The sequence below is a fragment of the Psychrobacter sp. CCUG 69069 genome, from assembly GCF_021023115.1.
Classification (GTDB): domain Bacteria; phylum Pseudomonadota; class Gammaproteobacteria; order Pseudomonadales; family Moraxellaceae; genus Psychrobacter; species Psychrobacter namhaensis.
In genome coordinates, this window is sequence record NZ_QQAI01000013.1 from 1 (window position 1) to 84,667 (window position 84,667).

General features: G+C 43.3%; 66 protein-coding genes, 3 tRNA genes and 3 pseudogenes. 21 read left to right on the top strand and 51 right to left on the bottom strand.

Annotation, left to right across the window (positions count from 1 at the left end; all coding sequences use genetic code 11):
- Positions 1 to 160: 160 nt before the first annotated feature.
- The gene (locus tag DVY93_RS09165) at positions 161 to 982 is read left to right on the top strand and encodes a galactosyltransferase-related protein (protein ID WP_230710453.1); all 822 of its coding nucleotides are present in this window, start codon (positions 161 to 163) and stop codon (positions 980 to 982) included.
- Positions 983 to 1,041: 59 nt separating this feature from the next.
- Here DVY93_RS09165 and DVY93_RS09170 read toward each other — a convergent pair whose 3' ends face one another.
- The 13 genes from DVY93_RS09170 to DVY93_RS09230 all read right to left on the bottom strand — a co-directional run bounded on the left by DVY93_RS09170 (position 1,042) and on the right by DVY93_RS09230 (position 14,700).
- Positions 1,042 to 1,881, bottom strand: coding sequence for a hypothetical protein (locus DVY93_RS09170; protein ID WP_230710454.1), 840 nt, complete (start codon positions 1,879 to 1,881; stop codon positions 1,042 to 1,044).
- A gap of 37 nt (positions 1,882 to 1,918) precedes the next feature.
- A complete protein-coding gene (locus DVY93_RS09175; protein ID WP_193004912.1) occupies positions 1,919 to 2,326 on the bottom strand; it encodes a PaaI family thioesterase in 408 nt (135 codons plus the stop codon).
- Between the two features lie 51 nt (positions 2,327 to 2,377).
- Positions 2,378 to 2,920 carry a DUF3124 domain-containing protein gene (locus DVY93_RS09180; RefSeq protein WP_230710455.1) on the bottom strand — a complete coding sequence of 181 codons (543 nt, stop codon included), beginning with the start codon at positions 2,918 to 2,920 and terminating at the stop codon, positions 2,378 to 2,380.
- Between the two features lie 43 nt (positions 2,921 to 2,963).
- On the bottom strand, positions 2,964 to 3,665 hold the full coding sequence (locus DVY93_RS09185; protein WP_230710456.1) for a potassium channel family protein: 702 nt from the start codon (positions 3,663 to 3,665) through the stop codon (positions 2,964 to 2,966).
- Positions 3,666 to 3,734: 69 nt separating this feature from the next.
- Entirely contained in the window at positions 3,735 to 5,498 is a 1,764-nt protein-coding gene (locus DVY93_RS09190) for a TrkH family potassium uptake protein (protein ID WP_230710458.1), read from the bottom strand.
- Positions 5,499 to 5,686: 188 nt separating this feature from the next.
- On the bottom strand, positions 5,687 to 6,622 hold the full coding sequence (locus tag DVY93_RS09195; protein ID WP_230710460.1) for a DMT family transporter: 936 nt from the start codon (positions 6,620 to 6,622) through the stop codon (positions 5,687 to 5,689).
- Between the two features lie 84 nt (positions 6,623 to 6,706).
- On the bottom strand, positions 6,707 to 7,129 hold the full coding sequence (locus DVY93_RS09200) for a tetratricopeptide repeat protein (RefSeq protein ID WP_230710462.1): 423 nt from the start codon (positions 7,127 to 7,129) through the stop codon (positions 6,707 to 6,709).
- Positions 7,130 to 7,308: 179 nt separating this feature from the next.
- On the bottom strand, positions 7,309 to 7,797 hold the full coding sequence (locus DVY93_RS09205; protein ID WP_230710464.1) for a M48 metallopeptidase family protein: 489 nt from the start codon (positions 7,795 to 7,797) through the stop codon (positions 7,309 to 7,311).
- Between the two features lie 198 nt (positions 7,798 to 7,995).
- Positions 7,996 to 10,041 (bottom strand): choline BCCT transporter BetT, encoded by a 2,046-nt coding sequence (gene betT, locus DVY93_RS09210; protein ID WP_230710466.1) that lies wholly within the window; start codon positions 10,039 to 10,041, stop codon positions 7,996 to 7,998.
- Between the two features lie 238 nt (positions 10,042 to 10,279).
- The gene (gene betA / locus DVY93_RS09215; RefSeq protein ID WP_230710468.1) at positions 10,280 to 11,980 is read right to left on the bottom strand and encodes a choline dehydrogenase; all 1,701 of its coding nucleotides are present in this window, start codon (positions 11,978 to 11,980) and stop codon (positions 10,280 to 10,282) included.
- A 103-nt stretch (positions 11,981 to 12,083) separates the two neighbouring features.
- Positions 12,084 to 13,586: a betaine-aldehyde dehydrogenase gene (betB, locus tag DVY93_RS09220; RefSeq protein ID WP_198334011.1), complete on the bottom strand. Its 1,503-nt coding sequence runs from the start codon at positions 13,584 to 13,586 to the stop codon at positions 12,084 to 12,086.
- 192 nt (positions 13,587 to 13,778) lie between these two features.
- On the bottom strand, positions 13,779 to 14,354 hold the full coding sequence (locus DVY93_RS09225; RefSeq protein ID WP_230710469.1) for a TetR/AcrR family transcriptional regulator: 576 nt from the start codon (positions 14,352 to 14,354) through the stop codon (positions 13,779 to 13,781).
- Position 14,355: 1 nt separating this feature from the next.
- Positions 14,356 to 14,700 (bottom strand): DMT family transporter, encoded by a 345-nt coding sequence (locus tag DVY93_RS09230; protein ID WP_230710472.1) that lies wholly within the window; start codon positions 14,698 to 14,700, stop codon positions 14,356 to 14,358.
- 481 nt (positions 14,701 to 15,181) lie between these two features.
- Here DVY93_RS09230 and DVY93_RS09235 point away from each other — a divergent pair.
- The 3 genes from DVY93_RS09235 to DVY93_RS09245 all read left to right on the top strand — a co-directional run bounded on the left by DVY93_RS09235 (position 15,182) and on the right by DVY93_RS09245 (position 16,863).
- Positions 15,182 to 15,257: transfer RNA gene (locus tag DVY93_RS09235), tRNA-Asn, on the top strand.
- Positions 15,258 to 15,463: 206 nt separating this feature from the next.
- Positions 15,464 to 15,793 (top strand): CopG family transcriptional regulator, encoded by a 330-nt coding sequence (locus tag DVY93_RS09240; RefSeq protein ID WP_193004900.1) that lies wholly within the window; start codon positions 15,464 to 15,466, stop codon positions 15,791 to 15,793.
- A 344-nt stretch (positions 15,794 to 16,137) separates the two neighbouring features.
- Positions 16,138 to 16,863, top strand: coding sequence for a hypothetical protein (locus DVY93_RS09245; protein ID WP_230710474.1), 726 nt, complete (start codon positions 16,138 to 16,140; stop codon positions 16,861 to 16,863).
- Positions 16,864 to 16,948: 85 nt separating this feature from the next.
- Here the strand turns inward: DVY93_RS09245 and DVY93_RS09250 are convergent.
- The 3 genes from DVY93_RS09250 to DVY93_RS09260 form a co-directional block, all read right to left on the bottom strand.
- A tRNA-Ser gene (locus DVY93_RS09250) sits at positions 16,949 to 17,039 on the bottom strand.
- Between the two features lie 95 nt (positions 17,040 to 17,134).
- Positions 17,135 to 18,283 carry a type I glyceraldehyde-3-phosphate dehydrogenase gene (locus DVY93_RS09255; protein WP_230710475.1) on the bottom strand — a complete coding sequence of 383 codons (1,149 nt, stop codon included), beginning with the start codon at positions 18,281 to 18,283 and terminating at the stop codon, positions 17,135 to 17,137.
- A gap of 159 nt (positions 18,284 to 18,442) precedes the next feature.
- Entirely contained in the window at positions 18,443 to 20,380 is a 1,938-nt protein-coding gene (locus DVY93_RS09260) for an AAA family ATPase (RefSeq protein ID WP_230710477.1), read from the bottom strand.
- A 507-nt stretch (positions 20,381 to 20,887) separates the two neighbouring features.
- Here DVY93_RS09260 and exaC point away from each other — a divergent pair.
- The 5 genes from exaC to DVY93_RS09285 all read left to right on the top strand — a co-directional run bounded on the left by exaC (position 20,888) and on the right by DVY93_RS09285 (position 26,968).
- On the top strand, positions 20,888 to 22,414 hold the full coding sequence (gene exaC / locus DVY93_RS09265; protein ID WP_230710479.1) for an acetaldehyde dehydrogenase ExaC: 1,527 nt from the start codon (positions 20,888 to 20,890) through the stop codon (positions 22,412 to 22,414).
- A gap of 138 nt (positions 22,415 to 22,552) precedes the next feature.
- Positions 22,553 to 23,581, top strand: a complete 1,029-nt coding sequence (adhP, locus tag DVY93_RS09270; protein WP_230710481.1) for an alcohol dehydrogenase AdhP — start codon at positions 22,553 to 22,555, stop codon at positions 23,579 to 23,581.
- A 210-nt stretch (positions 23,582 to 23,791) separates the two neighbouring features.
- Entirely contained in the window at positions 23,792 to 24,124 is a 333-nt protein-coding gene (locus DVY93_RS09275; protein ID WP_191689779.1) for a DUF779 domain-containing protein, read from the top strand.
- Positions 24,125 to 24,233: 109 nt separating this feature from the next.
- Positions 24,234 to 25,880 (top strand): GMC family oxidoreductase, encoded by a 1,647-nt coding sequence (locus DVY93_RS09280; protein ID WP_230710483.1) that lies wholly within the window; start codon positions 24,234 to 24,236, stop codon positions 25,878 to 25,880.
- Positions 25,881 to 26,206: 326 nt separating this feature from the next.
- Positions 26,207 to 26,968, top strand: coding sequence for an IS5 family transposase (locus DVY93_RS09285; protein WP_230710485.1), 762 nt, complete (start codon positions 26,207 to 26,209; stop codon positions 26,966 to 26,968).
- Positions 26,969 to 26,992: 24 nt separating this feature from the next.
- Here the strand turns inward: DVY93_RS09285 and DVY93_RS09290 are convergent, their stop codons facing one another.
- The 13 genes and pseudogenes from DVY93_RS09290 to DVY93_RS09345 form a co-directional block, all read right to left on the bottom strand.
- On the bottom strand, positions 26,993 to 28,024 hold the full coding sequence (locus tag DVY93_RS09290; RefSeq protein WP_201620130.1) for an NERD domain-containing protein: 1,032 nt from the start codon (positions 28,022 to 28,024) through the stop codon (positions 26,993 to 26,995).
- Positions 28,025 to 28,054: 30 nt separating this feature from the next.
- Positions 28,055 to 28,132: pseudogene (locus tag DVY93_RS12470) on the bottom strand (RNA-guided endonuclease TnpB family protein); the annotation flags it as partial.
- A 127-nt stretch (positions 28,133 to 28,259) separates the two neighbouring features.
- Positions 28,260 to 30,884 (bottom strand): DEAD/DEAH box helicase family protein, encoded by a 2,625-nt coding sequence (locus DVY93_RS09295; protein ID WP_230710487.1) that lies wholly within the window; start codon positions 30,882 to 30,884, stop codon positions 28,260 to 28,262.
- Positions 30,885 to 30,889: 5 nt separating this feature from the next.
- Positions 30,890 to 32,683 (bottom strand): DNA methyltransferase, encoded by a 1,794-nt coding sequence (locus DVY93_RS09300; protein ID WP_230710489.1) that lies wholly within the window; start codon positions 32,681 to 32,683, stop codon positions 30,890 to 30,892.
- Between the two features lie 77 nt (positions 32,684 to 32,760).
- Positions 32,761 to 33,147, bottom strand: a complete 387-nt coding sequence (locus tag DVY93_RS09305; RefSeq protein WP_230710491.1) for a DUF6262 family protein — start codon at positions 33,145 to 33,147, stop codon at positions 32,761 to 32,763.
- A complete protein-coding gene (locus DVY93_RS09310) occupies positions 33,137 to 35,413 on the bottom strand; it encodes a tyrosine-type recombinase/integrase (protein ID WP_230710493.1) in 2,277 nt (758 codons plus the stop codon). Before DVY93_RS09310 ends, DVY93_RS09305 begins: the two co-directional genes overlap by 11 nt.
- Entirely contained in the window at positions 35,410 to 36,492 is a 1,083-nt protein-coding gene (locus DVY93_RS09315) for a tyrosine-type recombinase/integrase (RefSeq protein ID WP_230710495.1), read from the bottom strand. The genes DVY93_RS09310 and DVY93_RS09315 overlap by 4 nt, the downstream gene beginning before the upstream one ends.
- A gap of 58 nt (positions 36,493 to 36,550) precedes the next feature.
- The gene (gene tnpB / locus DVY93_RS09320; protein WP_230710497.1) at positions 36,551 to 37,672 is read right to left on the bottom strand and encodes an IS200/IS605 family element RNA-guided endonuclease TnpB; all 1,122 of its coding nucleotides are present in this window, start codon (positions 37,670 to 37,672) and stop codon (positions 36,551 to 36,553) included.
- A 122-nt stretch (positions 37,673 to 37,794) separates the two neighbouring features.
- Positions 37,795 to 37,887 (bottom strand): annotated as a pseudogene (locus DVY93_RS09325) (cation diffusion facilitator family transporter); the annotation flags it as partial.
- 86 nt (positions 37,888 to 37,973) lie between these two features.
- A complete protein-coding gene (locus tag DVY93_RS09330; protein WP_230710498.1) occupies positions 37,974 to 41,114 on the bottom strand; it encodes an efflux RND transporter permease subunit in 3,141 nt (1,046 codons plus the stop codon).
- Complete coding sequence (locus tag DVY93_RS09335; RefSeq protein WP_068034974.1) at positions 41,104 to 42,333, bottom strand: efflux RND transporter periplasmic adaptor subunit; 1,230 nt, start codon at positions 42,331 to 42,333, stop codon at positions 41,104 to 41,106. The genes DVY93_RS09330 and DVY93_RS09335 overlap by 11 nt, the downstream gene beginning before the upstream one ends.
- A 1-nt stretch (position 42,334) precedes the next feature.
- The gene (locus DVY93_RS09340; protein WP_068034973.1) at positions 42,335 to 43,660 is read right to left on the bottom strand and encodes a TolC family protein; all 1,326 of its coding nucleotides are present in this window, start codon (positions 43,658 to 43,660) and stop codon (positions 42,335 to 42,337) included.
- Positions 43,661 to 43,708: 48 nt separating this feature from the next.
- Positions 43,709 to 44,125: a cation efflux protein, CzcI-like gene (locus tag DVY93_RS09345; RefSeq protein WP_227543712.1), complete on the bottom strand. Its 417-nt coding sequence runs from the start codon at positions 44,123 to 44,125 to the stop codon at positions 43,709 to 43,711.
- A 330-nt stretch (positions 44,126 to 44,455) separates the two neighbouring features.
- On the opposite strand from DVY93_RS09345, the pseudogene DVY93_RS09350 reads away from it, so the two are divergent.
- A pseudogene (locus DVY93_RS09350) lies at positions 44,456 to 45,737 on the top strand (IS256 family transposase).
- A 7-nt stretch (positions 45,738 to 45,744) separates the two neighbouring features.
- Here DVY93_RS09350 and DVY93_RS09355 read toward each other — a convergent pair.
- The 3 genes from DVY93_RS09355 to serS form a co-directional block, all read right to left on the bottom strand.
- Positions 45,745 to 45,951, bottom strand: coding sequence for a hypothetical protein (locus DVY93_RS09355; RefSeq protein WP_230710500.1), 207 nt, complete (start codon positions 45,949 to 45,951; stop codon positions 45,745 to 45,747).
- A 314-nt stretch (positions 45,952 to 46,265) separates the two neighbouring features.
- On the bottom strand, positions 46,266 to 48,263 hold the full coding sequence (gene tkt / locus DVY93_RS09360) for a transketolase (protein ID WP_230710501.1): 1,998 nt from the start codon (positions 48,261 to 48,263) through the stop codon (positions 46,266 to 46,268).
- 279 nt (positions 48,264 to 48,542) lie between these two features.
- Positions 48,543 to 49,829: a serine--tRNA ligase gene (gene serS, locus DVY93_RS09365; protein ID WP_102077251.1), complete on the bottom strand. Its 1,287-nt coding sequence runs from the start codon at positions 49,827 to 49,829 to the stop codon at positions 48,543 to 48,545.
- Between the two features lie 533 nt (positions 49,830 to 50,362).
- Here serS and DVY93_RS09370 point away from each other — a divergent pair.
- Positions 50,363 to 51,028, top strand: a complete 666-nt coding sequence (locus DVY93_RS09370) for a YcxB family protein (RefSeq protein ID WP_068407072.1) — start codon at positions 50,363 to 50,365, stop codon at positions 51,026 to 51,028.
- A gap of 380 nt (positions 51,029 to 51,408) precedes the next feature.
- On the top strand, positions 51,409 to 51,897 hold the full coding sequence (locus DVY93_RS09375; protein ID WP_068407074.1) for a Dps family protein: 489 nt from the start codon (positions 51,409 to 51,411) through the stop codon (positions 51,895 to 51,897).
- 159 nt (positions 51,898 to 52,056) lie between these two features.
- Here the strand turns inward: DVY93_RS09375 and DVY93_RS09380 are convergent, their stop codons facing one another.
- From DVY93_RS09380 to DVY93_RS09390, 3 genes are all read right to left on the bottom strand, one after another.
- Entirely contained in the window at positions 52,057 to 52,755 is a 699-nt protein-coding gene (locus DVY93_RS09380; protein ID WP_068407077.1) for a DUF2057 family protein, read from the bottom strand.
- 95 nt (positions 52,756 to 52,850) lie between these two features.
- Complete coding sequence (hda, locus tag DVY93_RS09385; RefSeq protein WP_068407080.1) at positions 52,851 to 53,654, bottom strand: DnaA regulatory inactivator Hda; 804 nt, start codon at positions 53,652 to 53,654, stop codon at positions 52,851 to 52,853.
- Between the two features lie 217 nt (positions 53,655 to 53,871).
- Entirely contained in the window at positions 53,872 to 54,978 is a 1,107-nt protein-coding gene (locus tag DVY93_RS09390) for an AI-2E family transporter (RefSeq protein ID WP_230710503.1), read from the bottom strand.
- 373 nt (positions 54,979 to 55,351) lie between these two features.
- Here DVY93_RS09390 and purM point away from each other — a divergent pair, with 373 nt between their 5' ends.
- On the top strand, positions 55,352 to 56,401 hold the full coding sequence (purM, locus tag DVY93_RS09395) for a phosphoribosylformylglycinamidine cyclo-ligase (RefSeq protein WP_230710505.1): 1,050 nt from the start codon (positions 55,352 to 55,354) through the stop codon (positions 56,399 to 56,401).
- On the top strand, positions 56,401 to 57,102 hold the full coding sequence (gene purN / locus DVY93_RS09400; protein ID WP_230710507.1) for a phosphoribosylglycinamide formyltransferase: 702 nt from the start codon (positions 56,401 to 56,403) through the stop codon (positions 57,100 to 57,102). Before purM ends, purN begins: the two co-directional genes overlap by 1 nt.
- Positions 57,103 to 57,378: 276 nt before the next feature.
- Here the strand turns inward: purN and DVY93_RS09405 are convergent, their stop codons facing one another.
- Together DVY93_RS09405 and DVY93_RS09410 are read right to left on the bottom strand one after the other, a co-directional pair.
- A complete protein-coding gene (locus DVY93_RS09405; RefSeq protein ID WP_230710509.1) occupies positions 57,379 to 58,767 on the bottom strand; it encodes an NAD-dependent succinate-semialdehyde dehydrogenase in 1,389 nt (462 codons plus the stop codon).
- 373 nt (positions 58,768 to 59,140) lie between these two features.
- A complete protein-coding gene (locus DVY93_RS09410) occupies positions 59,141 to 60,130 on the bottom strand; it encodes a LysR family transcriptional regulator (protein WP_144297028.1) in 990 nt (329 codons plus the stop codon).
- A gap of 744 nt (positions 60,131 to 60,874) precedes the next feature.
- Here DVY93_RS09410 and DVY93_RS09415 point away from each other — a divergent pair.
- Positions 60,875 to 62,461 carry an isocitrate lyase gene (locus DVY93_RS09415; RefSeq protein ID WP_230710510.1) on the top strand — a complete coding sequence of 529 codons (1,587 nt, stop codon included), beginning with the start codon at positions 60,875 to 60,877 and terminating at the stop codon, positions 62,459 to 62,461.
- 145 nt (positions 62,462 to 62,606) lie between these two features.
- Entirely contained in the window at positions 62,607 to 64,205 is a 1,599-nt protein-coding gene (locus DVY93_RS09420; RefSeq protein ID WP_230710511.1) for a CYTH and CHAD domain-containing protein, read from the top strand.
- 101 nt (positions 64,206 to 64,306) lie between these two features.
- Here the strand turns inward: DVY93_RS09420 and DVY93_RS09425 are convergent, their stop codons facing one another.
- Both DVY93_RS09425 and DVY93_RS09430 read right to left on the bottom strand, forming a co-directional pair.
- Complete coding sequence (locus DVY93_RS09425) at positions 64,307 to 64,927, bottom strand: nitroreductase family protein (RefSeq protein ID WP_230710512.1); 621 nt, start codon at positions 64,925 to 64,927, stop codon at positions 64,307 to 64,309.
- Positions 64,928 to 65,152: 225 nt separating this feature from the next.
- On the bottom strand, positions 65,153 to 65,668 hold the full coding sequence (locus DVY93_RS09430) for a L,D-transpeptidase (RefSeq protein ID WP_230710513.1): 516 nt from the start codon (positions 65,666 to 65,668) through the stop codon (positions 65,153 to 65,155).
- Positions 65,669 to 65,804: 136 nt separating this feature from the next.
- Here DVY93_RS09430 and DVY93_RS09435 point away from each other — a divergent pair, with 136 nt between their 5' ends.
- A complete protein-coding gene (locus DVY93_RS09435) occupies positions 65,805 to 67,076 on the top strand; it encodes a hypothetical protein (RefSeq protein ID WP_230710514.1) in 1,272 nt (423 codons plus the stop codon).
- Between the two features lie 146 nt (positions 67,077 to 67,222).
- Here DVY93_RS09435 and DVY93_RS09440 read toward each other — a convergent pair whose 3' ends face one another.
- Positions 67,223 to 68,461 (bottom strand): argininosuccinate synthase, encoded by a 1,239-nt coding sequence (locus DVY93_RS09440; RefSeq protein ID WP_230710515.1) that lies wholly within the window; start codon positions 68,459 to 68,461, stop codon positions 67,223 to 67,225.
- Positions 68,462 to 68,779: 318 nt separating this feature from the next.
- On the opposite strand from DVY93_RS09440, the gene pyrC reads away from it, so the two are divergent.
- The 4 genes from pyrC (at position 68,780) to DVY93_RS09460 (ending at position 71,415) form a co-directional block, all read left to right on the top strand.
- Positions 68,780 to 69,850: a dihydroorotase gene (gene pyrC, locus DVY93_RS09445; protein ID WP_230710516.1), complete on the top strand. Its 1,071-nt coding sequence runs from the start codon at positions 68,780 to 68,782 to the stop codon at positions 69,848 to 69,850.
- A 271-nt stretch (positions 69,851 to 70,121) separates the two neighbouring features.
- Entirely contained in the window at positions 70,122 to 70,781 is a 660-nt protein-coding gene (gene rnt, locus DVY93_RS09450; protein WP_193006131.1) for a ribonuclease T, read from the top strand.
- A gap of 308 nt (positions 70,782 to 71,089) precedes the next feature.
- Entirely contained in the window at positions 71,090 to 71,287 is a 198-nt protein-coding gene (locus tag DVY93_RS09455; protein WP_193006109.1) for a hypothetical protein, read from the top strand.
- A 52-nt stretch (positions 71,288 to 71,339) separates the two neighbouring features.
- Positions 71,340 to 71,415: transfer RNA gene (locus tag DVY93_RS09460), tRNA-Glu, on the top strand.
- A 289-nt stretch (positions 71,416 to 71,704) separates the two neighbouring features.
- On the opposite strand, the gene DVY93_RS09465 is transcribed toward DVY93_RS09460, so the two are convergent.
- From DVY93_RS09465 to DVY93_RS09515, 11 genes are all read right to left on the bottom strand, one after another.
- Positions 71,705 to 72,313, bottom strand: a complete 609-nt coding sequence (locus DVY93_RS09465) for a BLUF domain-containing protein (protein WP_193006108.1) — start codon at positions 72,311 to 72,313, stop codon at positions 71,705 to 71,707.
- 310 nt (positions 72,314 to 72,623) lie between these two features.
- Entirely contained in the window at positions 72,624 to 73,397 is a 774-nt protein-coding gene (ispD, locus tag DVY93_RS09470; RefSeq protein ID WP_230710517.1) for a 2-C-methyl-D-erythritol 4-phosphate cytidylyltransferase, read from the bottom strand.
- 115 nt (positions 73,398 to 73,512) lie between these two features.
- The gene (locus DVY93_RS09475) at positions 73,513 to 73,821 is read right to left on the bottom strand and encodes an FtsB family cell division protein (RefSeq protein ID WP_068407112.1); all 309 of its coding nucleotides are present in this window, start codon (positions 73,819 to 73,821) and stop codon (positions 73,513 to 73,515) included.
- A gap of 126 nt (positions 73,822 to 73,947) precedes the next feature.
- On the bottom strand, positions 73,948 to 75,264 hold the full coding sequence (eno, locus tag DVY93_RS09480; protein ID WP_230710518.1) for a phosphopyruvate hydratase: 1,317 nt from the start codon (positions 75,262 to 75,264) through the stop codon (positions 73,948 to 73,950).
- 331 nt (positions 75,265 to 75,595) lie between these two features.
- Positions 75,596 to 77,956 carry a heavy metal translocating P-type ATPase gene (locus tag DVY93_RS09485; protein WP_230710519.1) on the bottom strand — a complete coding sequence of 787 codons (2,361 nt, stop codon included), beginning with the start codon at positions 77,954 to 77,956 and terminating at the stop codon, positions 75,596 to 75,598.
- Positions 77,957 to 78,176: 220 nt separating this feature from the next.
- Complete coding sequence (locus DVY93_RS09490; protein WP_193006105.1) at positions 78,177 to 78,401, bottom strand: heavy-metal-associated domain-containing protein; 225 nt, start codon at positions 78,399 to 78,401, stop codon at positions 78,177 to 78,179.
- A gap of 167 nt (positions 78,402 to 78,568) precedes the next feature.
- On the bottom strand, positions 78,569 to 78,823 hold the full coding sequence (locus DVY93_RS09495) for a heavy-metal-associated domain-containing protein (protein WP_193006104.1): 255 nt from the start codon (positions 78,821 to 78,823) through the stop codon (positions 78,569 to 78,571).
- A 170-nt stretch (positions 78,824 to 78,993) separates the two neighbouring features.
- Positions 78,994 to 79,869, bottom strand: a complete 876-nt coding sequence (kdsA, locus tag DVY93_RS09500; RefSeq protein WP_230710521.1) for a 3-deoxy-8-phosphooctulonate synthase — start codon at positions 79,867 to 79,869, stop codon at positions 78,994 to 78,996.
- A gap of 232 nt (positions 79,870 to 80,101) precedes the next feature.
- Positions 80,102 to 81,736: a CTP synthase gene (locus DVY93_RS09505; protein ID WP_230710522.1), complete on the bottom strand. Its 1,635-nt coding sequence runs from the start codon at positions 81,734 to 81,736 to the stop codon at positions 80,102 to 80,104.
- 230 nt (positions 81,737 to 81,966) lie between these two features.
- Positions 81,967 to 83,103, bottom strand: a complete 1,137-nt coding sequence (locus tag DVY93_RS09510) for a porin (RefSeq protein WP_068036869.1) — start codon at positions 83,101 to 83,103, stop codon at positions 81,967 to 81,969.
- Positions 83,104 to 83,404: 301 nt separating this feature from the next.
- Positions 83,405 to 84,514 carry a porin gene (locus tag DVY93_RS09515; RefSeq protein ID WP_230710523.1) on the bottom strand — a complete coding sequence of 370 codons (1,110 nt, stop codon included), beginning with the start codon at positions 84,512 to 84,514 and terminating at the stop codon, positions 83,405 to 83,407.
- Between the last annotated feature and the right edge of the window lie 153 nt (positions 84,515 to 84,667).

Genomic DNA, 84,667 nt, shown 5'->3' on the forward strand with positions numbered 1-84,667 from the left:
GCATAGCACGATTGGATATGTGTCACCCTTTGAGTTTGAAAAGCGGTATTATGATAATTTAACCCTGTCAGGCATCGCTGCCTGACTCAAGTAAATCACTCTCCGATAAAGTCGGGGCGGTTCAGACGATGCTGACCCCACACGCTTGGTTGAGTATGATTTGAACATCTTACAAATCGCCACCACCGCTGATGCGGTAGTAAATGAGAGCTCTGTTGGTTCAAATAACACTGACTTTGATATTGGCCATAACCGAAATCTTGGTGCAGCTCGTGCTTCTCATGACATGCTGATATTCTTAGATGTGGATTGTATCGTCGCACCAACGTTTATTAAGCAGCTAAAAACAAAGTTACAGACCCAACCCAATGGTTTGTTTATGGGGCAACCGCGCTATCTGACGCGGCCGTTATCAAAAGAAGAAGCCTTACAACTGCGAGATGGCACCCTCTCTGCCTCTTATCTAAACAGACTGTCTGTTTACAATCCTTATCGTGATAATTTTGATAAAAATGAACCCTGCGCTACTAAAAAACAGACGACAGCGACTAAGCAAACGGCAACTAAAAAAACAGAAAATTACGGCGCATTTTGGAGTTTGTGTTTTGCGATTAAACGGCAAACGTTTGAGCAGATAGGTGGGTTTGATACCCAGTACACAGGTTACGGGGCAGAAGATACCGATTTTGCCTTTACGGCGCGGCAATTAAATATGGATTTTTATCTCACCGCTGACGTGGTTTACCATCAGCAGCATGGCGTCTATCGACCGCCTCTCAATCATTTAGATAGCATTATCATCAATGCCAATCGCTTCTATGATAAATGGCAGTGCTGGCCCATGGAGGGGTGGCTGTCACAATTTGCTAAGATGGGCCTCATCAGTTGGAAGGTCGATCAAACCACCCCGATTGTGCTCATACGAAGGCCCAGCTGCCATGAAATGGCATCCGCTCATTGTCCGGATGCGCCTTACGTTTAAACCTTGATTACTTGGCATCGATCAGATAAAAACGCCATTGATGGGTGAGTCTCGCCTGCTTAATACTGACGAATAACTTCCACTTCTGGTGGCGGCGAGCTCATTTCTCGCCGCTCAAATTCCCAATTGTGTCCATGCCAAAAATGAGCCGTTTTATCGTTATCATTAAACCCAAGCATTAATAACTTTAGTGGTAGCACAGCTTTTTGGACATTTTGTAAATGCTCTCGAGCCGCGAGCAGTAACCGATATAACAGAAAACCTGACGAAGGTGCCGATGAATGAACATCACTAAAACAAGGATAGTCGGCAACGACTGGATGACGGTCTGACAACACGCTATGGTGCTGCGCGCTTTGCAACAATGCTTGTACGGCTGGCGGAATAATAAATATGCGCTCGGAGGAGATGGGATCATCACTCGGACTTGGGTCTTCATGTGGCGAGGGGAACTGGTAGGACTGATTGCTCAATAATATGCCTATAGGTGCAGACTTTGCCATCCGCTTCATCACTGACACGTTGTTACTACGGGGCGGTAAGCCAAAATGCAGCTTACTATCGCCAATCTGACGAAAAAATAACAATTTGGGCAACGCACTTGCTAGTGGATGATTGGCAAAAAAATCAGGGTGTATAAAGTGATTAAACAACACCAAAACATCATCGGGCTGTAGCAGTTTTTCAAGTTGATCCATACTGATAGAAGGATTGTTCGCGACAAATACAATCCGATTACTACGCTTTAACGCATCTTGAATATTGACCGGCAAATTGATAAAGGCCGCCATCTCTTTGCTGACTTCGTTCAAGTCATGTTCACAGCCATTTATTATCAAACGTTCATTAAGAGGCTCTGAATTAAGAGGCACTGAATTAAAAGGCACTGAATTTTGCATAGTAGACGTATCTGTCCTATCTGATGGAAATCGTTCTTTAGTTAGGAGGTACCGAATACGTGCCCACCACATGTGCGACCAAATCGCTTGTGCCTTCTGAATAAAGCGATACCTCACCCACGATAAGTGTGCGCCCTACTTTCATTAAGGTGCAATCAGCGATAATACGAGCGTTGGCCGAGGGTTTACGCAAAAAATTGATGGTCAGGCTCGTCGTTACTGTCAATGGGACAATACCAATTCTGCCAAGTATCGCCACATAGATGGCGACATCAGCGATGCTCATCAATACCGGACCAGAAACTGTGCCGCCAGGCCGCAGCTCATCCACGCCAATAGCGTGTGATAACGTCGCGCCAGTGTCATCTACTGCCTCAACGACGCACTTGGTTTGTGGAAACTCTAGGGCCATAAAGGCGACGATCTCTTCCTTGGTTGCAGACATATCTCTTCCTTGAATTGAATGACTCTTAGTGAGGACTACCTTCCTCATTCATCAATGCACAACTGGTGTACCTTCTGTACTAAACGCAAACCCTTTATTGCTAAAATTTCCAATCATGACTGCTTCTATGACAGGTTTGACCGTTTCATCTATGCCTTCGACTTCGATAATAAAGTTGGCACCCGAGCCGCCTTTATCCTCTTCTTTTTCAACGATATAATTGAGCGTTGCCATCGCTGGCAGCTCGATGGGGGTGTTTAAGTATGACCTTATCAAGGTCCCATGGGTATCGTAGTAGTCAATTTTATTCACATAAAGTGATTTTTTCAGGGTGGTATTGCGGACACTGAGAGTTGCTGACAGCAAGACTTTGCGATTGTCTTTATCGGTATAAACATCTGAGTAAATCGGCACATAAAAGGTTTGCTTGTAGTTAAGTTTACTATGATCCACGTCTGAGCTCATTTCTAACTCTTCAATCGGATCTTGTTGGTGCTCAGACATGACAACGTTCGGGTTTTGCTCGGATCGATCACATCCTGAAAACAGTGTCATTGTAGCTACCAATAAGACGGACATACTGCGCTTATTCATAATTTTTCCCTTTGTCTCGGCATGTCACTGGTTGTGCAAAACTTTACTTAACTTTTATCCCGACACTACGCAGAAACTGGTTGATATGCTTATTCGCGCCATAGATGATGAGGATATCTTTATCTTTCAATACTTGCCCAGGCGTCGCCAAACCTTGAATGCTAGGTTTGGTTTGCGTCCGCCCAAAGCTGTCTTCATAATACTCATAGCGCAGGGTACTAAGCAATCGAATATTAAACTTTTGCTCCAACTGTAAGTCATCGACCGTTTGACCAATCAAAGCGACTGGAATACTAATCTCCACCATACTGAAATGATCGCTCAATTCAAACGAATCTACGAAGTAACGTAGAGACAGTCTTTTTGCCCAGCGTTTGGCGGCTTCTTTTTCCGGATGAATAATGTCATCCACACCGATAGCCTGTAGTACTTTTTCATGCAGGGGATTAATGCTCCGGCTAATCAAACGCTTGGCTTTTAAGGTTTTAAACAGCGCCGTTGCCATGACATTTTCGCCTTGGTCCTCACCAATGGCCACGATGACAATATCGGTATTGCTAATCGGTAAACCATTAACAGTGTGTTCATCTGTGGCATCCATACAGATGGTGTGAGAAATCACCTCTTTATAGGCCTCGACCTTTTGCATGCTATTGTCAATGGCAATTACTTCATGACCTTGACGGGTCAATGCCATACCGAGCGAGGAGCCAAAATTCCCTAACCCTACGATAATATATTTCATGACCTTTTACCTTTTTAATCGTTTTTTAAACTCTTAATAGCCAATTTCAGATAGCTTATTTACAACAACTTAGTTAATAGTAATCTCTTCTGTCGGATAGCGATAATTGCGCTGGCGACTGTTTTTGAGCAGCGCAATAAAGATAGTCAGCATACTCACGCGCCCAACGAACATAATGACAGAAACCACCATCTTACTAAAATCTGATAGCTCGGCCGTCAAATTCAAACTTAGCCCCACCGTGCTATAGGCAGAGAAACACTCGAACACCACTTTGATGAGATCAAGCTCTGGTTGGTCGTAACTGATGAGCGTCACACCCGTACCGATGACCAGTAGTGACAACCACATAATAGAAAACGCGCGGCGAATCGAGATTTCAGCGATCTGGCGTTTAAACACCTCCACCTTGGTCTGCCCACGGGCCAGACTCAAGGTATTTAACAGAGCGATAGCGAAGGTACTGGTCTTGATACCCCCACCTGTGGAGTTTGGCGAAGCACCAATCCACATCAAAAATATCGTCAACATAATCGTCGGAAACGCCAAATCACCCATATCGATCGTATTAAATCCAGCCGTTCTGGGGGTAGCAGCCGTAAAGAACCCTGTCACTAATTTGCCAAAAAAGCTAGTGTGATCAGCAAGCACATTGTTGTACTCAAACATCATCACACCGATGAGACCGATCAGTAATAAAACACCTGTTGTAATTAACGTAATACGGCTATTGATATTGAGTAACCAAGGTTGGTAAGCGCAGCGTTGGTCATTGCGGCGATATATCAGCCGCTCAGCACGGTAACGCAAATAACGCAGCACATTAACCACAATAACGAAGCCCATACCGCCAAAAATGAAGGTCGTGGCAATAATCAACTGTAGTGGGTAGTTAAAGCGTAGGGAGTCATCGTACAGCCCTGCGCTAAAAGTAGAGAACCCCGCATTACAGAACGCAGAGACGGCGTGAAAAACAGAAAAAAACAGTCGCTCAGATAAGTCAATGTCAGGTATGTCATAAATGCTGATATAAATGAGCGCCGCCGCTACCGCCTCAACGGCAAATGTCACGTATAAAATAGACTTGAGCGTCGATACCACATTACCCATACCGCGCATGTAGGACATCTCGCTGATGCTTGCTTGGGTCTCATAACTGACCCCACCCTTAAAGAAGTAACTAAAGTAAGTCACAAACGTCAAAATACCTAAGCCGCCAATTTGAATCAGGCCCATGATAATGACTTGCCCAAACGTCGTGAAATACGTCGCGGTATCTACCACGATAAGCCCAGTCACACAAACGGCACTAGTCGCCGTAAAAAGCGCATCGACAAAGGACAACGGCTGCGTTGTTGCATTGGGCATCATCAGTAATAACGCACCAACCAACACCACTGATAAAAAGCTTAAGATAAAAAACTGGGCAGGGTTTAGAAAAGTGCGATTAAGATTAAAGTCGTGATCAGAGAGCTCACGAACAAAGGTAACGAACACGGCTATCTTTATTGCGACAAAGCCATCAACAGCCGCTGACAATCCTAAACGCACTAGATCAGTGAAATGCGCCACCAATAAAATAACAATGGCGATACTAGTAAAAAAATCAAAAACCGCTACCTTATTTAAAGTGAGCGGTTTTTTGGTGTAGAGATAACGACCAGCAGTTACTACAAAACTTAGGAAAATAATGACAAGATAAATAATATGAAAGACTTGTTGTAGCCATGCCGGTAGTGTAAAACCACTATCTAATAAGGCTATAATGACCCCAACAACACTAATGAGAATAGTAAAATTATTTAACAATCGATAATGCTTGGCTGCATTCATAGACTTAATCCACGATGAAATTAACCGCGACAATTGTACTCCCTTTTTTTACCATTCACAAAAAGTGGCGTTAGACAGTCGTAACCAATTATTAAACGGCTAAGACCCTCCATTATTCATAAAACAGGATAAAAACCGCCACAATCGTATAAAAATTATATGGACGCTCTCACCTAGCACCCTGAATTTTAATTATTTTCAGACGACATTTTTACCCCGCCCCATGTCACTAGCGCCACGCCAAGGGCGATCAGTGAGGCTCCCAAAAACAAACCGGCTGGCGGACTCTCGCCTTGTAAAAAAATAGCAACAGGCACACCAACGACTGCCCCGACCGAGCCCAACAAACTCAATAAGACTGGTCCACCTGTCTTTTGGAGGACAAACAGCAGTAAAAACTGACCAGCAAATACGCCTGCTTGGATAGTAATCACCCCCAGCGGCAGCCATTCCTTGATTGGTACGGTGACTGAAAAATTGGGCAATGCACTAAACATGAGCAGCAACAGGGCAGCCGCCATTAACATGCCTGGAGCGAGGGCATTCGGAGACGCTTTATCAGGCCAACGTAACGTACGGTATATATTGCCAATGGCCAACAGCACAGGGCCGCATAGGGCGATCACAATCCAAAAAATACTGGCATCAGGTGCCGAAAATTTACGTATGGCCAATACCCCTGCCCCCATCAGCGCAGCGGCAACACCCAAAGCTCGGATAATACTAAACCGCTCCATCCTCAGCGTTAGGGCGCCAAGGTAGGTAAGCAAAGGGGGTAGCGATATAATAAGGGCGACAAAACCTGCCCCAACATGCGGTATAGCGGAAAACAGCAATAAATTGGAACCTGCAACACTGATCAGGGCAGCAACAAAATAATACTCAAAGCTACGGGTACTTAAAGGAGGCAGCTCCTGCCTTATAAATGCAATGACCCATAAAATGACGGCAGCGCCCGTGATCGACCAAAAGAGAAAAGCAAGTGGCGTCACCCCTACTTCCCCTGCATATTTTGCTAAATTGGTAGAAATACCTATCAGGGCACCGCCAACCAATAGGCAAATAAAAGGAATGAGCCATGTATTCTTACTACGAAATGGCGGCGGCTTGGAGGAGTCGTTCATCAACTATCCTATTGGATAACTATATTGGCTATCACTTTGGGGTATAACATTGGACAATCATAGCGATTTTTCTGAGTCAGCCATTTACTTAGCCAACAATTTAGAAAGCAGCTCATCTATCTCAACTTTAAATTCTTTATCTTCAATCTTATTGGCACTGATTTTGGCACTTTGTAAGTTTTTGATAGCCGCCTCTGTGTCATCCATCTCGATTTGTAGGACTGCCATAGAAAAAGCAATCGAGGACAGGTGGTCTTTTGAATTAATGGCCGTGGCTTTTGCGAGCGCTTTGTCATAAATGACTAACGCCTCCTCCAAATCTGCCGTAAAGTCCGCAAGTGTCTCCCACTGCTCTGGATGATCTTTATCGGTGTTTTCGTTATCAATACAAATGGCTTTGAGTTCTGCATAAAACGCATCAAATGCCGCTTGATTGCCTTTGCGGTCAGCTTCTAATAACTCTTCCGCTAAGGTATAAATGGCCTTGTATATCTTGGTATTAATCATTTTCTTCTCTATGTTTGGTAAGATGATGACAGTGTGTGTATGGGCTCATCCACTGTTTATTCATAAGTACTTTATAACACGCAAGCGTAGCATGATTGACTATCGCAAGGCGCTTTTTTATCGTTGGCTCAAAAGACAGCTTAAGCATAGCCAGCCAGCCAGTTAGTTAGTTAGTCAAATCATCGTTCTCGCCAGTGCAGCCACAAGCGCGTATCTAGCTCGAACTGATGGTAGTCAGGCTCCATATGGCAGCATAACTGATAAAAAGCTTTATTGTGCTCGTGCTCTTTGAAGTGCGCCAATTCATGGACGACAATCATGCGTAAAAACTCAGGCGGCGCTTCTTTGAATAAGCTGGCCACCGTGATGCTGTTATGCGATTTAAGCTTACTGCCTTGTACTCGAGATTGCGTCGTGTGCATGCCTAAGGCATGTTTGAGAACTTTTAGTTTGCTACTGTAACTGACATTTGATAATGGTCCAATGTTGCGCATGTATTGGTTTTTTATCTCATTGATGTACTGATAAAGTGCTTTGTCACTCTGCAATTGGTGCTGATTGGGATATTTGTTTTCGAGATACGTCCCCAGTCTACCATCACTCATTAGCAGTGCGGCTTGAGTTTGAATTTGCTCTGAGTAATGAGCGATGTACTTTAATGTGGTCACAGGTTCGTCCTTAGCTCTTACCTTTGATTGGCTTATGTCTTTGACGTGTATTGACTGCCTCTTTCTATTTTACTTCATATTCCTTTCATCCGTTCTCAAAAATAAACCCCATAAGCCAAAAGTAGCTTATGGGGTTGTTATTTATAAATAATACTTAAACCTACTGTACATACATTTATAACTCAACGAAGCAGAGAGTTAACGCTCAAGATGTAAATACTGCAAGTGGCGCTCATACTGGTTTAAGATATCGACCAGTACTTGCTCTTTGGTATAGCCAACCAAATCATACTCTTGCGAGCCTTCACTTAAGAACACCTCAGCACGATAATAATACTCTGCATGCTTGGTTGATGTGTTTAACGTAAAATTAGGACGCTCTGCTTTGATTAAATTCACCTCATACACAAAGTCGTCTTCATCACCATGCCCGACGCGCAGTTTTACGCCATCTATCTGACCATTATCTTGATCCATACCAGCATTGATATCTTCACCAATACTGGCAAGGTTGCGGATATCTAGAGAAGTTTTAAGACCACCTGCTGTGAACTCTTTGTCGACCTCAGTCATCGCTGGCATGACGATATTGTGCAAAAATCTTTCGACCTGTGCATGACTGGGGAAGCTGACAATGCGTTGCAAGCGTGCTTTCCAGCCTTTACCGCTGTCGAGTACATTGGCTGTACCAATCGTACTGGCTTTGCGTTTGTTGCCTTCTTCTTTTAGCGACTTCCACATTGACATCATGTAGAGCACAAGGATAAGTGAGAATGGCAAACCGGCAATCACAGACACTGATTGTAGGGAGGCAAAACCACCTGCAAACAATAAGCCTAACGTGATAAGACCTGTTGCTGCCGCCCAAAACAAACGCAACCAAACGGGTGCATCGGTATCATTGGTCATCCCTCTTGAGCTCAGATTTGCCAACACCAAAGCGCCTGAGTCAGCAGACGTCACAAAGAATACTAAGCCGATCACGACGCCTGCAAATGACAACACGTTACTGTAAGGAAAATACTCAAACAAGGCAAACATGCCCATCGCCGCGTCATTGACCGCGATTTTACCAAGCTCGGTGGCACCATTGGCCACTAAATCTATCGCTGAATTACCAAAGATAGAAAACCATGCAAAGATAAAGCCCAGTGGAATAAACATCACGCCAAATACAAACTCACGCAAGGTACGACCACGGCTGATACGGGCAATAAACAAGCCTACAAACGGTGCCCAAGCAACCCACCACGCCCAGAAAAATATCGTCCACGCGGACTTCCAGTCAGCACCCGCTGTGCCATCATAAGCATACACATCAAACGTTTTTGCAACGATCGTTTGGAAATATTGACCAATATTTTGGGTAAAGGTATTCAACAGATAAACCGTGTTACCCATGACTAATATGGCAAGCAATAATAGGATCGACGACAGCATATTGAATTCAGAGAGACGGCGTACACCTTTTTCAACACCCGTCATTGCAGAAATAGCAGCAGCGGCAACGACACCCACGATAATGAGCGTCTGAACCATTTTGCTAGATTCAATACCGAACACGTGGGTCAGTCCAGCATTGGCCTGCAAAACCCCAATGCCCAAGCTGGTGGCAATACCCATCAACGTACATACAACGCCAAAGGTATCAATACTATCACCAAGCCAGCCCTTGATTAGACGCTCGCCAAATATCGGGGTCAATGGTGACCGTAGCGCCAGCGGCATGTTTTTGCGGTAAGCAAAATACGCCAGAGCCATACCAATCAGTGCATAAATACCCCAACCATGTAGACCCCAATGTAAAAAAGTCTGAGCAAGCGCCTGACGCATGGCTTCTGCACTGGCAGGCTCAAGCCCCGTATGCGGTGTTAGATAATGCATCAAAGGTTCAGAGGCACCAAAAAACAATAGATCAATACCGATACCAGCTGAAAACAGCATGGCCGCCCAGGCTAGAAAGGGAAACTGGGCTTTTTCATGATCTTGACCAAGCTTGATGTCACCATATTTAGAAAAGCCAACAAAGAGCGCAAAGATGCTATAAGCGGCAACCACCAACATGTAATACCAGCCAAAGCTGGCTGAAACCCATGCCATGCTTGAGCTTAGTAATGCCTCACTATAATCTGGAAAAGCAATCGTCCAGATTATTAACAATATAGAAATAATAGCTGAGCCTAAGAACACCGTCTTATTTAAGCTTAGGGGTTTCGTCGCATCAACGGATGGCGAACTGTACATAAAAGACCTCAATAGGTAAATTAAACAGGGTCTGATAGTGCTTTGTCCGTGATAACTTCACAACCGCATGACGCACAAAGCAGTACCAATAAATGAAACGTTGTTATGGAGTTCACAACAGATACAAACACAACGATAACGTCAATACGTTATCGTTGATAAAAAAGACCTTTACTTAGAAAGGTCTTTTTTATGACATGCTCTTATATGGTTATTTGGTTAGTCGTTTGGCAGCAGCTTATACAATAAGACTGTAATCGCGCATCGGCTCAGATCGCAGCGGCGCACCATTAGCCACATAGTAGTCTGCCGTCGAGCGTGGTAGCTGTACGCCGCGCATCTTATCGGCGATTTTTTCTGCGAGCATAATGGTGGTCGCGTTGAGATTGCCACTGATGATATTTGGCATAATTGACGCATCGACGACACGCAGGCCATCGATACCGTGTACCAAACCTTCACCATTCACCACCGCATCATTCCCTTCGCCCATCGCACACGTACAAGAGGGGTGGTAGGCGGTCTCACCATGTTCGCGCACATAGTCGTCTAGCTGCTGATCGGTCACTAAATCTTCGCTTGGTGATATAGCACGGCCACGGTAAGGGTCAAGCGCCGGCTGATGCATAATCTCGCGAGTGATACGCATGGCGGCTCGAAACTCTTGCCAGTCTTGCTCATGAGACATGTAGTTAAATAGGATACTAGGATGGGCTTTTGGATCTTTTGAGGTCAGCTTCACACGGCCGCGACTGGGTGAACGCAATGAGCCAACATGCGCCTGAAAGCTATGAGAATCACTGGCACTTCGACCATCATAACGAACCGCAAGCGGCAAGAAATGATACTGAATATTAGGATGTGTAAACTTCTCATCGGTACGGATAAAGCCGCCACCCTCAAATTGGTTAGACGCGCCCAGCCCTGTACCATTGAACAACCACTCGGCCCCAATCGCGGGCTTATTCCACCACTTATTAGCAGGCGCAATTGAGACCGGCAGCTTACACTCATACTGCATGTACAACTCCAAATGATCTTGGAGGTTATTGCCTACGCCTGGCAGATCCAGCACTTCAGTCACGCCCAAATCTTTGAGCCACTGTCCAGGACCAACACCTGAGCGTTGCAATAATTGCGGTGAGGCAATTGCACCAGAGGAGACAATCACTTCACGAGACGCATAGAAGTTTTTACTCTGACCTTCGTGCTCTACTTTCACGCCGACAGCACGCTTGCCATCGAATAAGATCACATCAGTCAGCGCGCCGGTCAAAATCGTGATATTGCTACGCGGTTTGGCACGATCGAGATAACCACGAGCCGTCGATGCGCGGCGACCGTTTGGCGTGACAAAGCGATCCATCGGACCAAAGCCTTCTTGCTGATAGCCGTTCAAGTCTTCGGTGCGCGGATAGCCCGCTTGCACGCCCGCTTCGATCATGGCTTGAAACAGTGGGTTCACCCCAGGCTTTGACGTGGTCATCTCAACAGGACCACCCGCGCCATGATAGTCATTTTCGCCAATGTCACGGTTTTCTGATTTTTTAAAATAAGGCAAGCAGTCCAAATACGTCCAATCCGATAAACCGTCTAGTTTGGCCCAATCATCAAAATCTAACGCATTACCACGGATATAACACATCCCATTGATCAGCGATGAGCCACCAAGCCCTTTGCCGCGACCACAGTCCATGACACGGTTATTCATGTACGGTTCAGGATCTGTTTTATAACCCCAATTATAAGTAGTCCCTTGCAAAGGCATCGCAAGCGCGGCGGGCATTTGGGTACGAAAATCCAATCGGTAATCAGGACGGCCTGCTTCTAACAGCAACACCTTAATATTGGCATCTTCGGTTAAACGTGTGGCCAGCACATTACCTGCTGAGCCTGCACCGACAATAATATAGTCATATTCCAGGGTATTTGATGTCATAACATGCTCCGTAATATTGAAAAAAACGTCAATCGTTTAGTATCAGCAAGGTCGAATAAAAAATAATCAACCTTACTGCTTTATTTTTTCTCAATACCAACGATTAAAATACCGACTCAAACGTCCCCAATTCTACTTGGATAGACTTGGTTTGAGTGTAATGCTCAAGGGCTTCAATGCCATTCTCACGGCCAATCCCCGAATGCTTATAACCGCCGACTGGCATTTGTGCGGCTGACTCACCCCACGTGTTCAACCAGCAGATACCCGCTTCGATTTGTGCAATGACTCGGTGCGCTCTTGTTAAATCAGCAGTCACCACCCCAGCCGCCAACCCATACTCAGTATCATTGGCGCGGCGGATCACCTCTGCTTCGGTCTCATACGTCAGTATTGACATCACAGGACCAAAGATTTCCTCGCGTACGATGGACATATCATCATGGCAATCTGTAAAGACAGTCGGCGCCACAAATGCGCCTTTTGCAAGTGAATCTGTCGTGACACGCTCACCGCCCGTGAGCAAACGTGCGCCACTGGCTTTGCCTTGCTCAATATAGCCAAGCACTCTTTCCATATGCGAAAAACTGACCAATGGGCCCATATTGACGCTTTCGTCCATCGGATCGCCAAGCTTAATACGCTCGACACGCGTCAAGATGGCTTGCTCAAATTTGGCTTGTAAGGCTTTAGGGATAAACACTCGCGTACCATTGGTACATACTTGACCGCTGCTATAGAAGTTGGCCATCATCGCGATGTCAGCGGCGGTATCGATGTCTGCATCATCAAATATAATCAACGGGGACTTACCACCAAGCTCGAGCGTCACGTCTTTAAGAGACGATGTTGCTGCACTCGACATGACCTTTTTACCCGTCGGTACGCCGCCCGTAAACGATACTTTGGCAATATCAGGATGCTGAGTGAGTGCTTCGCCCACTTCATAATTACCTTGTACCACGTTGAAAACGCCATTTGGCAGTCCCGCTTCTGTCAAAATTTCTGCCAGTTTTAGTGCGGTTAAAGGCGTGACTTCTGATGGCTTAAAAATCATCGCATTACCCGCGGCCAAGGCTGGAGCGGCCTTCCACATAGCGATCTGGATGGGATAGTTCCATGCGCCAATGCCTGCCACCACGCCCAGCGGCTCGCGGCGCGTATAAACAAAACTGCTGTCACGCAGCGGAATCTGGCGACCCTCAATCATTGGCGCAAGCCCTGCATAGTACTCCACCACATCAGCACCCGTAACGATATCCACATATTTCGTCTCAGAGAGCGCTTTGCCTGTGTCTTTGGTTTCCAGTAACGCCAGCACATCATTGCGCGCGCGTAGTATGTCAACTGCGTTCAGTAAAATACGGCTACGCTCAACGGGCGTCATAGCAGCCCAAATTTTTTGACCTTGCTGTGCGGCTTGTACCGCCTCATTAATCTGCTCATGGGTGGTTTGCTGAATGGTTGCCAATACCTCGCCCGTCGCCGGATTAATGTCTTCAAAGGTGGACAGTGACTCATCGACAGCCAAATAACGGCCGTTGATATAGGCGGTTTGCACTTTTTCTAAATCAATGATGTCTGTTACGTTTTTTGAATCTGTCATAGGTTCTCCTTACGACGATTGGCCGCGCTGTTAAAAATGAATCGCGCAAACCAATGAATTCGTCATTACTTAAGTATTGGGATAAAATTTATGGGATATTCACTGACTAAGTATGCCGTTCATATTTTTTAACGGTTGTCTTAGCGAGCCTGTATAAACCGTGCGTTAAACTTATTTATCCATGTTTTCATCTTATTGATCAAAGTCACGCTGCGTCATTTGTAGCAAACGCGCACGTAACGACTTTTTATCCGATATGTTGATGCCTGAAAAATCAGAGAGCCAAATACCATCAGCGACCAGACGCACCATACATAACGTTTCGGTATTATCAGTGGCTTCGTGTTTTTTCAGTTGTTCATTTGCCCACTGCGCCCACAATTCACGCATCTCACTGTCGCCTAACATCAGTACATATAATGTTGCCTGATTATCAAACTCTTTATGTCCCTTCTCGCCTAGGCTAATAGTGGCATCGATATAGGCACGGGTAAAAGAGCCATAACGCACAGGATCCTTGGCCATTGCTGCATCCACTTCTGCCTCAAATTTGGCCATAGCGTCATTGAATACTTCAAGGATCAGCGCATTTTTGGTGGCGAAGTGATGCATCACGCCCCCTTTAGTCACCCCTACTGCATCGGCAACCGCTTGAAAAGTGACCTTAGACAAACCCTGCTCTAACGTTATCCTTGCGGCTTGATCAAGGAGCGCGCGGCGAATGACTTCTGGTTGTTTTTTACGCTTATAAGCATTTTCCATTTCCATCTTAGTGCACCATAGACTTAGACAATAAATTCATCACCACAACCCCACTCACGATCATCGTAATCCCCACCACGGCTGCTGCATCGAGGCTTTGCTTAAACACTACCACGCTAACGAGCGACGTCAGCACAATTCCCAGTCCGCCCCACAGCGCATAAGCAATACCAAGCGGTATGGTCTTGAGCGTCTGCGTTAAGAAGTAAAATGAGATGGCATAAAGCACACCCATGATCAAGGTCGGTACCAAACGCGTAAACTGCTCTGACTTTGCGAGAAAGGTCGTACCAATCACCTCACAAATAATGGCCATGGCAAGATAACCATAAGCAATAGTGGTAGGACTCATAGTTAGGTTACCCATCTCAAATGAAGCATATAGTAAAAAGTATGATAAAGAAACCACATGGTCGGTATTTTATAGAAAGTTTTCGGTAATGTGAAGGGTAAGTTTATGATTTCTTGATTTAAATGCCCTAAAAATGGCTTTAGCGGCCAAAAAACAAACCGTTTTTCAATCAAATATCGCTGTATAAGGACATATCTGGTGCTAAAATTTTAGAGGAGCAATGTGGCAAAATAGAGCAACCAATAAGGGTGGTGAGTCGTTGAATAAATAAGCCAGCATGTTGGACGTATCCGTTGACCGAGGGGCGCATAGCAAGGGCCAACAGGCCCTTTTTGCCAGATTGCGATAATATTTATAATTAATGTCATAATAAGGTTGACAGCCCCTAACGACTTGGCTAAAATGTGCCCCACATAACGCAAACAAGCCAAGTGGTTGCTCTTATATAAAGCTCAAATAACTGGCTGTTATGACAACTTATTCTCCAATAGCTCAGTTGGTAGAGCAACGGACTGTTAATCCGTGTGTCCCTGGTTCGAGCCCAGGTTGGAGAGCCATATACTAAAAACCTTCATCACTATTTGATGAAGGTTTTTTTATGGTCGCAGCTTTTATCTTTAATGACTGTCATGTCTAACGACGAGAATATTAGCGCGGCCGTGGTGTTCTTTTAGGCATTTTTGTTGTATGGTAAGGTTAGTCTTGATTGGGTTAGTTTTCGTCTGATTGCTTTACTCCTACTCACTAAAAGTAATGGTTTATTATGATACCTGTACGTGTAAAAAATAAATTTTCTGATCATCCGCAAAAAATCATGCGCCCGATCAGTGTACGTTTGTCTGAAGAGATGATTGCGCTATTAGAAACGACGTCGTCAGAGTTGGGTTTTAAACGTATCCAAGGGCTTATTCGCCTATACATTCGTCAAGGTCTTGATCGTGACCATCAGGATTATACGCTAGCGCACGATGAGGTTTTTATCGAAACGTTGCGTAAACGCGGTGTCAGTCAACACATTATCGATGAAGCGATTGTCGTGACTCACAATAATAATATTTCTCACCCTTTGTCAGAGCTGCAAGACAACGAGTAAAAAGGCTATTAAAAGGCTCACATTAAAAAATATGATTTGATGGGGTTAGAGCCAAAATACGTAGGGCTTCTCACAAAAAAAGACTAAGTATGCCGATGCGCACTTAGTCTTTTTTTGTGGGTGTATAAAACAGTAAACGCACCCTCATGCACGATTTTTTATAAACCCGCTGCTTTATATGTCTCTTCACGTTTTTCTTCGTTAAAGACAAAGACACACATCTCTGTGTCTCTCGATTAAGTTGACTACAGTATTTAGCCATAATTAAACACAATACATCGATAAACGCGGTATATTAAATAAGTAGTCATTAGTATTATTCAGGGTTTACTAGGAGGTGCACGATGATGGAATTACATCAACGTTTCAGCAAAGTACTGTTATTAACGGGCGCTTTAGCGATGCTAGCGCTCGCTCCTGCCTGCTCGCCGCCACAAATTGATCCAAGCAAAAAGACCATACCGACCGACTCGGATCAATGGCAAAAAGAGCTGGGCCCAACGTTAGAGCAACTGCCTGAATCCGACCAGCAGCTGCTCAGTCGCTATATGCTAAGAATGAAGCTGAGCGAAGCTTATGAATCAGGAGCGATGCCGCGCACCACCATCAAGCAAGCCCTCATACAGCAGCGTGAGTATGAGCGCTTGCATCCAAATAACCCAACGGGTCAAAAAAGCCCCATCGCCACAAACCAGCATGCCATAACCGCAAAGTATCCTGTTGCCCTCCTACCCGTTAAAAGTAGCGATAGCGACAGCTTAAACCAAGTAAAGCTGCAGTTTATGCTCTCAAATCACGGTGATATTGCCATTCAGAGCTTTAAAGGCACACTAACCATGCAAGACATCCATCTAAAGCAAGGTAAAAGCTTTAGTGTCCCTCTAACAGACTTCGATCCGCCTATTAAGCCAGAACAATCTGGCAAAATAATCATCGAAAGTAGTATTGAAGATATTAACGTCATGCGTGCCATCAGAAACACCAAAGACATGACGATTGAGATTACTGAGGGAACACTCGTATTAGAAGATGGTCAAAAAATTAAGTTTGGCGAATCGCTAGTGAGATAACAGGTGTGGTTTGGCGCGTTGATGTTGATATAGAATACGCAATAAAAAAACCCCCAATCATTGCTGATTGGGGGTTTTTCGAATTTGGCGGAGACGGAGAGATTCGAACTCTCGAAGGGCTATGAACCCTTGTCGGTTTTCAAGACCGGTGCATTCAACCGCTCTGCCACGTCTCCATTGGTGCATCATTATATAGATATCATTTTATAATGCAAGCCTATAATTCAAAAAATTTAAATTAATTTTCCAATACCTTGTTATCACTGCTTTATCACGTACTTGAAGCGAGGTGTAAGCACATATCTAGCAGCCTATTGGCATAGCCCCACTCGTTATCATACCAAGCAAACACCTTATACTGATCCCCAACTTGCATCAACTGCTGCCCATCAATAATAAGGGACTCTGTCTGATGGATAAAATCACTGGAAACCAACGGCTCATCGGTATACGCCATAATATCAAACAGGTGCGCTTGACTGGCAGACTTAAGGGCCGCCCCAATCTCTGCAACACTCACATTGGACGTATCAAAGACAAAGGTCACATCAATGGCAGCCACATCAATAGTGGGTACCCGTATCGAATGACCATTTATTTTGCCAATCATCGCTGGCAGCACACGCTCTGTGGCAGCGATACTACTAGAGGTGGTTGGAATAATATTGTAACCAGAAGCACGCGCGCGTCTTGGGTCACGATGCGCTTGATCCAGTACCGTTTGATCAGCCGTGACCGCATGAATCTCCGTCATCATGGCCGACTTTACACCAAATGCCTTATCTAATGTATCGATCAAGGGGACCAATGCCTGAGTGGTACAAGAAACGCTGGAAATGATCGGCAGCTCACGCGTTAACGCCTCTGTGTTCACGCCCATGACGATACAGGCATCGACATCATCAAAAGGCGCGGCACCGATAATCACTTGCTGGGCGCCCGCCTCAATGTGCAGATGCGCTTGCTTATAAGAGCGAAAGTGCCCCGTACACTCAAGCACCACATCGACCGCCAGCGCCTGCCACGGTAACTGCGCAGGGTTGGGTTCTGAGAACAAATTGATACAGTACGTATAATTGTTTTTTGTCAGACAAAGCTGGCTTCGACTACCATCATCGGTGCCAATCGCCACAATATCCGCACTGACGCCAAGTCGACTTAAACGTCCATGGGTACTATCAAACTTTAACAGGTGTAATAGGATATCAGCGGGTGCCAAGTCATTAATCGCCACGACGTGAATGGCTCGGCCCAACACCTCAAAGCGCTCTAGGAGCGCACGCAATACGTTGCGCCCGATACGGCCAAAGCCGTTAATAGCGACTCTTAGTGGCGGTGTGTGCTCGCCCGTCACATGAAAAGCTGACGTCCCTACTGGATCAGAGGTCAATTGATAAGTGGCGCTAGAAAAATCAGGCATAACAAATGATCGCTCTAAAGGGGTATAAAAATTAAGCGCTTTTCCGCTCAATACGCTCTAACAGTTACTTGATACCATGGTTTTAACAACCTAGTTTTGACAACCTAGCTCTAACAACATGGTTCAATAACATCGTTTGTTGCTGTGCTTGGATAAACGTTATGGCGTAATAAAAATCAGGGCCAAGCGAATGGTATTGTAATCAATACTCTGCTTGAGATGATCAAATATCGGACGCAGTTTAACACTACCATCGTCATTGAAATCATTTGGGTTATTAGCGACCTTAATCGCCACATAGGCATTGCCCACTGCTGTCATTACTTCATCCTCTGGACGCAAATGATCACAAGCCAAACTTGGATCTTGCGACTTTAGCTCACCAATATGACGCATGATGGTCGACTGTGACAGTTGCCGTGCTTGTGATATCTCCGCAATGCTCAAACTTTCTTCTAATAACAGCCGTGTCGCTAAAAGCGTGCTGTCTGATTTGTCAGAAACTTGATTGCCCAGTTTCTGTTTTTTGTTTAGCTGAGCCTGCTGTTGCTCGCGGCGCTTTTTTTGTAGATTGGCATAGGCGTCAATCACTGATTTACTCAGCGTCCCACCCGATTTAAGGATAAATTTCTCATGTGCCTGTGTCATGCTGTCTTCATCGAGCATCGCATAGTTGGCATCGGCTTCTGCAGACAGCACCAAAAAGCGCTTATCTGCACCGCGTGCCAGTGGATCGAGTTGCAAGCTCATGTCATTCATACCGAGCAGCTGCAAACCTGCCAGCGACTTCAGCCGTGATAGCGCCACATAACCTTGACCCAGCTCAAACGTACGCGACAAGTCAATCTCAGCCGCCTCCAGTGTCATACCTTGTGACTTATGAATGGTAATTGCCCATGCTAGGCAAAGCGGTACTTGCTCATAACTCGCCAACACCTCACCTGTCTCGTCTTCGATGATCCACTCTTCAGGTTCAGCGATGACTTCACGTCCGGAGTTTAGTCTAACCACAGGCATTTTTTGCGTCGCCGCTTTCTTTGCTTTTGGCTTATCGGCTTCTTTTTTAGCAGCGCTTTTTTTATCTTTAGGGATGTCTTTATCATCGTCATTGTTGTGATGAGTGCCGTCATCATCTTCGATTAACGCCTCACTATTGTCCTTACTGTCCTCAATCTTAACGGCGGCAAATCCTATCAACTCACCCATCGTGCCGTTAGAGACACCCAGCTCGGTATTGTTTTTGATAAACATCACCTTAGCACCAACTTTCAAAACCAGCTCATCTTGGGTACGTACGGTTTTTTTCAACGTCTCAACCAGCTTGCTATCGCCAGTCGATGTTGCCTCAAAGCGCCTCATTTCACCAGACAGCGCCGCCAGCTCTTTGTCATTGATTTTATTGACATTAAGGTTATGCGTATAAAGTCGCGTACGCTTGATATCGACATTTTGATCACAGGTTGCTTCAAGCGCAGCAATCGCCTCAAAAGTCACTTCCTGACGACGAATTTGATTCAGAATATCATCTAAATCAAGGCCGCCATTGGCCGCCTCGCTAACCTGTCGGTGCTGCTCAGACAAATAGCAAATATGAAACTTAGCATCGAGCCAAGCTTCTGACATAAAGGCAAACTTCTCACGGTTGGTCTCGCCCTTGCTGCCAATCGGTGGTAACTGAAAAAAATCACCGGCTACCACTACTTGAATCCCGCCAAACGCCGTGTCGTTTTTGCGTACATGCTTGAGTACTTGGCTCACCAAGTTGAGCTGTTTGGCATGGAGCATCGATATTTCATCGATGATGAGTACAGCGGTCTCTTTTAGTCGGTCGGCCAAAAACTGTTTACGCGATAAATTGCTCAAATCTCGATCTGAGAGCTCATCCTTAATGCCTATTCCCGACCAACTATGAATGGTCGTGCCGCTCATATGAGTCGCAGCAATACCCGTACTAGCAGTCACCGCAACAGGCACTCGTCGCGCCCGCAAATAATCAATGTATTGATTGAGCGTATAGGTCTTCCCTGAACCTGCTGAGCCCGTTAAAAAGACATTTTGACCTGTTTTTAAGATATCGAGAGCAGAAGATTGACGCATAGATTCAAACCAGCCAGTAATGTGAAAAAAGAGAATAATAAAACCATCATGATAATGGAAAAAAACGCAACATTTGCCTAAAATCACCTAAAATTTGCGGGCTGTGCAACCTTGAGGTATCGACAATAAAATAAACAATTGTCAATAGAATATAGATAAAAAATGCTTTATTTTTTATAAATGCAAAAAATCAATAGCTTATCTTTTAATTTTTTCCGTAAAGTATCTGCTTTGATCATAAATACCAAGCCTATGCATTCTAGGCTTTACAGCAATAAAATCATGGCCATTAAAGCAAACTTCCTGTTATGTGTTAACTCATCAGTCATTATAAAATTTTAGTATGATTATCAGCAGAAGCCGAGTAGTATGGAACGTGTACAGAGAGCAATTGATGTTAATCAATCACAACATCAACTGATATTGTTTTGCGATAACAGATATTAGGATAGATAAAATTGCGCTTGTATTATCCGATAAAACAAACAACACAACAAGGAGTGTTTCATGCTGTATGCAAATCCCAATACGGAAGGTAGCCCTGTTCAGTTCCGCGAAAAATACGATAACTTTATTAATGGTGAGTGGACCGCTCCTATCGATGGAGAGTATTTTGATAACACAAGCCCCATCGATGGTAAAACTATTTGCCAAGTCGCCCGCTCAAAACCTGCCGATATTGAAAAAGCACTAGATGCCGCACATGCTGCCAAAGATGCTTGGGGTAAGACCAGTGTTACTGAACGTGCCAACTTGTTACTCAAAATTGCTGACAGCATGGAAGCCAACCTAGAAGCGATTGCGATTGCCGAATGTTACGAAAACGGCAAACCTGTTCGTGAGACACTCGCAGCCGACATCCCTCTAGCCATTGATCACTTCCGTTATTTTGCCAGCGCCATTCGCGCACAAGAAGGCGGTATCAGTCAGATTGACGAAGACACTGTGGCTTATCATTTTCATGAGCCACTTGGTGTCGTCGGTCAAATCATTCCTTGGAACTTTCCTATCCTAATGGCCGTTTGGAAGCTAGCACCTGCCCTTGCTGCTGGTAACTGTGTCGTTCTAAAGCCAGCCGAACAAACGCCAGTTTCTATTCTGTTCATGTTAGAGACCATCGGTATCGCTGACATTTTGCCAAAGGGCGTGCTAAACGTCGTCAATGGCTTTGGGGTCGAAGCGGGTAAACCACTTGCCTCAAACCCTCGTATCAATAAAGTTGCCTTCACTGGTGAGACTACCACTGGCCGCCTCATTATGCAGTACGCGAGCGAAAACATCATTCCAGTGACGTTAGAGCTTGGTGGCAAAAGCCCTAACATCTTCTTTGCCGATGTTATGGATGAGGACGATGACTTCTTGGACAAAGCGGTCGAAGGTCTAGTGATGTTTGCACTGAACCAAGGTGAAATCTGCACCTGTCCATCGCGGGCACTCGTTCATGAGAGCATCTATGATGAGTTCATCAAACGCTGTATCGCCCGCGTTGAAGCCATCAAGATGGGTAACCCATTAGATACCGACACCATGATTGGCGCGCAAGCCAGCTCAGATCAATTAGAGAAAATTCTATCTTATCTTGATATCGGTAAAAAAGAAGGCGCAAAAGTGCTCGTCGGCGGCGAACAAGCCAAGCACGATGGCGACTTGACAGACGGTTACTACGTCAAGCCAACGATCTTTGAGGGCACCAACGACATGCGCGTGTTCCAAGAAGAGATCTTTGGACCTGTCCTTGCCGTGACTACTTTTAAAGACGATGACGAAGCCATGCAGATTGCCAATGACACCTTGTATGGTTTAGGCGCTGGTGTATGGACCCGTAGTGTACACAAGGCATATCGCTTCGGACGTGGTATCCAAGCAGGCCGCGTGTGGACCAACTGCTACCACATCTATCCTTCGCATTCTGCATTTGGTGGCTACAAGCAATCGGGTATCGGCCGCGAAAACCATCTAATGATGCTTGATCATTATCAGCAAACCAAAAACATGCTGGTATCGTATAGTCCAAAAGCGATGGGGTTCTTTTAAACACTATTTGCTAAAGCACCTTACAAGGAAGCGTAAGGTGCAAACTCGATGCTTACTAAGCATCTACATGTAAAATAATTGGCAGTTTAAAAGACTAAGTCGAGCATTAGTGACTGCTAGTAATAAGGAGAAAGTAACATGGCTAATAAAATGAAAGCTGCGGTTCTGCATGAGTTCAACCAACCTCTGCAGATTGAAGAAGTTGATATCCCTACCCCAGGTCCTGGTCAAATTGTAGTAAAAATGCAGGCATCAGGTGTCTGTCATACCGACCTGCACGCTGTCGAAGGCGATTGGCCAGTCAAACCAAGCCCCCCGTTTATCCCTGGTCATGAAGGTGTCGGCCTGATCACTGCTGTGGGTGAAGGTGTTAAGCATGTTAAAGAAGGCGACCGTGTCGGTGTGCCTTGGCTCTACTCTGCCTGTGGTCACTGTACGCACTGTCTAGGTGGCTGGGAAACCCTGTGCCTAAGTCAAGAGAACTCTGGTTATTCAGTGAATGGTAGCTTTGCAGAATACGTATTGGCAGATGCTGACTATGTTGGCATTATTCCTGAGAGCGTTGACTCTGTTGAGATTGCACCAGTTCTATGTGCGGGTGTGACGGTATATAAAGGTCTGAAAATGACAGACACCAAACCAGGTGATTGGGTCGTCATTTCAGGTATCGGTGGACTTGGTCACATGGCGGTACAGTACGCCATTGCCATGGGACTGAACGTTGCTGCCGTCGATATTGACGATGAAAAGCTCGATTTTGCCAAAAAACTGGGGGCAAAAGTCACCGTCAATGCCAAAAACACCGATCCTGGTGAGTATCTGCAAGAAGAGATCGGCGGTGCTCATGGTGTGCTAGTGACAGCCGTCTCCTCTAAGGCCTTTGATCAAGCGCTGACCATGCTGCGCCGCGGTGGTACTTTGGTCTGTAATGGTCTACCAACAGGCGACTTCCCTGTTTCTATCTTTGATACGGTACTAAATGGTATTACCATTCGTGGCTCAATCGTTGGTACACGTCTAGACCTACAAGAGTCACTAGATATGGCAGCGGAAGGTAAAGTAAAAGCGACCGTTGCCGCTGAGCCACTTGAAAACATCAATGACATTCTTGATCGTATGCGTGATGGTAAGATTGAGGGTCGCATCGTCATTGATTACTCTATGTAGACATGTCAATTATTTGAGACATTTTTATTTTTTAGAAATTATCTCGATAATTACGACGTTTGGTCACAAATAACAGGTCGTATCGTTTTCAGCCACATGCTATTAATGATGTGAGTGATGATGATGCGGCCTTTTATATTCGCCCTCAGCTTATATTCGTAATCAGCATGACAGTAATTCCGTGATAATTTTGAAGATAAGGAGCATGACATGAAACTTGAAGCGACAGAATCCTGCAAAGCATTAATCGAATTACTCAAATCTAAACATGGCGAGCTGATGTTCCATCAATCAGGCGGCTGCTGCGATGGTAGCTCACCGATGTGTTATCCGCTGGGTGAGTTCAAAGTTGGTGGTCAAGACGTACTCGTCGGTGAGCTTGCTGGTTGTCCATTTTATATGGGTAAAGCCCAGTATAAACTCTGGCAACATACTGATTTAACTATCGATGTAGTCGATGGTCGTGGTGCGAGTTTTTCACTGGAAATACCTGAAGGCAAACGCTTTATTGTGCGCTCTGAAATATGCGCCATTGAAGATTGAATGAATGCCTAGCGTCAGTATTCTGTTAGGTCTATACTAATCAATGACCTATATACTGGAAAGCTAGCTCTCCAGTTTGATTGGCATGGAAGCTATAAGGAATATAAAAATGGAATTTGACGCAAAATTTGACTACGTCATCGTGGGCGGCGGTTCTGCAGGCTGCGTCCTTGCCAGCCGTCTGACAGAAAATCCCGATATCAGTGTGTGTTTATTAGAGTACGGCGGTGAAGGCAAAGACCTTGCGATTCGCGTACCGGCAGGTTTAATCCTTTTAGTACCAGGCAAACCGCTAAAATCAAACAATTGGTGCTTTCATACTACTCCGCAAACCCATCTTAATAATCGACGCGGCTTTCAACCGCGCGGTCAATGCTTGGGCGGCTCATCCGCCATTAATGCAATGATCTATACTCGCGGCAGCGCGCTTGATTATGAGCGCTGGGTTGAGCAAGGCTGTGAGGGTTGGGGCTTTGACGATGTGCTACCTTACTTTATTAAAGCTGAAAACAATGTCCACGGCGCGGATGAACTGCATGGCGATAGCGGCCCTTTGCACGTCAGTAATTTATTAAGCCCGCGTGAAATCTCAAAAGCATTTGTAGAAGCGGCTGTCGCTAATGGCTTGGAGCACAATCAAGACTTTAATGGTAAAAAACAAGACGGCGCAGGACTATATCAAGTCACCCATTTTCATGGTGAAAAACAAGGTCAACGCTGCTCTGCGGCCGCCGCCTATTTACACCCCGTACAAAAAAGTCGGCCAAATTTAACCGTTATCACCCACGCCCAAGCCAACCGTGTCATCTTTGAAGACAAACAAGCCGTTGGCGTCGCCTATGAAAAAGACGGCGTCGAGCATACAGTGATGGCACGTCAGGAAATTATTTTGTCAGGTGGCACTTTTGGTTCGCCGAAAGTTTTGATGCTATCTGGTATTGGTCCTGCCGAGCACTTGCAGGCGCACGGTATCGATGTATTGGTCGATGCGCCCGAGGTTGGCGGTAATCTACAAGACCATTTAGACGTGGTATTTGATTACGAGGTCAATACTACCGATGTGATCGGTATTGGTATGGCAACGCTCTCAACCTTGTCTAAAAGCATTCGCCAATGGAGAAAAGATGGCACAGGGCTACTATCTACCAACTACGCCGAAGCTGGTGCGTTCTTTAGCGTTGGTGACGCCCCAAAAGAGTGGCCAAATACCCAGCTGCATTTTGTCATATCTCGCGTGATTGAACACGGTCGTGACCTTAGACGCGGTTTTGCTGTTTCTTGTCACGCCTGCTACTTGCGCCCTGAAAGCCGCGGTACGGTTAGGCTTGCGTCAGCTGACCCCTCAGAGTGCGTATTGATTGATCCCAACTTCCTCTCCCATCCTAAAGACGTAGAATACATGGTGGCTGGTGCAGAGCGTACCCGAGCGATCATGCAAGAAGCCCCAATCGCAAAATACATCACCGAAGACTACCCTGCTCCGTATATTGAAAAAGATGGCATGCTTGGTTATATTCGTAATAGATCAGATACCATCTATCACCCTGTTGGTACTTGTCGCATGGGCTCAGATGATCGCTCGGTCGTAGATCTGGAGTTAAAAGTGCGCGGTGTAAGCGGACTGCGTGTCATCGATGCCTCAGTCATGCCAACCTTAATCAGCGGCAATACCAATGCACCTACTATAATGATCGCCGAAAAAATGGCTGACTTCATTAAAGCAAAACATCATCACGCTGAGCAAATCGCATCATAGAAAAAATAAGTAAAATATTTTACGGCAAGCGCTTTTATCTCATAACTTTTCTATTGAAAATAGCACTTACATTCAAAAATACAGATATTAAAACGGGACATTTTCTATCAAATTAAATATATTGATACCTTGCGTTACAACTGCGTAAGGTAGTATATTTAAACCGCTTATTTATATCGATATTTATCGCAGCCCACAATTTGAGTTAAAAACACCTGACTTATTTTCGTTTTGCATAGGTGCTGTATAGAATTGAGGAAGCATTGAAAAAAATAAGCAACGCCTTACTCTACTGTTTACCACAACAAAGAAATAAGGCATCACTTATGACTCGCACCAAGCTCAACGATGAACTTTGGCACAAGCTATTTATTATATTGCGACAAATTAACGTATATAACAAGCCCAATCTAAGACGTACCGTTGAAGGCATGCTGTACCGCATAAGAGTAGGCTGTCCATGGCGAGACTTACCTTCTTATTTCGGTCATTGGTCTCGCATATATCATCAATACCGTTATTGGCGTAAAACCGGTAAATGGCAAAAGCTCATGAAAATAATCACAGCAAACTATGATAGTGAATGGTTATTTATAGACGGTAGCGTGGTCAAAGCTCATCAGCATAGTTCAGGTGCAGCCAGTCATCTTGATGAGGCCATTGGTAAAAGTGTTGCAGGTAATAGCAGCAAACTGCACTTAGTGGTCGATGCTTGTGGTAACCCTATACATATTGAGCTGACAGGTGGGCAAGTGCATGACGCTAAGATGGCAAAGACGTTGATAGATAGCACGATTAATAACCAGACTAAAGCGGTGATTGCAGACAGGGGCTACGATAGTAGTGATATTAGAGAGTGTATCTTCAAGCACTGTGCTGAGTCAGTCATACCCGTTAAGTCGAACTCTAAAAACAGCAACAATGACACACTAGACTGGTATTTGTATCGTTGCCGTCACTTGGTAGAAAACGCTTTTGCTAGGTTGAAACATTTTAGGGGCATGGCCACGCGATATCATAAGCTCAAAGATAGCTATGCAGCAGCGATAATGCTTGCTTGTGTCTTTATCTGGTTGCCACTCATTTGAATTCTATACACGCCCTAATATCACCTAATTAATATTCACCACACCGCGACACTTAGGAAATTGACTGCAACCAAAAAAGGGCTGACCTTGCTGCTGACCTTTTTTAGCAACGCGCTTGACCATCTCACTATTAGACTTCGGGCAAGCGGGAGTATTATCAGAAATGATTGACGCTTCAAATTGCTCGATAATAGAAGGCTCCTTAGTAGCAGCTTTCTCTATCTTCGGCTCTGATTCCAAAACCTCAAATGGGGTAATAAAGACAGAATCATCATTAATCAGTTGAGAGATAGGCAGAACATTGCTAGAAGGGACAAACGGAGCGTCGCTCGCTTCAACTTCCGTTTGCCCAGACCATCGCAGTACTTCTCTGCTTTGAAGAATGGTCTTTTTAGGAGGTTGTTTTACTATTAATTCAGACGCAGGCTGATTCGCTGATATAGTAACTGACTTAGCATTTGGTTTATCACTAGCTTGCTTGTTTGACGGATTATGCTTCTCTTTTAAATAGGCTTTATGCGCTCTGTTAGTACGCCAAGACTTGCTAAATCGATTGTTTTCAATTTGCTCAACAATGGCTTTGACTTCTTCATCGGTAAGCATTTTATCTTGTTTTTTCTTAATATAAGATGCCATGCCGCTCGTCAATACATGCTCAGGTAGTTCATCGCGAGTTTTAAGCTCACACTCGCCGATAAAGGCAATCATCGAATGGAAATAACTCATCTCCAGTTCTAATAAATCAGACAGCGTTTTTATATGCAAATAATTTTGCCGCAATGGATTTTGAAATTTATACTTGCGACCCATAATGACTTGCGTCCACTGTCTTTGCTTCTCATTACCAAAAATCCAGCCTTTATAGTTTTTGGTTTCGATGACAAAGATGCCATACCTAGAGACGATAACATGGTCAATTTGGGTACTACCACCATCTGCTAATGGCAGAGTGATATTGTTTAGGCGATGATAAATATCTTTATCAAGTTTTAGCCACATAGCTACATTGATGACGATCTCGCCGACGATACCTTTAAAGCTGGACATCAAAGACATGGTTTTCTACTATTTGACTTCCTCCCCTCCCTAAAGTGAGGGGATTCCTACTACTAGACGCTCAAGCCCGAGCGCGAGAATGTTTTTTGCCGCATTAATATCACTATCACTATCTAAACATCAATTCTTTTAATAACATTTAAATCATTAAATTAAAAGCTTTCATCTTTGTAGACATGTCTACAAAGATGAAGTTATATAGCTTGTAATTTGTAGATTATATTTTAGTTATAAACTACAACAACTTTTGGAAGGCAGGAGAAAATTCTTTTACATGAGTGTCATGATTGTAGAAAGGCAAACCCCAAACCGTGAAGCCCTTATTTTCCCACAGCTTATCTATTTTGTGCCTAGATTGAAGTTCCAACAAGAAATTTTGCTTCCAAATATCATTAGCGATGAGGTGTCCGCCCTTAGGTTCAATAAACACCTGATAGTGCAGCTCATAATCCGCATCTTTTTTCGTAAGAAGTAATACAAAATCCGGTTCAAAAGCCCTTCCATCTTCAAAAGAATAAAGCTTAAAGTGCTTTTCATTCCTCAGTAAGAACACATCATCATATTTTTGCTGTAGCTCAGTCATCATACTGTCTACGAAGCGAACTAAATATTTTTCTTCAGATGTGCCATAGTTTTCATTGAACGCGAACCAGTTATGAGTAGACAGATCTAGGTATAAATCAGGGTTTCTAGTGTCTTTTTGACCAACTCCAAATTCTTGATTCGTCTGCCCCTCATTCACAATATTGAGAATTTTGTCTTTCTCATAAAGATGATTTATGGTTTTCGGTATAAATTCTTCTGAGCCCTTATAATCTATACGGTTTTCGTTGAGTTTTTCAGCAATATCAGCTAAAACCTTTTTAGTAGCATTCAGTTTTTCTACTTGGCATAGGTTCTCCAAATCAGCCTTATTGCCGCTGATAATAACCTTGATATCACCTAAATATTTTGGAGACTCTATAAATTCATTGATAGATTTCAGGTTGGGAAACAGCTTTTTTAACTCATTGAACTTGTACGCAGGAATTGAAGCTAGTGCTTTCCTTACGAGATGAATCCCAAAATTTAAGATATGGAACGTTCTGTTATCAGTGCTCAAGTTTTTAGTCTTTGATTCCTCAAATACGGTTAACTCACTTGAACGCCCTGTTCTCAAGGTATATGAGTGTTTTGTGTTGATGATTGAGTCATCAAGCCCTATAACTTCTGATCGATCATAAGCCAAGCGTTTATTGACGTATATGAAACCAGTTTTAAAAAGACGCGTTTGTTTAAAGCTATCCTTTAATTTTAAAGGTAACTCTAAAGTGGTTTTTGCTTTGATGCCCAGCTCTTGCAATGCTTGATTAAGCTCTTGGATATATTTAGGATTGTGTGCTGAGTGATAATAGAGTTCTTCACAAATTTTTAGCTCATGAGCGTCTATCGTGTCATCCAATATATCGTACTTTCTTTGATATAGAGGCTGTTCATCCTCCACCTGAAAAGGACAGTAGCGAGCCCCACGACCAATAAGCTGTGCTTCTTGAAGGGTTGTCTTACCTACCTTATTACTTCTTGAGTCGCGCGTATCATATAGACGTACGATATCAAATAGATTAAGGACGTCCCAGCCTTCATTCAGCTTATCGACTGCAAAAACTGCACGAATCTCATTATCCGCATCCTCTAAAGAGTTTAATAATATTTGCTGGCTTTCTAGGTTTTCCTTACTGTTAACCTCGATGGTTTTTTCAATAGAGAAGTCTTCTTTAAGCTCTAGTGCTAAGTCTTCCAGACGAATATCGTTAGTATCAAAAAACTCAAATGCCTTGCGAATGATATTGTTGCCAACTGCTAAGTTCTCGACTTTTTCCAAATCGTCTTTGCTGATACTACTCATTGCCTCAACGAAAGCCTTATGAAAAGCTTTGCTTTCAGCGATTGTTTTGGACTTAAAAAGGACTACTGGTTTGATCAAAATCTTATTTTTTTCAAAAATCTTTCGTCTATACTGACTTAGAATTATAGCTTGTATTGCTCTATCCATAGGCTCGCTATCAGCTTGTAGAACTTTCACTTCTTTAGAGTATAGATCTTGTCTAAACTGCTTTAGAGGGTAATCAAAAAGTACGATATCTTGATATTTTTCTTGAATAGCTGGTTCGGTAAGATCAGCAGTAGCGGTGAACTCCAGCATCACATTCTCTGAATGGGCATTAAAAATGTCCCGAACTGTATTTTCCCAGCTTACTACAGAAAAAAGCTCTTCATTGCTTTTCTTGCTTTTGGTTTCAGCATTGATGTGATGTGCTTCATCTGCAATTAAAACCACCTTGTGATCTTCAAAATCTTCCATCGAGAGAGCATTTTCTTTAGGGTTCAGCATCACAGTGTGAAGCCCTTGGATAGTGGTAAACACTATATTGATATCGTCAGAATTGTTTGAGGCAAAATTATCAACCTCCCTAATCCTAACTTGCTCACCATCTATGTTAATGGTGTCGCTAAAAAGGTACTTAGAAGACGCTTTGTTTAGAAAGTTCTCCTTTGTCTTTTTGATGATATTGGTACTATTTACGAAGAATAGGAAGTTCCGGTAGCCTCGCTTATAGAGGGTTAAGATTTCTCCTGCCATGATCAGAGTTTTACCTGAACCAGTGGCCATATGGAATAGCACGTTTATGGGCTGGTTTTTCGGCTTGTTTGGATAACTATCGAGATAAAACTCAAAGCGCCCAAATGCCTCTTTTTGATAAGGTCTAAGCTCAAAACTAGGATTGATATTGTCAGTTATATAACTTGGCATTAGGCTAGAGAAAGCCTGATCACCCATCATTTTTTTGTGATTACTAAATATCTCGTGAAGCATCATCATATTATTCACACACCGTAGAACTGTTTATTATATTTTTTATCCAGCTCTGAAATACCATTTGCTTCATCGTCAATTTCAGAGTAGTTCACATATAATTGATTCTTATCAATCACTTCAATCAGAAAGCGTTTTTGGTCTTCAAGAGTAAGCTCATTGAATGACTGTATGTTTTTATCAAACGCTTTAGGATCGACTTTATAGGAAAGATTCGAGCTTTCTTTGAGGTCATTCCAGATAGCAGCAAGCTCTTCTGAATTTTTTGCTTGCTCGATACGATCAGAGTATTTCGAGGCAAGTTCAGCCAGCTCACAGTACACAAAAGAGCCGCCACCCTGCCAATTGACTTCTTTAGATATACCATTTTGCTCACCATCAATAACCCTCTTGAGCCTTGGGACAGTAGTGTCTTTTATGTAGATCATTTGTTCTACACCAATATATTGACGATTCATTTTATGTGCGACAGCTTGTGTTGTTCCGCTACCCATAAAGAAATCCATAACAATATCGCCAGCATCGGATGAGCTTTCGATAATGCGTTTCAAGAGTTTTTCAGGTTTCTGTGTGCTATATCCAACTCGTTCTGAAGACTGAGAGTTAATTACATTAATATCATCCCATACATCTTGAACAGCTTTACCCTGCATTTCGTGCATATACTGCTTCATTCTAGGCGTACCATTTTTTGTATAGTAAATCCTGTTTTCACTCTCTAGTTTTTCCATCGTCGTTACTGGACAGCGCCAGTAACCTTCTTTTCCGTTCCAAGAGTATTCATACCCGCCACCTTTTAAACCTTTCGCAGAAAGATCTCTATCTAGAAAATAGCCTCTATCATCCTTTTGTCTATAACGTTTTTTATACTCATCATCATATTCAGTAAATGTCTTATTGAATTTAAAAGCCTCATTCCTACTGTAAAACAATATGGTGTCGTGATTTGTACCATAAGCATTAGCATCACCTCTAGACGATGTTCTCTTCCAAATAATTTGAGCTTGAAAAAAATCACGACCAAACACTTCATCAAGTAGAACTTTCGCATAATGTATTTCGTTGTAGTCTAACTGAACATATATAGACCCATCGCTCGTAAGTAAATCTTTTGCAATTAATAAGCGATTTTTCATAAAAGTAAGCCATGTTGAATGACTAAATGAGTCGTTATAGCAAAAACTATCATTCTCAGTATTGTAAGGCGGATCAATGTAAATCAGCTGAACCTCTCCTCTGTACCTAGGAAGAAGTGATCTAAGCGCTAAAAGATTATTACCTTTAATTACTATATTATCAGCATTCCCTAGAATAAATTCCTTATGAGCTCCTTCAACATCATACTTTATAAAATTTGTCAGAGCTTTAGGAGCAAGTAATGTATCAACTTGCTCTGGAGCTAGTGTTTCGTTCCAGAAAACCTCAGCCCTTTTTTGATCATCTTTTGTCTGACCACCTTCTAATAAACAATCTTTATAAGGCCACGTCAAGACTACATCATTACTATCGTCCAAATATTTCTCGTTTACTGACAATCCAGTTTTGTTCTTAAACCGTGTAAAGCTGTCTGGTAAAAAGGACTTATTATTCACAAATCGCTGAAAGGCGATCTTATCGAAAATAAGAACACCATCTACGTCCGTGAAAAAATGGCTCTTAATTTTAGGGTTGGATAGAAGTAACTTAAGAAGTGTGGAGTCTAAGCTTAAACCCAACTCTACTACTTTGTTTTTAGCTAATTTTCCATTGATAACAAGACGTTCGTCAGTAGATAATAATTCTGTAAGCTGTTCTAATAAGTTCATTGATAAGCCATATGTAAATAGGATAGGTTAAGAAATATGATTTTTAGCGTTTAGAGTTACTGTAGCTATACATCAATTTATGAAGATAGGTCATGGAGTCTACTATACACAATTTCGAGCTGTTTCTTTAATTCAATATTCTCACGTTCTAATTCTTTAACTTTTGTTTTTAATGTAGTGATTAACGAATTTTTTGATGCGTCACTTGCCTTAGTTGCGTTGTTCACAGTCACAGACTTTTGATTTGATGTCTTATCTCGTAATCTTTTAATTCGCTCACAAACAGCAGTCTCTTTATATAACCATGCTTTAGATACACCAGCTTCTTCGGATACGGTGTTGAAATTAATGGTATCTTTTTTCTTTAGTAACCGTTTGATTGCCTCGTCAGTATTTTTTATAGCTACCTCTTTCTTCTTTACTGCATTAGATCTTAAGCCAGAAGTATTTCTTTTATGGGACATGTATATTTACCTCTAACGGCTCAATGATATTAACAAGGGATATTTTAATTTTTTCGTTCATTTCAAGCTGCCTCGTCCAACCTTTAGAAGCACATGTGGCTATAATATCTTCTGTACGTTCCAGCTGCTCTTTATGTTGTAGTAAATACCTATGGTCAGTCCTAAAATTCGAGCAGGTGAGGCAGGCATTTGCATGGGGGCAACTGCCTTGCACGACTGGCAACGAGCATAAGCCATTGGGTAATGCTTGCACTGCAATGTTCTTTTTAAGCCACTGAGTATCAATAGAGTCAAATTCGCAGCCTTCAACTAGACTTTCTGTCACATCCTCAATATCATAAATAGAACCTCTAATATCAACCATTTTTCCGTTAAACTTAGCATATTCTTCTTTAAGAGTTTTATCCATAATATGAGCATAAGTACTAGTCATTGCTGGTGATTCATGACCTAAGTACCTCTGAACGATATGTTGTGGTACGCCGTTATTAATCATTCGTGTTGCGGTAGTATGTCTAAACATATGAAACGAAAAATGATAAACAGATCCATTTTCATTAATGATATTGCGTTCTTGTGCCAGAGCATTGAGATTTTTAATTAAAGTCCCTTTAGACCATGCTTTACCAGCTCTTAAATAAGGTTTCTTATTCTCTTGTAGCTTTGGTGTTGGGAATAGTATCTCTGTAGGCTCAAAGAACTCTAAAACGACTTCTTTCTGTTGTTCTTTAATAACTTCTGCAATCTCTTTAGTAATTGGAACAATATGTTCTTTCTTCATTTTGTATTGATAGTACTTTATGAAGTAATCGCCTTGAGAGTCAGGGTAGATGCAGTCATAAGCCAGCCCACAGCACTCACTAATCCTCATACCTACTTCTTGGAGAACTAGGAATAGACGCATTATGTGTGGATGTAAACCATCAATATTTGTATTCAGTTGACTCATAATGTATTCAGGAATGAATTTTGGCAGAGATTTACTTTTTCTAGGATAGTCTGAATCTCTAATTAAGCGAGTAGATCCAAATTCAATAATGGCACTATCTTCACACCATTCTATATATTGTCTAAGAGATGCAAGTCTTCTTAGTATACTTGACTCCTTTAATCCACTTTTAGACCAATCGTAAAGAACATTCTCCATGAATAATCTATTGATGTCTTTTGGCTCACAGTTTGAGTTTATATCGAAAACTGTCGCACCAAACATGCGGATTGCATGAAGGTTTGAAACCAAAGTAGCGCTTGATTTTGTTGCATGACAAGCTTTAGTAAATGCTTTAGCTGAATTTGTTAGCCAATCGAATGGCAAGCCGCTGAAATTGAGCTTTATAGCATCAGTTCCACCTTTTAGCTGGACTTCGCCATCATCAAAAAACCACACATCATCACTTCCGAGTCTCTTTCTCGAAGTACATTTATTAGCGACATCCTTATGATGCCGACTAATTGTTGATTCATGAACACCAGACTCTAACATCAGTTTTCTTATGCTTATATAGCCGCCAGGAGGGACAGGTTTGGTGTTTTTAGTCTTGCCAGTCCTAAGCCTATCAAGTGCATTTAAAAGAGCTGTACGCTCATTAGAGCGAAACATATCTGTCTGTTCACGAATTGCATTTAAAATCGTATTATGCACGTCTGGATAGCTCTTACGAATTACAACATCGAAAGACTTATTTAACTTTGCCTCACGACAGACACCATTAACAGTAATTTTTTGCCCTGACTCAACTAATCTCTGGAGAGCTGATACTAATTTTGCATTAGTATCTTTATTACCTAGAGCTTTATTTTCTACTTGCTCTTTTGTAATCTTTTTAAGTACATCGGGTAGTGATTGATAAATATATAAATCTTCAACTTTTGCTTCTTTTGCAACCGATGTAACATTTAATTTAGCTGATTTTGAAACGATGTGAGGATTTTTATTCATAATACGTTCAATAGCATCAAAGCACCGCTTTCTTGAACTAATATCATGAACATTAATTCGATCGCTATTGCCCTTTATTTTTATAGCCTTAACATAACTCATTACATCACGAAAATCACGATATAGAACTGTAGAGGAAATACCTGCTTCTTTGGCGATATTTTTGAATACTAGTTTCGATTTAGGCTGAACTCTTATAGGGGCACCTGCAATGATACGGTCAATAGCCTCGATTGCTAACTTGTGGGCATTCGTAATTGGTTCATGTTTTTTAGCTTCTAGCAGCGCTGTATCGTCCATTCTTACGATTGCAAGTGCATTGTTCATTGTTTGTCCCTTTGAAAACTTTGGAATGCTTGCTTGAGGTCTTGTTCATTCAAATGAGCATAAGTATTAATTGTTGTATGTATATCTTTATGGCCAAGTCGCTTTTGAACATACGATGCATCCCAACCGCTTCTAAGTAACTCTGTAGCATGAGTATGTCTGAAAATATGAGGAGAAAATGGAAAACCTTGCTTTTCAGCCATACGCCGGAATTTAGTATAAACAGTACTGTACGCTAAAGGTTTGCCAATATTTCTACCCCAAATATTAACGAATACATAGTCAGAATCAATGTCATCAAAGTCATGTACTACGTAATCCGTATATAGCTGTATTAACTCAGAGCTAATATCAATATTTCTCTGCTCATCACTTTTAGCTCTAGCTTTGTTTTCATTTCCACTTCTTGGGATGACTTGAATCACTTTATCCCAGCTACGGATGTCTTCGTGCCTCAAGCCAAGAGCTTCACCAATACGCATCCCAGTTTCATACAGTAAGCAGATGAGAAATTTATCTCTTCTGTTCCCACTAGCGGCAACAATTGTTTTAATCTGCTCAGTCGTCAGAGTTTTGGGATTTCTCTTGGGTTCTTTAATTTTGAGAATATTGCGCTTATTGGCTTCTTGTTTACTAATGTGATGTAGAAAAGACTTATAGCTCTTACCTCTAAAACTATCTGTCTTATATATCTGTAGTGGCTTGGTTTGGTCTAGTCTTGAGTGGTAATCATAGAAAGAGCTGACAGCAGTTACAATAGTATTTATTGTCTTCTCTGAGCGCAATGAAGTAGTTTTAGAGAATGGAATAACGTTGCCAGTATGACCAATCTTCAACCAGTTAATGAACTGTGACATTTCGACCAGTCCAATATCATCCCACTCCAATTGAGAATTGTCTAAGAATAACCAGAACTCTTTGAGATGATAGGCGTATGCTCTAATCGTGTTTGGCGACTTGCCAGTAGAGTGTAAGTATTTTAGGTAAAGACTTATTTGCTCAATGGGAAAATAATCAGATCCAATAACTATCCAAAAGTCCTGACTTTGATTATTTATCTTTATCTTCTTTACCTGCATTAACCCACTCTCTTACTTCAAATAACTGTAATAGATATGAATTCTACAATGTATGTATTTACATGTAAAGGATTCTTTGTTTACTATATAGATTATATATATCATGTAGTAGATAACGGTCATGCTTTTGCTGGCAACTCGGACAATCCCATGATCTCACCTGTAATGGTAGCTCAGCCTTAGTCAGTAAGTGACCACAGCCTGAGCAGGTCTTAGACGATGGATACCATCGGTCTATTTTGACAAGCGTTTTGCCGTACCATTCAGCCTTGTAGTTCAGCATGGTGGTGAAGGTTGACCATGAGCTGTCTGATATGGCTTTAGATAACTTTTTATTCTTAACCATGCCTTTGACGTTTAAGTCCTCAATCGCAATCACATCGTGGTTTTTGATGAGATTGAATGAGAGTTTGTGTAGAAAGTCTTTTCGGATATTGGTTATTTTTTCATATACCTTAGCGACTTTAACTTTTTGCTTTTGATAGTTGCGGCTGTCAGACAATTTGCGCTGATTCGCTTTGGCCACTGCTCTACGCTTGGCCAGTATTTTCTGTTCTCGCGCAAGCTTGTCTTGCAGCTGCGATAAAAAGGTAGGATTAGCGACTTTGCTGCCATCTGATAGGACGATAAAGTCGGTCAGTCCTAAGTCAATGCCGATGTTAGAGTGGGTTTTTGGCAGTGTTGTAGCGATGGTTTCAACCAATAGACTGACATAGTACTTGCCTGATGCAGTCTTGGATACTGTCGCTGACTTGATTAAGCCATTTACCTTACTTGGGAATTTGGCTTTAATATGACCAATTTTAGGCAGTTTGACGCTATTACTGGTGATGGATACCGTACCTTTTTGGTTGTTGGTGGTGTAGCTGTCACGCTGACCTTTTTTCTTGAACTTAGGAAAGCCTAAACCTTTGAAGAATTTACTATAAGCGGCTCTTAGGTTTTGTTGGACGTTTGCCAGTGCCAAGCTATCGACGTCTTTAAGCCATTCAAATTCTTTTTTATACTGAGCTGGGGTATTTTTAAGGTCAACCTTATGCTCGTTGTAATGATCAATCTTGTCACTAAGCATCCTATTCCAGATAAAGCGTGTGCAGCCGAATGATTTGGCAAAGAATATTTGCTGTTCTTCATTAGGGTAGAGCCTGACTTTATAGGCTTTTAGGATTTGCTTGGTCATAAGGAGCTTGTTGTTAATTGGCGTTATAATTATTAATTATAATACCATAGGGAGTAAGGGTAGTTATCAATAACGCATTCATCCCACTACTTTAGAAGTAGGGGATTTCTGCGCTGAAATGTTAAAAAAGTAGTCGTTAAACCTAAGGCAACCATTAACTTCTTACTATTTTCTTCAGTAACAACCGCATGGCTATGATCATGATGTTCTGACATAAAATATTTTCCTTATTCTATTTATGATGAGCAGAGATATTGGATAACAGCCAATATCTCTGCTGTAAATCGACTAATCTATTGGATTAAGAAACTTTTTTTTCATTTATCCAACGATAAAGCACGGGTAACAGCACCAAAGTTAGTAATGTTGAAGAGATAATCCCGCCAATCACTACGGTTGCCAGTGGCCGTTGAACCTCAGCCCCTGTTCCGGTTGCCAGCGCCATTGGTACAAAACCCAGTGAAGCCACACAAGCTGTCATCAACACTGGTCTTAAGCGCAAAATAGCCCCTTGCCACACGGCTTTATGCACTGGATATTTGTCCCTTAATTCCTTAATAAAGGTCAGCATTACCAGTCCATTGAGGACTGCAACACCAGATAAGGCAATAAAGCCAATTCCAGCTGACATCGATAATGGAATATCCCTTAGCCAAAGGAACAGCACACCACCGGTCAAGGCAAAGGGTATCCCGGTAAAGACCAATAGACTTTCTTTGACATTGTGAAAGACCGCCATCAGTAAAATAAAGATAGTGATTAAAGCCAGTGGAATCACGATTTGCATCCGTGCTTTGGCTGAAGCCAAATTTTCAAACTGACCGCCATATTCTATCCAATAACCACTTGGCAAAGTGTATGCTTTGAGCTGTGTCTGTATATCAGAAACAAAAGACCCTAAATCACGCCCTTCAACATTCGTTGTAACCACAACTCGGCGTTTACCATTTTCTCGACTGACTTGGTTGATTCCTTCAATGGTCGAGACTTGCGCGACATCCGACAATAAAATACTGCCACCATTTGGAAGCTGAATAGGTAACTGGGAAACAGATGCGACACTACGGTCTTGCTCTCCAAGACGGATAACAAAATCAAAACGACGATCGCCTTCTAAAATCTCTCCCACGCTTTGTCCACCAATACTGGTTGCCACAAGGTCTTGAATTGAACGCACACTCAAACCATATTGTGCAGCCAAAGTTTTATTTACCTCGACATTCAGTAATGGCAAACCTGAGGTCTGCTCAACTTTCACGGCACTGCTACCCGATATTTGCTGAATGATTTTGGAGATTTTAGTCGCCTCAGTATTGAGGACATTCATATCATCACCGAAGATTTTCACACCAACATCACTACGCACACCTGAGATCAATTCATTAAATCGGAGTTCAATCGGTTGTGAAAATTCACTATTATTGCCTGGAATCGTGGCTAAATACGTCACCATACGGCCACGTAATTCATCTAAACTTTCTTTAGGATTTGGCCATTCTGAACGAGGCTTTAACATGATATAGCCATCTGAAATATTGGGTGGCATGACATCTGTTGCAACCTCGGCTGTACCCGTTCTGGCAAATACTGCCTTAATTTCAGGGAAACTCTTTAAAAGAAGTTTTTCAGTATTCTCCTGAATACGTAAAGACTCTTCTAAGCCTGTACTTGGTGAACGTAACTGTTGTATCGCAAAGTCTCCTTCACTGAGCTGTGGTGCAAATTCACTGCCGAGTTTGGTACTGATAAATCCCGTAATCACTAATAAACACAGTGCAAAAGTCAGCACAACTGCTTTGTATTGATACGAAATATCAAGAGTTTGCTGATATTTAGCTTTTAGCCATAACATCCAACGACTTTCTTTTTCTTGAATATCGCCTTTGACCCACAATGCCACAGCAGCAGGCACAAAGGTGATCGATAAAATAATGGCTGCAACAAGGGCGAGTACCACTGCCAATGCCATCGGATGGAACATTTTTGCTTCCACACCACTTAAAGCAAAAATCGGCAAATACACCACCAAAATAATAAGCTGACCAAAAATAAGAGGACGACGTGCTTGGCGGGCAGCCAGAAAAACTTCCTTAAAGCGTTCACTTTGTGTGAGAGGTCGTTTTAACAGTTGCTGTGTATGGGCTAAACGCCGGATACAGTTTTCGACAATCACCACAGCACCATCGACAATGATGCCGAAATCGAGTGCACCTAAACTCATCAGATTGGCACTGATATTTTGCTGTGCCATCCCGGTTAAGGTAAACAGCATAGAGAGTGGAATGACACAGGCAGTAATCAAGGCAGCACGGATATTCCCTAAAAACAGGAACAGAATGATGATGACCAGGATTGCTCCCTCTACCAAGTTTTTCTGAACGGTTTTAATCGCCTTCTCAACCAAGATAGTACGGTCGTACACCGTTTCAATCACTACCCCTTTAGGCAAACTATTCTGAATATCTTGAAGCTTGGCATCCACAGCTTTAGAAACAGTCTGGCTATTTCCACCCATCGCCATCATGACAATCCCTAAAACGGTTTCTTTGCCGTTATAGGTTGCCCCACCGGTTCTTAAATCATGCCCAATAGAGACTTGCGCAATATCACCAACCCGAATTGGGCTGCCATTTGGGCTACCCAGCATGGTGTTCTCAATATCAGAAAGCCCATTGAATGCACCCGGTACACGTACCGTCAGTTGCTGACCATTGTCTTCAATATAACCTGCACCTCGGTTCTCATTATTTTGCGCTAAAGCCTGTTGCAGTTGTTCTAATGAGATATTCAGTTGCTGCATCCGGTTTAAATCGGGAGAGACCACATAGGTTTTTTCAAAACCACCAATACTGTTGACCTCTGCAACTCCCTTAACACGTTGCAGTTGAGGACGCACAATCCAGTCCTGAATCTCACGCAAATCCATCGGCGTGTATGCAGTTCCATCCGGCTTTTTCGCATTCGGATCTGCCTTCAGTACCCATTGATAAATCTCACCGAGACCCGTAGAAACGGGGGACATCGTCGGTGCGATTTGTGCAGGCAACTCAGATTGCGCCTCCTGTATCCGTTGGTTAATCTGCTGACGGGCCCAATAAATATCAGTCCCATCTTTAAAGATAATGGTGACTTGAGAGAGTCCATAACGGGATATGGAACGGGTAAGCTCCAGATCCGGAATGCCAGCCATGGCATTTTCAATGGGATAGGTAATCAGCTGTTCGACTTCAAGCGCAGTAAAACCCTTGGCTTGAGTATTAATCTGGACTTGGGTATTGGTAATATCGGGTACAGCATCAATCGGGAGTTTCTGATAGCTATACACCCCGACCGCAATCCAGGTACAGGCAAAGAGCAACACCCAAATCGCATTTTGTATGGAAAACTGAATGATTCGTTCGAATAAACCTTCTGGTTTTGGTAGATCAGAATTAATGTCCATGGCCTGCCTCGTCTTTTTCTAATTCAGATTTCAACAAGAAACTGCCTTGAGCGATATACTTCTGCCCTTCAGTCAGCCCAGAAATCACTTCAAGCCATTGTCCATCACTTGAAGCCTGCCCCAATTGCACTTTCTGTGCTTTTAAGTGGACTTGACCTTTTTGTTCTGAATCTACGATGAAAATACTGTCTTCACCTTCAATACTTTGCAGCGCAGACTTTTGAATCCGAAGGGCTGATTTTGCTGTAGCTTCCGGAATCAACACTCTCACTAACACATTAGAACGCAACTCAGTAGCTTGCGCATCGAGTTTTGCGCGCACCACCAGACGCCCTGTTTGTACATCTGCCTGAGAGGTTAAGCTTTGTACAGTAGCTTTATAGCTTTGATCTGAATCATTCACTTTAAAGTCAATTTTTTGCCCGGCTTGCAGTTGACCTGAGAATTGATTCGGCAAATTAAACTCAAGCCATAAATCTTTCAGCTGTTCAATGACAAAGAGCTGATTAGCCAGTTGCACATTTTCACCGACCACAATATCTTTTTGACTGATCACCCCAGAGATCGGTGCTTTAATCAGAAAACGCCCATTGTTATTGCCACTTGCACCTAATGCATTTAAACGTGCTTGTGAGGACTGGACAGTAATCTGCGCTTGACGGTAGGCATTTTCGGCACGCTGGTAATCCTGTTTGGCAGAAACCCCCTGTGACCAGAGTTGCTGTTCGCGCTGGTAATCTTTACGGGCCAAATCCAGATTCACCTGTGCCATACGCAGATTTGCCTGTTGGTCGATCAGTTCAGGCACGGTTAGTACAGCCAGCGTTTGTCCTTTTTGCACGCTCTGTCCTAAAGCCACATTGATCTGCTCGACATAACCACTAAAATTAGGCGATATATGCGCTTGTTGATCGGTATTCACCACCAATTTACCTGGCAGGGTTGTCAGCTTTTCAACCAATCCTGTGGATGCAACAGCAACTTTTAAACCTTGTTCAACCATTTGTTGGCTGGTCAGTTGTATTTCGCCTTCTTCAGCATGTCCTTCTTCAGAACTATCTTCATCAGAATATTCGGCATTTCCCTCATCATAACCACGCCCCTCAGATTCAGTTTTTTTTGAACTTAACCAAATAGCCAGACTGACCAAGACCGTAATCAGAATCAAAATTGCAATCATGAGAGACTGGGATATTTTTCCGTTTTGCTTGGCGTTCATTTTATCGTGCTCCCCCATTGATTAAATTTTGCGATGCTTCGACTGCCTTTTTATTCAGTTGTGTATAGGCATCCGAACGGCTAATTTCTTCATAACTTGTGCCAATACTGAGTGCCTCAGCTGCTAGGGCAGTTTGCCAAGCTTGACGTAGAGTTTGTAATTGACCCAATCGAAGATTCTGCAGTTGGGTGGTTGCTTGCTGAACGTCGGTAATGGACAGTTTCCCTGCCTGAAACCCTAGTAAAGTACGGCTCTGAACTTTGGTCGCCAAAGTAACTTGTGCTGTTGTGGCATCGAACTGGCTACGTAAACCTTTGAGCTGATGCATGCTGTTGGCAATATCGAGTATTTGTTGCTTCAGCTCACGCTGCTGCTGTTGGTTCAGCAATATTTGCTGTTGCTGGACCATCGGGATCGCATATTGCTGGCGATTGAAAATATTCAGTGGAATAGCCACGCCGATTGCTAAAGTCGTATCGTTGCTTTCATTAGGGGTTTTGCTACGTTTCATGCCTACATTTAAAGTCGGATTGGGACGTGCCTGAATTCTTAAATTTTCAATTTGATGATCCGATTGCTGAATGTTCAAGGCATAGAATTTTTCTAGCCACCCTTCAGCAATATACCGTTGCACAGTTTGGAGACTTTGCTCTGGCCAAGGGATAGCGGTTTTATTCAATTGAAGATGTGAAGATGTTTCTCCCCCCCACAAATTAGACAGCTGACGACCGGCAGCTTGTTTATTCAGCATCGCTTGCTGATAAAGTCGTTGGATTTCTAGCGCTTCAATTTGGGCACGCTCAAAATCAACCAGGGCAATACTGCCTGCCTGATAGCGTTTCTGGGCACTGTCCAGATTGACTTTACTTGTTTTTAACTGTACTGAATAAGCAGACTGCTCAACCTCAGCAAGTGCAAATTGCGACCATGCAAATTTAACAATCAGTTGGCTTTGTGCCTTCCATAATTGCTGTTGCAATTGGATTTGTTGATTCGAGGTATTGGCAATCACCCGGTTCAGCTTACGCTGACCAAATAGATCTAGAGGTTGACTAACGCCAACATTGAATTCCTGTTCTTGACCTGAGCCAAAGCCAGACTGTTCTAAACTTATACTTGGATTCTGCCATAACCGACTTTGCTGAATATTCAATTCAGATATTTGCTGAACTTGTTGCCACGGCTTGTCTTGAGTCTGGTAACTTTGTACTTTTGCTAAAGCGGATTCAAAGCTGGTAACGTTTTCAGCATAGCTATATTGCATAGCCGCTGCACATATACAAGCAACCAAGCTATGACGCAAGAGTATAATTGATTGTGAAGACATGATTTTTCCCACTTATTTAAATAATAAAAGTGGTGGGAATGTTTTAGGCTACCCCACCATGAGCGGGGAAAATTCGGGAGGTGGGCTTTGTTGAAACAGGTCAGGAGCCTGATAGCTGTTTTTCCAATGAAATTGTGGATTCACTTTAACTTCAGAGCTTGGATGAAACACATCTACTTTTTCATTTTGTACAATCAAATGCATCATCGATGGTAGATGATCTTGATGATCTTCACCGATTTCTAAATCGCTACTGAATGTTTTTATGTTTTCTGACTGTCCATTATGATCGTGTTGACGACTATCGCTGGCACACAAGGTATTTTGGTGATGACCAAAATGATAACTCTGCTGTGATTGAGGCTGTTGTTCATGGACACAAAAGGCCGCCGCCACATTCCAAAAGCTTTGGAACATGAACAATCCAACCAAGACTGTAATCCATGTAGTAGAACGCATCATCATAACAACCGAAAAATTTGTACCAAGTATAAGGCTTAGAGCCACTCCAAGGTCAAGCTTAATAAATTAAATTAAACATTCAATGAACACTGAATAGCCGGCACTTTTGCAAATTTACCTTGTCTCTATAAGCTCACATCAATTTCAGGTAAGAATAACAATAGATAGTGAACCGTACCGGGTTTGTCGGAGACTTTTTATTTAAGTTAGGCCACCTGACCTAACGGGTTAATCTTATCATTGTACATTGCTTCAAACTCAAAAGGCAATTTTCCATGAGAGTTTCCCAAACTTTGTGTAACTGCTTATAATCCACTAACAGGAGAATAAGCAATGACTAACCAATCTGACATCAAGAAACTGGCTGAGCAAATGGCCAACAGCATGAAAAGCTTCGATGACATCAAAGACTTTCAAAAGCAGCTCATGCAGTCCTTCATCGACACTGCCTTAGAAGCAGAAATGGAAGAGCATCTCGGCTACCCCAAGCATGAGAAAGCAGACAAGCCTAATAAGCGTAATGGGCACACTAAAAAGAGAGTCCGTAGCGACACAGGCGAGCTTGAGATCTCCACCCCAAGAGACCGCGACAGTAGCTTTGAACCTGCGTTAGTGCGTAAGCATCAAACCCGTATTTCAGGTCTTGATGACAAAATCATATTTCACTACAGGCATAGCCTTACGTCTTGCGCTTCGGGCAAGTGTCTCCCAGACACTTGCTGATCCTCGCTCATACGCCAAAGGTCAAACCACTACTGAGATTGTCGAAACCATCAAGGACATCTACGACGTCGACATCTCAAGCAGCTTGGTTTCCAGAGTCACTGACAACATCTTGGATGACATCACCGCATGGCAGAACCGGCCGTTAAGCAGTGTTTATCCTATTGTCTATTTAGACTGTATTGTCGTCAAAGTACGTCAAGACAAGCAGATCATCAACAAGGCAATCTATCTGGCGCTAGGCGTTGCTCTTGATGGTAAAAAAGAGCTGCTTGGCATGTGGCTATCAGAGAATGAAGGCGCTAAGTTCTGGCTTGGCGTTCTCACTGAACTACAAAACCGCGAGGTACAAGATATTCTTATTGCCTGTGTAGACGGCCTAAAAGGCTTCCCTGATGCCATTAATACGGTCTACCCTAACGCTCAGGTTCAGCTGTGTATCGTGCATATGGTGCGCTATTCGATGAAGTTCGTACCTTGGACGGACAAGAAGGCCGTAGCAGCTGATTTAAAGGCCATCTACGGCGCTGATACCCTTGAGATGGCAGAGGCCAATCTTGAACACTTTGATGAAGTATGGGGCAAAGAGTACCCGCATGTCATCAAGTCTTGGCGCAATAACTGGGAGGGCCTCACGGTGTTCTTTGAGTATCCTAAAGACATCAGAAAAGCGATTTATACCACCAATGCCATCGAGTCATTGAACAGCGTGATTCGGACAGCAGTGAATAAGCGTAAGGTGTTCCCGTCTGATCAAGCAGCATTCAAGGTAGGATATCTGGCAACTCAGCAGGCATCGTCAAGGTGGTCGATGCCGATTCGTAACTGGACGTCTGCCCTTAATCGCTTTATGATTATGTTTGATGATCGTATTAGTAAGCATTTAATCTAAACGGCAGTTACACAGAATTCGGGATGGGCTCCTCTTCTGCTATACCAGTCTTATCTATTTTATTTCTTCTTTTCTGAATTTTAGTATCTATTTTTTCTTGCTTTTTCATCGCCTTTTGGTTGATATCGTCTATCATTGCTTGAATCTTCTTATCAACTTTGGCCTGTTCTTTTTGACGCAGCTTGTCTACTTTATCCAGCTCTTTTTGACGCACCTTGTCTATTAATCAACGTGCCAGTACAAAACAGGTACACGTCCTTAAGCTCGCTTTAAATTAGCGAACTAGATATAACACTAACAACGGTCAACTATAAAACAACACATCAAGCTTGGTTATAGAGCGGCTGGTCGAACTTTGCGTTACCATTTAACGACTCATGGTGCATTATGTTTCGACACTAACCTACCCAGCAATCTATTTACAGGGCTTTTATAATATTTCAAAACCAAAAGTTAATCACAAAAAAAAGAGCCACCAGATTTTTCTAGTAGCTCTTTCTTGTTTAAACGCTAACCAAGTTAGGTTTATTAAACCAAACTATTCACCGCATCAACCACCGCTTCCGTAGTAATACCAAACTCTTGATATAGCTCCTCAGCAGGCGCGGATTCACCATAAGTCGTCATACCAATGACTTTGCCATCTAGACCGACAAACTTATACCAGTAATCGACATGTGCTGCTTCTACCGCTACGCGGGCGCGGATATTAGCTGGCAATACCGCTTCACGGTAGCTCGTCTCTTGCTCTACAAAAATCTCGGCACATGGCATAGAGACGACACGGACGCCAACGCCATTTGCGCTCAATGTTGCGTGCGCTTGCATAGCAAGACCAACTTCCGAACCTGTCGCGATGATAATCGCTTGTAGCTCACCTTCCTCTTTCGCTAACACATAGCCACCTTTAGCGATGTTAGCGACTTGCTCACTATCACGTGCTTGATGTGGCAAGCTTTGACGGCTAAAGATAAGTGCTGATGGATTGTGTTCAGACTTAATCGCTTCAACCCAAGCGCTGGCCGATTCGGTCGCATCACACGGACGCCATGTGCGTAGATTTGGTGTGGTACGTAAGCTCGTTAATTGCTCAACTGGCTGATGCGTCGGGCCATCTTCACCCAGACCGATAGAGTCATGAGTATAAACATGAATCACGCGCTGCTTCATGAGTGCGCCCATACGTACCGCATTACGCGCGTATTCCATAAACATCAGGAAGGTTGCCACGTAAGGGATAAAGCCGCCATGCAACGCGATACCATTGGCAATCGCGGTCATACCAAACTCGCGCACGCCATAATAGATATAGTTGCCATCAGCATCTTTTTCGATGCCTTTCGCGCCTTTAAATAGCGTAAGGTTTGAACCTGCCAGATCCGCTGAACCGCCCAACAATTCTGGTAGTAACGGCTGTAAGGTATTGATCGCATTTTGACTGGCTTTACGACTGGCAACATCACCGCCCTGCTCTTGCGTTTGCTGAATATAGGCTTGTGCTTGGCTTTCAAAATCCGCTGGCAATTCACCGTTTAAGCGGCGTAGTAGCTCGCTTGCCAATTCTGGATAGGCTTTTTTATAGGCTTCAAAGTCCGCATCCCAGTTCTTTTGCTGTACGTCGCCTTTAGCTTTAGCATCCCACGCTTCATAGATTTCATCATCTAATTCAAACGGCGCATGAGTCCATGCTAAAGCGTCACGGGTCAAGACGATTTCATCATCACCAAGCGGCGCACCATGGCTGGCGGCTAAGCCTTGCTTGTTCGGGCTACCCGCACCAATCGTCGTTTTACAAATAATTAAGCTTGGCTTAGCGGTCTCAGCAATGGCTTGCTCAGTGGCTTTGGTAATCTCATCGGTATCATGACCGTCAACTTTAATCACTTGCCAGCCATAAGCTTCGAAACGCGCTTGCGTATCATCAGTGAACCAGCCTTCGACATCGCCATCGATTGAGATACCATTGTCATCATAGAAAAAGACCAATTTGCCCAAACCTAACGTGCCAGCCAATGAGCAAACTTCATGGCTGATACCTTCCATCAAACAGCCATCACCTAGAAATGCATACGTATGATGGTCGACGATGTTATGGCCGTCACGGTTGAACTGCGCTGCTAAGGTTTTTTCTGCAATCGCAAAACCAACGGCGTTGGCAATACCCTGACCTAGTGGACCCGTTGTGGTTTCAATCCCTGGCGTATAGCCAAGTTCAGGATGGCCTGGAGTTTTTGAGTGCAGCTGACGAAAGCCTTTTAAATCATCAACGCTGACATCATAGCCTGATAAATGCAGCAAGGAATAAATGAGCATCGAGCCATGACCGTTTGATAGTACAAAGCGATCGCGGTTGTGCCATTGCGGGTCAGCAGGATTGTGCTTTAAAAATTTGCGCCACAATACTTCGGCAATATCAGCCATGCCCATCGGCGCGCCTGGGTGTCCAGAATTGGCTTTTTGAACCGCGTCGAACGACAGTACACGGATGGCATTGGCAAGTTTGCGTTCATTAATTGGGGTCGGCATAGAGTGTCCTAATATTCGAATGAAAAGTATGGAGCATAAGAGAAAGGGTTACTCAGAGGGCAATCCATCAGAAATACGACAAAAATACAATGGATGTCATCAAAAGATAGACTATAAAATCACATGCAATATTAACATATTTGCCATCTGGCAATCTAAAAATGCGCTGACAGAAGCGTTTGTATTTAACAATCATTCGTATCAGTTTTATTAAACCAATACGTATGAAAAAACCGCGAGTCAGCAACCAACCCGCAGTTTAGATAAAAAACTAAATCATTAAGCTAAAATGGTTTCAACTCCGCCCATGAACGGACGCAATACTTCAGGAATGGTGATACTACCATCAGCATTTTGATGATTTTCCATCACTGCCAATAACGTACGACCGACTGCCAAACCTGAACCATTTAGCGTATGCGCTAGGCTGGTTTGCTTGCCATCTTTAACGCGCGTGCCCATACGGCGAGCTTGGAAGTCGCCACAGTTTGAGCAGCTTGAGATTTCACGATAAGTATCTTGGCTTGGCAACCACACTTCGATGTCATAAGTTTTTTGAGCGGCAAAGCCCATATCGCCAGTACATAGTTTGACCACACGGTACGGCAGATTCAACTGCTGCAAAATGTACTCAGCTTGTGCCGTCATCGCCTCAAGTAAGTCATCTGATTGCTCAGCGGTAGCGATATTGACCATCTCAACTTTTTCAAACTGATGCTGACGGATTAGACCACGGGTATCGCGACCATGCGAGCCCGCTTCACTACGGAAACATGGCGTATGGGCGGTAAATTTTAACGGCAGCTCTTTGATATCCAAACGCTCACCGCGTACCAAGTTGGTCATGGGCACTTCGGCCGTTGGAATCAGATAAAAATCTGTACCTTCGTTATTGGTATGATTGGTCAATTTAAACAAATCATCTTCAAACTTCGGCAATTGACCCGTACCTTTTAAACTCTCAGCGTTCACAATATAAGGCACGTAGGTTTCAGTATAGCCGTACTTGATGGTATGGGTATTGAGCATAAACTGAATCAAGGCACGATGCAGTTGCGCAAGCTGACCTTTTAAGACGTTAAAACGGCTACCAGTCAGCTTTGCAGCGGCTTCGAAATCAAGCATACCTAGCGTCTCACCGATATGAGTATGGTCTTGAATCTCAAAATCAAACGCGCGCGGCGTTCCCCATTTGCGCACTTCGACGTTATCATCTTCTGATGTCCCGACTGGCACATCGGCGGCTGGGATATTTGGGACTTGCATGGCCGCTTGGCTAATACGCTCTTGCAAGGTACGCAGCTCATCTTCAGCTGTCTTAATCTCACCGCTGACACTTTGCATCTCAGCCAACAGTTCGCTGGCATCTGCGCCCGATTTTTTTAGCGCACCCACTTGCTTAGCACCGGCATTACGACGCGATTGCAGCTCTTCGGTTTTGACTTGCAAAGACTTACGTTCGTTTTCGATACTTTGCCAAAACGCCATATCAAGCGCATAACCACGCGTGGCCAGCTGCTGTTGTAAATCCGTTAAATCACCGCGTAAGAGTTTTGGGTCAATCATAATAGTTGCCTGTAGCGCCAAAAGTGAGTAAGAAATAAAAAGGGAAAATAGTAGCCAAGTATAGTGCTTAGATATCACTAGCCATAAATGAGATAAAACAAAAAATAGCGCGCAAAGCCTTATAAAATCACTATAAAGCTTTGCCATAAGGCCACGTCAATCTGAATAATAAATAATAGTCACTATCATACCAATACCGAGCAGATTTGACCATGTTTTGGCTATATTTTGCCACAGTCTAGCACTTTCTTTGCACAAGCTTTATGGGTTAAATAACAAATAATAAAAGTCACGCCATGCTCTTATACATCAAGTTCTCTCATTGACCTTAGTATAAATAAGGATGCTATCTGAAAAATAACCGAACTATTGGTCGACAGACCCGCTTATATGTTTCATTTAAGAGCAGTTTTCGGTAAGATAAGCGCATATCTTTATTCTACTTTCCGCCAAGCATCGCTAAGTATGGCATCGCAGCCTCGCTTTGGCGCTTTTCATCCCACGCTTTTAAAATACGTATCTGAGAAACCTTTATGGCCCTGTACCCCTACACGCTTCAACCTGTCGCCTTAAACCTAACCGAGGCCGAATTTCATCAAGCCCAATATGAGCTATTTGCCAGTGCCAGCCCGTCGTTTGGTCTGTCGAGTATTAAGATGAAAGAGTGGATTATTATGGCAGTCGTCGTCATATTAGCCATCGCGGGCTTGGTTTTTTTAACTGGTTATTCGACCATTATCTTTTGGCTTATGCTAGCGGCGGTGGTCATTTATCTATTGGTACGTACCCTTGGCTTTAAATGGTATGTCAAAAAAGAGTTTGAAAAACAAGTTGCTGACCAAGAAATGCCTGATGAGATGCGTCAGATGAAATTGGGCGTGCAAAAGCATGGTTTAGTCATGGCAATGCCAGTCAATCAGCCTGACATGTTTAATAGCAATCAGATGCGCGGTATGCAGATGCGTGCTGGTAGCACTCAGCAAGCGGTTATTCCTTGGAGCGCCGTCAAAAGCTGGGATGAAACCGATGACTACATCTTCATGATGTTTGAGCTAAAAGGTCAACAGGGCAGCCAAATCATTCCTAAGCGTTTACAAGCGCAAAAATTCCCAATCGATACCGTACGTCAGCACCTACAAGAAGTCATTGCCGTTAAAGGCTTAAACCCTGAAAACTTACAGCCACCTGCAAAACTATAAAAGTGACTTTTAAATTAAGAAGTGGCTTTTAGAGTGCTGTGGTTAGTCGTTTTTTATAATTCAGCATTAAACTTGTATAGGTGTTGGCTTTATAAAATAGTATGAATAGCGTGGATATTGTGACTTTATAATTCTATCAAATCAATCACAGACTTAGATTAATTGAATTTAACTTATCATAGTATCTTTGCTATTATAATAAGCATAAACAGACAAGGTATAGATACCTAAAAACCTGTAGAAGATATATAACGAGCATAGCAATGCAGGATATGACTTGCTACACTCTTAGACTTCTACATTTGCCTTAGATGATTAAGTCTAAGTTTATAAAAATAACCAATCTCTTAAATCAACACTCAAACTATAAGGATAATATTATGAGTAATACTAATAATGCAACCAACCAAATCGGTCTAGAAAAAGCAGATATGAGCGAAGTGATTGATAAGTTAAACGACTTATTATCAAGCTATCATATGTTTTATATCAACGTACGTGGTTATCACTGGAACGTAAAAGGTGAGCATTTCTTCACCTTGCACCCACAGTTCGAAGAGCTATATACCAATTTGCAAGTAGAAATTGATGAAATCGCTGAGCGTATCTTAACCTTGGGTGGCACGCCACTGCATGCTTATAGCGACTTTAGTCAACATACCAACATTCAAGAAGATAAAAACGTTAAAGACGGTAATGCTTGTGTGCAAGGTGTGGTGACTGGCCTACAAGCGCTGATTGAAGAGCAACGCGAAGTGTCAGCATTGGCAGAACGAGCTGAAGACCAAGGTACAGCCGATTTAGTTGATGAGTACGTACAGCAGCAAGAAAAGCTGATTTGGATGTATAACGCTTTTTTGGCTAAATAACGGCTAAACAGATAAATACATAAAACCATTTATCGCTCAATTCGTTTATTAACTGAATAGATAGTAAGTAAGGAAAAAGCACCTAATTTAGGTGCTTTTTTTGTGTTCGCTTTGCTAAAAATCGATAAACGTTAAGCTCTTTCAATAGCTGAACCTATTCTACTTCTCAATCCACTGGCGTATTTTTTCACGCTCTGCTGGCGTTGCTTGTAACCAAAGTTGCATAAACTGATCTAAAGTACTGGTAGAGGCAGCAGCGCTTGTCGTTTGCTGAACTGTGGTCACAGCACCTGTATTGACAGTGCTGGCAGTAGGTTGACCTAACGCAGCAATGGCACGTTGGTTTTGTAGCTCAGCATCATTTGCGCCGCCAAATACACCACCCAATGTTTTACCCAAACCTGATAGCAAACCACCTTGGCTGCCTTCCAAAGCTTGCTGACTGGCAACTACCGTATTATTCTGTTGCACCGCTAGGGTTGGACGCTTGGCATACTCTCTTGCTGCTTCATATTTTTCTGGCTGATTTGGCATAACGAGACGATAGGTCTGATTATCTTTTAATTCAGCCGTCACACTCACATTACCCGAGCGCAAATAATCGTGCTCATCACGGCGCAAGTTATATAAGCGATCATATTTAGCGGTAATCGCATGCTGACCAGGCTCTAAGGTAAACGACTTCGTCAGCGGCTGAAACGGGCTTTGCTGGATTTCTTGCCCATTGATAGCGGTCACTTTGATATGGTCATCAACAAGCAAGGTCACTGCCGCGTGCGATAACATCGATACTGAGCCTGCAGCAATTAATAAGGAGCCAACAGTCAGTTTTTTTAGCAAAGAAGCGTTTGGTTTCATAAGTTATTCCAAGGATAGTAAAGTAGCGGTATAAAGGGCGTGTCTATGAACATTAAAAACTAATTATTAAAAGCTAAAGGTCAAAAAACGAAAGGTTAAAAGTCGAGCGGCATGGTATGTTGATCTTGATTAGCGACCTCATTGTCACCTTGCGTTTCTTGGGCGATATCAGCAAGCTCGGCGGCGAGCGTCTGCTCATCAATCGTGCGCAGCGCATCGCTAATGACCGCTTTGGATATATTACTACGACCAAGGTTAGAAAACATCGGCTGAATGTAATTTAGGACGTCCATCATAGCGCCGATACGATGCGGCCCTTCGGTGAGTAAATGATTGATAATACGCTCATCAAACTGCCAACCGCGGCGGCGTAAGATAGATTGTAGCAAAGCTTGACGGTCTGCCAAATCATGACCGGTTGGCACTTTAAAGCTTGGTGACTGCGCCAAACGGGTGAGGAGATCTGTTAACTGAAACGGTAATTCGGTCGCAGGTTTGTTGGAGGCAAAAATCAGCTGCCGTTGTCCTTCTCGGCTACGATTAATTAGGTGAAATAAGGCTTCTTGCCATTGGCTGCTTTGCTCAAGCACTTCTAAATCATCAATCGCAATCAAGGAAAAATTTTCTAAAGAAGATAGAACATTGACATCGGTATGAATCAGCTCATTTAATGACAGACAAATCGCGGATTTGTCCATCTCGATAAACGACTCACAGATGGCGGATAATAAGTGCGACTTGCCCGTCTCTGGGCTGCCAAATAGGTACAGCTGACCTATCAGGCCGACATGTAGCTGCCGCACTGCATCGATAATAGACATCCAACCTGGACCGGCAAAGTCGCTGAGACTCGCATCATGCTTAATGTCCAGATTGAGACTTAGCTGTGCTTCTGCCATGAATCATCAACTCGGTTTGCGTAGCGCAATCACTAAAAAGGCTAAACGACTAATATTCTGTAAACTGGCTTTGCTAACTTTCACATTTAGCAAAGCCAACCTAATAACGGTAAATACCGTTAATACTGCGCCTATATATAACATATTTGCAAAATGACTGACAAGTCTTTTACCCATTAAGCCCAATCTATCATTATTCATAGAATGTCTGGGCGATTTATTTTTCTTCAAATAACGCCAATTGTTTACGGCCTTTATAAAAGTCAGTCGATTGATAATAGGCGTATAAATGACGGAATAAGACATTAAGCACAGCGGACACCGGTAGCGCAATCAGCATACCGACGAAACCTAATAAGCTTGCCCCTGCCAATACGGCAAAAATAACCCATAACGGCGATAAACCGATTTTGTCGCCCAACAATAACGGTTGTAAAATATAACCCTCTGCCGCTTGTCCGACCAAAAACGCGCCAACCACTAAGGCTAGATAATTCCAGTCTAAACCAAATTGGAATAAAGAGGCGATAATCGCGGCGATAAAGCCGATACCAAAGCCTAAATACGGTACGAAGCTTGCGATACCAGCCACCATACCAATAATCAAACCAAGCTCAAGCCCAATAAGTTGGAGCTGTACAGCATAAATGACGCCTAATAATACCATGACCAATAATTGACCTTTAATAAATGCCATCAATGCTTGATCGCATTCTCGAGCAATGGCAACCACCTTTTTGCAATAAGGCGCCGGAATTGCCATTTTCCAAGTATGCAGACGCTGATCCCAATTAAATAGGAAATAAAAGGTTAAAATCGGCACCAGTACAATCAAGCCAGCATTATTAATAAAATTCATACTAGAGGCCAAAATTTGGCTCATCATGCTGCTGGCATCAGCGAACTTATAATTGGTCTGCATATAACCAACTAAAGTATCAGAGAAACCTTTGCTTTCTAATTCTGGCAGACGAATACGGCTGTTATTGATAAACCACTCACGTACAACTTGGTTATACCAATTTAATACTTTGGGTAGATATTCCCACGCCGCTTGCAGTTGATGCCATAAAGTCGGTATTAACCACCAAAGCAGCAGCACCATACCAAGCGTAATCGTCGAATAAACGATGATAATGGCTATCCAACGCTTGATATATTTTGATAAACGCTTGACCAGCGGATTAAATAAATAAGCCAGTACAAAAGCCACGACAAACGGCACGATGACCGGCATCATCAAATACAATAAGAATACCGCTATAACAATCGCAACGACGATAAATAAGCGCCGAAAAAAAGGATCTATTGGTTGGTTTATCATGAAGGGTAACCCTACGATTAAGTCTATGTAAAATACTGGCGTCTAATGGTTTGTTCACTGAAATATGTCTTCAGCGGCTTTATATTTGTCATGGTCATTAGCAGCGTCATTGTCGTAGGTTTTGCCAACGACTATGGCGTTCTATTATCGCAGAGTCGAACAAAAAATCAGTCATTTTTTGTTTCTTAATTTTTTATTGCACCTAAGACAGCTTTATTAGCTCTCTTCTGCAAATATCCGCCAAATATTGGCAAGTTGCTTTGCGGCTAAGGGTCATTTTTGGGTATAATGCGCGCACTATCTGCAAAATTAACACGACCGATCCGCTTTTCTACTGACAGACCTTCATTCCTTATAAATTTGTGAGATGACCATGAGTAACAAGCCTTCTTTAAGCTACAAAGATGCTGGCGTTGATATTGATGCCGGCGATGCGTTGGTGCAACGTATTAAATCAGTGGCAAAAGCCACCTCTCGTCCTGAGGTTGTGGGCGGACTTGGCGGTTTTGGGGCGCTTTGTCGTATTCCGACTGGTTATACTTCACCGTTGTTGGTTTCGGGTACGGACGGTGTCGGCACCAAGCTCAAATTGGCCTTGCAATTAAACCGTCATGACACCATCGGTATCGACTTGGTGGCTATGTGCGTCAATGATTTATTGGTTTGCGGTGCTGAGCCATTATTTTTCTTAGATTATTATGCAACGGGCAAGCTTGATGTCGATGTAGCGGCAACTGTTGTCACGGGCATTGGCGAAGGCTGTAAATTATCAAATTGCGCGCTCATTGGCGGCGAAACCGCTGAGATGCCGGGCATGTATCAAGATGATGATTATGACCTAGCCGGTTTCTGTGTCGGCGTAGTCGAAGAAGCGGAAGTTATCACCGGTGAAAACGTCAGCGAGGGCGATGTATTGATTGCCCTTGCTTCAAGTGGCGCGCATTCTAATGGCTACTCATTGGTACGTAAAGTCATCGAAGTTAGCGGTATTGATGTCACGACAAGCGATGAGCAATTAGATGGTCAGCCTATTCAGGATGCACTAATGGCACCGACACGTATTTATGTTAAAGCCATTAAAGCCTTGCAAGATAGCCTTGGTAGCTCAGCCTTACATGCGATGTCACATATTACTGGTGGCGGCTTAACCGATAATCTGCCACGTGTACTACCAGATAATTTAGCTGCTAGTATTGATACGAGCAGCTGGCAGTTCTCAGAGCTATTTACGTGGCTACAAACCCATGGCAATATCGAGCAAAGTGAGATGTACCGCACCTTTAACTGCGGCGTCGGTTTTGTCATCGTTGTACCTAAAGACAAAGCAGAAGCGGCTATCAAGACCTTAAATGATGCAGGCGAAAAAGCTTGGAAATTGGGTGAAATGGTGAGCCGTGAAGCGGACGCCGTGGTGTACCATTAATGCCAGACGACAATTTAAAAAGCATGGCAAAGCAATCCGCTAAACCGTTACGCGTCGCTGTTTTGGTATCGGGTAGTGGTAGCAACCTGCAAGTATTGATCAATGCCGCGCAAGCTGGCGCGCTACCGATTGAAATCGTTGGCGTTATTAGTAACCGTGAAGATGCTTATGCCATTACACGTGCCAATGACGCTGCAATTCCCGTTGCCGTCTTATCTCACGTTGCTAGCGGCAAACGCATGAGTATCAAAACCTTTGAAACCCATGCTAATGCTCAATTAACCACTTGGCAGCCTGATGTGATTGTGCTTGCAGGATTTATGCGCGTGTTAAGCGCCTCATTTATCGATAATGCGCCTGCGCCAATGATTAACCTGCACCCTGCTTTGCTGCCTGCTTATAAGGGCCTAGATACCCATCAGCGTGCCATACAAGCAGGTGAACGCCATCACGGCTGTAGTATTCATATAGTAACTGCAGAGCTTGATGCCGGTGCGGTGTTGACCCAAGCGCTGCTTGAAGTCAATTACAAAGACACTGCGGATAGCCTGCAAGCACGCGTACAAAAAGGTGAGCATCAACTCTTACCGTGGACCCTATTGCTGATTGCTAAGGGTATTATTGACTTAGATAATCCGCCTGAGGATACTAAATCATCTTATCTACCGGCTTTACCGCTAAAGCTATGGTTAGATGTTTAAGCTTTTCTAATAAACTAAAAAGCAGAATCCATAACGGGTTCTGCTTTTTTATGCTTAAGTCAAAGATAATATATAGTGAGTGAAAAGTAATATCGATACATCACGCACTGCTGATATCAATTTTTCTTGCTTGCTGTGCGTGCGTAGACAGAGGCTACAAAAAATTGATATCAGTCATACCGTCGCGTTTTTAAGATATTTTGACTGTATAGCAAAAAAATACCTCGTTACTTAATAACGAGGCATTTCAAATGATAAATTAAAGCAGTTCAATCATTAAGCAGGCTTTTTATCAACCACATGTACTGCTTTAATATTGACAAATTCTTTGATACCAAAGCCACCATGTTCACGGCCATAGCCTGAATCCTTCACGCCGCCGAATGGTAAACCAGGATTGACCAAATTATAGCCATTGATATAAACCATCCCCGTATCGAAATGCTGCTGCGCTAAATTGATCGCTTTTTCTTCGTCTTTTGAGAAGATAGCACCGCCGAGACCATAGCGACTATCATTGGCAATACGGAAAGCATCGTCTTGGTCTTTGGCACGAATAAGCGCGGCAACGGGACCAAATAACTCATCTTTATAGGCTGGTTGATCTGGTTTGATGTTCTCTAAAATCGTTGGTGGGTAAAATGCGCCTGGCTTATCAGGTACTTCGCCGCCAATCGTAATGGTCGCGCCTTTACTGACACTTTCTTGTACTTGCTTGTGCAAAGTATCGCGCTGTTTGCTACTCGACATCGGACCTACGTCAGTCGACTTTTCCATTGGATCGCCAACTTTATAGCTGTTGAATTTTTCGATCACCAAATCTCGGAATTTATCATATACGCTATCGACGACGACAAAACGTTTGGCTGCAATACAAGTTTCGCCATTATTGTATAAACGTGCATGGGCGCAAGTTGCTGCTGCTAAGTCTAAGTCGGCATCCTCTAACACAATAAAGGCATCATTCGAGCCAAGTTCCATAACCGTCTTTTTCAGTACTTTGGCCGCTTGCTGCGCCACTACTCGGCCAGCGACATCACTACCCGTTAAGGTAACACCGCGTACTTTCTCGTGCTCGATCACTTTTTCAGATTGATCATGATTAATAATTAAGGCACGAAACAAGCCTTCTGGTAAATCAGATTCTTGCATGATTTTTTCAATCAATTGACCTGAGCCAGTCACATTGGAGGCATGCTTAAGCAGGATACTGTTACCAGCCATTAAATTAGCAATAGTATAGCGAAATACTTGGTAAGCCGGGAAGTTCCATGGCTGGATACCATAAATAATACCGATAGGGTCATAGCTGATTAGGCCTTTTTTAATGCCTTCGATATCGCGTTCGTCGTCAGCTAAAGCAGCAACGCCTTCGCCCGCGGTAAAATCACAAATCGCTTTACATAAATCTACTTCAGCTAAGCTTGCCTCTAAGGTCTTACCACGCTCTTCAGTCATTAGCTTCGCAAGCTCGTCCTTATACTTCATTAGCGTCTCGCCAATCGAGTTAATGACTTTGGCGCGCTCATCGGCACCAACCAAACGCCATTTTGAAAACGCTTCGTGCGAGGCATCGATGATTTTGTTCACTTCATCATCGCTCATATAAGTGTAATTTTTAATGTCTTTACCTGTTGCTGGGTTCACAGTGGTGATATCTGCCATGATAATTGTCCTTATTTATTTGCTTATTATGTAATGGATACTTATTAAACGAGCCATGATGACTAAGAAATACTCTATCGTTAAGTGTGTCGATATTATCGAATTACTTAACAATGCTCGCTTTAGTTGTCTTTTTTCTTAATATCCATTTAGCATAACAAAATGCACCAGCGGTAGTTTTACAAGTTATGAAGAAGTGTACTTAAGATGTTAATAATGTGACACCCTTATAAAGACTGGCTTTATTTAAAAAAACTAAATTTAGAGAATCTTTTGAGTTAAGGAGCTTTTAAATTAAAAAAGGTTGATCTAAAAAATAGAGGCAATAAAAAAACCAGCGCATCTATCATGGGCTGGTTTTTTAAAAGTTGTGCTAAAACAAATGGTTAATGACCGGAATCTCTGGTGGCGGATTCTCTTCTTCGGCGACTACTTGCCGTGCTACATGCATAATCAGCTGACGTAACCAACGATGCGCTGGATGGTGCTGTAATAATGGCGACCATGCCATCGTCAGCTCAAACTCAGGGATAAAGAATGGTGGCTCTTCCATAATGATACTGTCATTATTGGCCTGCATTCTCGCCACCCGCGTCGGCAAGGTCGCAATCAAGTCTTTATTGGCGGCAAGCATCGCTGGCATTTGATAGTGACGGGTAAAGACGCTGATTTGGCGTTTTTGACCTAGGCGTTGCAATGCCTGATCGATAGAACCGAGCCCACCTGATTTTTCTGGATTGACCCCAAAGCCAACGCCCATACCTGTTTTGGACACCCAAACATGCTGCGCCTTGAGATAATTTTTTAAATTAAAACGATTGGCATATGGCCCTTCAGCGGATAACAAACAGCTAAATGTATCGCGCCAAACCAATACTTGGTGGAAACTTTGCGGAATCTCATTAAAACGGTTAATCGCTAAATCTACGCGACCTTGCTCCATATCACGGTAGGAAACATCAGAGGGCGTCAAGAAGTCCAAAATCACATTGGGCGCTTCAGAGCGTAGTGCTTTGACCAGTTTTGGCACCAAAGTCGCCTCAGCATAATCTGAGGTCATGATACGAAAAACGCGCGAGGTACTATAAGGGCGAAACTCGGTACGCGGCTCAAGCACTTGCGTCAAATCTGCTAATATCTCACGAATACGTGGCTGCAGCTCAAGCGCGCGCTCAGTCGGCGTCATACCTTCCGATGAGCGCACCAATAACGGGTCATTAAACAACTTACGTAGGCGCCGCAAAATATTACTCATCGCCGGCTGGGTAATGCCGAGCTGCTCAGCTGCACGTGTGACGTTTTTTTCACGTAGTAGTACATCTAAATGTACCAACAAATTCAAATCAACCCGCTGCAAATCCATATCTATTTCTCTTTACCGTAGAATAAATGCCACCATAAGCTTAAAAAAGCGCGGCATCTTCCGTTCTATTATTTTACAAAATTGTTTTGCGACTGCTTAAATCAAGCGTTTTTCTAACTAAATAATTTTAATATACGCTTATTATACCCCAGTTTACCCTGCTCAAGCCATTGTTATATCTATACTATAACCAAATGAAATACCCAAGATAATAATCATAAACTAGATAAATCAGGGTAACCTAGCTATAGTGCTTAGCAAGCGCTGATAAGTCATTTTCAAATCTTATGCCATCAGCACGGCTTTTAACGAATCAATGATGCCTGCTATTTTATCGCATTTTTATACTAAAAGATGGTCAGAAAGCTTATTGCGTAAGCTTTATTATGCAAGCCGTTTTTTATAAATTTGGCGTTTTGCTCGCGGCAGTTTTTAGGCTTGAATTGATGCTATATACGCTTTAGGCTAATAAGTGGTTTAACTGGCAAGCACATCTTAACTAAAACAGCGTCAATTAAATCTAAAAAATAAAAGCTGACCAATAAGACAGGTTTTATTTGCTTTTATAATCATTTTCTTATAGTTTAGTAAAGATTGCTCAGGCAAAAGGTTTATATCCCGAACTTTACTTTTGCCAATGTATTTCTTTTCAAGAAACATTATTTTACCAGCAACACTTATCTGCATATTTTACTTAAGTAATTTACATCCCCTTTAATCCCCACCCCACCAAGGAGACTATAGATGTCAACTGCATATAAATCAGCGATTGATCTAGTACGTGAACTAAAGCAAAAGCACGGTAACTGGCAGAATATCAGCGAGACTGATGCCGCACGTATGATGATGCAAAACCGTTTCAAAACTGGTTTAGATATCGCCAAGTATACTGCAAAAATCATGCGTCAAGACATGGAAGATTATGACAATGATACGTCTCAGTACACGCAATCTCTAGGTGCATGGCACGGTTTTGTTGCTCAGCAAACTATGTACGCTAAGAAAAAATACTTTGGCACTACCGCTAAAACGTACATCTACCTATCAGGTTGGATGGTTGCTGCTCTGCGTTCTGAGTTTGGTCCTCTACCTGACCAATCTATGCACGAAAAAACGTCTGTGCCTAAACTAATCGAAGAAATCTACACCTTCTTACGTCAAGCTGATGCTAAAGTACTAAACGACTACTTCCGTGAGCTAAACGCTGCAGAAGAAGCGGGTCAAGACACTTCAGCTATCCTAGAAAAAATCGAAAACTTCGATTCGCATGTTGTGCCAATCATTGCTGATATCGATGCAGGTTTCGGTAACGAAGAAGCGACTTACTTGCTAACTAAGCAAATGATCGAAGCGGGTGCTTGTGCTATCCAAGTTGAGAACCAAGTCTCTGACGCTAAGCAGTGTGGCCACCAAGCGGGTAAAGTCACAGTACCGCACGAAGACTATATCGCTAAAATCAACGCGATTCGTTATGCTTTCCTAGAGCTTGGTGTTGAAGACGGTGTGATCGTTGCCCGTACTGACTCTGAAGGCGCATCGTTGACTCAAAAGATTCCAGTATCGCAAGAGCCAGGCGACCTTGCTTCTAAATACATCGATTTTATCGAAATGGAAGAAGTGTCTCTTGAAGAAGCAAAAGAGAACGACAGCTTGCTTAAGCACAACGGCAAACTAGTACGTCCAGTACGTTTGGCCAACGGTCTATATCAGTTCCGCGAAGAAACGAACATCGACCGTGTGGTACTTGACTGTGTAACAGCGTTAGAAAATGGTGCCGATCTATTATGGATCGAAACCCCTACTCCAGACGTAGAACACATCAAAATGATGGTTGATCGTATTAAAGAGCAGCAGCCTAAAGCGAAGCTTGTTTATAACAACAGCCCATCATTCAACTGGACGCTTAACTTCCGTAAGCAAATCATCGCTCAGTGGGAAGAAGAAGGCAAAGACATCTCTAAGTACAACAAAGATGACTTGATGAGTGCGGATTATGACGGTACTGAGTTAGATCAAGCTGCTGATGTCGCGGCTCAAAACTTCCAACGTGATGCATCACGTGAAGCTGGTGTGTTCCATCACTTAATCACGCTACCTACTTATCACACCACTGCTCTTAGCGTTCATGAACTTGCTAAAGGCTACTTCGGTGAAGAAGGTATGCTTGCTTATGCAGCTGGTGTACAACGTAAAGAGATCCGTGAAGGCATCGCTTGTGTGAAGCACCAAGCAATGGCAGGTTCTGACCTTGGCGATGACCACAAAGAGATCTTCTCAGGTGAAAATGCCCTTAAAGCTGGCGGCGGCAAGAACACAATGAACCAGTTCTAATAACCGACAGCCTGTAAATACAAGTTACAAAAAAAGCCGCTCTACGAGATGTAGAGCGGCTTTTTTATTGCGGTTTAAATAACGGTAGAATGGTAGACTAATAATTGTTAATCAAAGCCATCAGTCAGAATATTAAGGAGCCGTCATGCAAGAGATAGAGCTGAAGTTTTTAGTACCCGACTCACGATTAAAAGGGTTGATGCGCCAAGCAAAAGTTAAATCTTCACAGGTGACGCAACTGGCTGCCCACTATTACGACACACCAGATCAACAACTGGCACAAGCTGGTATTGGCCTTCGTATTCGTAAAGAGGGCGATATCTGGGTGCAAACCATTAAGGCGGGCGGTGATGGTATTGCCGCCCGTTTAGAGCATAACGCCGAATTAGACAGTGAGCAGGTACAAGCGATGCTAGACAATAATGCGCTTATGCCTGATTTAACCATCTACAAAGATACTGCAATCGCCCCAGCTTTAGAGGACTTTAAGCTCAAAAAGTTAGCAAAAACACTGACACGATTGTACGTCACTGATGTAGAGCGCACCACAAGATTGCTCACAGAAGACGATAATGATGACACTGATAACCAGATTGAGATGGCATACGATCATGGAGAGATTGTCCATGGTAATGACGACACCCAGCGAAACACGATTCAAGAAATTGAGTTTGAGTTGGTGGCAGGAGATTTAGACTTTTTATTTATGACCGCCAAAACATGGTGTAAGCGCTACAAACTCTGCTTATCTACTGTGACTAAAGCCGAACGCGGTGGCCTGCTCATCAAAAACCAAAGCCACAGTCGCGCGGTTGGCGCTGACCTCAGTCAGCTAAACATCAATAAAAAAATCAGCATGCCCGCCTTTGTACGGGCAGCAGTACATAACTGTTTGTTGCAAATACTGCCGAACAGCAGTGCTATCGTAGCCGGTAGCATGGACAATGAGCACGTTTTACAACTGCATAACGGTATCAATCGTTTGCGTACTGCCATAACGGCGTTTGCCAGTTTCTCTGATGAGATCAATCCTGACTGGCAGCCGATACTCAAGCAAACCGCCACATTACTTAGCGATCATAGAGAACTGACTCATTTGGCAGATCATATCGAGCCTCAGCTACAGGAGCTAGGCTCGCCTGTAGTCGACTGGACAACCGATATCGATGCGCTCAAAATTAAGCCAGTAGACGTGGCACGCGCCAATGACTTTCAGCTCACTTTACTAGAGCTAATCGCCTTTACCATGAGTGACCCAAGCCTTGAACCCCAAGCTGATAAGCCCGCCATTGACAAGCTCACCAAGGTTCTGTCCAAGCAGCATAAAAAATTACTCAAAGTCGATAAGACACTGGTTGATGAAAGCAATGCTGAGGGTGCTGAACCTGATAGCACTGACACACAAAACATTGATGCAGAAGACAATGATGAGGCGCAAGCCCAATATCAGTTGCGCTGTCATATAGAAGAGTTACGCCATATCAGTGAGTTTTCCGTGCCCTTATTTCATAAAAAAGGGTCTAAAAAGACAATCAAACGCTGGCTAAAACGTTTGATAAAAGCGCAAAAGGCGTTAGATCGGGGTCATGCCCACACGCAATACCAACAACATTATCAACTAAAATCAGCATCAGAATCTAATGCCTTATATGGTGCGGGTTGGTTTGCGGCAAAACAAGAAAAAGACGCTAAACGCATCGAAAAACGCTTAGACAAAGTGAGAAACGCCTCGATATTTTGGTAAGTACCCTTAAAAACAATCATCAAAACATCGCGTAAAAAAGACAGCTCGCTTTATAAGGGCTGTCTTTTTTTGGTTTAACTGTTGTTTTTAATGCTAAGACATTAGCTACCCAAACCGAGTACTTTCATGCGCTCACTAACAGGCTGATAGCTTTTTTCTCCAGCAGGCTCACCAATACTGCCGAATGGCATTTGTGCAACCAGCTCCCAGCTCTCTGGAATAGCAAAAGCCGCCGCTGCCTCTTCATCGACAAGCGGATTGTAGTGCTGTAGATTGGCGCCGACATTTAATGTGCGTAGCTCTGTCCACATCGCGTACTGATGCATCGCTGAGGTATGCTGGGCCCAAACAGGGAATTTATCGGCATATAGGGCAAACTTTTCCTGTAGCGACTTAGTCACATTTTTATCTTCATAAAACAGTATCGTGCCAGCCGCGGCACGAAAACCCTCTAGCTTTTGTTTGCTACTAGAAAAATCACCATCACCCACCGCCTCACGTAACTTTTCTTCTGTGATGTCCCACAACTGCTGATGTTGCTCCCCAAACAACACCACTAAGCGCGACGACTGTGAGTTAAAGGCTGAAGGAGTATGCAATAAAACCCGTTCTGCCATATTTACAATCGCTTGCGGCTCTACTGGCAAGTCGCTGCCTAAATCATAGATAGAACGGCGCTCATCAAAGGCTTGCTGTAAGGTGACCAGACTTTCTGTAGACATTATTATTATCCTTATGGTTATAGTTATGATGACTTATCACTATGATGGAACATAAACTGAGTAAACAACGTTCCGCATACCGCATCTAACACTAGTCATTAAGTACAATCCCATTATATCCACACGTTTACTGAAAACTTCACCATATTAAGTATGTTTTATTCATAAATTTGTAAAATGATCTTATCTTATACCACTCAATTAGTGATTGTCGTTCAATCAAAATCAATCAGCAACGATCGTGACTGGCGTCCCTTCTTCAACTTGCTCAAATAGCTCAATAATATCTGTATTACGCATACGCACGCAGCCGTGTGAGAGCGGCACACCCATTGGCTCGCTGTCTGGTGTCCCATGAATATAGATATAGCGCTGATAAGTGTCGCAGCCACCCTGACTGTTACTGCCTGTGTTAATTCCTTTTTCCAAACCTCTTAACCATAAAATACGGCTTAGTATCCAGTCGCGCTCAGGATGCTGCGCACCAAGAGCCGCGCTATATCTCTCCCCAGTCGGCTCGCGTCCCACAAACACGGCATTTATAGGAGAGCGATCGCCTATTTTTTCTGCAATGATATGTTGTCCAAGCGGCGTACAACCGCTATCTTGCTGGCCACCCATACCGTTTTTAGCAGTAGACACTGAGTATTTCGTCACTTCGGTTTGTTGCTGATATATCGTCAACGTCTGCTCAGCAATGTTAATAACTAACTGCTTATCAGTTTTCTGGATATTTTTCATAAGACTTCCCACGGTGGTTCACCGTACGGCGAATAGCGTTATTAAGTAAAATGATAGAAAATTTCTATTATTAAGGGATTGTATCGAGGCATCTGCCCCCGTAAGATAGGGACACACTTTTTGATGCTAGCAGATTATGACGACTATTTCACCGACACGTGTGTCGATGTATGATTTTCTATATCAAGATACTATACCTATGCTGTCCCTGTTGGCAGATGCCGCCCAGCTATCATTACCACAAGCGCGTTTAGCGATGGATGCCAGCTTACAGGCCATTATTAGTGCGCTTCTTTCTTATCATCAGCACCATCAAGGGCAAGCGGTCAGCAAAAAACTGTTTGGACGTAGCGCGGTCAAAGAGCTACGCCAGTATAATTCTATGAATTTTGCGACGATCAACGCGACGTTGTATCATCGCCATGATGCCGCGGACGCCATATTTCATGACAGTGCGCGTGTGATCAAAGCGTGCGATCATATTGCCACAAAAATCGACGTACCAACGCAAAAAATCCAAATTTTACTAACTGCTTTATGCGTGATCGTACTACGCGAACTGGCGATCTTAACAGAATACAGTCAACTTGACAGTGATGAGATTAATAAGTGGTTTGCCTTACAACCACAATTTTTAGCGGCAGCACGCTTTACAGCAGAGCAGACGCCAGCAGTAACTACCACATTACCAGACAATGAGAACGGGAATGACAACGGGTCTGCCGCACTAGCAGCGTCTGTAGAAAACAACGCAGAGAATGTCGCGGAGCATAAACCATTAAACGCTGAGCCGCCATTAATCACCCCGCCACCTTTTGACCCTTACTGGTATGAGCTGACCTCATATCAGCCTAAAAAACAGGACCCCGTCCAAGACATGCAGATGGCAACTGGTAATTATTTAAAAGCCATCGGACGCTCACCTGATAACTTACCGCAAGGACGCCATAATGACACGTTAGTGTTTGCAGAAATGCGCGCCATTACGTTACCACATCAACGCTGGTTGCTACAGCTCGCCAAAATATCTGATATCTATTTAAGTCGCAATCGGCTACGGGTGAACTCTGAACCTGCCAATCCACCAAAACCACCTTTGGTTAGCTTGGGGTTGATCGGTGGTAATAGCGACAATACCCCCACCACGATTAGTGAGAAACCGATTGAATACGAGGCAACAACGCCTCTCTGGAAAAACCCCGTTATACTCATCATTATTCTGGTCATCGGTGTACTGGGTGCCCTCGCTACCCTTAAATACCAAACGCAAAGATCCGATGGTGTTATTCTGGCAACAGAAGAGGTATTAGAGCAAGACGCTATCAATGAGCGTGAGCAACAAGATGTCGCTATTGTCAGGGTAGACGAAGACGAACCTGATAGTGAAGCTGCCGTAAAAGACCACTAGAAAAGAGTGGCAATCCATCATCTGTGTGTAAAAACTGCCTTGATAAAAGCCTAATCGCCATAAAAAAACAGAGGCACTATATTAATAGTGCCTCTGTGTCTTATATAAGTATTAACGCTTTATGAACCACTAAGCCGTTAAAAAGCTTACTTTGATAAGTCGCGACCACGGCTCGCTTCGATCGCCAGACGTAGACCGTTTAGACGGATAAAGCCTTCTGCGTCTTTTTGATCGTAAGCGCCCGCATCATCTTCAAAAGTCGCGATCTTTTCGTCAAATAATGAATCATCTGACTTACGGCCGACGACGCTCACGCTGCCTTTATAGAGCTTCACACGTACGGTACCGTTGACGTATTCTTGCGACTTGTCAATCAATGCTTGCAACATCATCCGCTCAGGGCTGAACCAGTAGCCGTTGTAGATAATTTTTGCATAGCGTGGCATGAGCTCATCTTTTAAATGCGCAGCTTCACGATCTAATGTCAATGACTCAATACCGCGATGGGCTTTGAGCATGATGGTGCCAGCTGGCGTCTCATAGCAACCACGTGACTTCATACCGACGTAACGATTTTCAACGATGTCCAAACGACCAATACCGTGCTTACCACCGATTTCGTTTAACTTAATCATCACCTCATAAGGCTTAAGCGCCTCACCATCGATAGCAACGATGTCACCTTTTTTGTATTCTAGTTCTAGATACTGCGCTTCATCAGGCGCGGCTTCTGGGCTGACAGACCAGCGCCACATGTCTTCTTCTGCTTCGGCATATGGATCTTCTAAAATACCACCTTCATAAGAGATGTGTAGAAGGTTGGCATCCATTGAGTAAGGAGATTTTTTTGTATTGCCCGCATAGTCAATCGCAATATCATGCTCTTTGGCATATTGCATTAAGCTTTCACGGCTCGATAAGTCCCATTCGCGCCAAGGAGCAATCGTCACAACATCTGGTGACAAGGCAACAGCGCCCAGCTCAAAACGTACTTGATCGTTCCCTTTACCGGTCGCACCATGGCTGATGGCATCGGCATTGTGCTCTTTTGCAATCTCAACCAAACGTTTGGCAATCAACGGCCGCGCGATAGAGGTACCTAATAAATACTCACCTTCATAGATGGCATTGGCACGGAACATGGGAAATACGTAATCACGCGCAAATTCTTCACGTAAGTCTTCGATGTAGATATTTTTGATACCCATGGCCTTAGCCTTCGCGCGTGCTGGCTCAACTTCTTCACCCTGACCGATGTCCGCAGTAAAGGTAATCACTTCTGCATCGTAGGTTTCTTGCAGCCATTTAGCAATGATGGAGGTATCGAGGCCACCTGAATATGCCAATACGATTTTATTAATATTTTTTGGATCAAGTTGAGCCATGAATAACTCCTATTATGAAATGTAGTTTTAGTGAAAGCGCTAAGATTCAAACAAAAGATAAATTACTTGCTCAGTGTACATCATATTTACTATAGGCAAAAGTGCCACTGCTATAAGGCGCGAGCTTTTGGCCTAACTTTTGCGTTAGCGCACTATAACCATCTGTATTTAAGTGTTGTTTAATGCAAAAAAGTCATTTATGAATTATGTGTAGATAGTGAGCGGCATATTTAGTCAAGTAGGCAAATCTGTTATGATAAGCACACAGCCCCCCTCCCCTTTATCCCCATATATGACGACACAGAGCGCTACGACATTATGACTGATTCGATTAGAGAATTGACCCTCCTTCAGCCAGACGATTGGCACATTCATCTGCGTGACGGAAAAGCGTTGAGCACGACCGTACCTCACGCTGCAAGCAGCTTTAACCGTGTCATTTGCATGCCAAACCTAGTGCCACCAGTTAAGCATGTCGATGACGCGCTTGCCTATCGTGCCCGTATCGTAGAACAGCTACAGGCCAGTGATCTGAGTGCTGAGCGAAAAGCCGCCTTTGATCCGCGTATGACCTTATATTTAACAGACCACACCAGCGTACAAGATATTGAAATGGCCGCGCGGTCAGGTATCGTCCAAGCAGTCAAGCTCTATCCTGCGGGAGCAACCACCAACTCTGCTGATGGCGTCACCGATATCAATGCTTGCGTCGATGTTTTTGAAGCGCTAGAAAAATACAATTTGCCCTTATTACTCCATGGCGAAGTCACTCAAGATCATGTAGATATTTTCGACCGTGAGAAACGTTTTTTAGATGAGGTATTGGCACAAATTATTGTCAAATTCCCAACGTTAAAAATCGTCATGGAACACATTACCACCAGTGATGCAGCAGATTTTGTCTTGGCCCAAGGCAACCAAATTGCAGCCACCATTACGCCGCAACATCTCATGTTTAACCGCAACCATCTATTGGTCGGTGGCATCAAACCACATTTTTATTGCTTACCTATCTTAAAGCGTGAAAGCCATCAAAGAGTGTTATTAGACGTCGCGACCAGTGGCAACCCAAAGTTCTTCTTAGGCACTGACTCTGCCCCGCATGCGACGGATAAAAAAGAAGCGGCTTGCGGCTGTGCAGGCTGCTATAGCGCTGCCACTGCCTTGCCGCTATACGCCACCGCTTTTGATAGTGTCGGCAAAATAGACAAACTAGAGGGCTTTGCCAGCCGTTTCGGCGCCCAGTTTTATGGCCTACCAGTCCATGAGAGTACAATTACTCTAGTCAACACGCCTATGCAAGTGCCAGCAGACTATCCTTATTTTGATGATGGACGACTCACACCACTGATGGCTGGTGAGATACTACCTTGGTCTCTTAAAGCATAAAGCTGACTAAGTAAGACTGCCCACACTTAATCCTATGATATAAATGACGCCTGCTAGCAAACGGTGTGACTTATATCATAGGATGATTCTTATGTAATTCAATATAACATTACGATTGATAAAAGCGATTTAACCTGATATGACCATTCAAAATAACGCCACCCTATCTGACGGTAACTCAGCAAGTAATTTAGACAACCACGTAGAAAATAATCTCAAGGTTGCTGCAAGCAGTCATACAGAAGAGACGACAACAGCAGAACAAGTGCCAATGAGCTTAAAAGATCGTTTTCGTAAGTTTTTGCCTGTCGTCGTGGATGTTGAGACGGCAGGTTTTAATGCGCAAACGGATGCCCTTTTAGAAATCGCTTGTATTCCTGTACTCCTTAATGAGCAAGGTGTCTTTTATCCAGGTGAGGCCTTTAATGCGCATATAGAGCCTTTTGAAGGCGCAAATTTAGAACCAAGCGCGCTTGCCTTTACGGGTATCGATCCTAAAAACCCACTGCGTAAAGCGATTGCCGAAGATGAAAAAACAGCCCTACGCCGTATTTTTAAGGGCTTAAAAGAAGTGCGCCGTGCTGAAGACTGCCGTCAGTGCGTCTTAATTGGACACAATGCCCATTTTGATTTGGCATTTTTAAATGCGGCGGTGCTACGTACCAACAGCAAAAACCACAATCCTTTTCATAATTTTTCAGTATTTGATACCGTGACCTTATCAGCACTAGCGTTTGGCCAGACAGTGTTGGCACGTGCTTGTAAGGCAGCGGGGCTGGATTTCGATGGTAAAGATGCCCATTCTGCTCTGTATGATACGCAAAAAACTGCCGAGCTGTTTTGTCACATTTTAAATCACTACCCTATGCTAACGAATGCGATGCATGCTGAGCAGACCAAAGAAGAAACGGTCGACAGTGAGAGTAAATAAGTCACTTATCACACATCATATGTTGCTAACCTTTCATAATAGTGCTATTTGTAATACTTGATGACTTTAACATCTTAGTGTTGCAATCAATAGGGATATGATTGGCGTCAGCATAAGCAGGTAAGCCTCTTATCCAAATGTTGAATTGGCGGTTTGGACCAATAGCTCAAAGGTTAGGACGAGTGGTTGACCGGTAAAAATCTACGTTAAAACGATGTCGTCGTACCCTACAGATGGTTTCAGTTGCCCACACTGCCTTGATAGCGAAAGCTCGTATGCTATCGAGGCTTAATAGGAGGGACTTTATCATGGATCCACAGCTCAAATTATGGGGTACTATTCTCGGTTATATGCTGCTCGCGCTGACCATTAGCGCTTGTACTTCTTTATGGATTCGGCACCATTTAAAGCGTAATGACTTGCATCCTCGCCGTGCCATCAAAAAAAGATATTTAATTTTAAAAAGAAGAAGAAAAAGGCTTGACAGAAAACGTGGACGCTATTAGAATACGCACCACTTCAGCATAAATGGTGAAAGCAGTTGAAGTGTTGTTACTAGTCCCCATCGTCTAGAGGCCTAGGACACCGCCCTTTCACGGCGGTAACGGGGGTTCGAATCCCCCTGGGGACGCCACTATTTGGCGTCACTTATTAGCAAGTTTGTAGCAAAGCATTCAATAAGACTAATAAGCGTACCACCAAAAAGCCCAATCACAACGTATCGTGATTGGGCTTTTTTATGCCTGTTTGTTTCTACTCTCTCAGTACCTCTTTTAGCACCGCCAGCTTAGTAACTCTAGCGTCTAACGGTTTACTATAGATCATCCCTAAGATGACGTGACTGTAATTATCCCAATAAAAAAGCCAGCACAGAATGCTGACTTTTACGATCGAATACGATTTATACAACAGCCATTTTTACTTTATAGCAGCAACCAGAGTAACGCTAATACAATTAAGCCACCGAGTATGGTCTGTATTAAGAAAAAGGCCTGATGCTGCCCTACTACCTTACCCAACGTTATACCTAACGTATTGTACTTTATAGGCTGCGTATCCGTATCTCCGCTTCTGACTTGTTCTTCGTAATAGCCTTGCAAAATGTCTAAAAACTGCTGACATTCAGTAGTGTCCCAACGATCGGGCTTAAATGGCATAAATGATTTAAGCTTAGGCTCATTAATCATCCAACGTTCAAGCGTAATAGAGCGTAGTGACCAACCGGCAAAACGGCGTTCTGCCAGTGCTGAAAAATCTAGTATTTGTAAGTCCTTGTGTCGATCATCTACCAACAAGCGATTCTTAAGATTGGTCAATGCTTGCTCAGTACCTTCCACACATTGTAAGAAGTAGCCATTGCCGTAGCAAAGAATACCAGTAATATTATCCACTTTATTATGCTTAATTGCGACTTCTGCGATGTCATTAAGCGTGCTGGAATTTGAAAGACCAGTCGAAGTAATATGGCTCAGATACACAAGCTGGCAGAGATCTGGCGTTACTGGGTTTGTAGAATCATTGATTGTTGACAATCAGCTTCTCCCTATTATTAGGTAAATGTAGCTAAAACAACCATACTAACTTTAGAAAAAAACATAGAGACAAAACCTTTGATCACATCAACTTGGCTTGTATATTATTGATTTTATAAATGTTTATATTAATTGTATTAAGTTGGTTACATCATATGCTAGTTCAGTCATCAAAGCAACATATGTTTATCTTAATTGATTTATTAATAGTACTAAATGGTTGGTCAGATAGCCGTATGTGTGAGCTGGCATACCGTTTGAGCAGCAGTAATAGGGTGAAGGGAAAGTACAATACAGTACTGTAGATAAACTAGGATTGAGCAGCAAGAATCGCTGTTAGGAGTATCGCGTCATCGGGGTACGTCAACTTAATGTTTTGGCGACTACCCGTCACTAAGCGAATCGGCAGACTTAAGTGTTCAAAAGCACTGGCTTCATCGGTAATACTAAGTTGCTGCTTAGCCACATGCGTGAGTACTTGTCTTAACTGTCCTAGTCGGAACACTTGCGGCGTTTGCGCTTGCCACGTGTGCGTGCGGTCGATAGTTTGTTTGATATAAGAGGATGGGGTCTGCTCTATATGATCATGTGTAAGCTCAGATTGCGGACTGGGCGGTGTGTAGGAGAGTTTTAGGGTATCGGCAACTGGGGTCGCTAAGATAGCGCCATACGGCTCTTGCAGCGCGGCTTTAATCACTTTATCAATATCTTGTTGAGGCACCGCTGGACGCGCGGCATCATGGATAAGCACCAAGTCTGAGTCATGCGCACCTGCCCTAATAAGCGCCTCTACCCCTGCTTGCACGGATTGCCAACGCTCTGCTCCACCGCTCGTATATTCAATAGGCAATGCAAAATTAAGCGTCTGCGCCGTATGATCATCTTTTGCAATCACCAATAAACACTGATCAATATAACGACTGCTCGCAAGCCGTGCCACGCTATGTTGTAACAAGGTCTGCCCTTGTAGCTTGGTATATTGTTTGGCGATTGATGCACCAAAACGACTACCGCGACCCGCAGCGACAATCATGGCATGTATATGTGGTGTGGTATTCATAAGGTGGTTTTGATTGATACTCATGGTCAGATTCCATGATGATATGACTGGATTGGATAAAAAGGAAGTTAAAAAAAATCGTACTTTAAATATAAGCAGAAAAAATTATAGGTAATCGTTTATTTTGGAGTAGATAGAATCAATAACGGCTATGGGTTGTCGGCGCTGTTGATACTTGTACAAAGGTTTCATTTGGCTTAATCAAGCCTAAATCTAAACGCGCGTGTTCCTCTACCGCTTCAAGGCCGGTTTTTAGATCATGAACGTCCGTACGCAGCAAGTTATTTGCCGCTACTTGATTGTCATTTAAACGCTGTTGTTCTTCAATCTGGGTCAATAATTTATGATGCTCAAATTGACCGTTTTCACCCAGCCAATACTGGTATTGCAGCCCTAACAGTACAGCGACCGCTAAAGCAAGTAAGATAAATTGGCTAAAGTATTTCATAAAGTATTAACGCCAAGTGATAATAATTAAAATCGAAAATTAGATTAACTTATTAGGCGCTATATCATCTTGCGAATGACAATATAGCGCTTAGCTTTAAGCCTAACTTTTCAACTACTTAGCTGATTAGCCACGTAGACCGATAAACTCTTCACGGCCACGGTAGCTTGCACGTACTTGTTGCTCGATACGTAGTAGCTGGTTGTATTTCGCGACACGGTCTGAGCGGCATAGTGAGCCAGTTTTGATTTGACCCGCTGCTGTACCAACTGCCAAATCTGCAATAGTGCTGTCTTCCGTTTCACCTGAACGATGCGAGATAATCGTTGCATAGCCATTTTTCTTCGCTAGATAAATCGCATCTAGGGTTTCTGACAAGGTGCCGATTTGGTTAAACTTAATCAAAATCGCATTGGCAATATGTTTATCAATGCCTTCTTGCAAAATAGCAGGGTTGGTCACAAACAAATCATCGCCAACCAACTGGACTTTATCACCAATCTGTTCAGTTAGGTATTTCCAGCCATCCCAATCCGACTCATCAAGACCGTCTTCGATAGAGATAATAGGATATTGACGCGTCAAGCCTACGAGGTAATCTGAAAAACCTTGGCTATCAAAGGATTTATTACCCTCGCCTGCCAAGATATATTGACCATCTTTATAAAACTCACTGGCAGCACAGTCTAGAGCCAAATGGATATCATCGCCAGCTTTATAACCGACTTGCTCAATCGCTTGCATGATAACGGTGATGGCTTCTTCATTGCTACGCAAGTTTGGTGCAAAGCCGCCTTCATCGCCGACGGCAGTATTTAAACCCTGTGCTTTTAGGACAGATTTTAAGCTATGAAAAATCTCTGTACCCGCACGCAGCGCTTCTGAGAAGCTGGTAAAACCAACCGGCTCAATCATAAACTCTTGGATATCAACGGTATTGTCTGCGTGCTCGCCACCGTTCAAGATGTTCATCATCGGTACCGGCATGGTCAATGATGTCTGATTGCGCAAGTTTGCGATATATTGATGCAACGGTAGGCTTTGTGACTTAGCAGCTGCTTTTGCCGTTGCCAAAGACACCGCCAACATGGCATTAGCGCCAAGGTTGTCTTTATTTTCTGTACCATCGAGCGCAATCATAGCGTCATCAATCGCTTGCTGTTCGGTGACGTCTTTGTCCATCAGCGCGCTACGAATTTGGCTATTGACATTGGCAACGGCTTTTTTGACGCCTTTACCCATATAGCGACTTTGGTCGCCATCACGTAGCTCAAGCGCTTCACGTGAGCCCGTTGAGGCGCCACTTGGGGCAGCAGCACGGCCAATCGTGCCGTCAGCTAAGATGACATCAGCTTCAATCGTTGGGTTACCGCGCGAGTCTAAAATCTCACGAGCGCGAATGTCTATAATTGCGGCGAAGTTGGTGGTTTCTTCAGCGTACATAATGTCTGTTAATTCCTATGGTCATGCCAAGTTTGAGGGATAAATAACGGCAACTACAATACAAAAAAGGTAAAGCAAAATATCGTATAGCACTTATAGCAAAACCAACAATATCTATTCATATAATTGACTGGTTTCATGCCTTATTAAAGCTTCATCTAATACTTTAACTGTCAGCTATCGTGCTTGGCATCATAGCATAAATTTTGCCAAACTTCCCTTATCTTACCCCAACTTGCGCCCATAAAATGAAATATAGCCTGTAATATCAGCCATTAAAGAGGGGGTGCAATCCCTCTTAACAGCGACGATATGACAGGCGGTTTGGCATTTATGTTTTTGTTAAACGCTTACTGTCAGTCTGAGTATTAGAGACGGTGTTATTTAGCTCAACCTCGGTTTTGAAACGCGTCAGACGTAGCGCATTCATCAATACCGAAATAGAGCTGAGCGCCATCGCTGCGGCAGCAATCATAGGGTTTAAGAAACCAAAAGCGGCCAAAGGAATACCGAGGCAATTATAGATAAAGGCAAAGAATAGATTTTGCTTGATATTGCGCACCGTTGCATTGGCAATTTTTTGCGCCGCATCAATATGCATGAGCGACTCACCCATCAAGCGCGCAGAGGCACTATGCTGAGCAACATCCGTACCCTCAAACATCGCAAAGCTGGCATCGGCGGTTGCCATCGCTGGCGCATCATTGACGCCGTCGCCCGCCATCGCCACTTTGTGACCCGCTGTTTGCAATAGGGCAATTTGGCTCGCCTTATCACGTGGGCTCATTTTACCGTACGCTTGCTCAATACCCAACTGCCCTGCCACATGGTCAACAACCGACTGCTTATCCCCACTCATTAATATAACATTGATACCCGCATCTTGTAGCGCAGTAATTGCCTGCGGCGTGTCGTCTTTTAAATCGTCAGCTAAGGCAAACGCGCCTAGCGGCTCATCGTTGATACTAATGGCGACAGTACTGGCAATTTGCCATACTTTTGGCATCAGTTTTGGCAGGGTTAGATTAGCAAACTCTGCCGTACCAACTTTTACCATGCCTAAGCCTTCGATATTGGCTTGTATACCCGCACCTTTGATGACACTGATATCCGTGACAGTCATCAGTGGTAAGTTACGCTCGCTAGCCGCGTTAATCAACGCCGTCGCTAATGGATGGCTGGCGTGCGCCTCAACACTTGCGGCAATTTGCAGCACATCATCGACGGCAAGCGATTTATCCACCATGACCTGATCGACGATGGTTGGCTTACCGATAGTTAATGTGCCCGTTTTATCGAGTACCACGGTATCAATATTACCTGCCGCCTCTAAGCTTTGCGCGTCTTTAAACCAAACGCCATGACGGGCGGCGACGCCCATACCGGCCATAATAGCCGCTGGCGTTGCCAAACCAAGCGCACATGGGCAAGCAATGACCAACACCGACACCGCATGCATTAAGGCAGTATCAACCATACCCGTTAGCCACCACGTCAGCCCAAAAGTAACCAAGGCAATCGTTACTACCACAGGGACAAAAATAGCCGTTACTCTATCAGCAAGGCGCGCTAGATTGGCTTTTGAGCCTTGCGCATCGCTGAGCGCTTGTACCATGTCACCGAGCTTGGTATCGCTGCCCTTTGCACTGACACGGTATAGTAGGCTGCCATTTTCTACCAAAGCCCCTGCCAACAAGCCATCGCCCACTTCTTTTTTTAGTGGCACGGACTCCCCCGTTAAATGACTCTCCACGCACCAGCCGCTACCGTCAATCACTGTCCCATCGGTTGCAACACGGCTGCCTTGCTTTGCGCGCAAAATATCACCCACTTGTATGTCTTTAAGAGCAACATTATGAAAGTCACCGTTTGGTTGCTGCTGCTCAACCTCATCGGGGGTCAATGACAACAGCAAATCAATGCTGTTTAAACTGTGCTTTTTGGTGCGTTCTTCTAGATATTTACCAGTGCGCACAAAAGCAATGACCATCACTCCTGCTTCAAAATACACAGCTGGGCTGTTACTCACCCCATGACCGCCAGCATGACTGTTTTGCAGCAAACTGTTTAAGCTGCCATCGCCATGAGTCAGCCACAAGTAGGTTGAATAAGCCCAAATCGTCACCGTGCCAATGACGACCAGCACATCCATATTGGCAAGGCCGCCTTTGATAGACGCCCAAGCGCTTTTATAGAACGGCAAGGCAAAGCCAAACTGTACAATCGTCGCTAAGACAAACTGTATCCAAATAGGCGGCATCCACGCCATACCCTGACCGATAAGCATGCCCGCCATACCAACTAAAAATGGCAGTAAACAAATCCACAAACCAATCAATCGCCATGGGTATTGGGTGGCTGTGTCTTCATCCGCCTGTGAAAACAAACTATCGGCTGCCTGCAAATTGGCAACAAAACCCGTTTTGTTCACCCATTCTGTGATCTGCTCTGGTGTCGTCTGCGCCGGATCATAGTCCACATTGGCGGTCTCTCCTGCAAAGTTCACATTCACGTCATACACTGAAGGCTTTTTATTAAGTACCTTCTCAATACGTGACGCACAAGCCTGACAGCTCATACCATCGATCGCCAGCTGTAGATGCGCTCGCTGCGGTGTCAGTTGCGTACTGGATTGAATATCAGTGTCGACATCGTAAGGGTTAGGATTGTCGGTACGGGTAGAATCATTCATAAAGAGCACTCGCCATAGCATTTATAAATTGGTATGGGTATAAAAATATCAGTGGATGGAGGAGTCTAAATCAACCAGTGGCTCACGCTAAATTTAGTGTTTGTTTTTTAATTATGTAGGCCGAGTTGAGCAGTCACAAGCAGACAACGCTAATTGCGACTAATTTTTAACCACTAAAAAACCAGCCATGATAGCTGGTTTTTTAAGTGAACGACAAAATCTACGAATTAGCCACTGTGGCATCAAATCCAGCGTCATCGATTGCAGAAGCAATGGCCTCTATACTGGTCTTGCTATCATCAAAAGTCACTGTCGCTAGCTTATCAGCCAGATCAACCGTGATCGTGTCTATGCCGTCAATATCAGCAGTAGCAGTATGGACGCTTGCCACACAGCCCCCGCAAGTCATGCCGTCAATTTGAATAATACGTGTTTGGCTTGCCATGTCAGGCTCCTTATTTTTATGAATACATAAACTGCTTTTATAATGGACTTTTACAGACCTATTAAAAAAGCACTAAACTAGCATAAGCCGAATTGCCATCAACAACAAGGCTATTTGGTTGTTCATTTATTAAGAAAACCCGACTTAGCAGACTCTGACAACCCTATTTAATTATCATAACGTGGGTTTTGCGGGGCATCGATAGGAAACGGTTGGGTCACATAATCAACCATACTAATCGCCGCCGTCAAAGCATGAATACTGGTATCTGTATCATCATAGCGTACGGTTGCGATGTTACTCGCTTTATCCAGCTCAATAGCCGTCACGCCTGAGATATTTTTTAACGCCGTCATGATGCTATCGATCCCTTCGGCATCATCAATGTTTTCGATACTTACCTGCGCCATTCGCATCGCCATCGTTTTCTCCTAATATCATTAAGGGTATAGTCAATTCTAAATAAAATAGAGACATCACATTCTGACGTGGAACTGGAATAAATTTTTCTGGCGTGCTGTGCCTGCGCAGACAGAGGCTGCAAAAAATTCATCCAGTCCCACTGTATCGCTTTTATACTGAACTCACTATATTAATGAGTATCGAGTGTCTCAAAACCCTTGACCAAATCATCTATCTGCTTAAGCTGACGCAAAAACGGCTCTAACTGGCTCATTCTCAAGGCACAGGGACCATCGCATTTTGCCACTTCTGGATTTGGATGCGCCTCTAAAAACAGTCCGGCCAATCCGGTTGCCATACCCGCACGTGCCAGCGTGGTAATTTGCTCTCGGCGTCCCCCCGCACTATCACTACGTGCCCCTGGTTGCTGCAAGCTATGCGTCACATCAAAGAAGACAGGGATATTCATTTGCTTCATCGTATCAAAGCCAAGCATATCCACCACAAGGTTGTTATAGCCAAAGGCACTACCGCGCTCACAAAGTATGAGTTTATCGTTACCACCTTCAAGGCATTTATTGACAATATGGCGCATCTCATGTGGCGCTAAGAACTGGGCTTTTTTGATGTTGATAATCGCATCCGTCTTAGCCATCGCATGCACCAAATCTGTCTGACGGGATAAAAACGCAGGCAGCTGGATAATATCGGCAACTTCAGCGACTGGTGCTGCTTGATGGGGCTCATGTACGTCTGTAATAATCGGTACTTGATATTTCTCTTTGATTTGTCCGAGCCAATCGATACCTTGCGCGAGTCCAGGGCCACGATAAGAGTGCAGGCTTGAGCGATTGGCCTTGTCAAAGCTGGCTTTAAACACATAACCGATACCCAAGCGTTGACATATCTCAACGTATTGCTCGGCAATCTCGAACGCAAGCTCTTTGGACTCTAAGACATTCATACCACCAAACAACACAAATGGCTGATCATTACCAATGTTGATGATGTTATGATCAGGCGTCTTAAGCGCAATGTGTGACTGTGCTGTCAATAAGTTTTCCATTCAGCCGTTTTCCTCTTTATTGTTATCAATGGTTCTATCTTATATTGTAACCGATAGCGCCGTTAAAAAAAGTGTTCAAGCGTAATTCCCTACCGTCAATGGCTATAAAGCGATCAATCACAGGAGTTACCACAAGTGAACGACCGTACCCCACCCTAAATACGGGCTAAAAAAAAGACCGATCCGAAGATCAGTCTTTTTTAGGATAGGCAAAGTGGGACTACTTCAAAAATTACTTGGCTTCGCTAAAATTTTTCGCCGCTTTTACAAAGCTATTAAACAGTGGGTGACCACCGCGTGGAGAGCTAGTAAATTCAGGATGGAACTGTACTGCGATAAACCATGGATGCTCGCTAATCTCAACCGACTCTACCAGATGCTGCTTAGCAGAATAACCAGATATCGCCATACCTGCTTGCTCTAATGGCTCGATATAGCGGTTATTCATCTCGTAACGATGGCGATGACGCTCAGTAATATTAACTGCACCATAGATTTGAGCAAGCTTGCTACCAGCGACCAATTCGGCTTGCTGTGCGCCTAGACGCATGGTACCACCAAGGTCAGAGTCATCACTACGAATCTGTAGCTCACCGCGCTCATCTAACCATTCAGTGATGAGGCCAATAATAGGCTCTGCCGTTTTGCGATCAAATTCAGAAGAGTTGGCATTAATCTGAAGTACGTTACGCGCGTACTCAATCACAGCCAGCTGCATACCAAGGCAGATACCCAAATACGGCACATGGTTTTCACGCGCATAAGTAATGGCTTTTATTTTACCATTGGTACCGCGCTCACCAAAACCGCCCGGCACTAAAATCGCATCGGCATCGCTCAGACGGGCAAATAACTGCTCATCGCTTTCTAAAAGCTCGGCATCAATGTAGTCGATTTTGACGTCGGCTTTATGCGTGATACCAGCATGTAGCAATGCTTCATTGATAGACTTATAGGCATCAGGCAGCTCGACATACTTACCGACCATCGCAACAGTAAGCGTTGCTTCAGGATTCAACTGAGCTTCCACCACTTTGTCCCAATCACTCAAATCAGCTTCTGGCACATCAAGGCCAAAACGCTCACAGATCAAATCATCAAGGTCTTGCTCGTGCAGCGTACGGGGTATTTGATAAATGCTTTGCGCATCTTCACACATAATGACCGCACGCTCTTCAACGTTGGTGAACAGCGCAATCTTACGACGATTGTCTTGTGAGATATGATGATCAGAGCGGCAGATTAAGATATCAGGCTGCAAACCGATAGACCGCAGCTCTTTTACCGAATGCTGTGTTGGTTTGGTTTTGGTCTCACCCGCACTAGCGATATAAGGCACCAGCGTTAGATGCATGAGCATAGCGCGATTGCGTCCAAGCTCTACTTGCATTTGGCGTACCGCTTCCATAAAAGGAAGTGACTCGATATCACCAACTGTACCGCCAATTTCGATAATGGCGATGTCGTAGCCTTGGCCACTGGCAAGGATTTTACTTTTGATTTCATCAGTGATATGCGGAATCACCTGTACCGTACCGCCCAAATATTCACCGCGGCGCTCTTTATTCAAAACGTTCTGATAGATACGGCCACTGGTAAAGTTATTGCTCTTACTCATCTTAGAGTGGCGTAAGAAGCGCTCATAGTAGCCTAAATCCAAATCGGTCTCAGCGCCATCTTCGGTGACGAACACTTCGCCATGTTGAAATGGGCTCATCGTACCTGGATCGACGTTGATATACGGATCCATTTTGGTCATCGTCACGCTCACGCCGCGTGCTTCAAGCACTGCTGCAAGAGAGGCTGCGGTAATACCTTTTCCTAGTGAGGACACTACCCCACCGGTCACAAATATAAACTTGGTCATAGTACTCTGTCGGTAATTGGTAAAGAAGGATTTTACTAAAAATACGCCACAAAATATAGGGCAAAAGCGCAAACTCTTTAAAACACTCAGTTTTTAACGCTTAATTGTCATAAGTGCGTAATCATCGTAAATACGTAGCTATTATAACCCACTGCGGCTTTAAAAAGGTCACAACAAAAAAACTCACCCCGAAGGATGAGTTTTTTATAATACGTTTTCTAATGTTTAGATTAGAATTTGTATTCTAGACCAGCACCGACCACGAAGACGCTAGCATCACCACGCGCTCTGACAAGAATATCTTTATCACCGTCATCTTGACCAGCAATGAAAAGATCATTTTTTAAGTCTGCAGTGTTATTACCGACATAAGCATGTGCAATTATATTCTTTCTAAAGCTATATTTACCGCCTACGACGATTTGATCTGAATTATTTTCATTAATGCCTCTTAAGTTATCCGTTTTATTGTACTGTGCATATATTGAGGCTGGACGAGCGAGGTTACTTAGACCCATCTCAGCACTTAATATCAATCCTTTTTCAGTTTCATTAGTATCATCAAAATCAGCTTGTTGGTATAGAGCGCCCACTTTTACTGGATAAGCAACATAATTACTTAGATCGACAGTAGCCGTCCCACGGATCATATCGCCGCCCGTATTAGTACTACTGGGATTTTTAGTAGCCAGATCACTCTGATAAGCAACACCAGCCGTAAAGCCATTGCCTGGATTAAATAGTAATGAGGCACCATAGCCGCTGTCACGACTATTATCGTCAGATATAAAGTCTTCATCAGCACCATACTGCAACGCAAGCTCTAATGGTAACTCATTGTATTTAGGCGCTTTCCAGACGATAGAGTTATTAACTCGGTAACCATCAGCTAAGGTTAAAGCATTGGCTAGTGTATTTTTGCTTAAACTACTAGCACCCACATTGTCCCAGTAACCTTCATTGACCGTGACATTATCGATATAATCAACGACTGAGTAGTTACGACCAAAGCGGAATTCGCCAAGGTCTTTATTCTTTAGACCCAGATAAGTATCACGGCTTTTAAAACCGATGTTACTGCTGCCACTATCATCAACCTTGATTCCATACTCTAATTGGTAGATCACATCAGTATTGGCAGTCATGGCTTCAGAACCTTTGAAACCAATACGTGAAGATTTTGATGCGATTTCTACTGAACTGTTGTCTTCATTAATGCTTATACTACTATCGTCCATAGCTTCTCGTTCGAATGAAGCATTGACATAGTTGGCGGTAACAAATGCTTTGCCATAAACAGTCGGTGCCGCTTGAGCTGTAGATACTAATAGCATTGCGACTGATGAGGCTAAAAATAGTTTTTTCAAAAGACATCTCCACTTTACAATTTTTTTGATAAATTGGCTAAGATTGGCCGATATATATAATAGCAGGGTGACTACCCTATAGAACATTTATATATATGAGCTAGAAGCATTACTTAGACACAACTTTACCAACCAAATATTACAGTAAGGTGAAAAAACCAAAATTTACACAAATGTTATTATTAATTTTACGGATTCTGTTATTTAAGACACGCTGTTGTTCAAGACACAGTATTGATTACAAAACAAAAAAACCCACCCCGAAGGATGAGTTTTTTATAATACGTTTCTAATGGTTAGATTAGAATAAGTATTCTAGACCGCCACCGATAGCGAGTACATCAATATCACCACGTAAGTCGATTTCATTAACATTGCCGTCTTCGTCTCTCGAACCAAAACGACCATTGTTTAATTCCGCTGAATTTAGACCAGCATAGGCATGAGCGATCATATTATTTTTAAACGCATATTTGCCACCTACAACGACTTGATTTGAGTCATTATTCTCAAGACCACTGATATTGTCGGTTTTGTCATACTGAATATAAACAGAGGCTGGACGGGCAAAATTCGAAAGACCCATTTCAGCACTCACCACTAAACCGTCCTCTGTTGCAGTAGTAGTACCGGCATAGTCAGCTTCTTGATATAGAACGCCTAACTTTACAGGAGCTGCGATATATTTACCTAAATCGACGCTAGCACTGCCACGGATAATATCACCACTAACACTCATGTCTTGCTCATAAGCAATACCAGCGGTAATGCCTGTACCTGGATCAAACATCAATGAGGCACCATAGCCTGCGTCACGATCACTCTCAGATATAAAGTCTTCATCAGCACCATACATCAGCGCAAGCGCTAATGGTAGGTCATTGTATTTAGGCGCTTTCCAAACGATTGAATTATTGATACGGTTACCAACGGTCGGGGTCAAAATATTAGCAAAGCTGTCGTTGTTGTTCAGAGTACTAGAGCCAAGATTATCCCAATAACCTTCATTAACTGATACGTTATTGATATAGTCAATGACTGTGTAGTTACGACCAAAGCGGAATTCACCGAAGTCTTTATTTTTTAAACCTAAATAAGTATCACGACTTTTGAAGCCAATGTTATCGCTACCACTATCATCAACTTTAACGCCGTACTCTAATTGGTAAATTACGTCAGTGTTGGCCGTTATCGCTTCAGAGCCTCTGAAGCCTAAACGTGAAAGATTAGAATTAACTTGTAATGAACCGTTGTCTTCATTAATTCTGTTATTATTATCCATATTCTGACCATCAATTTCAGCATTAACGTAATCAGTAGTAACGAATACTTTACCATAGACAGTTGGAGCGGCATTGGCTGCAGAAACAGATAGAGCAGCAACGGCTGTAGCTAAAAGTAGTTTTTTCATGGGGGTATCTCCACTTTACAATTTTAACCCCACTCTCAACTTCGAAAGTGATTGAAAAAAGAAGAGCACCTCACTAATCTATTGTTTTCGACCAAGAATACAATGGAGTTGTGAGATGCCCATAGACGAATTTATCATCAATATCTATTTAAT

Excerpts from the sequence above, each read along its gene's own strand:
- DVY93_RS09170 (WP_230710454.1), bottom strand. The coding sequence starts at position 1,881 with ATGCAAAATTCAGTGCCTTTTAATTCAGTGCCTCTTAATTCAGAGCCT.
- DVY93_RS09175 (WP_193004912.1), bottom strand. The coding sequence starts at position 2,326 with ATGTCTGCAACCAAGGAAGAGATCGTCGCCTTTATGGCCCTAGAGTTT.
- DVY93_RS09180 (WP_230710455.1), bottom strand. The coding sequence starts at position 2,920 with ATGAATAAGCGCAGTATGTCCGTCTTATTGGTAGCTACAATGACACTG.
- DVY93_RS09185 (WP_230710456.1), bottom strand. The coding sequence starts at position 3,665 with ATGAAATATATTATCGTAGGGTTAGGGAATTTTGGCTCCTCGCTCGGT.
- DVY93_RS09190 (WP_230710458.1), bottom strand. The coding sequence starts at position 5,498 with ATGAATGCAGCCAAGCATTATCGATTGTTAAATAATTTTACTATTCTC.
- DVY93_RS09195 (WP_230710460.1), bottom strand. The coding sequence starts at position 6,622 with ATGAACGACTCCTCCAAGCCGCCGCCATTTCGTAGTAAGAATACATGG.
- DVY93_RS09200 (WP_230710462.1), bottom strand. The coding sequence starts at position 7,129 with ATGATTAATACCAAGATATACAAGGCCATTTATACCTTAGCGGAAGAG.
- betT (WP_230710466.1), bottom strand. The coding sequence starts at position 10,041 with ATGTACAGTTCGCCATCCGTTGATGCGACGAAACCCCTAAGCTTAAAT.
- betA (WP_230710468.1), bottom strand. The coding sequence starts at position 11,980 with ATGACATCAAATACCCTGGAATATGACTATATTATTGTCGGTGCAGGC.
- betB (WP_198334011.1), bottom strand. The coding sequence starts at position 13,586 with ATGACAGATTCAAAAAACGTAACAGACATCATTGATTTAGAAAAAGTG.
- DVY93_RS09225 (WP_230710469.1), bottom strand. The coding sequence starts at position 14,354 with ATGGAAATGGAAAATGCTTATAAGCGTAAAAAACAACCAGAAGTCATT.
- DVY93_RS09230 (WP_230710472.1), bottom strand. The coding sequence starts at position 14,700 with ATGAGTCCTACCACTATTGCTTATGGTTATCTTGCCATGGCCATTATT.
- DVY93_RS09240 (WP_193004900.1), top strand. The coding sequence starts at position 15,464 with ATGATACCTGTACGTGTAAAAAATAAATTTTCTGATCATCCGCAAAAA.
- DVY93_RS09245 (WP_230710474.1), top strand. The coding sequence starts at position 16,138 with ATGATGGAATTACATCAACGTTTCAGCAAAGTACTGTTATTAACGGGC.
- DVY93_RS09255 (WP_230710475.1), bottom strand. The coding sequence starts at position 18,283 with ATGCCTGATTTTTCTAGCGCCACTTATCAATTGACCTCTGATCCAGTA.
- DVY93_RS09260 (WP_230710477.1), bottom strand. The coding sequence starts at position 20,380 with ATGCGTCAATCTTCTGCTCTCGATATCTTAAAAACAGGTCAAAATGTC.
- exaC (WP_230710479.1), top strand. The coding sequence starts at position 20,888 with ATGCTGTATGCAAATCCCAATACGGAAGGTAGCCCTGTTCAGTTCCGC.
- adhP (WP_230710481.1), top strand. The coding sequence starts at position 22,553 with ATGGCTAATAAAATGAAAGCTGCGGTTCTGCATGAGTTCAACCAACCT.
- DVY93_RS09275 (WP_191689779.1), top strand. The coding sequence starts at position 23,792 with ATGAAACTTGAAGCGACAGAATCCTGCAAAGCATTAATCGAATTACTC.
- DVY93_RS09280 (WP_230710483.1), top strand. The coding sequence starts at position 24,234 with ATGGAATTTGACGCAAAATTTGACTACGTCATCGTGGGCGGCGGTTCT.
- DVY93_RS09285 (WP_230710485.1), top strand. The coding sequence starts at position 26,207 with ATGACTCGCACCAAGCTCAACGATGAACTTTGGCACAAGCTATTTATT.
- DVY93_RS09290 (WP_201620130.1), bottom strand. The coding sequence starts at position 28,024 with ATGTCTTTGATGTCCAGCTTTAAAGGTATCGTCGGCGAGATCGTCATC.
- DVY93_RS09295 (WP_230710487.1), bottom strand. The coding sequence starts at position 30,884 with ATGATGATGCTTCACGAGATATTTAGTAATCACAAAAAAATGATGGGT.
- DVY93_RS09300 (WP_230710489.1), bottom strand. The coding sequence starts at position 32,683 with ATGAACTTATTAGAACAGCTTACAGAATTATTATCTACTGACGAACGT.
- DVY93_RS09305 (WP_230710491.1), bottom strand. The coding sequence starts at position 33,147 with ATGTCCCATAAAAGAAATACTTCTGGCTTAAGATCTAATGCAGTAAAG.
- DVY93_RS09310 (WP_230710493.1), bottom strand. The coding sequence starts at position 35,413 with ATGAACAATGCACTTGCAATCGTAAGAATGGACGATACAGCGCTGCTA.
- DVY93_RS09315 (WP_230710495.1), bottom strand. The coding sequence starts at position 36,492 with ATGCAGGTAAAGAAGATAAAGATAAATAATCAAAGTCAGGACTTTTGG.
- tnpB (WP_230710497.1), bottom strand. The coding sequence starts at position 37,672 with ATGACCAAGCAAATCCTAAAAGCCTATAAAGTCAGGCTCTACCCTAAT.
- DVY93_RS09330 (WP_230710498.1), bottom strand. The coding sequence starts at position 41,114 with ATGGACATTAATTCTGATCTACCAAAACCAGAAGGTTTATTCGAACGA.
- DVY93_RS09335 (WP_068034974.1), bottom strand. The coding sequence starts at position 42,333 with ATGAACGCCAAGCAAAACGGAAAAATATCCCAGTCTCTCATGATTGCA.
- DVY93_RS09340 (WP_068034973.1), bottom strand. The coding sequence starts at position 43,660 with ATGTCTTCACAATCAATTATACTCTTGCGTCATAGCTTGGTTGCTTGT.
- DVY93_RS09345 (WP_227543712.1), bottom strand. The coding sequence starts at position 44,125 with ATGATGATGCGTTCTACTACATGGATTACAGTCTTGGTTGGATTGTTC.
- tkt (WP_230710501.1), bottom strand. The coding sequence starts at position 48,263 with ATGCCGACCCCAATTAATGAACGCAAACTTGCCAATGCCATCCGTGTA.
- serS (WP_102077251.1), bottom strand. The coding sequence starts at position 49,829 with ATGATTGACCCAAAACTCTTACGCGGTGATTTAACGGATTTACAACAG.
- DVY93_RS09370 (WP_068407072.1), top strand. The coding sequence starts at position 50,363 with ATGGCCCTGTACCCCTACACGCTTCAACCTGTCGCCTTAAACCTAACC.
- DVY93_RS09375 (WP_068407074.1), top strand. The coding sequence starts at position 51,409 with ATGAGTAATACTAATAATGCAACCAACCAAATCGGTCTAGAAAAAGCA.
- DVY93_RS09380 (WP_068407077.1), bottom strand. The coding sequence starts at position 52,755 with ATGAAACCAAACGCTTCTTTGCTAAAAAAACTGACTGTTGGCTCCTTA.
- hda (WP_068407080.1), bottom strand. The coding sequence starts at position 53,654 with ATGGCAGAAGCACAGCTAAGTCTCAATCTGGACATTAAGCATGATGCG.
- DVY93_RS09390 (WP_230710503.1), bottom strand. The coding sequence starts at position 54,978 with ATGATAAACCAACCAATAGATCCTTTTTTTCGGCGCTTATTTATCGTC.
- purM (WP_230710505.1), top strand. The coding sequence starts at position 55,352 with ATGAGTAACAAGCCTTCTTTAAGCTACAAAGATGCTGGCGTTGATATT.
- purN (WP_230710507.1), top strand. The coding sequence starts at position 56,401 with ATGCCAGACGACAATTTAAAAAGCATGGCAAAGCAATCCGCTAAACCG.
- DVY93_RS09405 (WP_230710509.1), bottom strand. The coding sequence starts at position 58,767 with ATGGCAGATATCACCACTGTGAACCCAGCAACAGGTAAAGACATTAAA.
- DVY93_RS09410 (WP_144297028.1), bottom strand. The coding sequence starts at position 60,130 with ATGGATTTGCAGCGGGTTGATTTGAATTTGTTGGTACATTTAGATGTA.
- DVY93_RS09415 (WP_230710510.1), top strand. The coding sequence starts at position 60,875 with ATGTCAACTGCATATAAATCAGCGATTGATCTAGTACGTGAACTAAAG.
- DVY93_RS09420 (WP_230710511.1), top strand. The coding sequence starts at position 62,607 with ATGCAAGAGATAGAGCTGAAGTTTTTAGTACCCGACTCACGATTAAAA.
- DVY93_RS09425 (WP_230710512.1), bottom strand. The coding sequence starts at position 64,927 with ATGTCTACAGAAAGTCTGGTCACCTTACAGCAAGCCTTTGATGAGCGC.
- DVY93_RS09430 (WP_230710513.1), bottom strand. The coding sequence starts at position 65,668 with ATGAAAAATATCCAGAAAACTGATAAGCAGTTAGTTATTAACATTGCT.
- DVY93_RS09435 (WP_230710514.1), top strand. The coding sequence starts at position 65,805 with ATGACGACTATTTCACCGACACGTGTGTCGATGTATGATTTTCTATAT.
- DVY93_RS09440 (WP_230710515.1), bottom strand. The coding sequence starts at position 68,461 with ATGGCTCAACTTGATCCAAAAAATATTAATAAAATCGTATTGGCATAT.
- pyrC (WP_230710516.1), top strand. The coding sequence starts at position 68,780 with ATGACTGATTCGATTAGAGAATTGACCCTCCTTCAGCCAGACGATTGG.
- rnt (WP_193006131.1), top strand. The coding sequence starts at position 70,122 with ATGAGCTTAAAAGATCGTTTTCGTAAGTTTTTGCCTGTCGTCGTGGAT.
- DVY93_RS09455 (WP_193006109.1), top strand. The coding sequence starts at position 71,090 with ATGGATCCACAGCTCAAATTATGGGGTACTATTCTCGGTTATATGCTG.
- ispD (WP_230710517.1), bottom strand. The coding sequence starts at position 73,397 with ATGAGTATCAATCAAAACCACCTTATGAATACCACACCACATATACAT.
- DVY93_RS09475 (WP_068407112.1), bottom strand. The coding sequence starts at position 73,821 with ATGAAATACTTTAGCCAATTTATCTTACTTGCTTTAGCGGTCGCTGTA.
- eno (WP_230710518.1), bottom strand. The coding sequence starts at position 75,264 with ATGTACGCTGAAGAAACCACCAACTTCGCCGCAATTATAGACATTCGC.
- DVY93_RS09485 (WP_230710519.1), bottom strand. The coding sequence starts at position 77,956 with ATGAATGATTCTACCCGTACCGACAATCCTAACCCTTACGATGTCGAC.
- DVY93_RS09490 (WP_193006105.1), bottom strand. The coding sequence starts at position 78,401 with ATGGCAAGCCAAACACGTATTATTCAAATTGACGGCATGACTTGCGGG.
- DVY93_RS09495 (WP_193006104.1), bottom strand. The coding sequence starts at position 78,823 with ATGGCGATGCGAATGGCGCAGGTAAGTATCGAAAACATTGATGATGCC.
- kdsA (WP_230710521.1), bottom strand. The coding sequence starts at position 79,869 with ATGGAAAACTTATTGACAGCACAGTCACACATTGCGCTTAAGACGCCT.
- DVY93_RS09505 (WP_230710522.1), bottom strand. The coding sequence starts at position 81,736 with ATGACCAAGTTTATATTTGTGACCGGTGGGGTAGTGTCCTCACTAGGA.
- DVY93_RS09515 (WP_230710523.1), bottom strand. The coding sequence starts at position 84,514 with ATGAAAAAACTACTTTTAGCTACAGCCGTTGCTGCTCTATCTGTTTCT.